Annotated in this window: 102 protein-coding genes, 2 tRNA genes and 3 pseudogenes (1 of these 107 cut by a window edge); 48 read left to right on the top strand and 59 right to left on the bottom strand. The window is 71.2% G+C overall.

From position 1 onward, the window contains the following. Positions 1-542, bottom strand: partial view of a discoidin domain-containing protein gene (locus ACIO1C_RS07250; protein ID WP_401859514.1) — the 5' end (the start) only. It extends 1,156 nt beyond the left edge of the window; 542 of the gene's 1,698 nt are visible here — the first part of the coding sequence; its start codon is at positions 540-542; its stop codon lies beyond the left edge, outside the window. A gap of 674 nt (positions 543-1,216) precedes the next feature. Here ACIO1C_RS07250 and ACIO1C_RS07245 point away from each other — a divergent pair. Next, a complete protein-coding gene (locus tag ACIO1C_RS07245; RefSeq protein ID WP_401859512.1) occupies positions 1,217-2,134 on the top strand; it encodes a phosphotransferase in 918 nt (305 codons plus the stop codon). Positions 2,135-2,181: 47 nt separating this feature from the next. Next, positions 2,182-3,018: an NUDIX hydrolase gene (locus ACIO1C_RS07240; RefSeq protein ID WP_401859510.1), complete on the top strand. Its 837-nt coding sequence runs from the start codon at positions 2,182-2,184 to the stop codon at positions 3,016-3,018. Here ACIO1C_RS07240 and ACIO1C_RS07235 read toward each other — a convergent pair. The 4 genes from ACIO1C_RS07235 to ACIO1C_RS07220 form a co-directional block, all read right to left on the bottom strand. After that, a complete protein-coding gene (locus ACIO1C_RS07235; RefSeq protein WP_401859963.1) occupies positions 2,991-3,746 on the bottom strand; it encodes an SAM-dependent methyltransferase in 756 nt (251 codons plus the stop codon). The genes ACIO1C_RS07240 and ACIO1C_RS07235 overlap by 28 nt on opposite strands. 169 nt (positions 3,747-3,915) lie before the next feature. Further along, on the bottom strand, positions 3,916-4,149 hold the full coding sequence (locus ACIO1C_RS07230) for a DUF397 domain-containing protein (RefSeq protein ID WP_401859961.1): 234 nt from the start codon (positions 4,147-4,149) through the stop codon (positions 3,916-3,918). 2 nt (positions 4,150-4,151) lie between these two features. Then, the gene (locus ACIO1C_RS07225; protein ID WP_401859508.1) at positions 4,152-5,012 is read right to left on the bottom strand and encodes a helix-turn-helix domain-containing protein; all 861 of its coding nucleotides are present in this window, start codon (positions 5,010-5,012) and stop codon (positions 4,152-4,154) included. A gap of 347 nt (positions 5,013-5,359) precedes the next feature. Beyond that, positions 5,360-5,818, bottom strand: a complete 459-nt coding sequence (locus ACIO1C_RS07220) for a DUF1772 domain-containing protein (RefSeq protein ID WP_401859506.1) — start codon at positions 5,816-5,818, stop codon at positions 5,360-5,362. Positions 5,819-6,177: 359 nt separating this feature from the next. Here ACIO1C_RS07220 and ACIO1C_RS07215 point away from each other — a divergent pair, with 359 nt between their 5' ends. Then, the gene (locus ACIO1C_RS07215) at positions 6,178-6,870 is read left to right on the top strand and encodes a DNA-binding response regulator (protein ID WP_401859504.1); all 693 of its coding nucleotides are present in this window, start codon (positions 6,178-6,180) and stop codon (positions 6,868-6,870) included. A gap of 41 nt (positions 6,871-6,911) precedes the next feature. On the opposite strand, the gene ACIO1C_RS07210 is transcribed toward ACIO1C_RS07215, so the two are convergent. Continuing rightward, positions 6,912-7,844, bottom strand: coding sequence for an ABC transporter permease subunit (locus ACIO1C_RS07210; protein ID WP_327236582.1), 933 nt, complete (start codon positions 7,842-7,844; stop codon positions 6,912-6,914). Beyond that, a complete protein-coding gene (locus tag ACIO1C_RS07205; RefSeq protein ID WP_401859502.1) occupies positions 7,841-10,480 on the bottom strand; it encodes an alpha/beta fold hydrolase in 2,640 nt (879 codons plus the stop codon). The genes ACIO1C_RS07210 and ACIO1C_RS07205 overlap by 4 nt, the downstream gene beginning before the upstream one ends. A gap of 407 nt (positions 10,481-10,887) precedes the next feature. Between ACIO1C_RS07205 and ACIO1C_RS07200 the strand changes: the two genes are divergently transcribed. Continuing rightward, on the top strand, positions 10,888-12,069 hold the full coding sequence (locus ACIO1C_RS07200) for a S8 family peptidase (RefSeq protein ID WP_401859500.1): 1,182 nt from the start codon (positions 10,888-10,890) through the stop codon (positions 12,067-12,069). 60 nt (positions 12,070-12,129) lie between these two features. Here ACIO1C_RS07200 and ACIO1C_RS07195 read toward each other — a convergent pair whose 3' ends face one another. The 8 genes and pseudogenes from ACIO1C_RS07195 to ACIO1C_RS07160 all read right to left on the bottom strand — a co-directional run bounded on the left by ACIO1C_RS07195 (position 12,130) and on the right by ACIO1C_RS07160 (position 17,247). After that, on the bottom strand, positions 12,130-12,732 hold the full coding sequence (locus ACIO1C_RS07195) for a hypothetical protein (protein ID WP_401859498.1): 603 nt from the start codon (positions 12,730-12,732) through the stop codon (positions 12,130-12,132). Between the two features lie 245 nt (positions 12,733-12,977). Continuing rightward, positions 12,978-14,069 carry a bile acid:sodium symporter family protein gene (locus ACIO1C_RS07190; protein WP_401859959.1) on the bottom strand — a complete coding sequence of 364 codons (1,092 nt, stop codon included), beginning with the start codon at positions 14,067-14,069 and terminating at the stop codon, positions 12,978-12,980. A 10-nt stretch (positions 14,070-14,079) separates the two neighbouring features. Next, positions 14,080-14,427 (bottom strand): hypothetical protein, encoded by a 348-nt coding sequence (locus ACIO1C_RS07185; RefSeq protein ID WP_401859496.1) that lies wholly within the window; start codon positions 14,425-14,427, stop codon positions 14,080-14,082. Positions 14,428-14,456: 29 nt separating this feature from the next. Beyond that, complete coding sequence (locus ACIO1C_RS07180; protein ID WP_401859494.1) at positions 14,457-15,323, bottom strand: oxaloacetate decarboxylase; 867 nt, start codon at positions 15,321-15,323, stop codon at positions 14,457-14,459. 282 nt (positions 15,324-15,605) lie between these two features. Continuing rightward, positions 15,606-16,016 (bottom strand): annotated as a pseudogene (locus ACIO1C_RS07175) (DUF4291 family protein); the annotation flags it as partial. Then, on the bottom strand, positions 16,013-16,204 hold the full coding sequence (locus tag ACIO1C_RS07170; RefSeq protein WP_401859492.1) for a DUF397 domain-containing protein: 192 nt from the start codon (positions 16,202-16,204) through the stop codon (positions 16,013-16,015). The gene ACIO1C_RS07170 and the pseudogene ACIO1C_RS07175, both read right to left, overlap by 4 nt. A 40-nt stretch (positions 16,205-16,244) precedes the next feature. Further along, positions 16,245-16,436 (bottom strand): DUF397 domain-containing protein, encoded by a 192-nt coding sequence (locus tag ACIO1C_RS07165; protein ID WP_401859490.1) that lies wholly within the window; start codon positions 16,434-16,436, stop codon positions 16,245-16,247. Beyond that, positions 16,423-17,247 carry a Scr1 family TA system antitoxin-like transcriptional regulator gene (locus ACIO1C_RS07160; protein ID WP_401859488.1) on the bottom strand — a complete coding sequence of 275 codons (825 nt, stop codon included), beginning with the start codon at positions 17,245-17,247 and terminating at the stop codon, positions 16,423-16,425. The genes ACIO1C_RS07165 and ACIO1C_RS07160 overlap by 14 nt, the downstream gene beginning before the upstream one ends. Positions 17,248-17,339: 92 nt before the next feature. On the opposite strand from ACIO1C_RS07160, the gene ACIO1C_RS07155 reads away from it, so the two are divergent. Together ACIO1C_RS07155 and ACIO1C_RS07150 are read left to right on the top strand one after the other, a co-directional pair. Then, on the top strand, positions 17,340-17,780 hold the full coding sequence (locus ACIO1C_RS07155) for an ATP-binding protein (protein ID WP_401859486.1): 441 nt from the start codon (positions 17,340-17,342) through the stop codon (positions 17,778-17,780). A 54-nt stretch (positions 17,781-17,834) separates the two neighbouring features. Further along, positions 17,835-19,211 (top strand): hypothetical protein, encoded by a 1,377-nt coding sequence (locus ACIO1C_RS07150; protein ID WP_401859484.1) that lies wholly within the window; start codon positions 17,835-17,837, stop codon positions 19,209-19,211. A gap of 42 nt (positions 19,212-19,253) precedes the next feature. Here ACIO1C_RS07150 and ACIO1C_RS07145 read toward each other — a convergent pair whose 3' ends face one another. From ACIO1C_RS07145 to iolC, 5 genes and pseudogenes are all read right to left on the bottom strand, one after another. Further along, on the bottom strand, positions 19,254-20,753 hold the full coding sequence (locus ACIO1C_RS07145; RefSeq protein ID WP_401859482.1) for a CoA-acylating methylmalonate-semialdehyde dehydrogenase: 1,500 nt from the start codon (positions 20,751-20,753) through the stop codon (positions 19,254-19,256). A gap of 64 nt (positions 20,754-20,817) precedes the next feature. Further along, on the bottom strand, positions 20,818-22,692 hold the full coding sequence (gene iolD, locus ACIO1C_RS07140; protein WP_401859480.1) for a 3D-(3,5/4)-trihydroxycyclohexane-1,2-dione acylhydrolase (decyclizing): 1,875 nt from the start codon (positions 22,690-22,692) through the stop codon (positions 20,818-20,820). Positions 22,693-22,868: 176 nt separating this feature from the next. Then, positions 22,869-23,675 (bottom strand): annotated as a pseudogene (iolB, locus tag ACIO1C_RS07135) (5-deoxy-glucuronate isomerase); the annotation flags it as partial. 17 nt (positions 23,676-23,692) lie between these two features. Continuing rightward, positions 23,693-24,574: a deoxyribose-phosphate aldolase gene (locus tag ACIO1C_RS07130; RefSeq protein WP_401859478.1), complete on the bottom strand. Its 882-nt coding sequence runs from the start codon at positions 24,572-24,574 to the stop codon at positions 23,693-23,695. Next, on the bottom strand, positions 24,571-25,608 hold the full coding sequence (gene iolC / locus ACIO1C_RS07125; RefSeq protein ID WP_401859476.1) for a 5-dehydro-2-deoxygluconokinase: 1,038 nt from the start codon (positions 25,606-25,608) through the stop codon (positions 24,571-24,573). The genes ACIO1C_RS07130 and iolC overlap by 4 nt, the downstream gene beginning before the upstream one ends. A 123-nt stretch (positions 25,609-25,731) precedes the next feature. Here iolC and ACIO1C_RS07120 point away from each other — a divergent pair, with 123 nt between their 5' ends. Then, positions 25,732-26,643 (top strand): sugar phosphate isomerase/epimerase family protein, encoded by a 912-nt coding sequence (locus ACIO1C_RS07120; protein WP_401859475.1) that lies wholly within the window; start codon positions 25,732-25,734, stop codon positions 26,641-26,643. Positions 26,644-26,901: 258 nt separating this feature from the next. Continuing rightward, positions 26,902-27,096: an AlpA family transcriptional regulator gene (locus ACIO1C_RS07115; protein WP_161307998.1), complete on the top strand. Its 195-nt coding sequence runs from the start codon at positions 26,902-26,904 to the stop codon at positions 27,094-27,096. 99 nt (positions 27,097-27,195) lie between these two features. Here the strand turns inward: ACIO1C_RS07115 and ACIO1C_RS07110 are convergent, their stop codons facing one another. Further along, positions 27,196-29,523: an MMPL family transporter gene (locus tag ACIO1C_RS07110; RefSeq protein ID WP_401859473.1), complete on the bottom strand. Its 2,328-nt coding sequence runs from the start codon at positions 29,521-29,523 to the stop codon at positions 27,196-27,198. A 144-nt stretch (positions 29,524-29,667) separates the two neighbouring features. Between ACIO1C_RS07110 and ACIO1C_RS07105 the strand changes: the two genes are divergently transcribed. Continuing rightward, on the top strand, positions 29,668-30,342 hold the full coding sequence (locus ACIO1C_RS07105) for a TetR/AcrR family transcriptional regulator (protein WP_401859471.1): 675 nt from the start codon (positions 29,668-29,670) through the stop codon (positions 30,340-30,342). 187 nt (positions 30,343-30,529) lie between these two features. Further along, a complete protein-coding gene (locus ACIO1C_RS07100; protein WP_401859469.1) occupies positions 30,530-30,784 on the top strand; it encodes a heavy-metal-associated domain-containing protein in 255 nt (84 codons plus the stop codon). Positions 30,785-31,272: 488 nt separating this feature from the next. Here the strand turns inward: ACIO1C_RS07100 and ACIO1C_RS07095 are convergent, their stop codons facing one another. The 5 genes from ACIO1C_RS07095 to ACIO1C_RS07075 form a co-directional block, all read right to left on the bottom strand. Then, a complete protein-coding gene (locus ACIO1C_RS07095) occupies positions 31,273-32,595 on the bottom strand; it encodes a citrate synthase (protein WP_401859468.1) in 1,323 nt (440 codons plus the stop codon). Between the two features lie 184 nt (positions 32,596-32,779). Beyond that, complete coding sequence (locus ACIO1C_RS07090) at positions 32,780-35,071, bottom strand: ATP-dependent RecD-like DNA helicase (RefSeq protein WP_401859466.1); 2,292 nt, start codon at positions 35,069-35,071, stop codon at positions 32,780-32,782. A 276-nt stretch (positions 35,072-35,347) separates the two neighbouring features. Continuing rightward, positions 35,348-36,199 carry a sugar phosphate isomerase/epimerase family protein gene (locus tag ACIO1C_RS07085; protein WP_401859464.1) on the bottom strand — a complete coding sequence of 284 codons (852 nt, stop codon included), beginning with the start codon at positions 36,197-36,199 and terminating at the stop codon, positions 35,348-35,350. Then, positions 36,196-37,365 carry a dihydrodipicolinate synthase family protein gene (locus ACIO1C_RS07080; RefSeq protein ID WP_401859462.1) on the bottom strand — a complete coding sequence of 390 codons (1,170 nt, stop codon included), beginning with the start codon at positions 37,363-37,365 and terminating at the stop codon, positions 36,196-36,198. Before ACIO1C_RS07080 ends, ACIO1C_RS07085 begins: the two co-directional genes overlap by 4 nt. Further along, a complete protein-coding gene (locus ACIO1C_RS07075) occupies positions 37,362-38,513 on the bottom strand; it encodes a Gfo/Idh/MocA family oxidoreductase (RefSeq protein ID WP_327236551.1) in 1,152 nt (383 codons plus the stop codon). Before ACIO1C_RS07075 ends, ACIO1C_RS07080 begins: the two co-directional genes overlap by 4 nt. A gap of 193 nt (positions 38,514-38,706) precedes the next feature. Between ACIO1C_RS07075 and ACIO1C_RS07070 the strand changes: the two genes are divergently transcribed. The 3 genes from ACIO1C_RS07070 to ACIO1C_RS07060 all read left to right on the top strand — a co-directional run bounded on the left by ACIO1C_RS07070 (position 38,707) and on the right by ACIO1C_RS07060 (position 43,049). Next, entirely contained in the window at positions 38,707-39,837 is a 1,131-nt protein-coding gene (locus ACIO1C_RS07070; protein WP_401859459.1) for a LacI family DNA-binding transcriptional regulator, read from the top strand. A gap of 196 nt (positions 39,838-40,033) precedes the next feature. Next, entirely contained in the window at positions 40,034-40,912 is an 879-nt protein-coding gene (locus ACIO1C_RS07065; protein ID WP_401859457.1) for a sugar phosphate isomerase/epimerase family protein, read from the top strand. 1,222 nt (positions 40,913-42,134) lie between these two features. Further along, positions 42,135-43,049: a LysR family transcriptional regulator gene (locus tag ACIO1C_RS07060; RefSeq protein ID WP_401859455.1), complete on the top strand. Its 915-nt coding sequence runs from the start codon at positions 42,135-42,137 to the stop codon at positions 43,047-43,049. A 62-nt stretch (positions 43,050-43,111) separates the two neighbouring features. Here ACIO1C_RS07060 and ACIO1C_RS07055 read toward each other — a convergent pair whose 3' ends face one another. Then, a complete protein-coding gene (locus ACIO1C_RS07055; RefSeq protein ID WP_401859454.1) occupies positions 43,112-44,581 on the bottom strand; it encodes a S28 family serine protease in 1,470 nt (489 codons plus the stop codon). 129 nt (positions 44,582-44,710) lie between these two features. Between ACIO1C_RS07055 and ACIO1C_RS07050 the strand changes: the two genes are divergently transcribed. Then, entirely contained in the window at positions 44,711-45,133 is a 423-nt protein-coding gene (locus ACIO1C_RS07050) for a hypothetical protein (protein ID WP_401859452.1), read from the top strand. Positions 45,134-45,166: 33 nt separating this feature from the next. Here the strand turns inward: ACIO1C_RS07050 and ACIO1C_RS07045 are convergent, their stop codons facing one another. From ACIO1C_RS07045 to ACIO1C_RS07025, 5 genes are all read right to left on the bottom strand, one after another. Continuing rightward, entirely contained in the window at positions 45,167-48,946 is a 3,780-nt protein-coding gene (locus ACIO1C_RS07045) for an ABC transporter ATP-binding protein (protein WP_401859450.1), read from the bottom strand. A gap of 183 nt (positions 48,947-49,129) precedes the next feature. Beyond that, entirely contained in the window at positions 49,130-50,125 is a 996-nt protein-coding gene (locus ACIO1C_RS07040; protein WP_401859448.1) for a serine hydrolase, read from the bottom strand. Positions 50,126-50,246: 121 nt separating this feature from the next. Next, a complete protein-coding gene (locus ACIO1C_RS07035; protein ID WP_401859446.1) occupies positions 50,247-51,947 on the bottom strand; it encodes a thiamine pyrophosphate-binding protein in 1,701 nt (566 codons plus the stop codon). 106 nt (positions 51,948-52,053) lie between these two features. Then, positions 52,054-53,040 carry an agmatinase gene (gene speB / locus ACIO1C_RS07030; RefSeq protein WP_401859444.1) on the bottom strand — a complete coding sequence of 329 codons (987 nt, stop codon included), beginning with the start codon at positions 53,038-53,040 and terminating at the stop codon, positions 52,054-52,056. A 120-nt stretch (positions 53,041-53,160) separates the two neighbouring features. Further along, positions 53,161-53,721, bottom strand: coding sequence for an NADPH-dependent FMN reductase (locus ACIO1C_RS07025; RefSeq protein WP_401859442.1), 561 nt, complete (start codon positions 53,719-53,721; stop codon positions 53,161-53,163). A gap of 230 nt (positions 53,722-53,951) precedes the next feature. On the opposite strand from ACIO1C_RS07025, the gene ACIO1C_RS07020 reads away from it, so the two are divergent. Together ACIO1C_RS07020 and ACIO1C_RS07015 are read left to right on the top strand one after the other, a co-directional pair. Further along, positions 53,952-55,109 carry an acyl-CoA dehydrogenase family protein gene (locus tag ACIO1C_RS07020; protein WP_401859440.1) on the top strand — a complete coding sequence of 386 codons (1,158 nt, stop codon included), beginning with the start codon at positions 53,952-53,954 and terminating at the stop codon, positions 55,107-55,109. Between the two features lie 31 nt (positions 55,110-55,140). Beyond that, positions 55,141-56,043: an acyl-CoA thioesterase gene (locus tag ACIO1C_RS07015; protein WP_401859438.1), complete on the top strand. Its 903-nt coding sequence runs from the start codon at positions 55,141-55,143 to the stop codon at positions 56,041-56,043. A gap of 45 nt (positions 56,044-56,088) precedes the next feature. On the opposite strand, the gene ACIO1C_RS07010 is transcribed toward ACIO1C_RS07015, so the two are convergent. Next, entirely contained in the window at positions 56,089-56,868 is a 780-nt protein-coding gene (locus ACIO1C_RS07010) for a phosphatase (RefSeq protein WP_161310819.1), read from the bottom strand. A 15-nt stretch (positions 56,869-56,883) separates the two neighbouring features. Continuing rightward, complete coding sequence (locus ACIO1C_RS07005) at positions 56,884-57,633, bottom strand: TetR/AcrR family transcriptional regulator (protein WP_401859436.1); 750 nt, start codon at positions 57,631-57,633, stop codon at positions 56,884-56,886. Between the two features lie 88 nt (positions 57,634-57,721). On the opposite strand from ACIO1C_RS07005, the gene ACIO1C_RS07000 reads away from it, so the two are divergent. The 7 genes from ACIO1C_RS07000 to ACIO1C_RS06970 all read left to right on the top strand — a co-directional run bounded on the left by ACIO1C_RS07000 (position 57,722) and on the right by ACIO1C_RS06970 (position 65,827). Beyond that, the gene (locus ACIO1C_RS07000) at positions 57,722-59,338 is read left to right on the top strand and encodes a carboxyl transferase domain-containing protein (protein WP_401859434.1); all 1,617 of its coding nucleotides are present in this window, start codon (positions 57,722-57,724) and stop codon (positions 59,336-59,338) included. Between the two features lie 8 nt (positions 59,339-59,346). After that, positions 59,347-61,377, top strand: coding sequence for an acetyl-CoA carboxylase biotin carboxylase subunit (locus ACIO1C_RS06995; protein ID WP_401859432.1), 2,031 nt, complete (start codon positions 59,347-59,349; stop codon positions 61,375-61,377). Next, positions 61,374-62,312, top strand: a complete 939-nt coding sequence (locus ACIO1C_RS06990) for a hydroxymethylglutaryl-CoA lyase (RefSeq protein WP_401859430.1) — start codon at positions 61,374-61,376, stop codon at positions 62,310-62,312. Before ACIO1C_RS06995 ends, ACIO1C_RS06990 begins: the two co-directional genes overlap by 4 nt. Positions 62,313-62,320: 8 nt before the next feature. After that, on the top strand, positions 62,321-63,481 hold the full coding sequence (locus tag ACIO1C_RS06985; RefSeq protein WP_401859428.1) for an acyl-CoA dehydrogenase family protein: 1,161 nt from the start codon (positions 62,321-62,323) through the stop codon (positions 63,479-63,481). 110 nt (positions 63,482-63,591) lie between these two features. Beyond that, the gene (locus tag ACIO1C_RS06980) at positions 63,592-64,047 is read left to right on the top strand and encodes a MarR family winged helix-turn-helix transcriptional regulator (protein ID WP_401859426.1); all 456 of its coding nucleotides are present in this window, start codon (positions 63,592-63,594) and stop codon (positions 64,045-64,047) included. Between the two features lie 22 nt (positions 64,048-64,069). After that, positions 64,070-64,717 carry a YdcF family protein gene (locus ACIO1C_RS06975; RefSeq protein ID WP_401859424.1) on the top strand — a complete coding sequence of 216 codons (648 nt, stop codon included), beginning with the start codon at positions 64,070-64,072 and terminating at the stop codon, positions 64,715-64,717. Positions 64,718-64,801: 84 nt separating this feature from the next. Beyond that, positions 64,802-65,827: an ABC transporter substrate-binding protein gene (locus tag ACIO1C_RS06970; protein WP_401859423.1), complete on the top strand. Its 1,026-nt coding sequence runs from the start codon at positions 64,802-64,804 to the stop codon at positions 65,825-65,827. Between the two features lie 2 nt (positions 65,828-65,829). On the opposite strand, the gene ACIO1C_RS06965 is transcribed toward ACIO1C_RS06970, so the two are convergent. Continuing rightward, positions 65,830-66,762 carry a LysR family transcriptional regulator gene (locus ACIO1C_RS06965; protein WP_401859421.1) on the bottom strand — a complete coding sequence of 311 codons (933 nt, stop codon included), beginning with the start codon at positions 66,760-66,762 and terminating at the stop codon, positions 65,830-65,832. Positions 66,763-66,870: 108 nt separating this feature from the next. Here ACIO1C_RS06965 and ACIO1C_RS06960 point away from each other — a divergent pair, with 108 nt between their 5' ends. Further along, positions 66,871-67,863 (top strand): DMT family transporter, encoded by a 993-nt coding sequence (locus ACIO1C_RS06960; RefSeq protein WP_401859419.1) that lies wholly within the window; start codon positions 66,871-66,873, stop codon positions 67,861-67,863. A gap of 50 nt (positions 67,864-67,913) precedes the next feature. Here ACIO1C_RS06960 and ACIO1C_RS06955 read toward each other — a convergent pair whose 3' ends face one another. Continuing rightward, a complete protein-coding gene (locus ACIO1C_RS06955) occupies positions 67,914-69,563 on the bottom strand; it encodes a beta-N-acetylhexosaminidase (RefSeq protein ID WP_401859417.1) in 1,650 nt (549 codons plus the stop codon). 206 nt (positions 69,564-69,769) lie between these two features. Between ACIO1C_RS06955 and ACIO1C_RS06950 the strand changes: the two genes are divergently transcribed. After that, positions 69,770-70,045, top strand: a complete 276-nt coding sequence (locus ACIO1C_RS06950) for a hypothetical protein (protein ID WP_401859415.1) — start codon at positions 69,770-69,772, stop codon at positions 70,043-70,045. Positions 70,046-70,158: 113 nt separating this feature from the next. Continuing rightward, entirely contained in the window at positions 70,159-71,988 is a 1,830-nt protein-coding gene (gene glmS / locus ACIO1C_RS06945; protein ID WP_401859413.1) for a glutamine--fructose-6-phosphate transaminase (isomerizing), read from the top strand. Between the two features lie 202 nt (positions 71,989-72,190). On the opposite strand, the gene ACIO1C_RS06940 is transcribed toward glmS, so the two are convergent. Together ACIO1C_RS06940 and ACIO1C_RS06935 are read right to left on the bottom strand one after the other, a co-directional pair. Beyond that, complete coding sequence (locus ACIO1C_RS06940; RefSeq protein ID WP_401859411.1) at positions 72,191-72,769, bottom strand: acetate uptake transporter; 579 nt, start codon at positions 72,767-72,769, stop codon at positions 72,191-72,193. Positions 72,770-72,945: 176 nt separating this feature from the next. After that, positions 72,946-73,467 (bottom strand): universal stress protein, encoded by a 522-nt coding sequence (locus ACIO1C_RS06935; RefSeq protein WP_401859409.1) that lies wholly within the window; start codon positions 73,465-73,467, stop codon positions 72,946-72,948. Positions 73,468-73,767: 300 nt separating this feature from the next. Here ACIO1C_RS06935 and ACIO1C_RS06930 point away from each other — a divergent pair, with 300 nt between their 5' ends. From ACIO1C_RS06930 to ACIO1C_RS06900, 7 genes are all read left to right on the top strand, one after another. Then, the gene (locus ACIO1C_RS06930; protein ID WP_401859407.1) at positions 73,768-74,289 is read left to right on the top strand and encodes a hypothetical protein; all 522 of its coding nucleotides are present in this window, start codon (positions 73,768-73,770) and stop codon (positions 74,287-74,289) included. A gap of 409 nt (positions 74,290-74,698) precedes the next feature. Continuing rightward, positions 74,699-75,919: a GlxA family transcriptional regulator gene (locus tag ACIO1C_RS06925; protein ID WP_401859405.1), complete on the top strand. Its 1,221-nt coding sequence runs from the start codon at positions 74,699-74,701 to the stop codon at positions 75,917-75,919. A gap of 24 nt (positions 75,920-75,943) precedes the next feature. Then, entirely contained in the window at positions 75,944-76,546 is a 603-nt protein-coding gene (gene orn, locus ACIO1C_RS06920; protein ID WP_401859403.1) for an oligoribonuclease, read from the top strand. A gap of 92 nt (positions 76,547-76,638) precedes the next feature. Then, positions 76,639-76,711 (top strand) — tRNA-His (locus ACIO1C_RS06915). Positions 76,712-76,815: 104 nt separating this feature from the next. Then, on the top strand, positions 76,816-78,027 hold the full coding sequence (locus ACIO1C_RS06910; protein WP_401859401.1) for a helix-turn-helix domain-containing protein: 1,212 nt from the start codon (positions 76,816-76,818) through the stop codon (positions 78,025-78,027). A gap of 157 nt (positions 78,028-78,184) precedes the next feature. Continuing rightward, the gene (locus ACIO1C_RS06905) at positions 78,185-78,322 is read left to right on the top strand and encodes a hypothetical protein (RefSeq protein WP_401859399.1); all 138 of its coding nucleotides are present in this window, start codon (positions 78,185-78,187) and stop codon (positions 78,320-78,322) included. Further along, on the top strand, positions 78,319-79,425 hold the full coding sequence (locus tag ACIO1C_RS06900; RefSeq protein ID WP_401859398.1) for a methyltransferase domain-containing protein: 1,107 nt from the start codon (positions 78,319-78,321) through the stop codon (positions 79,423-79,425). Before ACIO1C_RS06905 ends, ACIO1C_RS06900 begins: the two co-directional genes overlap by 4 nt. A gap of 72 nt (positions 79,426-79,497) precedes the next feature. Here the strand turns inward: ACIO1C_RS06900 and ACIO1C_RS06895 are convergent, their stop codons facing one another. Next, positions 79,498-80,256 (bottom strand): GntR family transcriptional regulator, encoded by a 759-nt coding sequence (locus ACIO1C_RS06895; protein ID WP_401859396.1) that lies wholly within the window; start codon positions 80,254-80,256, stop codon positions 79,498-79,500. 108 nt (positions 80,257-80,364) lie between these two features. Here ACIO1C_RS06895 and ACIO1C_RS06890 point away from each other — a divergent pair, with 108 nt between their 5' ends. The 5 genes from ACIO1C_RS06890 to ACIO1C_RS06870 all read left to right on the top strand — a co-directional run bounded on the left by ACIO1C_RS06890 (position 80,365) and on the right by ACIO1C_RS06870 (position 84,559). Beyond that, a complete protein-coding gene (locus tag ACIO1C_RS06890) occupies positions 80,365-80,733 on the top strand; it encodes a hypothetical protein (protein WP_401859394.1) in 369 nt (122 codons plus the stop codon). Between the two features lie 38 nt (positions 80,734-80,771). Further along, entirely contained in the window at positions 80,772-81,092 is a 321-nt protein-coding gene (locus tag ACIO1C_RS06885) for a hypothetical protein (RefSeq protein WP_401859392.1), read from the top strand. 160 nt (positions 81,093-81,252) lie between these two features. Then, on the top strand, positions 81,253-82,566 hold the full coding sequence (locus ACIO1C_RS06880; protein WP_401859390.1) for an ABC transporter substrate-binding protein: 1,314 nt from the start codon (positions 81,253-81,255) through the stop codon (positions 82,564-82,566). Between the two features lie 173 nt (positions 82,567-82,739). Continuing rightward, positions 82,740-83,717 (top strand): carbohydrate ABC transporter permease, encoded by a 978-nt coding sequence (locus ACIO1C_RS06875; RefSeq protein ID WP_401859957.1) that lies wholly within the window; start codon positions 82,740-82,742, stop codon positions 83,715-83,717. Then, positions 83,714-84,559 (top strand): carbohydrate ABC transporter permease, encoded by an 846-nt coding sequence (locus ACIO1C_RS06870; RefSeq protein ID WP_401859388.1) that lies wholly within the window; start codon positions 83,714-83,716, stop codon positions 84,557-84,559. The genes ACIO1C_RS06875 and ACIO1C_RS06870 overlap by 4 nt, the downstream gene beginning before the upstream one ends. 248 nt (positions 84,560-84,807) lie before the next feature. On the opposite strand, the gene ACIO1C_RS06865 is transcribed toward ACIO1C_RS06870, so the two are convergent. Together ACIO1C_RS06865 and ACIO1C_RS06860 are read right to left on the bottom strand one after the other, a co-directional pair. Next, positions 84,808-86,223, bottom strand: a complete 1,416-nt coding sequence (locus ACIO1C_RS06865) for an ATP-binding protein (protein WP_401859386.1) — start codon at positions 86,221-86,223, stop codon at positions 84,808-84,810. Then, the gene (locus ACIO1C_RS06860; RefSeq protein WP_401859384.1) at positions 86,220-86,924 is read right to left on the bottom strand and encodes a response regulator transcription factor; all 705 of its coding nucleotides are present in this window, start codon (positions 86,922-86,924) and stop codon (positions 86,220-86,222) included. Before ACIO1C_RS06860 ends, ACIO1C_RS06865 begins: the two co-directional genes overlap by 4 nt. A 78-nt stretch (positions 86,925-87,002) precedes the next feature. On the opposite strand from ACIO1C_RS06860, the gene ACIO1C_RS06855 reads away from it, so the two are divergent. Then, the gene (locus ACIO1C_RS06855) at positions 87,003-87,572 is read left to right on the top strand and encodes a hypothetical protein (RefSeq protein ID WP_401859382.1); all 570 of its coding nucleotides are present in this window, start codon (positions 87,003-87,005) and stop codon (positions 87,570-87,572) included. Between the two features lie 33 nt (positions 87,573-87,605). On the opposite strand, the gene ACIO1C_RS06850 is transcribed toward ACIO1C_RS06855, so the two are convergent. From ACIO1C_RS06850 to ACIO1C_RS06830, 5 genes are all read right to left on the bottom strand, one after another. Then, positions 87,606-88,226: a TetR/AcrR family transcriptional regulator gene (locus tag ACIO1C_RS06850; protein ID WP_401859381.1), complete on the bottom strand. Its 621-nt coding sequence runs from the start codon at positions 88,224-88,226 to the stop codon at positions 87,606-87,608. 268 nt (positions 88,227-88,494) lie between these two features. Beyond that, positions 88,495-88,692 carry a ferredoxin gene (locus ACIO1C_RS06845; RefSeq protein ID WP_401859379.1) on the bottom strand — a complete coding sequence of 66 codons (198 nt, stop codon included), beginning with the start codon at positions 88,690-88,692 and terminating at the stop codon, positions 88,495-88,497. A gap of 64 nt (positions 88,693-88,756) precedes the next feature. After that, positions 88,757-89,932 (bottom strand): cytochrome P450, encoded by a 1,176-nt coding sequence (locus tag ACIO1C_RS06840; RefSeq protein ID WP_401859377.1) that lies wholly within the window; start codon positions 89,930-89,932, stop codon positions 88,757-88,759. A 208-nt stretch (positions 89,933-90,140) separates the two neighbouring features. After that, positions 90,141-91,004, bottom strand: coding sequence for a spermidine synthase (locus tag ACIO1C_RS06835; protein WP_401859375.1), 864 nt, complete (start codon positions 91,002-91,004; stop codon positions 90,141-90,143). Between the two features lie 201 nt (positions 91,005-91,205). Continuing rightward, positions 91,206-91,547 (bottom strand): hypothetical protein, encoded by a 342-nt coding sequence (locus ACIO1C_RS06830; RefSeq protein ID WP_401859955.1) that lies wholly within the window; start codon positions 91,545-91,547, stop codon positions 91,206-91,208. 301 nt (positions 91,548-91,848) lie between these two features. Between ACIO1C_RS06830 and ACIO1C_RS06825 the strand changes: the two genes are divergently transcribed. Further along, positions 91,849-93,195 (top strand): tetratricopeptide repeat protein, encoded by a 1,347-nt coding sequence (locus ACIO1C_RS06825; protein WP_401859373.1) that lies wholly within the window; start codon positions 91,849-91,851, stop codon positions 93,193-93,195. A gap of 39 nt (positions 93,196-93,234) precedes the next feature. Here ACIO1C_RS06825 and ACIO1C_RS06820 read toward each other — a convergent pair whose 3' ends face one another. Then, a complete protein-coding gene (locus tag ACIO1C_RS06820; protein ID WP_401859371.1) occupies positions 93,235-93,831 on the bottom strand; it encodes a histidine phosphatase family protein in 597 nt (198 codons plus the stop codon). A gap of 217 nt (positions 93,832-94,048) precedes the next feature. Between ACIO1C_RS06820 and ACIO1C_RS06815 the strand changes: the two genes are divergently transcribed. The 7 genes and pseudogenes from ACIO1C_RS06815 to ACIO1C_RS06785 all read left to right on the top strand — a co-directional run bounded on the left by ACIO1C_RS06815 (position 94,049) and on the right by ACIO1C_RS06785 (position 100,809). Next, positions 94,049-95,035, top strand: coding sequence for a phosphatase PAP2 family protein (locus tag ACIO1C_RS06815; RefSeq protein ID WP_401859953.1), 987 nt, complete (start codon positions 94,049-94,051; stop codon positions 95,033-95,035). Next, complete coding sequence (locus ACIO1C_RS06810; RefSeq protein WP_401859369.1) at positions 94,935-96,236, top strand: hypothetical protein; 1,302 nt, start codon at positions 94,935-94,937, stop codon at positions 96,234-96,236. Before ACIO1C_RS06815 ends, ACIO1C_RS06810 begins: the two co-directional genes overlap by 101 nt. After that, positions 96,236-97,882 carry a hypothetical protein gene (locus ACIO1C_RS06805; protein WP_401859367.1) on the top strand — a complete coding sequence of 549 codons (1,647 nt, stop codon included), beginning with the start codon at positions 96,236-96,238 and terminating at the stop codon, positions 97,880-97,882. Before ACIO1C_RS06810 ends, ACIO1C_RS06805 begins: the two co-directional genes overlap by 1 nt. Continuing rightward, a complete protein-coding gene (locus ACIO1C_RS06800; protein WP_401859365.1) occupies positions 97,879-99,249 on the top strand; it encodes an AAA family ATPase in 1,371 nt (456 codons plus the stop codon). Before ACIO1C_RS06805 ends, ACIO1C_RS06800 begins: the two co-directional genes overlap by 4 nt. A 169-nt stretch (positions 99,250-99,418) precedes the next feature. Beyond that, complete coding sequence (locus ACIO1C_RS06795) at positions 99,419-99,766, top strand: hypothetical protein (RefSeq protein ID WP_401859364.1); 348 nt, start codon at positions 99,419-99,421, stop codon at positions 99,764-99,766. A 198-nt stretch (positions 99,767-99,964) separates the two neighbouring features. Beyond that, a pseudogene (locus ACIO1C_RS06790) lies at positions 99,965-100,745 on the top strand (hypothetical protein). After that, positions 100,736-100,809: transfer RNA gene (locus ACIO1C_RS06785), tRNA-Lys, on the top strand. The pseudogene ACIO1C_RS06790 and the gene ACIO1C_RS06785 overlap by 10 nt, the downstream one beginning before the upstream one ends. Positions 100,810-100,846: 37 nt before the next feature. On the opposite strand, the gene ACIO1C_RS06780 is transcribed toward ACIO1C_RS06785, so the two are convergent. Further along, the gene (locus tag ACIO1C_RS06780; RefSeq protein WP_401859362.1) at positions 100,847-102,121 is read right to left on the bottom strand and encodes a M6 family metalloprotease domain-containing protein; all 1,275 of its coding nucleotides are present in this window, start codon (positions 102,119-102,121) and stop codon (positions 100,847-100,849) included. A gap of 307 nt (positions 102,122-102,428) precedes the next feature. Here ACIO1C_RS06780 and ACIO1C_RS06775 point away from each other — a divergent pair, with 307 nt between their 5' ends. Then, positions 102,429-104,438: a putative bifunctional diguanylate cyclase/phosphodiesterase gene (locus ACIO1C_RS06775; RefSeq protein WP_401859360.1), complete on the top strand. Its 2,010-nt coding sequence runs from the start codon at positions 102,429-102,431 to the stop codon at positions 104,436-104,438. 60 nt (positions 104,439-104,498) lie between these two features. Here ACIO1C_RS06775 and ACIO1C_RS06770 read toward each other — a convergent pair whose 3' ends face one another. The 11 genes from ACIO1C_RS06770 to ACIO1C_RS06720 all read right to left on the bottom strand — a co-directional run bounded on the left by ACIO1C_RS06770 (position 104,499) and on the right by ACIO1C_RS06720 (position 113,111). Further along, positions 104,499-104,753 carry a hypothetical protein gene (locus ACIO1C_RS06770; protein ID WP_161309578.1) on the bottom strand — a complete coding sequence of 85 codons (255 nt, stop codon included), beginning with the start codon at positions 104,751-104,753 and terminating at the stop codon, positions 104,499-104,501. Next, positions 104,750-105,661, bottom strand: a complete 912-nt coding sequence (locus ACIO1C_RS06765; RefSeq protein ID WP_401859358.1) for a peptidoglycan-binding protein — start codon at positions 105,659-105,661, stop codon at positions 104,750-104,752. Before ACIO1C_RS06765 ends, ACIO1C_RS06770 begins: the two co-directional genes overlap by 4 nt. A gap of 53 nt (positions 105,662-105,714) precedes the next feature. Beyond that, on the bottom strand, positions 105,715-106,356 hold the full coding sequence (locus tag ACIO1C_RS06760; protein WP_401859356.1) for a hypothetical protein: 642 nt from the start codon (positions 106,354-106,356) through the stop codon (positions 105,715-105,717). Between the two features lie 72 nt (positions 106,357-106,428). Then, a complete protein-coding gene (locus tag ACIO1C_RS06755; protein WP_401859354.1) occupies positions 106,429-106,725 on the bottom strand; it encodes a hypothetical protein in 297 nt (98 codons plus the stop codon). Further along, positions 106,722-109,193 carry a hypothetical protein gene (locus ACIO1C_RS06750; protein WP_401859352.1) on the bottom strand — a complete coding sequence of 824 codons (2,472 nt, stop codon included), beginning with the start codon at positions 109,191-109,193 and terminating at the stop codon, positions 106,722-106,724. Before ACIO1C_RS06750 ends, ACIO1C_RS06755 begins: the two co-directional genes overlap by 4 nt. Beyond that, positions 109,180-110,025 carry a hypothetical protein gene (locus ACIO1C_RS06745; protein WP_401859351.1) on the bottom strand — a complete coding sequence of 282 codons (846 nt, stop codon included), beginning with the start codon at positions 110,023-110,025 and terminating at the stop codon, positions 109,180-109,182. Before ACIO1C_RS06745 ends, ACIO1C_RS06750 begins: the two co-directional genes overlap by 14 nt. 8 nt (positions 110,026-110,033) lie before the next feature. Continuing rightward, a complete protein-coding gene (locus ACIO1C_RS06740) occupies positions 110,034-111,104 on the bottom strand; it encodes a hypothetical protein (RefSeq protein ID WP_401859349.1) in 1,071 nt (356 codons plus the stop codon). Between the two features lie 13 nt (positions 111,105-111,117). Then, the gene (locus tag ACIO1C_RS06735) at positions 111,118-111,705 is read right to left on the bottom strand and encodes a hypothetical protein (protein ID WP_401859348.1); all 588 of its coding nucleotides are present in this window, start codon (positions 111,703-111,705) and stop codon (positions 111,118-111,120) included. Between the two features lie 71 nt (positions 111,706-111,776). Then, positions 111,777-112,334: a hypothetical protein gene (locus ACIO1C_RS06730; protein WP_401859346.1), complete on the bottom strand. Its 558-nt coding sequence runs from the start codon at positions 112,332-112,334 to the stop codon at positions 111,777-111,779. An 88-nt stretch (positions 112,335-112,422) separates the two neighbouring features. Continuing rightward, entirely contained in the window at positions 112,423-112,812 is a 390-nt protein-coding gene (locus tag ACIO1C_RS06725; RefSeq protein ID WP_401859344.1) for a hypothetical protein, read from the bottom strand. Positions 112,813-112,820: 8 nt separating this feature from the next. Beyond that, positions 112,821-113,111: a hypothetical protein gene (locus ACIO1C_RS06720; RefSeq protein WP_401859343.1), complete on the bottom strand. Its 291-nt coding sequence runs from the start codon at positions 113,109-113,111 to the stop codon at positions 112,821-112,823. Positions 113,112-113,259 lie beyond the last annotated feature (148 nt).

Here is a 113,259-nt window from a genome sequence, read left to right as displayed (position 1 = left end):
TTCGTCCAGTCGGTGACGTCGTACATGATGTAGAACTTCCGGCCGTACGCCTCCGCCGACTGCCGTACCTTCTGGGCCATTCCGTCCCGCGTCGGGCCCTCACCGCCGAACGGGTTGAAGCGCTGGAGCGCCGCCGTGTCGCAGCCGTTCTCCCGCATCCACCGGAAGTGGGTGTCGACGGTCTGCTGGTCCCAGGACGAGAACAGTGTGGCGCGCTGGCCGTTGCCGAGGTTCGGGTAGGCGGTCGCGTAACTACGGGTGTACTCCCGCATGTCGGGCCACGACACGAGGGTGGTGTTGCTGGGCGACGGCGGCTGGCCCGCGTTCCGGCTGTAGTGCCACCAGCTATTGATGGGCGCCCCGTCGCCGATGCAGGCGAACCAGCCCTGGTAACCCACCGTCACCTTGCCGACCACATCGCCCGGCGGGGAGGCCGCCGGGGCGGCGGCGGCCTGCGTGAGGGTGCCCGGCAGTCCGCCGAAGCCGGCGGTGGCGGTCCCGGCGAGTGCGGACACGATGACGGAGCGTCTGGAGATGGCCATGGGGGGATTCCTCGCTGTCGGCTCTGCGTACCGGTCGGGGGATACGAGCCGCGGCCCGCGTCCCGGCGGGCCGCCGCTCGCCGACAACATATGGACATGACAACGCATGGACAAGATGAGTGCACGCAATTTCTGTACCGACTCTCACAAACTCCTGATCATTCACCGGGAAAATTCAACGAAATGAGAGGGTACGGACCGGGGCACGCACGCCCCGCGGACAACCCGCTCACGCCCCACGCGCGCGATCCGGCCAATCTGTTCCACGGCCCCGGGGGCCGTGGCCGGGTCCGTACCGTCGGGCGGCCCCCGCCGCGCAATCCCCCGATAGAGTGCCCACCCACCTCGCGGGTGGTTCGAACGCATCATCACGGCCGTGCACGCCCACCCCGCACGGGTCTCCGACCGCGCTCGAACATTTGTTCTATGATTCCCCCGGCGTCCCCCGTTACAGCCCCTTGATCAGGGCCGTTGTCCGGGCGCCGGCACATCACCCCGCGCCCTTCCGGAGGAATCATGCGACCTGTCCCTGCCCCCGCCTGCCCTGTCGCCGGACATCCCGCGTTCGAGAACGGCGGTACGGCGCCCCTCGCCCGGCAACGCCGGGTTGACGTTTCCGCCCGCCGCGCGGCCCTGGCGTCCCTGGCATCACGACCGACACCGAGGAGGGGTGCGTGAGCCACACCAAGACACTTCCGCCGCCCCTGCGGGCGTGGGCGGAACGCTCCGTCGGTCCCCTCGGAGCCGTACACGACGCGTCGCACCCCCGCGCGGACTCACGGGTGTGGGACATCTCCGACGCCCAGGGCCGGCGCTTCTTCGTCAAGCAGTCGCCGACCCCGAAGTTCTACGAGCGCGAGACCTTCGGGTACCAGTCGGCCGTGCCGGCCCTCGGCTTCGGCGCGGCTCCCCGGCTCGTGGCCAGCGACGCCCGCAATCTGGCGCTGCTCCTGACCGCCGTACCGGGCACCCCGCTCTCCCTGCTCACCCTCAGCGTCACCGCGCACCGGTCGGCACACCGGCAGTTCGGGGCCCTGCTGCGGCGGCTGCACGGCAGCGACAGGATGCCGGGCGCGGGCCGGAGGGCGGCGGAGGAGGCGATCGAGCACGCCGCGACCACGGGGGTCGAGACGCATCTCGTACGGGCCGGGGCCCTGCTGACGGACCACCGGCGGGCGCTCGTACGGCGCGCGGCCGAGCATCTCCTCCAGCTGACGGACCGGCTCGTACCGGCCCACATCCACGGCGACGCGCAGGAACGGAACGTTCTGTGGACGGGGGCGGGGACAGGGGCTGGGGCGGGGTCCGGCCGGTTGGCCGTGATCGACTTCGAGCGGTCCCGGTACGCGCCCGCCGTGCAGGACTTCGTACGGCTTGCCTGCGGGCCCTGGCAGGACCGTCCCGACCTGCGTGACGCGTTTTTCCACGGGTACGGGCGCACCCTCACCGACGCCGAACGCCAGGCGCTGACCTGTCTGGCCGCGCTCGACGCGGTGAGCGCTCTGGCGTACGGGCCGGCGCACGGGGACGACGAGGTGACCGAGCGGGGCACGCGCACGCTGGAGCGACTGGAGCGGGGGCTCTTCGTATGAGTGAACAAGAAGCGAATGCGGCCGAGGCGCGAGTGCCTGGGACGCGTGTGGTCAAGACGCGAGTGGCCGAGACGCGTGTGGTCGAGACGGTCGGCGGCCCGCTCGACCCCGTCGATCCGGGGCGGCTGCTCCCCCGCCTGGCCGCCGAGATCCCGCCGGGCGGGCGGCTGGAACTGACCGTACGGACCGGGGATCTCACCCAGGAGCTGTGGGAGGACCTCCTGGTCGAGGCCGGCTTCATCGTCGACGAGATCGTCCCGGTCAGCGTCCTGGACCGGGGAACTCCGGTTCTCTGCCGGCTGATCCGCGCACGCCGGCGCCTCGCGCCCCCGCGCCCGCGCGTGATCAGCCGGCCGCGCGCCGCGGCGCCGCCCCGGCCGCAGGCCGTGATCGGTGTCGGCGTGATCGTGCGGGACCGGTCCGGCCGCATCCTCCTCGGCCTGCACCACGGGGGGACGTGGGAGCTGCCGGGCGGCAAGCTGGAGCCCGGCGAGTCCGTCACCGCCGCGGCCGTACGCGAACTGCGCGAGGAGACCGGACTGCGCGCCCAGGAGCAGGACGTGACCGTGTTCGCGATGCTCCACGACGAGACGGTGGGCCTCACGCGCGTCACCATGGCGGCCGTCGTCACCGCGTACGAGGGTGTCCCCCTCGCGGCGGAGCCGGAGTTGATCGCCGAGTGGCGGTGGGTGCGGACGGACGAGCTGCCCAGCCCGCTGTTCGTACCGTCCGCGCAGATCCTCACCACCTGGCGGCCGGAACTCGACGTGGACCACCCACCGGTCCACCGTCTGGCCCTGGCACTCGCCGCCGAGCGGGGCGGGCGGGCCGGGCGGCCCCGCGGGGCCGGGCAGGATCAGGGCTTGCGGGCCAACCCCGCGTAGAGGGAGACCGCACCGTCGGTGGTGCCCTCCGGAAGCTCGCCCTCCGGACGCCAGCGGTGCGGGACCTCCACCCCCGGTTCGACCAGGTCGAGCCCGTCGAAGAAGCGCAGGATCTCGTCGCGCGAGCGCACCTGGCCGGGGATTCCGCTGCCGTGGTAGACGCCGAGGATCTTCACCCACATCTCCGGATCGAAGTCCGGGGTGCAGTGGGAGAGGCCGAGGTAGCTGCCGGAGGGCAGCGCGTCGAGCAGGAACCGTACGGCGTCGTACGGCCGTTCGTCGTCGGTGACGAAGTGCAGCAGCGCGTTCAGCGACAGCGCGACAGGGCGGGACAGATCGAGCGTCCGGCGCAGCTGCGGCGACTCGATGATGCTCCGCGGATCCCGGAAGTCGGCGCGGACGAAGGCGGTACGGCCCTCGGGGGTGCTGTGCATCAGGGCCTCGGCGTGCCGCAGCACGACCGGGTCGTTGTCGACGTAGACGACGCGCGCGTCCGGGGCGGCCTCCTGGGCGACCTGATGGAGGTTGGGGCTGGTGGGGATGCCCGTACCGATGTCCAGGAACTGGCGGACGCCCGCCTCCCCGGCCAGCCAGCGGGTCGCGCGGCGCATGAACAGCCGGTTGGTCGCGGCGGCCGTCCTTGCGCCCGGGGCGATCGCCTCGACCCGCACCGCGGCCCTCCGGTCGACCTCGTAGTAGTCCTTGCCCCGGAGGAAGTAGTCGTACATGCGCGCGGCATGCGGGCGTGTCGTGTCGATGCCGTCGAAGTCGTCCAGGCCGTCGAAGTCATCCAGGCTGTCGAAGTCGTCGAGGCCATCGAAGTCGTCGGCCGGGGGCGGGTCGGGGTCCGTCATGCGATCCATCCGTTTCTCGGGCGGCCCGGGCCGGGAGGTCGGCTCAGAGCAGGAAGTCGGCGAGGCCGTTCTTCGCCCCTTCGACAAAACCCGCCATGGCGGCGACGGTGCAGATCAGTGCGGGACCCGTGGGATCCGACGACTGGCGGACCGCGACGCGCCCCTCGTCCACCCGCTTGGTCTCCACACAACTGCCCCCGTTGGGACCGCTCCAGGGCCGCTCCCAGCCGTCGGCCCCCAGTGCGTCGGCCGGCATGCCGTTGAATATGTCCCGCATCATCAGAACTCCTTGCGTATTCCTTGGAGAAAATCTCTTGTCCCGTCCCCGGCCGAGGCCCGGACCGCCATGTTGTCCAGCACCTCCAGATAGGCGGCGACGTCCGGGCGTTGGTCCATATAGACCGCGCCGGTGAGATTCTCGGTGTAGACGATGTCCGGCAGGTCGGCGAGATCGAACCGGAAGAGATGGAACGGCCCGAACGCGCCGAGATGCGGGCCGATCGAGAACGGCATGATCTGGAGCGTCACATTCGGCCGGGCCGCCAACTCGATCAGCCGGTCGATCTGCCCGCGCATGACGTCCACTCCCCCGACGGGCCTGCGCAACACCGCTTCCTCCATGAGGATCCAGAGAATCGGCGCGTCGGGTTTGGTGAGCAACTGCTGGCGTTTGGCCCGCAGTGCCACGCGCCGTTCCAGCTCGGCGGGATTGCGGTGCACACCGGCGCTCAGCACGGCGCGGGCGTAGTCCTCGGTCTGCAACAGCCCCGGTACGTAGTGCGGTTCGTACGTCCTGATCAGGCGGGCCTCGTCCTCCAGGCTGACGTAGGCGCTGAACCAGCTCGGCAGGGCGTCGCGGTAACGGTGCCACCAGCCGGGCTTGTTGGCCGCCTTGACCAGCTCGACAAATTCCTCGGCCTCCGCCGCCGCCACTCCGTACGCCCCCAGGAGCAGCCGGACATAGGGGAGTTTGAGGCCCACTTCGGAGTTTTCCATCCGCCGGACGGTGAGCGGGGTCACGTCCAGGATTTCGGCCGCCGCCTCGCGGGACACCCGCGCTTTGTCACGCAGAGCACCGAGTCGCTTACCGAGAACCATACGCAGGACCGTGGGAGCGGTTCCCGTACGGGAGTCACTCACGTGCCGCCTCCTGACGCCGACTCATAAGGCCGATTCTGGCAGCTCGTCCGGGCTCGAACCAGTGTGGTCGGGGGCATTCTGAAATTATCAGAGCGATCAGTTGCGAGTGGATAGTCTCAGCCCGCATAGTGAGCGCGTGACGCGGACCACGGATCGCCTTGTTCGTCCTCGATCCCGTTCGGCTGCCCGCCCGGTGACGGCGGGCCGTACCGCCCGGGTCACCCTCCCCATGGACCGCGCCTCGGCGTGACCATCGGAGTCCGCTGACCGACGCCACGGGGGGCCGGTCAGCGGACTCTGCTGTACGGGGGGGTGCGTCGCCAGGGCTCAGGGGGCGTCGCCCGGGCTCAGGAGAGCGTCGCGCTGACCACCAGGACAAAAGCGGCCACGGAGAACAGCGTGCGGACGCGGTGGAACGCGTTCCACCGCCCCTCGAAGGCGAGGCGCGCCGCACGGGCCGGCGCGGAAGACGACTCCAGCTGGTTGTTGAGCGGTACGTTGCCGCCGATGGTCACCAGGTGATTGATCACCGCGCACACCAGTCCGGCCACCAGCAGCCACTTCTGCGTGTCCGAGCGGCCGTCGACGGGGACGGCCAGCGCCGCCGCCGGGAAGCCCACGATGGCGAAGAAGGTCAGGAGGAAGACCGGGCGCGGCACGTACTGGTTGACCCGGCGCATGGCGGGGACGAACTGCTCGTCCGTCAGCGTGCCCAGGGCGGGCATGATGCCGGTCTGGAAGATCAGGAAGTAACCCGCGAACAGACCGGTGGATATCGCGGAGAGGGCGAGCAGCAAGGTGGCCATGACGGACATCATGTCGCAGGAAACGGTCACGTCGGCGCGGTTCTTGAGCACTTTTCGAAGACGCGGGCATGCCGCTGGCATGGAGTCGCCACTCTCTGAACTGGCACTTGTCACGGAGCGCAATCATGTGCGTACATGGAGTGGCGTACGGCTCCGAGGGGATGCGGGGGTGGTCAGCCGTGGCGGAGGTTTCGGGTGCGGTTCTCAGTCGGTCCGCGCTGTCGCTGGCGCTGTCGAAGGGGATAGTGACAAGGAGCATCACGCAGGCGGGCGCGACGGGCGTGATGGGCGTGGCAGGCATGTCCGCAGGGATGGACCCGCTCCGGACGCCGGGCCGGCCGATCCGGGGGATACGGGAAGTGACGGCCACGCTCACGGCGTTGGTGCGGTCGGCCCGTCGTGAGTTCCTGATCTTCGACGATCCGGGGAGCTGTCTGGGGCAGGGGATTCCCGAGCAGTTCCTCGCATTCGCGGACTCCTGCGTACGGGCGGCGGGCGAGCGGCTCCCGCAGGGCGGCGGGACCGGTGAAAGGGCGGGAGGCAGGCCCGGGGGCCGCGCGGCGGCGCGGGCCCCCGCGATCACCGTCCGGCGGATCGTGCCGAGGCAGGGCCTGGCGGGGCTGCCGTTGCCCGCGCCGTGGCCGCTGCCGGGCCGGGCCAGACAGACGGACTCCATCCCGTTCAAGATGATCCTGGTGGACCGCGCGGTGGCGGCGATCCCCCTCGATCTCCAACTGCACTACAACGGCGTGCTGCTGATCCGTGACCCCGTGATCGTCCAGGCCCTGGTCCGTACGCACCAGCTGTGGTGGGAGACCGGTGAGGAGCTGCCCACCGACGCGCTCTCCGCGTCGGCCCCGGGCATGCTGCCCGAGTCGTTACGGCCGGTCCTGGAGGCTCTCCTGGCGGGCCTCACGGACGAGGCGGCGGCGACCAGGCTGGGCATGTCGGGACGTACGTACAGCCGGCGGGTGTGCGACCTGCTCACGGCCCTCGGCACGACGAGCCGCTTCCGGGCGGGCGCGGAGGCGGCTCGTCGTGGGTGGATCTGATGGCGCGGCTGAATCCGGCGCGGCTGAATCCGGGGCGCGTCCTACGACACGACGTCCTTGCGGGAGAAGCCCCGGAAGGCCAGGGCGAACAGCACCACGGCGTACGTCACCGAGATCGCCGTCCCCTTGAGCATGCCGCCCCACTCCAGCTGCGGCTGGAGCGCGTCGGCCCAGGCGAACTGCCAGTGGGCGGGCAGGAAGTCCCGCCAGGACCCGAGCGCGGTCACGGCGTCCAGCACGTTGCCGATGATCGTGAGCCCCACCGCACCGCCGACCGCGCCCAGGGGGGCGTCGGTCTTCGTCGACAGCCAGAAGGCGAGCGCGGCCGTGACCAGTTGGGAGACGAAGATGAACGCGACCACCAGCGCCAGCCTCGGTACGGTGTCGCCCGCGGCCAGGGAGCCACCGGCCGGCAGCTCCAGCGGCCCCCACCCGTAGGCCACCGTGCCCGCCGCCAGGCCGACCAGCGGGAGCAGCGCCATCGCCGCCGCGCTCATCGTCAGCGCGACCACGAGCTTGCTCCAGAGCAGCCGGGCCCGGGGCACGGGCGCGGCGAGGAGATAGCGCAACGAGGACCAGCTGGCCTCGGAGGCGACGGTGTCGCCGTGGAAGAGCGCGACGGGCACCACGAGCAGGAAGCCCGCCGAGACGAAGAGACAGGTGGCGGCGAAGTTGGCGCCGGAGGCGGTCGCGGTGTCCATCAGGTTCAGCCGGCCGCCGCCGTCCCCGTCGCTGTCGCCGCCGGGGGTGCCCCCGATGGCGAAGGCGATGATCAGGACAAACGGAAGGAGGCCGAGGATGGCGCCCATCACCAGGGTGCGCCGTCGCTTGAGCTGGCGCAGCGCCTCGACCCGCAGCGGCAGCGTGTGGCGGGACCGGTAGCCGGGGGCGGATTCGGTGGCCGGCTCCCCCACAGGACTGACAGGGCCGCCAGGCCCGGCGGCTCCCGCGGCCGGTTCGGTCAGCGCGCTCATGCGGAGCCTCCTGAGATCAGGGTGAGGAACGCGTCTTCGAGGCGGCGGTGCGGTCCGACCCCTGTCAGCGACACGTCGAGCCGGACCAGTTCGGTGATGAGCGCGCCGGTCGACAGCGTCCCGCCGAGGGCGACCAGCAGTCCGTCGTCCGTCCGGACGGCGGAGCCGACCCCGGGCAGGGCGGCGATCTTCTCCAGGACGGGTTCGGACACGGGCTCGGCGGTGGTGACGAGCAGGGTGTCGCCCGAGCCGGTGATCTCCGCGACCGGACCGGCCTGGATCAGCCGGCCCTGGTGCATCACCACCAGATGCGTACAGGACTGTTCGACCTCGGAGAGGAGGTGGCTGGAGACGATGACCGTCCTGCCGCCCGCCGCGTACCTGATCATCACGTCCCTCATCTCGCGGATCTGGGGCGGGTCCAGACCGTTGGTCGGCTCGTCCAGGATCAGGAGGTCGGGCATACCGAGCATGGCCTGCGCGATGGCGAGCCGCTGCCGCATGCCCTGCGAGTAGGTGCGTACGGCACGGGCGAGCGCGTCCCCGAGTCCGGCGATCTTCAGGGCCTCCTCGATGTGGGAGTCCTCGCCGGGGCGGCCGGTCGCCTGCCAGTACAGCTCCAGGTTGGCCCGTCCCGACAGGTGCGGCAGGAAGCCCGCGCCCTCGACGAACGAGCCGACGCGCGAGAGCACCGGAGCGCCCGGCCGGATCGCGTGGCCGAACACCCGGATCTCACCGGCGTCCGGGGCGATGAGTCCCATCAGCATGCGCAGGGTGGTGGTCTTGCCGGCGCCGTTCGGGCCCAGCAGACCGAGCACCTGCCCCTTTTCGACCTGGAAGGAGAGATCACGGACGGCATAGCGGTCGGCGGACTTGGCGTAGCGCTTGGTCAGGCCGGTGATCTGGAGGGGCACCTGGGCGAGCGCCGGGTCGGGCGCGGGCGCGTTGGTGCGGCGCCTGGCGGTGAGCAGGAGGGCGGCGGCGATCAGTACGCCGATGACCGGGAGTCCCCAGACCCACCAGGGCAGCGTGGTGGCCGCAGTGGTGAGGCCGGGCACGGTCGGGACGGTCAGCGGGCTGTCCACGGACACCCGGTAGGTGGCGGGGACAACCGGGGAGGCGTAGCCGAGGTCGGTGGCGGCGAGGACAACCCGGAGCCGGTGACCGGCGTCGACCTCGTGGTCGACGGCGGGCATGGTCAGCTCGACGGCCTTGCCCTGCCGGGCGTCCTCGACCTTGACCGGTGCGACGAGTTGGGAGGGGAGGACCTGTTGTCTGCCGTCGGGGCCGACGTCGTACACCTTGCCGAAGAGCACGGCGTCACCGGTGTCGGAGGTGACGGTGACCCGGACGGTCGGTGAGCCGGTGATCCGCAACGCCTCACCGAGCGGCCGGGACTCGAAGCTCGCGTACTGGCCGGGGAAGTCGAGGGAGAGCCCGACCCCGAGCGACGACAGCTGGGACAGTCCGCCGCCCAGGCCGGGGACGGCGGAGATCGCGGGCGGGCTGGCGCCGGGCGGATTGGCGAAGGTCTTGGTGCCGCCGCTCAGCGGTACGTCGGTGCCGCCGCTCTCCAGGCCCGGGTAGCGTGCGCCGGTCGCGCCGCGCAACAGGGCCTGACCGTCGGTGGAGTCGACTCCACCGGTCCGGCTGACGCGGAAGGCGGGTCCGGTGTCGGCGCTCTTGTCGTCCTTGAGGTAGCGGTCGAACCACGAGGTGATCCGGCTCTCCACCCGTCCGGTCTCCGGGTCGCCGCCGTCGTGGCCGCCCTGTTTCCAGTCGACGTCGACCGGTGCGCCGTTGGCGCTGATCGCCTTCGCCATCGCGTCGGCCTGGCCGAGGGGGAAGAGCGAGTCGCTCTGCCCCTGGACGATCAGGGCGGGCACGTCGATGCGGTCGCCGACGGCGGAGGGGCTGCGCTGTTCCAGCATCGTGCGGGCGGCCGCGTCCGGGGTGCCGGAGACGGCGACCCGCTGGTACATGTCACACAGCTGCTTCTCGTAGGTGCCGCAGCCCCCGCCGCCGACGGAGAAGAAGATCCCGGCCCAGAGCTTCTTGAAGACACCGTCGGGGAAGAGGGCGTCGGCGAGGTTCCAGTAGGTGATCTGGGGAGCGATCGCGTCGACCCGCTTGTCGTAGCCGGCGGCGAGGAGCGAGACCGCGCCGCCGTACGACTGGCCGGTGATCCCGACCCGTGGGTCGCCCGCCTTGTCGAGCTCGACCTCCGGCCGCTTCGCCAGCCAGTCGATCATCCGGGACACGTCCTTGACCTCGCGGTCGGGGTCGTTGAGCCCGATCTTGCCGGTGGACTTCCCGAAGCCGCGCGCCGACCAGGTCAGCACCGCGTACCCGTCCCGGGCGAGTTTCTCCGCCTGGGTCCGCACGTCGTCCTTGCTCCCGCCGAAGCCGTGCCCGATCAGCACGGCCGGCCTGCGCCCGGTGCCGGAGGTGAAGTACGAGGTGTCGATCGTGGCGCCGGGCATGTCCATGGTCCGGTCCTGCCGACGCACGGCGGGCGCGCCGTCGGACGCGACGGCGGTCCAGGTGCCGGCGCCGACCAGCACCAGAGCGGCGGCCGCGCCCGCGAGCCATCGTGCACGCGGCCGGGGCCCGCGGCGTGGGGGTGGGGTCTCCATGTCTGAACCCTAAGCGGGCCCTGGGCCGTACAGCGCTGACACCGGGCTGAACCGGGCGGCATCCTCCGGTAGTACGCGGACGGGCCGCCGTACACCAGCCGTGGTAGTCGGCACACTTTCCCGGAGGCCGGCGCGCGGCCAAAACAATCCCGGCGCGTGGCCAAAACAAGCCCGTCCGGCGATTGAGGACATCAGTAACCCGCGCCGCCTCACGCACGGTGGCGCGCAAACGTCGGCCGATATTGGCGTCTTGTGCGCCCCGGGGCCACACGAGACGCTGACGCGCATCTCCACCTCGCACGCCACGCACCTTGCGCCACCCGCACCTCACGCACTACGTGCGTCTCCGCACCCCGCACCCCGTACTTGCCCGCAATCCGGACAACGAAAGGTCAGGGTCCACGACAATGGCATCCTCTGTCCGCCGCCGCCTCGGCGCGCTGATCCCCGTGATCGCCCTCGCCGCCGGCCTCCAGTTCGCCGCGGCCCCCACCGCACAGAGCGCGCCCACCGGCGAGGTCCGTCTCGCCGCCGCCGGCACCGCCGTCGAGAACAGCTGGATCGTCGTCCTCAAGGACGGTTCCACCAGCGCCGCCGATCTGGGCGCCACCCCGCAGCACGTCTACCGCACCGCCCTCCAGGGCTTCTCCACGACGATGTCCACGGCCGCCGCGCGGAAGCTGGCCGCCGACCCGCGGGTGTCGTACGTCGAGCAGAACGCGACCGTCCACCTCAACGCCACGCAGGCGAACCCGACCTGGGGCCTCGACCGCGTCGACCAGCGTGACCTGCCGCTGTCGGCGTCGTACACGTACAACACGACGGCGTCGAACGTGAACGCGTACATCATCGACACCGGGATCCGCACCTCGCACAGCGAGTTCGGCGGCCGGGCGTCGGTCGGTACGGACACCGTCGGCGGCGGCCAGAACGGCCAGGACTGCCAGGGCCACGGCACGCACGTCGCGGGAACGGTCGGCGGCGGTACGTACGGGGTCGCGAAGGGCGTCAAGCTCATCGCCGTACGGGTCCTGAACTGCCAGGGTTCCGGTACGACGGCCGGGGTCGCCGCCGGCATCGACTGGGTGACGGCCAACGCCGTGAAGCCCGCCATCGCCAACATGAGCCTGGGCGGCGGGGCGGACACCGTCCTCGACAACGCGGTGCGCAGGTCGATAGCCAGCGGCATCACGTACGCCATCGCGGCGGGCAACGGCAACGCGCTCGGCACCCCGCAGAACGCGTGCAACTACTCGCCGGCCCGGGTCGCGGAGGCGATCACCGTCGGCGCGACGGACAGCACCGACCGGCGGGCGTCGTTCTCCAACTTCGGTACGTGCCTGGACCTGTTCGCGCCGGGCGTGAGCATCACGTCGGCCTGGCGGACCAGCGACACCGCCACGAACACGATCTCCGGCACGTCGATGGCCACCCCGCACACCGCCGGGGTGGGCGCGCTGTACCTGGCGACGCACCCGACGGCGACCCCGCAGCAGGTCAGGGACGCGCTGGTGGCCGGCGCGACGAACAACAAGGTCATCAACCCGGGCACGGGCTCCCCGAACAAGCTGCTGTATTCGCTGTTCTGAGCCGACGCGGCCGTGCGCCCCGGAGGGCCCGCCGATCGGGCGGGCCCTCCGGGGTCGCGGTCAGGCTTCGTCGGCCGCCGGCTCGGCGGCCGCCGGGAGCCGGCTGCTGAGCCAGCGGAAGCGGCCGAGCTTCGGCCGGATTCTGGAATCGAGACTCCACGTGGCGCCGGCGAACGCGTAGAAGAGCGCCAACGACGCGAAGACGTAGCCGATCGAGGTGCCGGGATCGGTCGTCCCGGGACTCCAGGGGAGACCGAAGGCCTCGGCGGACGACCAGATCCCGAGGGAGAAGATCGCACTGCCCACGAAGACCAGGTTGCTGAACGCGCCGAAGATCAGACCGAGCGCGATCAAGCTCTCCACGATCGCGGTGCCGACGGCGAACAGCATGGGGTGGGCAGAACCCACGGTGTTCCAGAAATCGAGCCACTGATGGATGACGGGCGTGTGCACGGTCGAGGCCGCACCCAGATTGGCGCTGATGGTCTGCCCGTGAATGAAGCCGGGCAGCCACTTGAACGTGGCGTCGGCGGCCCAGAGAAGACCGAAACCGATCCGCACGACGGCGGCGCCATGGAGTCTGCGCAGCCCGGGTGACGAGGGATGCGGAGTACGGGCGGACACCACCGGTCCTGGCGCGGGGCGCCGGGTCAGAGTTGCCATAGGGCATATCCGTTCGAGAGCGGTATATGTGCGTAATTCAACCAATACACCGCATATCGCCGCACTGTGTGAACTTTCACGTAAAATAGTTCTTGACTTGGCGCGGGAGCGTCCAGGACGGCGTTTCCTCGCGCGGGGGCGGTCAGTTGGCCGCCCCCGCGCGAGGAAACAACGATCTCCCGGACGCGAGGAAGCAGCGATCTCCCGAACGTTTCGAGTCGCGGATTCCCTGGCCCGGGCACTCGTCAGGCTCCCGTGGGCGGGGCGCCTCGTTCCACCGATTCGGTCGGGCCCACCGGTCGTGCGGGGGCGGGGACACCGGTAACGGCGGCAGGGGCGGGCGCGGGCTCCGACGCGCGGGACCAGCGGTTCGCGATCACCGAGCAGACCGCGAGCTGGAGTTGGTGGTAGAGCATCAGCGGCAGGATCACGAGCCCCGCCGATCCCCCGAACAGCACCGCCGCCATCGGCAGTCCCGTCGCGAGGCTCTTGTTGGAGCCGCAGAACACGACGGTGACGCGGTCCTCCCGGCTGAATCCGAGACGCCGGGCGGCGTAGGACGTGGTGGTGAGGGCGACCGCCAGCAGGAGTCCGGTCAGACAGAACAGCGCGATCAGCCGGCCAGGGGTCACCTGGTGCCAGATCCCTTGCGCCATGCCCCTGCTGAAGGCCGTGTAGACCACGAGGAGGATCACTCCCCGGTCCAGGAGGCCGAGCGACTTCTTGTGGCGCCCGATGAACGCGCCGATCCAGCGGCGTACCAACTGCCCCGCCAGGAAGGGCAATAGGAGCTGACTGCCGATGGACAGCAGGCCGTGGTGCGAGAACCCGACGTCGGAGCCGACCAGCCAGGCGGCCAGCAGCGGGGTGGCGATCATCCCGAACAGACTGGAGTACGTGCCGGCGCAGACGGCGGCCGGGACGTTGCCGCGCGCCGTGGAGGTCAGCGTGATCGACGACTGGATGGTCGAGGGGACGACGCAGAGGAAGAGCAGACCGATGTAGAGCCGCTCGGTGAGCACGTGGGGGACGAGGAGGCCGACGGCCAGCCCCAGGAGAGGGAAGAGCACGAAGGTGCTCGCGCCGACCGTGAGGTGGAGCTTCCACTGCCGCAGACCGTCCAGCACCTCGCGGGTGGAGAGCCGGGCGCCGTAGAGGAAGAACAGCAGGGCGATGGCGACGTCCGCCGTGCCTTCCGCGAGCGTGGCGCCCCGGCCGGTCGCGGGCAGGAGCACCGCCAGCCCGACCGTACCGAGGAGTGCCGCGACGTACGGGTCGACCGCCCTGGGCAGGCGTCGCTTCCAGGAGGGGCGCGGGGCTGGGGCCACGGGCGTCATCTCACTCACTTCACTCACTGCCCTCGCCCTGCCAGGGCGGATGCCCGACCGCGACGGCGTCGGGGCCCGACACCTCACGGGCGTCCACGTCGATGGCGCCGCCGCCCCCGTCGTGGTCGCTGCCCGCCGTGCCCTTGCTGTGGAGCAGGGTGTTGAAGGTCCGGTCGATCTCCAGGATCGAGTCCCGGGACGAGTTGTCGACCACCAGCAGGCCGATGGTCTGGCCGGGGCGCGCCCGGTCCTCCGACTCGTCATCGTCGTCATCGCCATCGTCGAGGGCGTGCGCGACGGGAGGGGGCATCGTGACGTCCGAGGCGTGCGCGGCGACCGCGCCGTACAGCAGGCTCGCGGTCGCCACGACGAGGAGCCCCGTGGAACGTAATTGATTCACTGGGCCGGGACCGGTGCGCGGCGTTCGTGGTGCCTGCTGATGTTCTTCTCCAGCAGTTCCGTGGCCGCCTTGACCCCGACGGCGCCGGTGTGTGCCATGGCCGGGAGCCGGCCGTCGGCCGCTTTCAGTTCGAGCAGCGCGCTGTCGATCGCGCTGTGCGCGGCGAAAAGGCACGGGGTGCTGTAAATGGCGACGTCGACCGCGAGTTCCGTGAGTTCGGTCAGCGAAAGGCGGGGCGACTTCCCACCCGCGATTTGGTTGAAAAGCAAAGGTTTGGTGCCGACGACCTCGCGAATACGGCTGATCCATTCGACGCTGCGCACGCCGTCGACGAGGACGACGTCCGCGTCCGTCTCGGCCAGTGCAGCGGCACGCCGGATGATCTCGGACTCCTCCGTGGCGTCCGTACGCGCGACGACGACCAGGTTCTCCCTGCTCTCCAGCACCAGGTTGAGCTTCTCCAGGTACTCCTCCAGCGGCAGGATCTGCTTGCCGTCCGCGTGCCCGCACCTTCGGGGTCTCTTCTGATCCTCCAGGATCACACCCGACGCCCCGGCCCGCTCCAGGCGTTGCACCACGTGGCAGGCCACTTCGGGGTCCACGTAACCGTCGTCGATGTCAACGAGCAGGTGATGCGTGGGGAAGGCCAGGCGCAGCCGCTCGGTGAACTCCACCATGTCGGGCCAGGCGATGAATCCGATGTCGGGCAGCCCGTAGTGCGAGGCGGCGAAGCCGAATCCGGAGACGAAGAATCCGTCGTAGTGCTGGGCCGCGATGGAGGCGGAATACATGTCGTAGATGCCGATGAGGGGCGTGGTGCCGGGCGCTTCGACAGCCGCGCGTAAATCGCTTCCGTACTGCATGCGATCTCCTTGGTCAAGAACTCGACCGCGATTCGGCCGACGCTCTGATCTCAAATGTTCCAGAGACTCAAGGAATAGTAAAACCAATCGCGAATGCAGTACCCGTTTGACGAAACGAAGCAGGTCAAAGCCATATCTACGAATTTCCGACGACACTACGAACCATGACGGAAGTTTCGTTTCTCTCCCACGCGGAATGGGGCGTGAAGATTATTATCCGTGATGCGCCGTCATGCCAAAAAAAGCTCCGGAGGAATGGATGCCTTATACAGGTACGGAGTGCGCGGCGGCGAAGAGCCCGCGCTGGAACAAGCGGTAAGGCAATGCGGACTGCCGCAGATCCCGCTGCACGCCGGCGGGAGCGCGCTTCAACTCCCGCTTCCAGACGGCCCGATCGGCGTGCACGTCCCGGTCGCAGCTCGACAGACACGCGTGCCGCAACGCCCAGTCGAACCCGTCCCGCGAGATCTCCACAGCGAGAACGGTCTCCTGCCCCTCCTTGAGCCCCCACCCGCACCGGTACATCATCCAGAGGAACGAGGGCTTGATCCACGTCATCCGGTCCCGCTTCCACACGTCGGGAAACCGCCCGTCCCGCGCGGCGGGCAGCCCGATGGCCGGCCGGTACGCCTGGTAGACGGTGATCGTCTCAACGGTGTGCAGCGCGCGGATCTGGCGCGTCGGTATCGCTATGACAGTTCCCTGCCCTTGAGAGCGGCCACGAAAAAGGCCCACGCCGGGGCAGGGAAAGCGAGCATGGGGCCGTGGGGGGTCTTGGAATCGCGCACAGGAACGTGTACGTACCCGTCCGCGACCTCCAAGCAGTCGCCGTTACCGCCGCCGCTGTAGCTGGACTTCCGCCAGCACTCACTGCCGGTCACGTTCGTGCTCCTCTGCTACGGCCCTGGTCAAAGCCAGCTACTACGACAGGTCCCCACCCTTGAGCGCTGCCACGAAGGAGGCCCAGGCCGGGGCCGGGAAGGTGAGTGCGGGGCCGTGGGGGTTCTTGGAGTCACGGACGGGGACGTGCGCGTATCCGTCGGCGACCTCCAGGCACTCGCCCCCGCCGCCACCGCTGTAGCTCGACTTCCGCCAGCGCTCACTGCCGATCATGCTCGTATTCCTTTGCTACGGCCCTGGTCAGGGCAAGCGACTCCACCTGCGACAACGCCTCTCCCAGAGCCATATCGTAGGCGGCCTGACACTTGCTCACCAGGGCCGGATCATCCATCAAGTTCCCTGTGTACAGCCCCTCGACGTAGGCGACAGGCGCTGTGTCCTTGAAGCTGAGCAAGGTGAGCAGACTCTCCATCAGCGCATGCGCTCCGCCTCGGAACGGCAGGACGTGATACCGCAGCCGCCCCGCTTCAGCCAAGTCCGCAATCTTGTGCAGCTGTTGAGCCATGGCCTGCGCGCCACCGACTTCCCGCCGGAGCACCGCCTCGTCCAGGAGGGTCCACACTACGGGCCCCGAGGGGGCAGTAAGGATCTGTGCTCGTTCCATGCGGTTGACAACATGCTGGTCAATGTCGGTGTCCCAGTGATTCGGCAGGTAGGCGCGGAACACCTCGCGCGCATACGCCTCCGTCTGGAGAAGGCCCGGGATGAGCGTGAGGCCGTACTGCCGGATCTCCGTGGCATATCGCTCCAACTCCGCTGCCTCAGCGAAGTAGTTGACGAACTTGAGGTCCAGGTCCCCCAGCCACCGCAGGAAATACCCGTCCGTACCCAGCGCCTGGTCCAGGCGCCGCGCGTCCTCCGGGTTGGGTAAGCGGCGGCCCGCCTCGAAGTGGCTGATCAGCGTAGGCGAACACACCACCACCTCGCTCAACGCCTCCTGCGTCAGGCCCGCGGCCAGGCGGCGGAGTCTCAGCTCTTCGCCGTACTTCTCCCTGAGCGTCCGCGACTTCCGTGCCTCCGGCATGGGATCAACTCCTCACTTGAAACGCGTGCTGTCAGGCCAATCCACCTAGAAGCGTAGCGAGTCAAGCTCCAGGCTGTGAGGGAATCATCACAGTGAGCAACGAACTTGGAGGTGGCGGCCAGATGGCTCTCGACCCGAACGGCACCGTCGTCATGCGGTGGAGTCGTCATCCGCGGTGTGTGGGGCTGGCGCGGCTGGAACTGCGGAAGGCGCTCCTGGGGTGGGGGCTGTCGTCCGTGGAGGACTCCGCCGTGCTCATTCTCTCGGAGCTGCTGACCAACGCGGCGCGGCACGCGCGGGTTTCGCCGGGGCGGGAGATCGAGACCCGGTTCTTCGGGACGCCCGGAGGTCTCCGTATCGAGGTCCACGACGCTTCCTCCGACAAGCCCGAGCAGCGTACGCCGGACCTCGACGCCACCGACGGGCGCGGGCTCGTGCTCGTCGCGGCGCTGGCGGACGCATGGGGGGTCAGTGACCGGCTCGGGCCGGGGAAGCTCGTTTGGGCCGAGCTGGCGCCCCCGCCGGAAAGCTGAGCGGACTGCGGCGGAACGGCCGGGCTGTCCTAGGGACGCCCGTACGCTCAACGCGTGAACATTGATGATCTTGAGTGGCAGTCTCGGCGGCTCGGTGGGATTCCGCCCGTCCTGGTCAACCTGCTGGTGGAGCGGGGACACGTCGAACTGTTGATACGGGCGGCAACGGAGCGGGGGGAGTGGTTCTGTGCCCGGGCGGCGGTGCGCGAGCTGTGCGCGGCGGCCGAGTTCGAGCGGGCTCTGGGCGTGATGGAGCCGTTTGCCGAGGTCGGCTGGGAGCCGGCGCGCTGGGCCGTTGCCGACATCCTGCTGCAGGCGGGACGGGTGCGGCAGGCGCTGGACCGGGTCCGCCCGGACGATGCGGGGCGGGCATCGGAGTACGTGTGCCAGGACTTCGCGGGACTGCTGGTCAAGGCCGGGCAGGTGGACGAGGCGATCAGCATCCTCACACCGCACCTGGACCGGTCGTGGCTCCTGTCCACCCTGGTCGAGCTGACCGACGGGCAGGACCGGGACGAGCGGGTCCTGGAACTGATCGCACCGAAAGCCGAGCGGGCCCGCAACGCCCGCGGCGCGGAACGGTGGAAACTCGATGCCAGCAATGCACAGGACCTTCAGGCCCAGGTCCTCGAACGCGCGGGCCGCGTGGATGAGGCCGTCCAGGTACTCGGAGCAGACATAGCCGCCGGCCGCTTCCTGGTCCAGAACACGCTCACCGCCTATGCCGAACTCCTCCGGCGCAACGGGTGCATGGAGGAACTGCGTGCTTTGGGCACCGGAGAGCACGCGTACATTGGCTTGCCGTACTACGCCAGGGCCCTCGAAGACCGGGGACAGGCCGACGAGGCCGAGGCCGTCCTGCGGCGCTTCATCACCGCCGACGAGTCGACGGACCGCTTCCTCTGGCCCCTGATCGAACTGCTGGGCCGCCAGGGCCGGACCGAGGAAGCCGTCGAGGTAGGACGACCCACGTTCGACTACCACGACGCATGCCTTCTCGAAGGCGTCATCCACCTCTTGGCCGAGGCCGGGCGTCCTGACGACGCGCTGGCCATCCTCGGCGAACGCGATGCCAAGTTCATCGACGAGCACGCGTCCTGGTTCCACTCGAACCGGATATGGCTGCTCGGCGAGGCCGGCCGGTACGAAGAAGCCCTCACCTACGCCGCGACCATGCCGACGAACCTGTACGGACTGACAGCCAGCACCGCGCGGATCCTGGAGCGGTCAGGACGCGTCGAAGAAGCCCTCGCCCTGCTCCGGGCCGATACCGACGTGCCGGCCTGGGAAGTCGCTGCACTCCTCGTCCGGCAGGGCCGTGCGGCCGAAGCGATCGAAGGCATGCCTCCCCTCTCCGAACTCCGTGCGGCTGGCCGGCGGCGTGAAGCGGCCCTCCAAGCCACCCGCGGCCCGGACGCCCCTCCCTTCTAGACGAGATGTCCGGTAGTCACAGCCGCGGCCCTACGTCAGGCGTCAGTGGTTGCGGGGGAAGCCCAGGTCCACGCCCGCCGGGGCCTCGGACGGGTCCGGCCAGCGGGTGGTGACGACCTTGCCGCGCGTGTAGAAGTGCACGCCGTCGTTGCCGTAGATGTGGTGGTCGCCGAAGAGGGAGTCCTTCCAGCCGCCGAAGGAGTGGTAGCCCACCGGCACCGGGATCGGCACGTTCACGCCGACCATGCCGGCCTCGACCTCCAGCTGGAAGCGGCGGGCGGCGCCGCCGTCGCGGGTGAAGATCGCCGTGCCGTTGCCGAACGGCGACGCGTTGATCAGGGCGATGCCCTCCTCGTACGTCTCCGTGCGGAGGACGACCAGGACCGGGCCGAAGATCTCGTCGCGGTACGCGTCGGAGTCGGTGGAGACCTTGTCGAGGAGGGACAGGCCGATCCAGTGGCCGTCCTCGAAGCCCTCGACCGTGTGGCCCGTACCGTCCAGGACGACCTCCGCGCCCTGGGCCGCCGCGCCCGTGACGTACGAGGCCACCTTGTCGCGGTGGACCTTGGTGATCAGCGGGCCCATCTCGGAGGCGGGGTCGTTGCCGGGGCCGATGACGATCTTCTCGGCGCGCTCGCGGATCTTGTCGACCAGCTCGTCGCCGATCGCGCCGACCGCCACGACCGCCGAGATGGCCATGCAGCGCTCACCGGCGGAGCCGTACGCCGCCGAGACCGCCGCGTCCGCCGCCGCGTCCAGGTCGGCGTCCGGCAGGACCAGCATGTGGTTCTTGGCGCCGCCGAGGGCCTGGACCCGCTTGTGGTTCGCCGAGGCCGTCGTGTGGATGTGCCGGGCGATCGGCGTGGACCCCACGAAGGAGACGGCCGCGATGTCCGGGTGGGCCAACAGCGCCTCCACCGCGACCCGGTCGCCGTGCACCACGTTCAGCACGCCGTCGGGCAGCCCTGCCTCCGAGGCCAGCTCGGCGAGGAGGTTGGCGGCCGACGGGTCCTTCTCGCTGGGCTTGAGGACAAACGTGTTGCCGCAGGCGACGGCCAGCGGGAACATCCACATCGGCACCATCGCCGGGAAGTTGAAGGGCGTGATGCCCGCGACCACGCCCAGCGACTGGCGGATCGAGGAGACGTCGACCCGGCTGGAGACCTGGGTGGACAGCTCGCCCTTGAGCTGTGTGGTGATCCCGCAGGCCAGCTCCACGATCTCCAGGCCGCGCGCGACCTCGCCGAGCGCGTCCGAGTGCACCTTGCCGTGCTCGGCGGTGATCAGCGCGGCGAGGTCGTCGCGGTGGGCGTCGAGGAGGGCGCGGTAGCGGAAGAGGATGCCCGTCCGCTGGGAGAGGGACGACGTGCCCCAGGTCGCGTACGCGGCTTTCGCGACGGCGACCGCCGCGTCCACCTCCTCGGTGGACGCGAGCGCGACCTGGGTGGTGACGGCTCCGGTCGCCGGGTCCGTCACGGGACCCCAGTTGCCCGAGGCGCCCTCGACGGTCTTGCCACCGATCCAGTGGTGGACGGTCTTCATTGCGTTACTCCCTCAGAAATCGCGCTCACAGGACGCGCCCACGGATCGCGGCCACGGGTCGTGCTCACAGGTGACGGCGCCGGGCCCGGGTGTGCCGGTCGTACTCCTCACGGGCCTTGACCGCCGCCGCGCGGGTCGCGGTCTCCGCCACGGGAACATCCCACCATGCCTGGGCCGGTGGGACGCCCGACACTGTGTCTGCGGTTTCGGTCTCCACGTAGACACATGTGGGGCCCTCGGCCGCGCGTGCCTCCGCGAGTGCTTCGCGCAGGTCGCGGACGGTCTTGGCGCGGATCACCCGCATCCCGAGCGAGGCCGCGTTGGCGGCGAGGTCGACGGGGAGCGGGGCGCCGGTGAACGTGTCGTCCGCGGCCCGGAAGCGGTACGCCGTACCGAACCGCTCCGCGCCGACCGACTCGGAGAGGCCGCCGATCGAGGCGTACCCGTGGTTCTGGACCAGGACGACCTTGAGGGGCAGCCGCTCCTGGACCGCCGTGACGATCTCAGTCGGGTTCATCAGGTACGTACCGTCCCCGACCAGCGCCCAGACCGGCCGGCCTGGCGCGGCGAGTTGGACGCCGATGGCGGCGGGGATCTCGTATCCCATGCAGGAGTAGCCGTACTCCACGTGGTACTGGTCGCGGGAACGGGCCCGCCACAGCTTGTGCAGGTCGCCGGGGAGCGAACCGGCCGCGTTGATGACGATGTCCTCGTCCGTCACCAGCGCGTCCAGCGCCCCGAGGACCTGGGCCTGGGTGGGTCGGGTCAGCTCCTCGTCGGTGGACAGGGCGGCATCCACGCGGTGTTCCCAACGCTCCTTGTCCTCCCCGTACTCCACCGCGTAGGCGGGGTCGACCCGGTGGCCGGCGAGACCTTCGGTCAGCCCTTCCAGCGCCGTACGGGCATCGGCCACCAGAGGTTCTGCGGCCAGCTTGTGGGCGTCGAAGCCGGTGACGTTGATGTTGAGGAAGCGGACGTCGGGGTGGGCGAACAGGGTGGCGGACGCGGTCGAGAAGTCCGACCAGCGCGTGCCGACCCCGATCACCAGGTCGGCGGTCCTGGCCAATTCGTCGGCGGTGGCGGTGCCGGTGTGACCGATGCCGCCGACGTCGCTGGGGTGGTCGAAGCGCAGGGAGCCCTTGCCCGCCTGGGTGGAGGCGACGGGCACCCCGGTCGCGTCGGCGAACGCGGCCAGGGCGTCCTCCGCACGGCTGTGGTGGACCCCGCCGCCCGCGACGAGCAGCGGGCGGCGCGCTTCCCGTACGAGCCTGACCGCCTCGGCCAGTTCGTACGGATCGGGCGCCTGGCGGCGCACGCGCCAGACGCGCTCGGCGAAGAACTCCTCCGGCCAGTCGAACGCCTCCGCCTGTACGTCCTGCGGCAGCGCGAGCGTGACCGCGCCGGTCTCGGCCGGGTCGCTGAGGACGCGCATCGCGGCGAGCGCGGCCGGGATCAGCGCCTCGGGGCGGCTGACACGGTCGAAGTAACGGGAGACGGGCCGCAGGGCGTCGTTGACGGTGACGTCACCCGCGAAGGGGGCTTCGAGCTGCTGGAGGACGGGGTCGGCGGGACGGGTGGCGAAGGTGTCGCCGGGGAGCAGCAACACGGGCAGGCGGTTGATGGTGGCGAGGGCGGCGCCGGTGACGAGGTTGGTGGCGCCGGGGCCGATGGAGGTGGTCACGGCGTGCGCGGAGAGGCGGTTGCTCTGGCGGGCGTACCCCACCGCGGCGTGCACCATGGCTTGTTCGTTTCGTCCCTGCAAGTACCTCATGTCCCCGCCGGACTCGACAAGGGCTTGGCCGATACCCGCCACGTTGCCGTGCCCGAAGATGCCCCAGGTGGCAGGGATCAGCCGCTGCCGGTGGCCGTCCCGCTCGCTGTACTGCCGGGCGAGGAACGTGATCAGCGCCTGGGCGACGGTGAGACGGCGCGTGCTCATCGGGGGTCCTCCTCGGCTCGGTTTCCGGCGGTGGTGGCGCGGGGGTCGGTGCTCTGCGCGGCGGGGGCTTCGTACAGCGGCAGGCGGGGGTCCACGGGCTGTTCGGGCCAGGTGTCCCGGATCCAGCCGTGGTCGGGGTGGTCCCGGATCAGCCACTCCCGGGACTCCCCCGGTCCCGCCATCACGTTGAGGTAGTACATGTCCCGGCCGGGCGCGGCGATGGACGGGCCGTGCCAGCCGTCGGGGATGAGGACGGTGTCGCCCGTACGGACCTCGGCGAGAACGTCCGTACCGCCGGGGCGCGAGGGCGAGACCCGGTGGTAGCCGAGGCCGTCGGTCTTGCCCTCACCCCCCGAGCCCCCCGATCCCCCCGATCCCCCCGAGTCGATCTCGAAGTAGTAGATCTCCTCCAGCTCGGACTCGACGCCGGGGGTGTGCTCGTCGTGCTTGTGCGGCGGGTAGGACGACCAGTTGCCGCCCGGGGTGAGCACCTCGACCGCGATGAGCCGGTCGCACTCGAAGACGCCGGCGGCGGCGAAGTTGTTGACCTGGCGCGAGCAGTTGCCCGCGCCGCGCAGCTCGACCGGAACCTCCGGCGCGGGGCCGTAGCGAGCGGGGAGTCGTCGCTCGCACTTCGCTCCTGCCAGGGCGAAGCGGCCTCCCGCACCGGAGGCGATCTGCGCATGGGCATCGCGCGGTACGTACGCGAAGTCGGTGACCCCGCCGAACACGCTTTCCCTGCCCAGCAGTTCAAAAAACTCGCCCTCCGTGTGCACCGTACAACCGCCGGTGAGCGGAAGCACGATCCATTCACTGTCCCCCGTGGACAGGGTGTGTGAACCGCCCGGGGGCAACTCCAGGACACGCAGGGCGCTGTGGGCCCAGCCGGCCCGCTCGGGGTCGATGTCGAGGGCGTAGGGGCCGCGTGCCGAACCGCCCGCCCGCACATGGCGGCCGGACGACGGGTCGTGATGGTTCGTCATGGGGTGTCCGTACCCTCCTAGAGCAGTCCCACGGCGGTGTCGACCGCCGCGGCTACGTCACCGTCGACCGGATAGAGCAGCGAGCGGCCCACCACCAGGCCCTGCACGGTGGGCAGTTGCAGCGCCTTGCGCCACTTCTCGTACGCGCCCTCCTGGTCGTCGCCGATCTCACCGCCCAGCAGGACCGCCGGAAGCGTCGAGGTCTCCATCACCCGGGCCATATCGTCCGGGTCCTGGGTAACGGGAAGCTTCAGCCAGGTGTACGCAGAGGTACCACCGAGTCCCGAGGCGATGGCTATCGAGCGCGTCACCGCCTCGGCGGACAGGTCCGTACGGAGCCGGCCGTTCTCGCGGCGGCAGATGAACGGCTCGACGAAGACGGGGAGCCGGCGCTCGGCCATCGCGTCGACGGCGCGGGCGGCGGAGTGGAGGGTGTCGACCGACGCGCTGTCCTGGTAGTCGATACGGAGCAGCAGCTTGCCGGCGTCGAAGCCGGAGCGGGCCAGATCCTCGGGGCGGTGCCCGGTGAAGCGGTCGTCCAGTTCGAAGGCGGCGCCGGCCAGGCCGCCGCGGTTCATCGAGCCGATGACGACCCGGTCCTCCAGGGCGCCGAGGAGCAGCAGGTCGTCCAGGATGTCGGCGGTGGCCAGGACGCCGTCCACGCCGGGGCGGGAGAGGGCCAGGCAGAGCCGCTCCAGCAGGTCGGCGCGGTTGGCCATGGCCAGGCGGCGGTCACCGACGGCGAGGGCGCCCCGGGCGGGGTGGTCGGCGGCGATGATCATCAGCCGGCCCGTGGAGCGGATCAGGGGGCGCCTGACCCGCCGGGCGGCGGCCTCGGCGACGGCCTCGGGGTGGTGGGTGCGCAGCCGGACCAGCCGCGACACGTTGACGCGGCTCATGAGGCGTCCCTTTCGGGCTCGGCCGGCGTCGGTCCGCCGGCGAGGACCTGGGCGACCTCGCTGTCGTACGGCATGGCCGACGAACAGGCGAGGCGGCCGGCGACGATCGCGCCCGCGGCGTTCGCGTATCTCATGGTGTGCTCCAGATCCCAGCCCGCCAGCAGGCCGTGGCAGAGGGCGCCGCCGAACGCGTCGCCGGCACCGAGGCCGTTGACCACGTCGACAGGGACGGGTGGTACTTCGGCGGTGGTGCCGTCGCGGTGGACGGCGAGGACGCCCTTGGGGCCCTGTTTGACGACGGCCAGCTCGACGCCGGCGGCGAGCAGCGCGCGGGCGGCGGCGTACGGTTCGCGCTCCCCGACGGCCACCTCGCACTCGTCCAGGTTGCCGACGGCCACGGTGGCGTGGCGCAGCGCCCGCGCGTAGACCTCGCGGGCGGCGGCGCTCGGGTCCGGCTCGGCGTCCTCGTTCCGGCCCGGGTCGGGCTCTCCGCCGTCCGGCCAGAACATCGGCCGCCAGTCGAGGTCGAAGACGGTGATCCCGGCCCGGGCGCGTGCCTCCAGCGCCGTGAGGGTCGCCGAACGGCTGGGCTCCGCGCACAGGCCGGTGCCGGTCATCCAGAAGATCCGGGCGGACCTGATGCCGTCCAGGTCCAGTTCGTGCGGATGGATCTCCAGGTCAGGGGCCTTGGGGCGGCGGTAGAAGTAGAGCGGGAAGTTGTCCGGGGGGAAGATCTCGCAGAAGGTGACCGGGGTCGGGTACCGCTCGACCGGCGTCACCCAGCGGTCGTCCACCTCGAACTCGCCGAGGGCCTGGTGGAGATAGTCCCCGAAGGCGTCCCGGCCGGTGCGGGTGATGACGGCGGTACGGCGGCCCAGGCGCGCGGAGGCGACGGCCACGTTGGTCGCGGAGCCGCCCAGGAACTTCCCGAAGGTGTCCACCTGGGCCAGCGGGACCCCGGTCCGCAGGGGATAGAGGTCGACCCCGATCCGCCCCATGGTGATGACGTCGTACGGCTCGTACGGCTCGGGCATATGTGTTCCTCCGGTCTCGACCACCCCAGGTGTAGTGCTCCGCCCCGCGCCCTGTCAATGTTTTGTCCTGACATTCGGACGAAGGCTTGACACTCTTTCCGAATGGCCGGAAAGCTGACCGTTATGACTTCATCCGTACCCCCACTGAACCGCATCCGCGTCGGGTCGGCCCCCGATTCGTGGGGGGTGTGGTTTCCCGACGATCCGCGACAGGTGCCCTGGCGGCGTTTCCTCGACGAGGTGTCCGATGCCGGCTACGAGTGGATCGAGCTCGGCCCGTACGGCTATCTGCCGACCGATCCCGACCGGTTGGGCGAGGAGACCGCGAAGCGCGGGCTGAAGGTCTCGGCCGGGACGGTCTTCACCGGGCTGCACCACGGCCCCTCGGTCTGGGAGAAGACCTGGGAGCACGTTTCGGACATCGCGGCGCTCACCCGGGCGATGGGCGCCGACCACCTGGTGGTCATCCCGGCCTTCTGGCGCGACGACAAGACCGGGGAGGTGCTGGAGGACCGGACCCTCACCCCGGCGCAGTGGCGCGACCTGACGACCCAGACCGAACGCCTGGGCCGGGAGGTGCAGGACCGTTACGGCCTGCGGATCGTCGTCCACCCGCACGCCGACACCCACGTCGACACCGAGGAGAACGTCAACCGCTTCCTGGACTCCACCGACCCGGATCTGGTCTCGCTCTGCCTGGACACCGGGCACTACGCCTACTGCGGCGGCGACAGCGTCAAGCTGATCGAGACGTACGGCGAACGCATCGGCTACCTCCACCTCAAGCAGGTCGACCCGGAGATCCTCGCCGAGGTCGTGGCCCAGGAGGTGCCGTTCGGTCCGGCGGTCGGGCGGGGCGTCATGTGCGAGCCGCCGGCCGGTGTCCCCGCGCTGGAGCCGGTGCTGGCGGCGGCGCAGCGGCTGGACGTCGACCTCTTCGCGATCGTCGAGCAGGACATGTACCCGTGCCCGCCCGACAAGCCCTTCCCGATCGCCACCCGCACCCGCCGCTTCCTGCGGAGCTGCGGGGTCTGAGACCGGCACCACCGCGGCACCTCCGGGCGTCCATGACCTGTCGGGCGATCATGTGCCGTATGTGTCACAAGAATCCCCTTTCTGTCACACATATCTCCATTACGCGGGTCTTCCGTCACAGGGGGGCGACAGACCCAGTCTCCTCATCACTCTCCGTCGTTCATCGGGCACAGGCTGAGTGATCGCCAGCGTCTTTGCCGCAGCTCCCCCGACGGCCCCACAGGCCGCCCCTGCGGCGGACGCAAGGAGGTGCCACAGATGACGGACAAAGGACTCTGGTCGTACAAGGAGATCGCGGCGCACATCCGGGTGCAGCCCGACACCGTCCGCTCGTACCGGAAACACGGGCTGCTCCCACCGCCCGACCATGTGGAGAACGGCAAGCCCTACTGGTACGCGGACACCGTCCGCACCTGGGTGGCCAACCGGCCCGGCAACAGAGGGTCCAGATGACCCTGACGCGCCGGACCTGACGGGCCGACAACACAGACGAAGGGGGCGATGAACCGGCCGGGCCCCGTACCGCTCATCGGTACGGGGCCCGGCCGGGTCTCATACGCCCGCCGTGTCCCGTTCCCGTACGGGCGGCTGTCCGCCGTCCGGTATGTCCGTCACCGGCTCCCCCGCACCCTCGCCCTCGCTCAGCCCGAACCGGTCGTGGAAGCGGCGCAGCGGCCCCGGTGCCCACCAGGTCGCCTTCCCCGTCAGCTTCATCACCGCGGGGACCAGGAGGCTGCGCACCACCATCGCGTCCATGATCACGGCGAGGGCTATCCCGAGGCCCAGCATCTTCGTGTTGGTGACCCGCGAGGTGCCGATGGCCACCATCACCACCGCGAGGATCACGGCCGCCGCGGTGATCAGCCCGCCGGTGCGCCGCAGACCGAAGGCCACGGCCCGGTCGTGGTCGCCGCTCCGGTCGTACTCCTCCTTGATCCGGGAGAGCAGGAACACCCCGTAGTCCATGGAGAGTCCGAAGGCGATGCAGAACATCAGGACCGGCAGGGTCGTGTCGATGTCCCCGGTCGGGGTGAAGCCGAGCAGTCCCGAGAGGTGGCCGTCCTGGAAGACCCAGACCACCGCGCCGAACATCGCCGTCAGGCTCAGCGCGTTGAGCACCACCGCCTGGAGCGGGATCAGCACACTGCCCGTGAGGAGGAAGACCAGCACCAAGGTCACCACCACGATGATGGCCAGCGCCCAGGGAAGCTGGTCGGCTATCGCGTCCTTGGAGTCGACCAGCGTGGCGGCCGTACCGGTCACGGAGGTGTCGAACGGCGCCGGCACCGCGCGGAGACCGGTGACGAGGTGCTGGGCGGCCTCCCCCGTCGCCTCGCCCCGGGAGCTGACGCTGAAGTACGCGTGCGCCCCCGAGGTCACCGGACCGTCGACCCGCAGCACCCCCGGCAGGGCCGCGGCCCGGTCGCGGTAGTCGGCGTACGCGGCCGGCGTGGCGGCCCCCTCCGCCACCACGTACAGAGCGCCGCTGGGGCCGGCCGGGAAGCCGCGTCCCATCTCCTCCTGGACCACCCGGGTCTCGGCGGTCGTGGGCAGCTGGCGGTAGTCGGACGAGCCGAACGTGACGCCCAGGAAGGGCAGTCCGAGCAGGATCAGACCGGCGGTGGTGGCCACGGCGAAGAGCGGGGCCCGCCGCATCACCAGGGCCGCCGTACGCCCCCATCCCGACGCCTCCTCGGGCGCTGCGGGCTTCGCGGCGGCCGCGGGCTCCCCGGCCGCCGGGGCCGTGCCCGCCTGCGCCGTACCCGCCGGGGCCGCTGCGGGCTTGTGTCCGCGCCGGCGCAGCAGCTTCCGCAGATCCAGCGCGTTCACCCGGTGTCCCAGCAGCAACAGCGCGGCCGGCAGCAGGACAAGCGCCGCGACGGCCGCCAGCAGCACCACCGCGATTCCCGCGTAGGCGAAGGAGCGCAGGAAGAACTGCGGGAAGACGAGCAGCGCGGCCAGCGAGGCCGCCACGGTGAGCGCGGAGAACAGCACCGTCCGCCCCGCCGTACGCATCGTGGTGCCCACGGCCTCCCGCACCTCCGCCCCCGCCGCCAGCTCCTCGCGGAACCGGCGCACGACAAACAGCGCGTAGTCGACGGCCAGTCCGAGGCCCAGCGCCGTGGTCAGGTTCTGCGCGAAGACCGAGACGTCCGTCAGCTCCGTGATCCCCCGCAGCACCGCGTTTGTCCCCAGGATGGCGACGATGCCGAGGCCGAGCGGCAGCAGTGCGGCGACCGCGCTGCCGAACACCATCACCAGCAGCACCAGCGTGATCGGCAGGGCGATCAACTCGGCCCGCAGCAAGTCCTCCTGGATCAGGGTCTGCATCTCGTGCTGCACCGCCACGGGCCCGCCGAGCGAGACCGTGAGGAGCCCCCGCGACCCTTCGTACGAGGGAGCTATCCGGTCCAGGACCTCGGCGGCGGTCTTCTCGTCGCCCTCGATCCTGGCCGCGACCAGCGCCTGCCGGCCGTCCTTGGCGCGCAGCGCGGACGCGCCCGCCTGCCCGCCCGCCCGCGCGAGCGCCTGCCAGTACGACCCGACTCCCGTGATGCCCCGTTCGGCCGTCAGCCGGTCCGTGAGCTTCCGGGCCTCGGCGGCGACCGCGGGATCGTCGACGCTCCGGGTCCCGCTGTCGACGAGCAGCAGCAGATTCGGCTGGGAGGAGGGGAACTCCCGCTCCAGCGCCTTCGTCGCGTAGCTCGATTCCGCGTTCGGGTCCTGCCAGCCGCCGCTCGCCAGCCGGTCGCCGACCCCGCTTCCCGCGACCACGGCCAGCGCCGTGACGACCAGGGCCAGCAGCAGGGTCAGGCGTGGACGCGCCGTGACGAACCTGGTCCAGCCACCGCGGCGCGGCTCGCTGTTGACATCGGACATGGTGCGGTGTCCCCTTCACCGTGACCCAAAGTAAGGGTCGGACAGCGCCATAGAATGGCAAATACGAGTCGTCGCTCGCATTGATCCAAGAATGCGAGCGCCCACTCGTGTTTGTCAACCCGATCAGGAGAGCTGGGGATAACCGTGCAGGAGGCGAAGAGGAGCGGCGGCGCGCCGGCGGCCGGAGGCGGCACCGACGCGGGAACGGAGAAGCCGCGCCGCCGACAGGCCCGTGGCGAGCGGCGCATCGCCCAGCTGCTCGACGCGGCGGCCAACGTCTTCTGCACCACCGGCTACACCGCGGCGAGCACCAACTCCATCGCCCGGGAGGCCGGCGTCTCGCCCGGCACGCTCTACCAGTTCTTCCCGAACAAGGAAGCCATCGCCATCGAGCTGGGCGACCAGTTGCTGCGGCGCTGGCGCGAGACGTACGGCCAGGCGTTCCTCCCCGTGCACACGAGCCTGCCACTGGCCGAGCTGCTGGACGCCGTTCTCGACCCGCTCATCGAGTTCAACCAGGCGAATCCCGCCTTCGCCGTACTGATGCAGGGCTCCGACATCCCCGGCCACGCCAGATTGCAGCACGAGAAGCTCAACACAGGCCTGGTGGAGCGCACGGAGGAGATCCTGGCCGGATACCTGCCGGACGCACCGCCGGCCGAGGTCGCCAGGACCGCGAACACGATCTTCGCCATCTTCAAGGCCGGACTCGGGCTGATCCTCACCCACGAGGGCGCCGAGCGCGACGCGTACACGAAGGAGCTGAAGACCGTCCTCCACCGCTACCTGAGCCCACTCGTCGGCGAGGCGGGCTGCTAGGCGGGCCGCCGGACGGATCGGGCAGGGCGGCGGATACGGGTGCCGCGCGAGGGTGACCCCAGCTTCGCTTTCATACCCCCTAGGGGTAAAGTCGGAAGAGCTGGGGCGTCACGGGATTCCCGCGACCCTCCAGCACACCCCGAACCGGGTACCGATGCTCTCGAATGCTCTCGAAGAGGAGAACGCCATGACCACCGAGACGACGACCGAGTCGACCGAGACCTCCGGCGGAGTCACCACCGTCTACCAGGTCAAGGGCATGAGCTGCGGCCACTGCGAAGGTGCCGTCTCCGGCGAGATCTCCACGATCGAGGGTGTCAGGTCCGTCCGGGCCACGGCCGCCACCGGCCAGGTGACAGTCGTGTCCGAATCGGTACTGGACGAGGGCGCCGTACGGGCCGCCGTGGACGAGGCGGGATACGAGCTGGTCGAGCACGCCTGACCGGCGGAAGTCACATAATCATAGGTCCGGGTGCAGTTTGAACCCTTGTTTCCATGGTTCCTGACCTCGATGGCCTGTGGCTCTACATGTGAGCCACAAGACCTTCACAAAGAGATCTAGATCACATAGATTGAGGGGTAACCATTCGGGCAGCTCGCGTGTCTTAGAAGGCGATGCCGGAGAACGTCTTGGGGGACGTTCGAAGGCATGTCATGGGACGTCTTGGGGGACGTTCCGGACAGGCGCGATCGACCGGGGCACGTGCACCGCGGGGAGCTTTGAGCGGCCCTCCCGTACGTACGTACCCCGGTCAGAGCGCAGCGAGAAGCCCGCTGTTGGTTTCAGCAGACGCCCGGGCCGGATCCCGTGGGGGGAATCCGCATCCGGGGATATGGAGAGCGCCCCGCTCGTCGACCCGTGGGGGGATCGGCGGCGGGGCGCTTTTCGCTGTCTGCGGGCCTGCCGGGAAGCCGGCGGGCCCGCGGGAGTCAGCGGCCCTCGACCGGGACGAAGTCGCGCAGGACCTCGCCGGTGTAGATCTGGCGCGGGCGGCCGATGCGGGATCCCGGCTCCTTGATCATCTCGTGCCACTGGGCGATCCAGCCGGGCAGCCGGCCGATCGCGAAGAGCACGGTGAACATCTCGGTCGGGAAACCCATGGCCCGGTAGATCAGGCCGGTGTAGAAGTCCACGTTCGGGTAGAGCTTGCGCTCGACGAAGTACTCGTCGGCCAGCGCGTGCTCCTCCAGCTTGAGCGCGATGTCGAGCAGCTCGTCGGACTTGCCGAGCGCCGACAGGACGTCGTGCGCCGCCGCCTTGATGATCTTCGCCCGGGGGTCGAAGTTCTTGTAGACGCGGTGCCCGAAGCCCATGAGCTTCACGCCGTCTTCCTTGTTCTTCACCTTGCGGATGAAGGAGTCGACGTCGCCGCCGGCCGCCTGGATACCTTCGAGCATCTCCAGGACGGAGGCGTTGGCGCCGCCGTGCAGCGGGCCCCACAGGGCGCTGATGCCCGCGGAGATCGAGGCGAACATGTTCGCCTGCGAGGAGCCGACCAGACGCACGGTGGAGGTCGAACAGTTCTGCTCGTGGTCCGCGTGCAGGATGAAGAGCTTGTCCAGCGCGGCGACCACGACCGGGTCCGGCACGTACTCCTGCGCGGGGACGGAGAACGTCATGCGCAGGAAGTTCTCGACGTACCCGAGGTCGTTGCGCGGGTAGACGAAGGGGTGGCCGATCGACTTCTTGTACGCGTACGCCGCGATCGTCGGAAGCTTGGCGAGCAGCCGGATCGTCGAGAGGTGGCGCTGCTTCTCGTCGAACGGGTTGTGACTGTCCTGGTAGAACGTCGACAGCGCGCTGACCACGGAGGACAGCATCGCCATCGGGTGCGCGTCGCGCGGGAAGCCGTCGTAGAAACGCTTGACGTCCTCGTGCAGCAGCGTGTGCTGGGTGATCTCGTTCTTGAACGAGGCCAGCTCGTCGACGGTCGGAAGCTCACCGTTGATCAGCAGGTACGCCACCTCGACGAAGCTGGACCGCTCGGCCAGCTGTTCGATGGGGTAACCGCGATAACGGAGGATGCCTTCCTCGCCGTCGAGGTAGGTGATCCCGGACTTGTAGGCGGCGGTGTTGCCGTACCCGCTGTCCAGTGTCACCAGGCCGGTCTGAGCACGGAGCTTTCCGATGTCGAAGCCCGAATCGCCGACGGTGCTGTTGATCACCGGATAGGTGTACTCGCCGTCGCCGTACCGCAGTACTACCGCGTCGTTCGCGTCGTTGTCGCGTTTCTCGCTCACGTCATCCCTCACCGACGTAGTGCCTCTTCTTCGAGGTGCCCTGACTGTCTCTACCATCCCCCATTTGGCTCAGGAGAGTGCACTCGGGGTCGGCCATTAGGCCTATCCGCGGCACTCAGTGCCGCGAACCCGCTCATCCTGCCTTCTTCGCACCCGTTCTGAAAGTCCACGCGCTCAGGTACCTGCGACGGGCCGGTTACCGGTCGGGGAGCCGGTCGCCCGACAGCCGGTGGTCGAGGGCCGTGAAACGTCTGCCCGCCGAGACCGTTCTCACCGCCTGCCCTATGGCCTTGCGCGAGCCGACCAGCACCACCAGCTTCTTGGCGCGGGTGACCGCGGTGTAGAGGAGGTTGCGCTGGAGCATCATCCAGGCCCCCGTCGTGACCGGGATGACCACGGCCGGGTACTCACTGCCCTGCGAACGGTGGATCGTCATCGCGTACGCGTGCGCCAGCTCGTCCAGCTCGTCGAAGTCGTACGGCACCTCTTCCTCCTCGTCCGTCAGCACCGTCAGCCGCTGGTCCTCCAGATTCAGCGAGGTGACCACCCCGACCGTGCCGTTGAAGACCCCGTTCTCGCCCTTCTCGTAGTTGTTGCGGATCTGGGTGACCTTGTCCCCCACCCGGAACACCCGGCCGCCGAGCCGCTTCTCCGGCAGGTCGGGCCGACCGGGCGTGATGGCCTGCTGGAGCAGACCGTTCAGCGCCCCCGCGCCGGCCGGACCGCGGTGCATCGGCGCCAGCACCTGGACGTCACGCCGCGGGTCAAGACCGAACTTCGCGGGGATCCGGCGGGCCGCGACCTCCACCGTGACGCGGCCGGCGTCCTCCGTCTCGTCCTCCACGAAGAGGAAGAAGTCGGAGAGGCCCTGGGTGATCGGATGCACCCCCGAGTTGATGCGGTGGGCGTTGGTGACGACGCCCGACTGCTGCGCCTGGCGGAAGATCCGGGTGAGCCGCACCTGCGGCACGGGCCCGCCCTCCGCCAGCAGGTCCCGCAGCACCTCCCCCGCCCCGACCGACGGCAGCTGGTCGACATCCCCCACCAGCAGGAGGTGCGCACCCGGCGCCACCGCCTTCACCAGCTTGTTGGCCAGCAGCAGGTCCAGCATCGAGGCCTCGTCCACCACCACCAGGTCCGCGTCCAGCGGCCGGTCCCTGTCGTACGCCGCGTCCCCGCCCGGTTTCAGCTCCAGCAGCCGGTGCACCGTGGACGCCTCGGCGCCCGTCAGCTCGGCCAGCCGCTTGGCCGCGCGCCCGGTGGGGGCGGCCAGCACCACCTTGGCCTTCTTCGCGCGCGCCAGCTCCACGATCGAGCGGACCGTGAAGGACTTCCCACAGCCGGGGCCACCCGTCAGGACGGCGACCTTCTCGGTCAGCGCCAGCCGGACCGCCTGCCGCTGCTCGGGCGCCAGCTCCGCCCCCGTACGGTCCGCGAGCCACGCCAGCGCCTTGTCCCACGCGACGTCCCGGAAGGCCGGCATCCGGTCCTCGCCGGTCCGCAGCAGCCGGAGCACCTGGACGGAAAGGGACAGCTCCGCGCGGTGGAACGGGACCAGGTAGATCCCGTTGACCGGCTCCCCGCCGTCCGGCCCCGGCACGCGCTCGCGCACCGCCCCCTCGTCCTCCGTGGTCAGCTCGGCCAGGCATTCGATGACCAGGCCCGTGTCGACCTGGAGCAGCTTCACGGCGTCCGCGATGAGCCGCTCCTCGGGCAGGAAGCAGTGGCCCTGGTCGGTGGACTGCGACAGCGCGTACTGGAGGCCGGCCTTGACCCGCTCCGGGCTGTCGTGCGGGATGCCGACGGCCTGCGCGATCCGGTCCGCGGTGAGGAAGCCGATGCCCCAGACGTCGGCCGCCAGCCGGTACGGCTCGTTCTTGACCACCGAGATCGAGGCGTCCCCGTACTTCTTGTAGATCCGCACCGCGATGGAGGTGGAGACGCCGACACCCTGGAGGAAGATCATGACCTCCTTGATGGCCTTCTGCTCCTCCCAGGCGGCGGCGATCATCTTCGTCCGCTTGGGGCCCAGCCCGGGGACCTCCACGAGCCTCTTCGGCGCCTCTTCGATGATGTCCAGGGTGTCCAGCCCGAAGTGCTCCACGATCCGGTCCGCGATGCGCGGGCCGATGCCCTTGATCAGGCCGGAACCGAGGTAACGGCGGATGCCCTGGATGGTGGCGGGCAGGACCGTCGTGTAGTTCTCCACCGTGAACTGCTTGCCGTACTGGGGGTGCGAGGCCCAGCGCCCCTCCATCCGCAGCGACTCGCCGGGCTGCGCGCCGAGCAGCGCGCCGACGACGGTGAGGAGGTCACCGCCCCGGCCGGTGTCCACCCGGGCGACCGTGTAGCCGTTCTCCTCGTTCGCGTACGTGATGCGCTCAAGGACGGCTTCGAGCACGGCGAAGGCGGGGGCGGGGGCAGGGGCGGGGGTGGTCGTAGACGTCGCGGCTGGCCTGGGGGTCGGACGAGTGGACTGGTTGGGCATGATCTGACGCTACCGCCGGACTCCGACATCGTGCCGAGCCTGTGGATAACTTGCCTGCGGAGAACCTCTCCGGACGCCCCGACACGCTACTAGGGGCCCGGTCGACAGACCGGGCCCCACGCGCTCCCCCCACCGGCAAAGCTTCCTGATCCCCCCGGATCCGTCCCCCGAAAACCTTGCCGACCTATACGACTCATCTCACGCAGAGATGGTTGCACGATTTCGCAGAGTTATTTTTTGAGGCCGCGTCATCGTCGGGAGAGGCAGGGTCATTTCCTAGAGGGCGTGTGCCACGTACCGCTCCACGACCTCCGTCAGCAGCTCCACGCCGTCCCTCTTCCACAGCTCGTCGTTGAACAGCTCCACCTCGATCGGCCCGTCGTAGCCCGCCGCCTCCACCCGCGCGCGCCACGCTCGCAGGTCGACCGAGCCGTCGCCGAGCTGGCCGCGGCCGTTCAGGACTCCGGCGGGAAGCGGGGTGGTCCAGTCGGCCAGTTGGAAGGAGAAGACCCGGTCGGCGGCGCGGGCGACGGCCGCGGGTGCCCGGTCGTCCCACCAGACGTGGTACGTGTCCACGACCACGCCGACCTGATCCGCCGGGAAGCGTTCGGCCAGTTCGAGGGCCTGGTCGAGCGTGGAGACCACACACCGGTCCGACGCGAACATCGGGTGCAGCGGCTCGATCGCGAGCCGGACACCCCGTTCCCCGGCGTACGGTGCCAACTCGGCGAGCGCGTCGGCGATCCGCTCCCGGGCCCCGGCCAAGTCCCGGCTGCCGGGCGGCAGTCCGCCGGAGACGAGGACCAGCGTGTCCGTGCCGAGCGTCACCGCCTCGTCGATGGCCGCCCGGTTGTCGGCCAGCGCCTCGGCGCGTCCGGCCGGGTCGGCCGCGGTGAGGAAACCGCCCCGGCAGAGTGTGGTGACGGCGAGCCCGGCATCCCGTACGAGCTTGGCGGCGGCCTCGACCCCGTACTCCTGAACAGGCGCACGCCACAGGCCGATACCGGGGATTCCCAGGCGTACGCAGGCCTCGGTCAGTTGAAGGAGGGGGAGTTGCTTCACCGTCATCTGGTTGATGCTGAAGCGGCTCAGGTCGGGGGCGGTGGCGCTGCTCGGATCCGCCGTCATCGGCTCACTCCGTACACGTCCAGCAGCGACATCATCCGCGCCTCCGCAGCCGCTGGGTCGGGGAACAGGCCCAGCACGTCCGCCAGTTCGTACGCCCGTGCCAGATGCGGCAGCGAACGCGCCGACTGGAGTCCACCGACCATCGTGAAGTGGTCCTGGTGGCCCGCCAGCCACGCCAGGAGGACCACGCCCGTCTTGTAGAAGCGGGTGGGCGGTTGGAAGAGGTGACGGGACAACTCCACGGTGGGATCGAGTAGTTCGCGGAACCCCTTCGCGTCATCGGTGTCCAGGACCCGTACCGCCTCCGCCGCCACCGGTCCCAGCGGGTCGAAGATCCCCAACAGGGCGTGACTGAAGCCCTGTTCGTCGCCCGCGATCAGCTCGGGGTAGTTGAAGTCGTCACCCGTGTAGCAGCGCACGCCCCGGGGCAGCCTGCGACGCAGCTCGACCTCCCGCCGGGCGTCCAGCAGCGAGACCTTGATGCCGTCGACCTTGTCGGGATGGGCGGTGATGACCTGGAGGAAGGTCTCGGTGGCGGTGTCGAGGTCCTCGCTGCCCCAGTATCCGTCGAGCGCGGGGTCGAACATCGGTCCGAGCCAGTGCAGTACGACGGGCTCCGCGGCCTGACGCAGGAGGTGCGCGTAGAGGTCGAGGTAGTCGTCGGGGGTCGTCGCCGCCGCCGCGAGCGCACGCGACGCCATGAGGATGGCCTGCGAGCCGGTCTCCTCGACAAGCGCGAGCTGCTCCTCGTACGCGGCCCTCACCTCGCCCAAGGTATGTACGCCTGGCGGCAGTTGGTCGGTGCCGACCCCACAGGCGATACGGCCGCCGACCGCCTTCGCCTCGGCGGCGGAGCGCCGGATCAGCTCGGCCGCGCCCGCCCAGTCCAGTCCCATGCCGCGCTGCGCGGTGTCCATGGCCTCCGCGACCCCGAGCCCGTGCGACCAGAGATGGCGGCGGAAGGCGAGCGTGGCGTCCCAGTCGACGGCGGCGGGTGTGTCGGGGCTGGTGTCGGCGTACGGGTCGGCGACGACGTGCGCGGCCGAGAAGACCGTACGAGAGGTGAGGGGGCCCGGTCGGGGTGAGGCCACGACGAAGTGCGCCGGTTCGGTGCGGGGTGTGTACGTACGCAACACCCCGCCGGCGGACGGCAGTCGGAGGGTCACAGGGTCAGCTCCGGTACGTCGAAGCGGCGCCCCTCCGCCGAGGACCGCAGCCCCAGCTCGGCGAGTTGGACCCCGCGCGCGCCCGCGAGCAGGTCCCACCGGTACGGCTCGTCGAGCGCGAGGTGGCGCAGGAACAGTTCCCACTGCGCCTTGAAGCCGTTGCCGAACTCCCCGTTGTCCGGCACCTCTTGCCACTGGTCGCGGAAGGACTCGGTGACGGGCAGGTCCGGGTTCCACACCGGCTTGGGGGTGGCGCTGCGGTGCTGCACGCGGCAGCGGCGCAGACCGGCGACCGCCGAGCCGTGCGTACCGTCGACCTGGAACTCCACGAGTTCGTCGCGGTTGACCCGTACCGACCAGGCGGAATTGATCTGCGCGACCACGCCGCCCTCCAGCTGGAAGATGCCGTACGCGGCGTCGTCGGCGGTGGCCGCGTACGGCTTGCCCCGCTCGTCCCAGCGCTCGGGGATGTGGGTGGTGATGTGCGCCTGGACGGTGGTGACGCGGCCGAAGAGTTCGTGGAGGACATACTCCCAGTGCGGGAACATGTCGACGGTGATGCCACCGCCGTCCTCGGCGCGGTAGTTCCAGGAGGGGCGTTGGGGGTCCTGCCAGTCGCCCTCGAAGACCCAGTAGCCGAACTCCCCTCGTACGGAGAGGATTTGGCCGAAGAAGCCGCCGTCGATGAGGCGCTTGAGCTTGAGCAGGCCCGGCAGGAAGATCTTGTCCTGGACGACGCCGTGCTTGATTCCGGCGCTCCGGGCGAGCCTGGCCAGGTCGAGGGCGCCGGCGAGGTCGGCGGCGGTCGGCTTCTCCGTGTAGATGTGTTTGCCGGCGGCGATGGCTTTTTTGATCGACTCGACGCGGGCCGAGGTGACCTGGGCGTCGAAGTAGAGGGAGATCGTGTCGTCCGCCAGGACGGCGTCGAGGTCCGTCGACCATTCGGTGAGGCCGTGGCGTTCCGCGATTTCCTTGAGGGCGTGCTCGCGGCGCCCGACGAGGACCGGCTCCGGCCAGAGCACCTCGCCGCCGCCGAGGTCCAGTCCGCCCTCTTCGCGGATCGCGAGGACGGAGCGCAGCAGATGCTGCCGGTACCCCATCCGCCCCGTGACGCCGTTCATGGCGATCCGCACTGTCCTGCGTGTCACGAAGTTCCCTCCATACGGCCGTAGCAAGCGCTTTCTATAGGGTATGAAGCTAGCCTGCGATTCCGGGACGGACAAGAGCCGGGCCGGGATCTCGCCCGCCGTGGCCCACCTCGTGGTCCGGTCCGCCTGGCACTCACCCTCGTACCCCTCGGAGGAAAGCGATGACCGTAAGCCCGCTCTGTGGAGGCGAACGATGACGGTCACCCTGGCGGATGTGGCGGCCCGCGCGCGGGTGTCGCCCGCCACCGTGTCCCGTGTGCTGAACGGCAACTATCCGGTCGCCGCGACCACCCGGGAGCGGGTGCTGCGGGCGGTGGACGAGCTGGACTACGTACTGAACGGCCCCGCCAGCTCCCTCGCCGCCGCCACGTCCGACCTGGTCGGCATCCTCGTCAACGACATCGCCGACCCCTTCTTCGGGATCATGGCCGGGGCGGCGCAGACGGAGATCGGCGGCCAGGAGGGTACGGGGCGGGCGGGGGGCGAGAAGCTCGCCGTCGTCTGCAACACGGGGGGCTCGCCGGAGCGCGAACTGACGTATCTGACTCTCCTCCAGCGCCAGCGGGCCGCGGCCGTGGTCCTGACGGGCGGAGCCCTCGAAGATCCGGACCATATCGCCGCGATGGCCTCGAAACTGGCCAAACTCGCCGACGCGGGGACGCGGGTGGTGCTGTGCGGACGGCCGCCACTGCCGGACGGCGAGGCGATAGTGGCGGCGCTGGCGTTCGACAACCGCGGGGGCGGGCGGCGGCTGACGGAACACCTGCTGGCGCTGGGGCACCGGAAGATCGGCTATGTGGCGGGGCCGGCGGAGCGGACGACTACGCGGCATCGGCTGGAGGGGCATCGGGCGGCGTTGGGGGCGGGTGGGATTGGTGGGATTGGTAGGGCTAGTGGGATTGGTGGGATTGGTGGGGCTGGTGGGATTGATGGGGCTGGGCTCGGTGATCAGGAGCTGCTGACCGTGCACGGGCCGTACACCCGGCGGTCGGGGTACGAGGCGACGCTGGAGCTGCTGCGCCGGGCGCCGGATCTGACGGCCGTGATCGGCGCGAACGACACGGTGGCGCTGGGGGCGTGCGCGGCCATCCGGGACCAGGGGTTGCGCATTCCGCAGGACGTCTCGGTGGCGGGCTTCGACGACCTGCCGTTCTCGGTGGACGCGATGCCCGCGCTGACGACGGTACGGCTGCCGCTATACGAGGCGGGGGCGCGGGCGGGGCGGCTGGCGATGGGGACGGAGGCGCCGCCGCCGGGCGGGATCGCGACGATCGGGGCGGAGCTGATGGTGCGGGGGTCCACGGGGGCGGCTCGGGTGGGGTGAGGGGGGAGGTCGGGGGGGCGGGGGCGCGGGGGCGCGGGTGGGGTGAGGGGGTGTGACCGGGGGCGGTTCAGGTGAGGTGAGGGGGTGTGACCGGGGGTGACGGGGTACTGGGGTGTGATGGCTTGATGCCCTGGAATGCGTCGTTCGGAGGCTCGTTAAGAGCCTTGTTCGGAGCCTTGTTCGGAAAGGAACAATCGTGAAGTTCGCCTTCTCCACCCTCGGAGTACCGGGCCTGCCCATCCCTGAGGTCGTCGGACTCGCCACCGCCACCGGCTACCAGGGCGTGGAACTCCGCGCCCACCCGGAGGAACCGGTCCACCCCGGCATCGGAGCGGCCGAGCGGGCCGCGGTGGTGGACGACTTCAAGCGGGCCGGCGTCGAGATCCTGACGGTCGCCGGGTACGTACGGGTCGCCGACACGACCGCCGACGAGGACGCCGTACGGCAGGAACTCGACGACCTCCTCTGGCTGGCCCGGGACCTGGGCGCCGCGAACGTCCGCGTGTTTCCTGGTGGCGGGGACCAGGACCCGGCGGAGGCCGACGCGGCGGCGGCGCGGCGGCTGGGCGCGGCGGGGGAGGTGGCCGCCGACTTCGGCGTACGGATCCTGCTGGAGACCCACGACTCGCACCGTACGGGGGTGGACGCGGCGCGGGTGCTGGGGACGGTGGGGCACCCGCAGGTGGGGGTGTTGTGGGACGTGATGCACACGTGGCTGGGCGGGGAGGACCCGATCACCACGCACGCGGTACTGGCGCCGCACCTGGGCTACGTACAAGTCAAGGACATCGCCTCGGCCGAGGACACGACTCCGCTGGCGCTGGGGGCGGGGGTGCTGCCGCTGGCGGAGTGTGTGGCGCTGCTGGCGCACGGCGGTGAGGGCGGCGCCGGTGGCGGTGGCGGTGACGACAGCTGGGTGTGCTGGGAGTACGAGAAGCGCTGGTATCCGAAGGCAGCGGAGCTGCCGGGGCTGTTGGAGGCGGGGCGGAGGTATCTGGAGGGGCTGGCGGGTGGGGGGCTGAGGTTCGGTGGGGTGAGGTGGGATGGTCTGGCGCGGGTTCGGGCCGAGGGGTAGTCGGGTGTGGCCGGGTTGTTTTGAGCGACGTGGGGCCGCCCCTTGCTGTTGAGTGTCGCGGGGCCGGTCCGGGCGTCAAGGGCGCTCCTGCGTCGCGTCGGCTTCGCCGATTGCGCTGCGCTTCACCCTTGACCCCCGGCCCGGCCCCGCAAGGGAAGGCTGGGGGGGGCGGCCCGGGGGAAGGGTCCCCCGACAATCCCCGGGGGAGGTTGGGGTTTCGTGCCGGGCCTCGGCTTTCGGCGGGGTGTTGCGCACCACTTGAATGGGGCGGTCGGTCTCAGTTCGGCGGCTGGCGGGCCGTCCGTTTGCCGGTGCGCAAGCACCGTGTCTGGGCTGGGTGGGTGGTGGGGCAGATGTGGCGGGGGGAGGCGGCCCGTCGGGCCTGTTTCGGCGGGTTGTGTGCTCTGGGAGCCCGTTAACGAAACACAGGACACAGGACCGGGGAGGAGAGGCCCGCAGGAGCCCTCAAAGCCTGGGCAAATGGGGCATATAGCCTTCTGGGGGTGGAATGTCGGGCAATCCCGGCGGCCGGCCGTCACCCACCGGCCCGCACGCAAGCACCACACCCGGGCCGGGCGAGTGGCAGGGCGGATGCCGCCCGCTGGGGCGGTCATCGGGCCCGTTTCGGTGGGTTGTGTGCTTTGAAAGCCCCTTAATGAAACACAGGACACAACACCCAGCAGGAGAGGCCCTCAACGAGCCTCAAGACCTAGGCAAATGGGGCATATTGGCCGCCGGAATGGGTGCGGCCCCGCCTGGCCCCGCAGCTGACCACGGATCTCAGACACGGTGCCTGCACGCCGGCAAACAGACAGCCCGCCAGCCGCCGAACCAAGACCAACCGCCCCATTCAAGTGGGGCGCAAAACCCCGCCGAAAGCCGGGGCCCGCGACGAAACCCCAACAACAAACAAGCCCCCCGGGGGACCTTCCCCCGGGCCGCCCCCCTCAGCCTTCACTTGCGGTTTCGGGGCGGGAGTCAAGGGTGAAACGAAGTGGAATCGGCGAAGCCGACGCTCCGCAGGAGCGCCCTTGACGCCCGACCCGAAACCGCGACACTCAACAACCAGGGCGGCCCCACGCCGCCCAACACAAGACCGGCCACCCCCGACTACCCCTCCGCCCGAACCCCCGCCTTCGCTGCCGCAGTCAGCCCCCAGCAACCCCTGAATTAAGCTTTGCTTACGTATGGGTCGGTCAGAGTCATCCGAGGAGGGGGCGCCATGCTCGATCTGGGTCGGCTACGCGCCCTCCATGCCGTCTCCGTCCATGGCTCCGTCGGTGCTGCCGCCTCCGCCCTCGGGTATACCCCCTCCGCCGTCTCCCAGCAGATCACCAAGTTGGAGCGGGAGACTCGTACAACGCTCCTGGAGCGGCGGGGGCGTGGGGTTGTGCTCACCGACGAGGCGCGGCATCTCGCTGCCACCGCCGAAGAGTTGTTCGCCATCGTTGAGCGTGCCGAGACCACCTTGGAGGAGCGTCGGGGGCAGCCGACCGGGCAGTTGGTCGTTGCCGCGTTCGCTTCCTCCGCGCGTGGGTTGCTTCCCCCGGTGCTTGCCGAACTGGCCCTGCTTCATCCCACCTTGGACATCCGGCTGCGTGAGATCGACCCCCACCTGTCCTCCGACCTCGTGGCCCGGGGTCTGATCGACCTCGCCGTCACCCACGACTGGGACATCGCCCGGCTGCCCACCCCCGACGGGGTGGAGCAGGCCGTCATCGGTGACGACCTCTGCGATCTGCTCGTGCCGGACGGGCACGCCCTCGCCGCGCGGGCCGTCGTGCGGCGGGCGGATCTGCGGGGGTTGCGCTGGATCTGTCAGCCGCCCGGCACCGTCTGCCACGACTGGCTCGTGCGTACGCTCCGCGCCGCCGGTTGTGAGCCCGACCTCGCCCATCAGGCCGAGGAGAACCACACCCAGATCGCCCTGGTCGCGGCCGGGTTGGGCGTCGCGATGGTTCCCCGGCTGGGGCGGGGGCCGCTGCCCCCGGGCGTACGGGCCCTGACGCTCGATCCTGTGCCCTCGCGACGGTTGTACGCGCTGTGGCGCACGGGTGCCGCGCGGCGGCCGGCCGTCACCGCCACCGTGGCGGCGCTGCGGCGGCATTGGCCCGACGTTGCCGCCGTAACCGGTTGAGGAGGCCTTTTGGATGGCGGTCCGCCGAGCGGGCCCTGTTCGGCCCGCCCGGCGGAGGTGCCTTACGGCCTCAGCGTCTGCTGGCGCTCCACCTTCTGGCGGTCCAGCTTCGCGTCGTACGGCGCGAGCGGCTTCGCCTTCGCCGCGTCCTGCTGTACGGCCGCCGGCGCGACGCCCGCCCAGTTGAGGATCCGGGCCGTGGCCTTCGCCGACTGGTCGGGGTTCAGGGCCGCCACGTTGGCACCATGGTTGGCGCCCGGGGCGACGTACACGTAACTGTCACGCGCACCGCGCCCGACGCGGAACTGCTCCGCGCCCCACGGGTCGTTCTGCCCGTACACGAACAGCATCTGGTCCGCGTGGTGCTGCACCCAGCTGTCGACGTCCGGCATCACCCGGGGGTCGAACGTCATGGGGATGTCGCGCGGCACGAAGTTGCGCGGCGGCTGGTAGCCGTAGCGGCTCAGCTTGCCCAGGTGCGGCTGCTTGATGTCCGGCGAGCCCAGCTGCGTACCGGCCTGGTAGTAGTACGGCGTGTACGTCGCGAGGCCCTGGTCCGTGTAGGCGGAGAAGCCGGAGATCGCGTCGATGATGTCGTAGATCTCCTGGTCGGAGGCGGTGGCCGGCGGGATGCTCTCGCAGTCCGCGAGCAGGCTGTACTGCCAGAAGGCCCAGACGAAGTCCAGGACGACGGCTTCGTACGCCTTGTCGAGCGAGCCGACGGTGGTGAAGGTCGCGCCGTTGGCCTCGGCCCACTCCGCGTACGTCTTCTCCAGCGGCTCCCGCCGGATGAGCGCCTGGCGCTGCACGGCGTTGAGCTTGTCGCGGCACTCCTTGGTGCCGACCTTCTCGAAGAACCGGTCGTACGCCGAATCCTCCTTGTTCACCACGTCGTTGGGCGCGACGTACGCGACCACGCCGTCCATGTCACGCGGGTAGAACCGCTCGAAGTAGGTGGCGGTCATGCCGCCCTTCGAAGCGCCCGTGGACAGCCACTTCTTGGGGTAGATCTTCTTCAGCGCGGTGAAGATGCGGTGCTGGTCGCTGGCGGCCTGCCAGATGTCCAGCTTCGACCAGTCGGCCGGCTCCGGGCGCGACGGAGTGAAGAAGCGGTACTCCATCGAGACCTGGTTGCCGTCGATGATGCGCGTCGGCTCACTGCGGCTCGGGTTGGTGGAGACGTTGTAGCCGCCGGTGGAGAAGACCGTGGGACGGCTGGTGTCCTTGTGCAGCAGCGTGATGCGCTGCTGGAAGGTGCCCTTGGACGGGTGCCGGTGGTCCACCGGCTGGGTGTAGTTGAGGACGAAGTAGCGGTAACCCTCGTACGGCTTCTCCTGGATCAGGCTCATCCCGGGTATCGCCAGGACGCGGTCCTTGATGTCCGTGGTGTCAGCGGTGTTCGTAACACCCGTGGTGTCCGTGACGGCCGTACCACTCGCGGACTTCTGGTCCGCGGCGGTGGCCGCACCCGCCGTTGCCACGGTGCCTATGATCAGCGACAGCGACAACAGCCATCTCAGCGTCTTGCGCATGCACTCTCCCTGTGTTCATGACAGACCTGGTGAACCTAGCGGGGCTCATGCCGCACCGCCAGCCCCGCCGGCCTCCGTGGGAGCAACCTTCCCGGGCTCCCGCGCGTCGTACGCATGTACACCCGACTGATGACAGGGGCATGCGTGTTCGCTGGGACTGGGTTTGGGAAGGGCGCGCTGCCGCGCCGGCTCGCGGCGGGGACCGTGGTGGTCGCGCTGGCGGCGCTCGTTCTGGCCGATCCCGCCGCTGCGGGTGCCGCCCCGCTCTCCGTGTGTTCGGGGCAGCCGCAGAAGACGGTGCCCTTCGCTCACGGCGAGTTGCGGATCTACAAGGCGCGGGGATACGCGTGCGCGCTCACCGTCGCCGACCACCCCGGCGCCAGGCGGGCGATGCGGGTCAGCCTCCAGGCGCGTGGCGGCAGCCCGTTGGTGGACAGCGGTGACTTCACGCAGCACGCGGGGCCGGTGACCGTCCACGCCCTCAACCGGTGTGTACGGGCCTCCGGCGCCATCTCCGGCACGTCGGCGTCCACCGGGTGGATCCTCTGCTGATCGCGGGCTGATCCCGTTTCAAGAGCGAACCCCTCACACCGCCGCCGCCGTCTCCTCCTCCTCGCCGATGAAGCTGCGCCACAGCTTGGTGTAGCGGCCGTTCAGCGCCAGCAGTTCATCGTGTGTGCCGTCCTCCACCACCCGGCCGTGGTCCATCACGACCACCCGGTCCGCGCGGGCCGCCGTGGTCAGGCGGTGGGCGACCACCAGGGTCGTACGGCGGCCGGTGAGGCGGTCGGTGGCCTGGTTGACCAGGGCCTCGCTCGCCAGGTCCAGCGCGGCGGTCGCCTCGTCCAGCAACAGGACGTCGGGGTCGACCAGTTCGGCGCGGGCGAGGGCGATCAGCTGGCGCTGGCCCGCGGAGAGGTTACGGCCCCGCTCGGCGACCTCGTGCACGTAACCGCCGTCCAGCGTGGCGATCATCTCGTGGGCACCCACCGCGCGTGCCGCGGCCTCCACCTGCGCGTCGGTCGCCTCGGGGCGGCCGTACGCGATCGCGTCCCGGATCGTCCCCGCGAAGAGGTACGCCTCCTGCGGGACCACGCCGAGCCGGTGGCGGTACGCCGTCAGGTCCAGGTCGCGCAGGTCCGTACCGTCCGCCGTGACCCGGCCGCCGGTCGGGTCGTAGAAGCGCGCGACCAGCTTCACCAGGGTGGACTTGCCCGCGCCGGTCTCGCCGACGAACGCGACGGTCTGGCCGGCCGGGATCCGCAGGTCGACCCCCATCAGGGCGGCCTCGTCCGCGAGTTCACCGTTCTCGCCGGTGTAGGCGAAGCTCACGTCCTCGAAGGAGATCTCCCCGCGCAGCGACAGCACGTCGAGCGGTGCCTTCGACGCCGCCGTCGTGGTGGGCTCCCGCAGCAGCTCCTGGATGCGGCCCAGCGAGACGCTCGCCTGCTGGTAGCCGTCGAAGACCTGCGAGAGCTGCTGGACGGGTGCGAAGAACAGGTCGATGTAGAGGAGGTACGCGACCAGCGCGCCGGTCGTCAGCGTGCCCGCCTCCACCCGCCCCGCGCCGACGATGAGCACGGCCGCCGCCGCGACGGAGGCGAGCAGCTGGACGAACGGGAAGTACACCGAGATCAGCCACTGCCCGCGCACCCGGGCCTCGCGGTAGTGGTCGCTGCGGGCGGCGAAGCGCTCAGCGCCGTCCTGCTCGCGCCGGAACGCCTGGACGATCCGCAGCCCGGAGACGGACTCCTGGAGGTCGGCGTTGACGGCGCTGATGCGCTCACGGGCCAGTTCGTACGCCTTCACGCTCTTGCGGCGGAAGAAGACCGTGGCGACGAACAGGACCGGCAGGGTCGCGAAGACCACCAACGCCAGTTCCACATCGATCGCGAGGAGCACCACGAGGATGCCGAAGAAGGTGACGACGGAGACGAACGCCGTGACGAGCCCGGTCTGGAGGAAGGTGGACAGCGCGTCCACGTCCGTCGTCATCCGGGTCATGATCCGGCCGGTCAACTCGCGCTCGTAGTAGTCGAGTCCGAGCCGCTGGAGCTGCGCGAAGATCTTCAACCGCAGGGAGTAGAGCACCCGTTCACCGGTGCGCCCGGTCTTGCGCGTCTCGCCGATCTGGGCGAGCCACTGGACGAGCACCACCAGCAGGCCGAGACCGGCCGCCACCCACACCGCGCCGAGGGCCATGCGCTCGACGCCCTGGTCGATGCCGTGCCGGATGAGGACGGGCAGGGCCAGGCTCATCGCGGCGTCGACCGCGACCAGCGACAGGCTCACCAGCAGCGGCGGCCCGAAGCCGCGCAGCAGCCTGCGCAGTCCGTACGACTCCTCGGCGGCGACGGCGCGCGCCTCGTCGATCTCCGGGAGGTCGGTGGCCGGCGGCAACGCCTCGACCTGCGCGAGCAGTTCGGGGGTGGCGCCGGGCGCGGCGGACTCCTCGGCGGCGATCTCGTCCCGCTCCCACAGGGCGGGCGTGATGCCGCGCTCCGCGTCGAACTCGGCGTCGATCTCCTCCTGTACGGAACGGTCCTCCGGTACGGTCGCCTGGACGGCCGCCGGTGCGCCCGCCGGCCCGTCCGCCACGAGGCCGGGCACATGCCCCGGAGAGACCTCGCCCAGCTCGTCCGGGTCCGTCAGGAGCTTCCGGTAGAGGGCGGAGCGCCGCTGGAGCTCCTCGTGGGTGCCGATGTCGGCGAGCCGGCCGCCGTCCAGCACCGCGATCCGGTCGGCGAGGTTCAGGGTGGAGCGGCGGTGGGCGATGAGCAGGGTCGTACGCCCGGCCATCACCCCGCGCAGCGCCTCGTGGATCTCGTGCTCGACCCGGGCGTCCACGGCGGAGGTGGCGTCGTCCAGGAGCAGCAGGCGGGGGTCGGTGAGGATCGCGCGGGCGAGCGCCACGCGCTGGCGCTGGCCGCCGGAGAGGGTGAGGCCCTGCTCCCCCACCTTGGTGTCGTAGCCGTTCGGCAGGTCGCTGATGAAGCCGTGGGCCTGGGCGGCACGGGTGGCCCGGAGGATCTCCTCCTCGGTGGCGTCCGGCTTCCCGTACGCGACGTTGGCGCGGACGGTGTCGGAGAAGAGGAAGCTGTCCTCGGGGACGAGCCCGATGGCGGCGCGCAGGGAGTCGAAGGTCAGCTCGCGGACGTCGTGGCCGCCGACGAGGACCGCGCCGCGGTTCACGTCGTAGAAACGGGGGACGAGCAGCGAGAGGGTGGACTTGCCGCTGCCGGAGGAGCCGACGACGGCGACGGTCTCGCCGGGGCTCATCTCCAGCGAGAAGCCGTCGAGGACGGTCCTGCCGTCGTCGTACGAGAAGGACACGTCGTCGAACTCGACGGAGGCCTCGGCGTCCGCCGGCAGCTCCTTCGTGCCGTCCTCCATCGTGGGCTCGGTGTCGATGAGCTCCAGGACGCGTTCCACCCCGGCGCGGGCCTGCTGGCCGATGGTCAGGACGACGGCGAGCATCTTGACCGGGCCGACGAGCTGGGCGAGGTACGTGGAGAAGGCGACGAACGTGCCGAGGGTGATCTCGCCGCGCGTGGCGAGCCAGCCGCCGAAGGCGAGCATCGCGACCTGGCCGACGGCGGGGACGGCCTGGAGCGCGGGGGTGTAGCGGGCGTTGAGGCGGATGGTGCGCAGGCGTCCGGCGAAGAGCTTGCGGCCGACCTCGCGGAGCTTGCCGGTCTCCTGGTCCTCCTGCCCGAAGCCCTTGACGACCCGGACGCCGGAGACGGCGCCGTCCACGACCCCGGCGACGGCGGCGGCCTGCGCCTGGGCGTACCAGGTGGCGGGGTGGAGGCGGGTGCGGCTGCGGCGGGCGATGAACCAGATGGCCGGGGCGACGGCGAGGGCGATGAAGGTGAGGGGCAGGGAGAGCCAGGCCATGATCCCGAGGGAGATCAGGAACAGCAGGACGTTGCCGATGGTCATCGGCAGCATGAAGAGCAGGCCCTGGATGAGCTGGAGGTCACTGGTGGCGCGGCCGATGACCTGGCCGGTGGAGAGCTTGTCCTGGCGGCGTCCGTCGAGCCGGGAGATCGTGGCGAACATCTCCGTACGGAGGTCGTGCTGGACGTCGAGCGCGAGGCGTCCTCCGTAGAAGCGCCGTACATAGGCGGAGACGTACACGAGGAGCGCGGCCAGGAGCAGGAGGCCGGTCCAGACGCCCAGGGAGCGGTGGCCGCCGCCTATGACGTCGTCGATGACGACCTTGGTGATCAGCGGGACGAAGGCCATCACGGCCATCCCGAGGAGCGAGGACCCCAGGGCGAGCACCACGTTACGGCGGTAACGCCACGCGTACCCGGTGAGCCGCCGTGCCCAGCTCCGCTCCGCCGCCACTGCCGCCACCACTGCTGCCTCCCGTTCGGCCGACCGACCTGATCTGCCGGAATGCCCAACGCGCGCGGTTGCGGATTTCATCCCTCCGCAACAATCCGCCGCCCTCCGAACAGAAAGATGGGCCGCTGGTCCTAGGACGCGACGTAGGTCTCGATGTAGGTCTCGTCCTAGGACACGCGGCCCTTCGCGGGAGGGTCAGCGGGTGGCGGGGACGGCTTCCCTGGCGGCCTTCTCCGGGGTGGCAGGGACCGCTTCGTACGGTGTCGAGGGCACCGTGTGGAGTGCGGCCTTCGCCTTGGTGGTGGGGTTGAGGTCCTTGTGGACCGCCTTGGCCACCGCCTGGATGGTGTTCACGCCGTCGTTCATCGTCTTGTTGTCGTGCGTGAGCACGGTGATCAGGTAGTTGTGGCCCTTGCCGGTGAAGGCGCCGATGCTGTGCACGCGCCACCCGTGGGTGGACCGGGACAGCCAGCCGTTCTTCAGCTGGACGGTGGCGGAGGCCGGGGCGCCGGCCGGGACGCCCCAGCGCTGGGACGCGATGACCTTGTTCATCTTGCCGAGGATGTAGCTGCGGGAGTTGTCGCTCAGGACCGTGTTCTTCGAGGTGATGAGCGTGAGCAACCGCTGCTCGTCGTGCGCGGTGATCTGGGTGAGCCCCCAGTACTGCCCCGCGCCCGGCGTGGTCTGGGTCAGGCCCGCGGCCTTGAGGAAGCCTTTGATCTTCGTCGGGCCGAGCTGCTTCCAGAGCGTGCTGGTCGCCGCGTTGTCCGACTTGGTGATCATCGCGGTGGTGAGGTCGACCTCCTTCTTCGTGAGCAGGCGGTTCGTCTTCTTCGCGTCCCAGAGCAGGGTCGCGAGGACGGTCACCTTGACCACGCTGGCGGAGTCGAACTTCTGCGTCGCGCGCAGGCTGCAATTTGTCTTGGTCGTACGGTCGTACACCGCGACGGCCGTGGTCGCCTTCCGGCCCTTGAGGGCCGCGGTGATGTCCTTGGTCAGCTTGGCGGCAAGGCCTGCCTTGCCGGAGGTGCAGGTGACCGTGGGTGTCGCGGCCGTGGCGGGCGCCGCGGCGGCGGCCACCGGCACGAGCACACCCGCGGCCACCGGCACGAGCACACCCGCGGCCAGCGCCACGGAGAGCGCGCCACGGGTGCGCCGGGACACGCGTCCGGATATTCGATGGTTGGTCATGAGAGTGTTCCGCCCCCGTCAATACGTCTGTACGTCTGTACGTCGTACGAGCGCGCTGTGCGGCGCACTCGCAGACATGACAGCCGGACGGGGACGAATGGTTGTACGAAGCCGGGGCCCTTTACTGAACCGTGTCGAGGTGCGTCGGCGCGAACATCCTCAGGCGGGCCGGGAGCACCACCACCGAGGGACCCGGCGACGCGAGCGCCTTCGCCAGGTCCTCGCGCAGCGACTCCGGCGTCGTACGGACCGCGGGCACGCCGAAGGATTCCGCGAGCGCCACGAAGTCCGGTCCCGCCAGGTCCGTCCCGGTGGTCTCGCCGTACGCGTCGGTCAGGTACTCCCGCAGGAGGCCGTAGCCCCCGTCGTCCACGATCAGCCAGGTGACCGGCAGGCCGTACTGGCGGGCGGTGGCCAGTTCGGCGAGCGAGTACATCGCGCCCCCGTCGCCCGAGACCGCGAGGACCGGTTGGGTGGGGTCGGCCGCCGCCGCGCCGAGGGCGGCGGGGAAGGCGTAACCGAGGCCGCCCGCGCCCTGCGCCGAGTGCATCGGTCCCGGCCAGGCGGCCCACGCCCAGTAGGTGAGGATCGTCATGTCCCAGAAGCTGGCGGCGCGCGCGGGCAGCGCGTCCCGTACCGCCGTGAGGATCCGGCGCTCCGGTTCGAGGTGCTGGGCCGCGATCCGCGCCTCGACGGCGGCGAGGACCGTGCGGACCGACCCGGCCGCCCCGGTGGGGTCGCGCCGGTCCCCGGACTCCAGCGGTTCCGACTCCAGCAGCGCCGACAGCGCGGCCCTGGCGTCGGCGTGGATGCCCAGCGCGGGGTGGTTGGCCTCCAGCTTGCCGAGGTCCGCCTCGATCTGGATCACCCGGCCGCGCGGGGCGAACGTGTGGTAGTTCGAGGACAGTTCGCCCAGGCCCGAGCCGACGACGAGCAGGACGTCCGCGTCCTCAAGGAAGTCCGTGGTGTGCCGGTCCTCGATCCAGGACCGCAGGGACAGCGGGTGCTCCCAGGGGAACGCGCCCTTGCCGCCGTACGTCGTCACGACCGGCGCGGCCAGCTTCTCGGCCAGCGCGCGCAGCTTGCCGGACGCGTCGGCCCTGACGACCCCGCCGCCCGCGACGATCACCGGGCGGGCCGCGCCGGCCAGCAGGTGGGCGGCCACGGCGATCAGTTCGGTGCGCGGCGACAGCTCGCGCGGGGTGGCGTCCACGGCGGTGACGGGCGGGAGGGTCGTGGGCGCGCTCAGCACGTCCGCCGGGATCTCCACCCAGACCGGACCGTGCGGGGCGGTGAGCGCCGACTCCCAGGCGGCGGCGATCGCGGACGGGATCTGTGAGGCCGTACGGACGAGGTGCACGGACTTCACGACGTCGCGGAACGACGCCTGCTGGTCGCGCAGTTCGTGGAGATAGCCGTGGCGTCCGCCGCCGAGGCCGGCGCGCGGGACCTGGCTGGAGAGGGCCAGGACGGACGCGGACGCGGCGGCGGCCTCCTGGAGCGCGGCGAGGGAGGTGAGGGCGCCGGGCCCGGTGGAGAGCAGCAGCGGGGCGACCTCGCCGGTGGTACGGCCGTAGGCGTCCGCCGCGAAGCCCGCGTTGTTCTCGACCCGCAGGCCGACGTAGGTCAGCGAGGAGCGGCGCAGCGCGTCGAACACGGCCAGGGCGTGCTGTCCCGGCAGCCCGAAGACGGTCGTCGCGCCGAGCCCGTACAGCGTCTCGGTCACCAGGTCGCCGCCGGTGCGGCCGGGGGGCGGGGAGAGGGCGGCGGCGAGCTGGGCGGGGGTGAGGCGGGGGGTGTCGTGGTCGTGGTCGTGCATCACAGGGCCCAGGGGCGGAGGCCGGGGACCTCAGCGTGGAAGTCGGGGGCGGACATCACAGCGCGGAGAGGCGGGGCGGGCGTCACGGCGCCCCGGTCGAGGACGGCCGTCACAGCGCCCCCGCGCCCAGGTCGCGGGCGTCGGCGATCTGGCGGGACATGATCGTCGTCAGTTCGTACGCCGTGTGCGAGGCGGCGACGGACGTGATCTCGGCGTGGTCGTACGCGGGCGCGACCTCCACGACGTCCGCCGAGACCAGGAGGCAGGAGGCGAGCCCGCGCACGATCTCCAGCAGTTCGCGGGAGGTGAGCCCGCCGGCCTCCGGGGTGCCGGTGCCGGGCGCGTGCGCCGGGTCCAGTACGTCGATGTCGACGGAGATGTAGAGCGGGCGGCCCCCGATGCGCTGCCGCAGCTGGTCGGTCACCTCGTCCACCCCGCGCCGCATGACGTCGGCCGAGGTGACGATCCCGAAGCCCATCTTCGCGTCGTCGTCCAGGTCCTTCTTGCCGTACAGCGGACCGCGTGTGCCGACGTGGGAGAGCGCCTCCGTGTCGAGGATGCCCTCCTCGACCGCCCGGCGGAACGGGGTGCCGTGGGTGTAGGCGGCGCCGAAGTACGTGTCCCAGGTGTCGAGGTGGGCGTCGAAGTGCAGCAGCGCGACGGGCCCGTGCTTCTTCGCGACGGCGCGCAGCAGCGGCAGCGCGATGGTGTGGTCGCCGCCGAGCGTCATCAGCCGGGCGCCGGTCCCGAGCAGGTCGTCGGCCGCCGCCTCGATGGTGTCCACGGCCTCGTTGATGTGGAAGGGGTTCGCGGCGATGTCACCGGCGTCGGCGACCTGCGCGAGCGCGAACGGCGAGGCGTCCTGCGCCGGGTTGTAGGGGCGCAGGAGCCGTGAGGCCTCGCGGATCGCGTTGCCGCCGAAGCGGGCGCCGGGGCGGTACGAGACCCCGGAGTCGAAGGGCACGCCGACGACGGCGACGTCGGCCCGGCCGCCCACCTCGTCGAGCCGCGGCAGCCGGGCGAACGTGGCGGGCCCGGCGTACCGCGGGACGCGGGACGAGTCGACGGGGCCGCGCGGCTGCTCGGTGCTGCTCATCCGAAATGCCTTTCTTCGTACGATCGGGGTGCCGGCCGACCGTACCAAGCGACCGGCACCGCCTCCTAAGGACGCCGCAGGGGAAGCCCCGTCTTAAGGAAGCCGCTCGGGCGCCTCCTCCTAAGAAACCCGCACCGTCTTCAGCGCGCCGCCCCAGGCGATCACCTGGTCGAGCACCGTGGTGAGGGTCTCCTCCAGCCGGGGTGTCGGCTTGAGGACGGAGTAGTTCTCGAAGTCCGCGTGCAGGTCGAGCGCGACCTGCGCGCGGACGGTCGCGACCTGGAGCTCGGCCAGGGACAGCCGCAGGTGCTCGACGGCGCGGACCCCGCCGGCGGCGCCGTAGCCCACGAACCCCGCCGCCTTGTTGTTCCACTCGGCGTACAGGAAGTCGAGGGCGTTCTTCAGCCCGGCGGGGACCGAGTGGTTGTACTCGGGCGTCACGAAGACGAAGGCGTCGAAGCCCGCGATCGTCGCCGCCCAGTCCTTGGTGTGCTGCTGGCCGTACTGGGCGGCGGCCGGGGGCATGCCCTCGTCCAGCATGGGCAGACCGACGTCGGCGAGGTCGATCAGGGTGAACTCGGCGTCGTCGCGCTTGGTCGCGACCTCCATCACCCATTTCCCGACGACCTCGCCGACGCGGTTGGGACGGGTACTGCCGATAATGACGGCGATCTTCAGCATTGCTGTCTCTTTCGGTCGTTCTGCTGTTGAATGTCTCCTATCACCCGCTTGATCAGGCCGGGTGGTGACACGACTCACGCGGCCCCGGAACCTGTTCCGCCCGCCCACCCTGGACACCCTCACGAACCCCCCGGTAACTTAAATTGAGCAAGCGCTTAGGACAGCGGGCGCTGAGGAATCGAGTCGCGGCCGCGCCGTGGGGCGCCGGCCGCAGAGGGAGGGCCCGAGCCGTGCGCCGTACCGTGTACAACGAGGACCACGAGGCGTTCCGGGAGACCATCCGCGCCTTTGTCGAGGCCGAGGTCGTCCCCGTCCACGACGAGTGGCTGGCGGCGGGCCAGGCTCCCCGCGACTTCTACTACAAGCTCGGTGAGTTGGGCATCTTCGGGATCGAGGTTCCGGAGGAGTACGGCGGCGCGGGCGAGGAATCGTTCAAGTTCCAGGCCGTCATCTCCGAGGAGTGCGCCCGCGCGGGTGTCTCCTTCGGCGGCTCGGGCGTCCATGTCGCGCTCTGCCTGCCGTACTTGAAGGCGTACGCGACCGACGAGCAGAAGAAGCGCTGGCTGCCCGACTTCGTCAGCGGCCGGGCGATGTACGCGATCGCCATGACCGAGCCGGGCACGGGCTCCGACCTGGCCGGCATGAAGACGACCGCCAAGCTGTCCGAGGACGGCACGCACTACGTCCTCAACGGCGCGAAGACGTTCATCACCGGCGGCGTCCACGCGGACCGGGTCATCGTCTGCGCCCGCACCGCCCCCTCGACCCCCGAGGACCGCCGCTTCGGCATCTCGCTGCTGGTCGTGGACACGAAGTCGCCGGGGTACGCGGTCGGCCGCAAGCTCGACAAGCTGGGCCTCAGGACCTCCGACACCGCCGAGCTGTCCTTCACGGACGTCAGGGTGCCGGTGGACGACCTGCTCGGCGAGGAGAACAAGGGCTTCTCCTATCTCGGGCAGAACCTGCCCCAGGAGCGTCTGGCCATCGCCGTCGGCTCGTACGCGCAGGCCGCCGCCGCGGTGCGGTTCGCCCAGCAGTACGTGCAGGACAGGACCGTGTTCGGCAAGACCGTCGCGTCCTTCCAGAACACCAAGTTCGAACTGGCCGCCTGCAAGGCCGAGGTGGACGCGGCGGAGGCCGTGGTCGACCGCGCGCTGGAGGCCCACGACCTCGGCGAGCTGACGCCGGCCGAGGCCGCGTCGGCGAAGCTCTTCACCACCGAGGTCGCCCACCGCGTGATCGACAAGTGCCTCCAGCTGCACGGCGGCTACGGGTACATGAACGAGTACCCGATCGCCCGGCTCTACGCCGACAACCGGGTGAACCGCATCTACGGCGGCACCAGCGAGGTCATGAAGACGATCATCGCCAAGTCGATGGGTCTGTAGACGCGACCCATGAGCCCTGTAGGCACGACCCATGAGTGAAGACATCAGCGCCTCCGGCGAGCTGGACGCCCTGGACGACCTGCTCGATCTGCTCGACCTGGAGCGGATCGAGCGGGACATCTTCCGCGGCGTGAGCCGCTTCGCGGTCGTCCCCCGCGTCTTCGGCGGCCAGGTGGCCGCCCAGGCGCTGGTGGCGGCGGGCCGTACGGTCCCCGAGGACCGCCTGCCTCACTCCCTGCACGCGTACTTCCTGCGCCCCGGCGACCCCGGCGCGCCGATCGTCTACACCGTCGACCGCATCAGGGACGGGCGCTCCTTCACCGCGCGCCGGGTGGTCGCGGTCCAGCACGGGCAGCCGGTATTCCACCTCTCGGCCTCCTTCCAGCCGGCCGAGGAGGGCCTGGAGCACCAGGCTCGGATGCCCGACGCGCCGGACCCCGAGACGCTCCCGACGGCCGCCGAGATGCTGCCGCTCTACGCGGACCGGTTTGTCGACCCGGGTGTCGCGGACCGGCTGCTGGTGGCACGGGGAGCGGTCGACCTGCGGTACGTGGACCCGCCGCCGTACGGCTCGGTGGGCGCGCCGCGGGAGCCGCGCTCGCAGGTGTGGTTCCGTACGGCCGGAAAGCTGGCCGACGACCCGCTGCTGCACGTCTGCCTGGCCACGTACATCTCGGACATGACCCTGCTCGACCCGATCCTGCTGGCCCACGGACGCGGCGGCTGGGCGGTCGGGGACGTGGTGGGCGCGAGCCTGGACCACGCGATGTGGTTCCACCGCCCGTTCCGCGCGGACGAGTGGCTGCTGTACGACCAGGAGTCGCCGTCGTCGTCCGGTGGCCGGGGGCTGGGACAGGCCCGGATCTACACGCGGGACGGCAGACTGGCGATCTCGGTGATCCAGGAGGGCGTGATCCGCACGCCGCGTGACTGATCGGGCGTCGTCCTACGGAGGACGGCGGCTGCCCGGCGCACCGGATCAGACCAGCCCGGCCTCGTTGAGCAGGTACGCCGTCATCGGGTCGTAGAAGCGCGGGTCCGTCACGTGGTCGTCCAGCGGGACGGTCACCTGGAGCGTGCCCTCCGCCTCGCCGATGAACAGCGCCGGGTCGTTGCAGTCCGCGTACCCGATCGCGTCGAGGCCCCGCTGGCCCGCGCAGCCCGCCCAGCCGTGGTCCGCGAGGACCAGGTCGGGCAGGGAGCGCCCCTCGCGCTCCAGCCCGTCCAGGATCGCCCGCATCGGCTCCGGCGAGTGCGTGTGCCAGAGGGTCGCGCCGCGCTCCAGCACGGCCACGTCGGCGAACTGGAAGACCATGCCCTCGTCGGCGGTCAGGCCGCCGGGGATCCGTACGATCTCGCACCCCGCGCTCCGCAGCGCGTCCGCCGTCTGGCGGTGGACGTCCAGCAGGCCGCCCGGGTGGCCGGTGGCGAAGAGCACGCTCTCCCGGCCCGAGGCCGCCTTGCGCAGCCGCGCGGCCATCCGCTCCAGGGCGTCGACGGTCAGCTCGGGGTCGATCGTGTCCTGGCCGGCGCGGTGCTCCGGGTCGTCGCTGACCCCGCAGCGCTCGGCCATCACGGCGAGCACGTCCTGCTCGTCGGTCCAGCGGTCGCCCAGCTCCAGGCCGAGCCAGTAGTGGCGGTCACCGTTGGCGAGCTTGCGGTAGTGCGAGAGGTTGTTGTCGCGGGGCGTGGCGACGTCTCCCGCGATACGGGTGCGGACGAGGTGGTCGACAAGGGCGGCGCGGCTCGGTATCGGCATAAGCCCATTGTGCCGTCAGCTGTACGGGCTGTGCCCCTCGTCCCGGTTTCCGGACAGGTCACCGGCCGGTTCGGCGGACAGGTCACCGGCCGGCTCGCGGGACAGGTCACCGGCCGGCTCGCCCGCCGCTTCGCCGAGCGCGGCGAAGGCACCGTGGGCCAGGCGGCGCAGCAGCGATTCCATGGCCGTGCGGCCCGGCAGGCCCGTGCCGTACGAGCCGAGGTGCGGGGTGGAGTTCAGCAGGCCGAAGACCGCGTGGACGGCGCCGCGCGCCTGGGCCTCGGGAACGTGGGGGTGGACCCGCACCACGACGCCGACCCACAGCTCGACGTACTGGCGCTGGAGCTGGCGCACCAGCTTGCGGTCGCTGTCCCGGAGGCGGTCCAGCTCGCGGTCGTGGAGGGTGATCAGCGGGCGGTCGTCGAGGGCGAAGTCGATGTGCCCGTCGATCAGCGAGGCCAGGACGGCGGCGGGGTCGGCAGGAACGGGTGTCACGCCGGGGACCCCCATCGGCCCCGTGGCGGGCCCCGCGCCCCGTACGCGCTGCCTGCCGCCCTCCAGCAGCCGGCCGCTGATCCCGACCAGCAGCTCGGCGAGCATGGCGTCCTTGCCCGCGAAATGGCGGTAGAGACCCGGGCCGCTGATGCCGACGGCGGCCCCTATCTCGTCCACACCGACGCCGTGGAACCCACGCTCGGCGAAGAGGCGCGCCGCCTCTTTGAGGATCTGCTCGCGGCGGGTCGGGGCCGCGGTCCTGGTGCTCATGGGAAATCATTCTAGACAGAGCTGTTAGCGGTCGTTAACCTGGACGCGTAGGTTAACGCTCACTAACCCAGCGAGGGAGCTACGAGCGATGCGGCAGGCACCTGTGCTGGCGAGCGCGGCGGACCCGTCCGCCGAGGCCTGGCGGGCCAACGAGACCGCCCACGAAGAGCTGGCCGACGGCCTGCGCGCCCGGCTGGCGGCGGCCCGGCTCGGCGGCGGCGAGAAGGCCCGCGCGCGGCACACGGCGCGCGGCAAGCTGCTGCCGCGCGACCGCGTGGACACACTGCTGGACCCGGGCTCGCCCTTCCTGGAGCTGGCGCCGCTCGCCGCGGAGGGGATGTACGGCGGGTCGGCGCCGGCCGCCGGGGTGATCGCCGGAATCGGCCGGGTCAGCGGCCGTGAGGCGGTGATCGTCGCCAACGACGCCACGGTCAAGGGCGGCACGTACTACCCGATGACGGTGAAGAAGCACCTCCGCGCCCAGGAGATCGCGCTGGAGAACCGGCTGCCGTGCCTCTACCTGGTGGACTCGGGCGGTGCCTTCCTGCCGATGCAGGACGAGGTCTTCCCCGACCGGGACCACTTCGGGCGGATCTTCTACAACCAGGCGCGGATGTCCGCCGCCGGGATCCCGCAGATCGCCGCCGTGCTGGGCTCGTGCACGGCCGGCGGGGCGTACGTCCCGGCGATGAGCGACGAGGCGGTGATCGTCCGGGGCCAGGGCACGATCTTCCTGGGCGGCCCGCCTCTGGTGAAGGCGGCGACGGGCGAGGTCGTGACGGCGGAGGAGCTGGGCGGCGGCGAGGTCCATTCCCGTACGTCGGGGGTCACGGACCACCTCGCGGAGGACGACGCGCACGCGCTGCGGATCGTCAGGACCATCGTCTCCACGCTCCCCGCGCGCGGCGCGTTCCCCTGGGACGTCGAGCCGGTCGAGGAGCCCAAGGTGGACCCGGCGGGGCTGTACGGAGCGGTGCCGGTGGACTCCCGTACACCGTACGACGTCCGCGAGGTCATCGCGCGGATCACGGACGGTTCGCGGTTCGCGGAGTTCAAGGCCGAGTTCGGTACGACCCTGGTGACGGGCTTCGCCCGGATCCACGGCCACGCGGTCGGGATCGTCGCCAACAACGGCATCCTGTTCTCCGAATCCGCCCAGAAGGGAGCGCACTTCATCGAGCTGTGCGACCAGCGCGGCATCCCCCTGCTCTTCCTCCAGAACATCTCGGGGTTCATGGTCGGCCGGGCGTACGAGGCCGGTGGCATCGCCAAGCACGGCGCGAAGATGGTCACGGCCGTGGCGAGCACCCGCGTGCCGAAGCTGACGGTCGTGGTCGGCGGTTCGTACGGGGCGGGCAACTACTCGATGTGCGGCCGGGCCTACTCCCCCCGCTTCCTGTGGATGTGGCCCAACGCCAAGATCTCCGTGATGGGCGGCGAGCAGGCGGCGTCCGTGCTGGCGACGGTGAAGCGGGATCAGCTGGAGGGCCGGGGCGAGGAGTGGCCGGCGGCGGAGGAGGAGGCCTTCAAGGACCCGATCCGCGCGCAGTACGAGACCCAGGGCAACGCCTACTACGCGACGGCCCGCCTGTGGGACGACGGCGTGATCGACCCGATGGAGACCCGCCAGGTGGTGGGTCTTGCCCTGACCGCGTGTGCCAACGCGCCGCTGGGTGAGCCCGGCTTCGGCGTCTTCCGGATGTGAGGGTGGGAATGTTCGACACGGTTCTGATCGCCAACCGCGGCGAGATCGCGGTGCGTGTCATCCGTACGCTGCGACAGCTCGGGATCCGGTCGGTCGCGGTGTTCAGCGACGCGGACGCGGACGCGCGGCATGTGCGGGAGGCCGACACGGCCGTACGGATCGGGCCCGCCGCCGCCTCGGAGAGCTACCTGTCCGTGGAGCGGCTGCTGGAGGCGGCGGCGCGCACGGGCGCGCAGGCGGTCCACCCGGGATACGGCTTCCTGGCGGAGAACGCGGAGTTCGCGCGGGCGTGCGCGGCGGCGGGCCTCGTCTTCATCGGCCCGCCGGCCGACGCCATCGCGCTGATGGGCGACAAGATCCGCGCGAAGGAGACGGTACGGGCGGCGGGTGTCCCGGTCGTGCCCGGATCGTCGGGCAGCGGGCTGACGGACGCCGAACTGGCCGCCGCCGCCCGGGAGATCGGCATGCCGGTGCTGCTCAAGCCCTCGGCGGGCGGCGGCGGCAAGGGCATGCGGCTGGTGCGGTCGGAGTCCGCGCTGGCGGAGGAGATCGCGGCGGCGCGGCGCGAGGCGCGCTCCTCCTTTGGAGACGACACGCTGCTGGTGGAGCGGTGGGTGGACCGCCCGCGCCACATCGAGATCCAGATCCTGGCGGACGGGCACGGGAACGTCGTCCACCTCGGCGAGCGCGAGTGCTCGCTCCAGCGCCGCCACCAGAAGGTCATCGAGGAGGCCCCGTCCGTCCTGCTGGACGCGGCGACGCGCGCGGCGATGGGCGAGGCGGCGGTCCAGGCGGCCCGGTCGTGCGGGTACGCGGGCGCGGGCACGGTCGAGTTCATCGTGCCGGGCGGCGACCCGGGGTCGTACTTCTTCATGGAGATGAACACCCGCCTCCAGGTCGAGCACCCGGTGACGGAGCTGGTCACGGGCCTGGACCTGGTGGAATGGCAGCTGCGGGTCGCGGCCGGCGAGGAACTGCCCCTCGCCCAGGACGACATCACGCTCACGGGGCACGCGGTGGAGGCCCGTATCTGCGCGGAGGACCCGTCACGCGGCTTCCTCCCCACCGGCGGTACGGTCCTGTCGCTGCGCGAGCCCTCGGGCGACGGCGTGCGGACGGACTCGGGGCTGAGCGAGGGCACGGACGTCGGCAGCGCGTACGACCCGATGCTCTCCAAGGTCATCGCGTACGGCCCCGACCGCGCCACGGCCCTGCGGCGGCTGCGGGCGGCCCTGGCCGACACGGTCACGCTGGGCGTGCCGACCAACGCCGGTTTCCTCCGCCGTCTCCTGGCCCATCCGTCCGTGGTGGCGGGCGACCTGGACACGGGCCTGGTGGAGCGGGAGGTGGCGGACCTGCTGCCGGCCGGGGTGCCGCCGGAGGTCTACGCGGCGGCGGCCGCCGTGCGCCAGGCCGCGCTGGAACCGGCCGCGTCCGGGGGGTGGGTGGACCCCTTCTCCGTACCGAGCGGCTGGCGTATCGGCGGCACACCGGCGCCGGTCGTCCATCCGTTGCGGGTGACGGGACTCGAACCCGCGATACACGAGATGAGCCCCACGGACCGCTTCCGGGTGGAGCCGGACCGGGTCACGGTCACCGTGGACGGGGTGACGCACACGTTCCACCGGGCCGGGACGTGGCTCGGCCGGGACGGCGACAGCTGGAACGTGACGGACCACGACGCGGTGACGGCCGCCCTCCTCGGCGCGGCCGGGGCGGGCGGGACCCACTCGCTCACGGCGCCGATGCCCGGGACCGTCACGGTCGTGAAGGTGGCGGTCGGGGACGAGGTCACCACCGGGCAGAGCCTGCTGGTGGTCGAGGCGATGAAGATGGAGCACGTCATCTCCGCCCCGCACGACGGCACGGTCACGGAGCTGGACGTGACACCGGGGGCGACGGTCGCCATGGACCAGGTGCTCGCTGTGGTCACCCCGCCGCCGCTGGATACCACCCCGCCGGACGCCCCGCAGGCCGACGCCGCGCCCACGCCCGCCCTCGCCCCGCAGTCCGCCGTCGCCCCGCAGGAGGAGTCATGACCGAAGGACTGCCCATGGCCGTCCCCGCGCAGGGGCTGCCGGCCCGGGTCCGGATCCACGAGGTCGGGGCGCGCGACGGCCTCCAGAACGAGAAGACGGTCGTCCCGACCGCGCTCAAGGCGGAGTTCGTCCACCGCCTCGCCGACGCCGGGCTGACCACCATCGAGGCCACCAGCTTCGTGCACCCGAAGTGGGTGCCCCAACTGGCCGACGCCGAGGAGCTGTTCCCCGCCCTCGCCGACCTCGAAGGCGTCGCCCTCCCCGTCCTGGTGCCGAACGCGCGCGGCCTCGACCGCGCGCTCGCCCTCGGCGCCCGCCGGATCGCCGTGTTCGGCAGCGCCACCGAGTCCTTCGCGAAGGCCAACCTCAACCGGACGGTGGACGAGTCCCTCGCCATGTTCGCTCCGGTGGCGGCCCGCGCCCGGGAGGAGAAGGTGCACGTCCGCGGCTACCTGTCCATGTGCTTCGGCGACCCCTGGGAGGGCCCGGTCCCCGTGCACCAAGTGGTGCGCGTGGCGAAGGCGTTGATGGACCTCGGCTGTGACGAGCTGAGCCTCGGCGACACCATCGGCGTCGCCACGCCGGGGCATGTCCAGACCCTCCTCGCCGAGCTGAACGAGGAAGGGGTGCCGACGGATGTCATCGGGGTGCACTTCCACGACACCTACGGCCAGGCGCTCTCGAACACCCTCGCCGCGCTCCAGCACGGAGTCACCACCGTGGACGCCTCGGCGGGCGGCCTGGGCGGCTGCCCGTACGCGAAGAGCGCCACCGGAAACCTCGCCACCGAAGACCTCGTGTGGATGCTCGACGGCCTCGGTGTGGAAACCGGCGTCGATCTCGGCCGGCTCACCGCCACCAGTGTGTGGCTGGCCGAACGGCTGGGCCGCCCCAGCCCCTCCCGTACCGTCCGCGCCCTCTCCCACAAGGAGTGACTGACCCGATGTCCCTGGACCACCGGCTCTCCCCCGAGCACGAAGAACTGCGCCGCACCGTCGAGGAGTTCGCGCACGACGTCGTCGCGCCCAAGATCGGCGACCTGTACGAGCGGCACGAGTTCCCGTACGAGATCGTCCGCGAGATGGGGCGCATGGGCCTGTTCGGGCTGCCCTTCCCCGAGGAGTACGGCGGCATGGGCGGCGACTACCTCGCCCTCGGCATCGCCCTGGAGGAACTGGCCCGGGTGGACTCCTCCGTGGCGATCACCCTGGAGGCGGGCGTCTCCCTCGGAGCCATGCCGGTCTTCCGGTTCGGCACGGAGGAGCAGAAGCGGGAGTGGCTGCCGCGCCTGTGCTCGGGCGAACTGCTCGGCGCGTTCGGCCTGACCGAGCCCGACTGCGGGTCGGACGCGGGCGGCACCCGCACGACGGCCGTCCGGGACGGTGACGAGTGGGTGATCAACGGTACGAAGTGCTTCATCACCAACTCGGGCACGGACATCACGGGGCTGGTCACGGTCACGGCGGTCACCGGCCGCAAGGAGGACGGCCGCCCGCTGATCTCCTCGATCATCGTCCCGTCCGGCACTCCCGGCTTCACGGTCGCCGCCCCGTACTCCAAGGTCGGCTGGAACGCGTCGGACACCCGCGAACTGTCCTTCTCGGACGTCCGGGTGCCGGTGGCGAACCTGCTCGGCGAGGAGGGGCGGGGGTACGCGCAGTTCCTCCGCATCCTCGACGAGGGCCGGATCGCGATCTCCGCTCTCGCGACGGGCCTGGCGCAAGGCTGCGTGGACGAGTCGGTGTCGTACGCGAAGGAGCGCCACGCGTTCGGCCGCCCGATCGGGGCCAACCAGGCCATCCAGTTCAAGATCGCCGACATGGAGACGCGCGCGCACATGGCCCGGATCGGCTGGCGCGACGCGGCGTCGCGCCTGGTCCAGGGTGAGCCGTTCAAGAAGGAGGCGGCGGTGGCGAAGCTCTACTCCTCGACGGTCGCCGTCGACAACGCGCGGGACGCCACGCAGATCCACGGCGGCTACGGCTTCATGAACGAGTACCCGGTGGCCCGCATGTGGCGCGACTCCAAGATCCTGGAGATCGGCGAGGGCACGAGCGAGGTGCAGCGAATGCTGATCGCGAGGGAACTGGGCCTGCCGTCCTGAACCCCGCCTCCCTTCTCTCCCTTGACCTGAAGCGGGGTTGAGGTCCTACGTTCGTCCTCACCGGCCGGGAAGCCACCGGCACCCGGATCTTCCGACGGTGAGGACGGACGATGGACTACTCACACACCGACGAGGAACTGCTCACGCAGCCGATCGGCTACTGGAGCTCGACCGCGGGAAAGGCCGTCGTGACGGCCATCCGCGAGGGCCTGGCGCGGTTCGGCGTCACCCAGCCCCAGTGGTGGATCATGGCCCAACTGGCCACGGCCGAGAACGGCCGCTCCCGCGAAGAGGTACTGGCGGTCCTGTGGGGTTACCTGGACGTGGGCGAAGCCCTCGTACCGGAGATCGACGCCCTCCTCGACCGGCGCCTGATCACCCCGGACGCCGAGGGTCGCCTGCACCTGACGGCGGAGGGGGACGCCCTGTTCCAGCAGTGCGCGGCGTTCCAGAAGACCGTGCGGGACCGGGTGCACACCGGCATCACGGACGAGGAGTACCTGACCACCCTCAAGGTGCTCCAGCGAATGATCCACAACGTGGGCGCGAAGGCGTGGCATCACTAGAGGCAACCATGCGGGAGGAAGCGTGATCTCGGTCCAGGACTGGGCGGACGCGCGGTGCGTGTGGGCGTATCACCTCATGGGGCATGCACCGCGGGCCTGTTCGGTGGTGGTGGGGCTGGGGAGTCATGACCTGGGGGTGGCCGACGTTGCCGTTGGGCTGTATCGGCGGGGTATGGCGCCGCTCATCCTGTTCACCGGTGCGACGAGTCCGACTACGCGGGAGCGCATGCCTCGCGGGGAAGCCGTTCACTACCGGGAGCGGGCGCTGGAGCTCGGTGTGCCCGGTTCGGTCGTGTTGGTGGAGCCTCGCGCCCGGAACACGGGGGACAACATCCGCTTCTCGCGGGCGGTGCTGGAGGAGGCCGGTGTTGACGTTTCGTCCGTGCTGTTGGTCAGTAAGCCGTACGAGGAGCGGCGTGCGTATGCCACGGCGGGCAAGTTGTGGCCGGGCGTTGGAATCGTGAGTGCGTCGGCTCCGATGACCTTCGAGGCGTACGTGGCCTCGGTCGGGGATGGCCGGCTGGTCATCGACATGCTCGTCGGGGCGCTGCAACGGCTGTTGATCTATCCCGATCTGGGGTTCATGACGAGACAGGTTGTCCCCGACGAGGTGACCGCTGCGTTTGAGCGCCTGTGTCGTGCCGGCTTCACCAGTCGGCTTGTGGTGTAGCCGGTGGGGCGGGAGCTTCGCGAGGGGTAGGTAAGGTTAGGCTTGCCTACCTCGGCTTGTTCTCTGTACGGAAGCGGTCCCGCCATGTCCCATGTCCCTGCCATTCCCCTCAGCCGTCGTGGTCTGCTCGCCGCGGGAGGTGCCGTCGGTGCCGCCGCCCTGCTCGCCGCCTGCGGTGAGACGGATGCCAAAAGCGCCGGTGCGGGGAGTGGCGCGAAAGGTGGGCGCTGGGCGTTCAAGGACGATCGGGGGCGGACCGCCACCGCGGGCTCCGTGCCCAAGAACGTCGTCGCCTTCACCGGTACCGCCGCCGCGCTGCACGACTACGGCGTCGCGGTGAAGGGGGTCTTCGGGCCCACCACGACCAAGGACGGCTCGCCCGACGTCCAGGCCGGGGACCTCGACGTCCACGCGGTGGAGATCCTCGGGAACGTGTACGGCGAGTTCAACGTGGAGAAGTACGCCGCCCTCGCCCCCGACCTCCTGGTCACCGCGCAGTGGGTGAAGGACGAACTCTGGTACGTGCCCGAGCAGTCGGAGAAGAAGATCCTCGAACTGGCCCCGGCCGTCGCCCTGAACGCGGCGCGGACCACCATCCCCGAGGCCATCCGGCGCCACGGCGAGCTGGCCGCGTCCCTCGGCGCCGACCTCAAGGCGCCCGCCACCGTGGCCGCCAAGGCGCGCTTCGAGAGAGCCGCGGAGCGGCTGCGCCAGGCCGCGAAGGCGAAGCCGGACATCAAGGTGCTGGTGGCCTCGGCCAGTCAGGACCTCTTCTACATCTCCCTCGCGAAAATGTCCGCCGACACGCTCTACTTCCAGGAGTTGGGCGTCCGCTTCATCGAGCCCAAGGTCAACAAGCAGGGTTTCTTCGAGGAGTTGAGCTGGGAGAACGCCGGCACCTACGCCGCCGACCTGATCATGATGGACAACCGCTCCTCGGCCCTCCAGCCGGCCGCGCTCACGTCCAAGCCGACGTGGACGGGCCTGCCCGCCGTCAAGGCCGGCCAGGTCATCCCCCGTACCACCGAGCCGATCTTCTCGTACGACAAGTGCGCCCCGATCCTGGACGACTTGGCCGCCGCCCTCGAAAAGGCGAAGAAGGTCGCGTGACGTCACATCGGACGCGCGTCCGCCGCTCCGGCGGCCTCCCGTAGCACCTCGACCAGCGCCCGCAGCGCCGGCTCGGTCAGCGACACCTCCCGTACCGCCGCGCAAATCGCCCTGACCGGTTGCGGGTTGCGCACTTCGCGCACGACCACACCGGGATGGCGGGTGCCGGGGCCCAACCCCATCAGCGGCATCAGGCCGATGCCCAGCCCGGCGGCGACAAATCCCTGCGCCGTGGCGTAGTCCCCGCTCTCCACCACGAAGTCCGGGGTGAAACCCGCCGCCGCGCACGCGGCGAGAACCGGCTCCAGGCAGGGGCCCGGCGGCTCGCTGCCGACCCACGGCTCGTCGGCGAGATCGGCCAGGTCGAGTACGTCCCGGTCCGCGAGGCGATGTCCGGCGGGCAGCACGGCGGCGTACGCGTCGTCGCGCAGGTGGAGCAGGTGGAGCAGGTGGAGCAGGCGCGTGCCGTCGCCGGGCGGGGTCTGGGGCCTGATCACCAGGGCCAGATCGGCCCGGCCCTCCGCCACCTCGGCCAACGGATCCCCGGGGTCCGTCAGCCGGAGGTCGATCCGTACGCCCGGATGTTCCGCGCGGAAGCGGGCCACGGCGGGCGCGACCAGGGAGGCGCCCGCCGTGGCGAAGTAGCGGATCGCCAGCCGCCCCGTGCGCCCGGCGCGCAGCTCGGCGAGCGCGGTCTCCGCCTCGGCGACGTTCCTGCTGATGGTGGCGGCGTGCTCGGTGAGCAGCCGTCCGGCGGCGGTCGGCCGCACGCCCCGGCCGACCCGTTCGAGCAGGGCGATCCCGGCCTGTTTCTCCAGCGCGGCCACCTGCTGGCTGACGGCGGACGGGGTGTACCCGAGGTGCGCGGCGGCGGCGGTGACCGAACCGCTGCTGACCACGGCGCGCAGGATCTGCATACGTCTCACATCAAGCATGTAGCTGAGCTTAAGCGTTGTGAAGTTTCTTTCGCTTGTCCTACCGGGTGGGGCTCGGGCACCGTTCCCCTTGGACGACCGGCAAGGACAATTGGGGGAGACATGGGGATGCGTACCGGATCCGGCGCCGCCTGGGTCAGGCCGGCCGTGCTGGCGCTGCTCTGGGGGTCGACCTTCCTGTGGATCCGGCTGGCCCTCGACGGCCTGACCCCCGTCCAGGTCACCGTCGTCCGCTGCGCCCTCGGCGCGCTCGTGCTGGCCGTCCTGTGCTTTGTACGGGGGCAACGCCTGCCGGGCGGCCGGCGGACGTGGCGGCACATCTTCGTGGCCGCCTTCTTCTGCAACGCCCTGCCGTTCGGGCTCTTCAGCGTCGGTCAGCAGACGGTGAGTTCGGGGCTGGCGGGCGTCCTGAACGCCACCACTCCCCTGTGGTCCCTGCTCATCGGCCTCGCCCTCGGCACCGAGCGCGGCCTGCGCCCCGTCCGGGCCGCCGGCCTCGTGACCGGGTTCGCGGGTACGGTGCTCATCTTCGCGCCCTGGCAGCAGAGCGGCGCCGCGGGCTGGGGCGCGCTCGCCATCCTGGGCGCGGCGGCCAGCTACGCCGTGGCCTTCGCGTACATGCAGCGCCATCTCGTGGGGAAGGGCGTTCCGACCCTGTCCCTCGCCACGGCCCAGCTCCTCGCCGCGACGGGACTGACCGCGCTCGCTCTGCCTGCCGGTGGCCTGGACTCCCCGTGGGGCAGCCCCGCCGCCCTCGTCGCGGTGACGGTCCTCGGGGTCTTCGCGACGGGCGTCACCTTCCTCCTCACGTACCGGATCATCGCGGACGAGGGCGCCACCGACGCGGCGACGGTCGGCTACCTGCTGCCGGTGGTCTCCGTCCTGCTGGGCGCGCTGGTGCTCGGCGAGGATCTCGGGCTCCGGGGGGTCGCCGGAATGGCCGTCGTGCTGGCGGGGGTGGCGATGACGCGGCGGCGGGTGGCGACGACCCGGCTTCGGGGGGAGCCGGACGGGCGCCGGGGTTTCTCGGACCGAACCCCCGGCGCCCTGCCCTCCTCAGCCGAGAGCCGTCAGACTCGTCAGACCCGTCAGAGTCCTTAGACCCGTCAGAGTCCTCAGAGCCCTCAGAGCTCTCAGACCCGTCAAACCCCTCACTCCGCCGGCCACGGCACCAGCGGCGAGCGGTAGTAGTCGATCCCCAGGGCCGTCATCCGGGGACCCTGCGCCGCCAGCCGCACCTTGAAGGCGGACCAGTCGTGCGTCGCCGCCGGGGACCAGCCCAGCTCGGCCACCCCCTGGAGCCTCGGGAACGTCATCGCCTCCAAGTGGTCACTCGTCGAGAGCGTCTCCGTCCACAGAGGCGCCTCCACGCCGAGGATCGCGCTCGCCGGTACTCCAGACGCGGCAAGATACGTCGCCGGATCCCAGTCGTACGCCCGGTCCACCTCGATGTACCCGGCCCAGGTCTGGCCCAGCACGGTCGACGGGTCGTACTTCATGTCCAGGTAGACCCGGTCCGCCGGGGAGAGGACCAGCCGGGTGCCGCTCTTCGCCGCCGCCGCGACCTGCTCGCGCACGGCGGCGCTCGTACGGTCGCGGCCCCACCACTGCGCGACCGCTCCCTCGACGGGGTGCGCGCCGGTCAGCTCGTGCCAGCCCACCACCGTCTTGCCGTACTTCCCCACGACGGCCTGCGCCTTCTCCATGAAGGTCACGTAGTCCTCGTGGCTGGTGGCGTGCGTCTCGTCGCCGCCGATGTGGAGGTAGCGGCCGGGGGTGAGCGCGGCCAGTTCGCGGACCACGTCGTCCACGAAGTCGTACGTCACCGCGTCCGGCACGCACAGCGAGCTGAAGCCGACCTGCGTGCCGGTGTAGAGCGGCGGCGCGACGCCGTCGCAGTTCAGTTCCGCGTACGAGGCGAGCGCGGCGTTCGTGTGGCCCGGCATGTCGATCTCCGGGACGACCTCCAGGTGGCGTGAGGCCGCGTACGCGACCAGCTCGCGGTACTGCGCCTTGGTGTAGTACCCGCCCACGCCACCGCCGACCTGGGTGGACCCGCCGTACGTCGCCAGCCGCGGCCAGGAGTCGATCGCGATCCGCCACCCCTGGTCGTCGGAGAGGTGCAGATGCAGGGTGTTGATCTTGTAGAGCGCCAACTGGTCGATGTAGCGCTTGACCTGACCCACCGTGAAGAAGTGCCGCGAGACGTCGAGCATCGCGCTGCGGTACGCGTACCGCGGCGTGTCCGTGATCGTGCCGCCCGCGACCGTCCACGGGCCGCTCTGCCGGCTGCTCTTCTCGACCGTGGCGGGGAGCAGCTGGCGCAGGGTCTGCACGCCGTGGAAGAGCCCGGCGGGGCGGTACGCGCTGATCGTGACGCCGGTGCGCCCGGATTCCAGCCGGTAGCCCTCGTCACCGAGGCTCCGGCCGCCGGAGCCGGTGGCCAGCCGCAGCCGGATACCGCCTCCGGGGCCGAGCCCGAGGTCGGGGACGACCGGCAGGGCGTATCCGGTGGAGGGGCGCAGCACACCGGCCAGGTACGAGCCGACCGTGCGCGCGGCCTTGGCCTGCCCGGGGCCCGAGACGACCCCGATCCAGGTGAAGGGGGTGATCGTGTACGGCGAGCCGCCCGGCCGGACGGACGCCGGTACGGGGACGACGTCACCGAGGGAGCGGGTGGCGGGGGTAGGGGAGGCGGGCCGGTCGGAGGACGCGGGCGCGGCGGCGACGGAGGAGATCCCGGCGGCCACGACCAGCAGGAGCGATCCGAACAGGCTGAAGAACGTTCTGTGCTGTCTCACAAAGGTGTCCCTTCGACAGGGCGACGAGGTACTCACCTGTGGGGGTGCGGACGGCCGAACCTCTCCATGGGACCCGCCCGCGGCGGCGGCGGTCAAGACACCCTCCTGCGCCAGCCGATCCCCACTCCCGGGCGACTCCGACCACTTCCTGCCCGAATTCGGGCAGAAATGTTGCGTACGGCGGCGCGCACCAGCAGTATCAACGGGTGCTCGAACGACGCCCGTCGCACGACGACCTCATCGACCACCTGATCCGCAGCACCGCGCTCCAGCGCGGAGAGGCGGCCCGGGTGATCCTCGACGTGCTGGCCTACTTCGACGAGACGACCGAGGACTACGTGCGCCGCCGCCACCGGGAGATGCAGGCCGGGGGCGCCGTGAACGCGGAGATCTTCGAGCGGATCGCGGCCGAGCTGCCGTACCGCGCGGTGGCACCGCCGGAGCTCTCGCTCCGGCAGCTGCGCCGCATCGTCTACGGCTGAAACGGCTGAAACGACTGAAACGGCTGAAACGACTGAGACGACTCGAACGACTCGAACGGCTGGCACGGCCACCGGCCGGGCGGACCACGCAATCAGGAGGGGCAGAGACTGTCATGTGCGGAATCGTCGGTTACATCGGAAAGCGTGATGTCGCACCGCTGCTGCTGGAGGGCTTGCAGCGGCTGGAGTACCGGGGGTACGACTCCGCCGGCATCGCCATCACCGGCAAGCCGGCCGCGGGCAAGGCGGCCACGCTGCGGATGGTCAAGGCCAAGGGCCGCGTCCGTGAGCTGGAGGCCCGGGTGCCCAAGCGGTTCGCCGGTACGACCGGCATCGCGCACACCCGCTGGGCCACCCACGGCGCCCCCAGCGACGACAACGCGCACCCCCACCTGGACGGCGAGGGCAAGGTCGCGCTCGTCCACAACGGCATCATCGACAACGCCTCCGAGCTGCGCGTGAAGCTGGAGGCCGACGGGGTGGTGTTCGCCTCCGAGACCGACACCGAGGTCCTGACGCATCTGATCGCCCGCTCGCAGGCCGAGACCCTGGAGGAGAAGGTCCGCCAGGCCCTCCGGCTGATCGAGGGCACGTACGGCATCGCCGTGCTGCACGCCGACTTCCCGGACCGCATCGTGGTCGCCCGCAACGGCTCCCCCGTCGTCCTCGGCATCGGCGAGAAGGAGATGTTCGTCGCCTCCGACGTCGCCGCGCTGGTCTCCCACACCCGCCAGGTCGTCACGCTCGACGACGGCGAGATGGCCACCCTCAAAGCCGACGACTTCCGTACGTACACGACCGAGGGCTCCCGTACGTCCGCGACGCCGACCACCGTGGAGTGGGAGGCCGAGTCGTACGACATGGGCGGCCACGACACGTACATGCACAAGGAGATCTCGGAGCAGCCCGAGGCGGTGGACCGGGTGCTGCGCGGCCGGATCGACGACCGCTTCTCCACCGTCCACCTGGGCGGGCTCAACCTCGACGCCCGCGAGGCGCGCGGGGTGCGGCGGATCAAGATCCTGGGCTGCGGCACGTCGTACCACGCGGGCATGATCGGGGCGCAGCTGATCGAGGAGCTGGCCCGGATCCCGGCGGACGCCGAGCCGGCGTCCGAGTTCCGCTACCGCAACCCGGTCGTCGACCCCGACACCCTGTACGTGGCGGTGTCCCAGTCCGGCGAGACGTACGACGTGCTGGCCGCCGTCCAGGAGCTCAAGCGCAAGGGCGCGCGGGTGCTGGGGATCGTCAACGTCGTCGGTTCGGCGATCGCGCGGGAGACGGACGGCGGGGTGTACGTCCACGCGGGCCCCGAGGTCTGCGTCGTCTCGACCAAGTGCTTCACCAACACCGTGGTCTCCTTCGCCCTGCTGGCGCTGCACCTGGGCCGGATCCGCGACCTGTCGGTGGCCGACGGCAAGCGGATCATCGCGGGGCTGCGGAAGCTGCCCGCCCAGATCGCCGAGATCCTCGCGACGGAGGGCGACATCGAGAAGCTGGCGGGTGAGTACGCGCACTCCCGGTCGATGATGTTCATCGGGCGGGTACGGGGCTATCCCGTGGCGCGCGAGGCGTCGCTGAAGCTCAAGGAGGTCTCGTACATCCACGCGGAGGCGTACCCGGCCTCCGAGCTGAAGCACGGTCCGCTCGCGCTGATCGAGCCCGCGATGCCGACGGTGGCGGTCGTGCCGGACGACGACCTGCTGGAGAAGAACCGCGCGGCGCTGGAGGAGATCAAGGCGCGTGACGGGCGGATCCTGGCGGTGGCGCACCAGCCGCAGGAGAAGGCCGACCACACGATCATCGTGCCGAAGAACGAGACGGAGCTGGACCCGATCCTGCTGGGCATCCCGCTCCAACTGCTGGCGTACCACACGGCGCTGGCGCTGGGCCGTGACATCGACAAGCCGCGGAACCTGGCGAAGTCGGTGACGGTGGAGTAGGCGCGCGGTAGGCCTGGAGTGGGCGTGGTGTAGGCCCGACCGCCGGTGTGTCCGGCGCTCGGGGGCGTACGGATCGCGCTACCTGGCGCGTCCTCAGGTACCGGAAGGTACCGGACGCGCCAGGAGCGGAGGGCCGGCGACGCCCGGCGCCGGCCCTCGTCGCTGCCCAAGGACCGTCAGGTCCTCAAGAACCGTCAGGTCCTCAGCCGGCGGCCGTCACACCCCGGCCGGCAGCGCGTCGACGCGGCAGAGCGGTGGGCCACTTGGCGAGCGCGGCCGTCGCGCCGTACCAGGAAGCCAGGCCCGCGAGGGCGGCGAGCCAGCCGCCGACCTTGGCCAGGCCCCCGCTGTCCGCGAACTGGGCGACCCCGAGCAGCAGCAGCGCGACGGTCAGCAGGCCGTACGTGCCCTGGACGAGCGGGCCCGAGCCCGCGGCGCCTATGGTGAGGCTGAGGGCGAGGAGCGCCCACAGGATCAGGAAGAGTCCGGCCGCGTCCGCGGAGACCTGCTGGCCCGCGCCGGTGCCCCAGGTGAACCAGAAGGCGCCGAGGCCCGCGAAGGCCGTACCGGTGAACGAGTCGCCCGCCCGGAAGGCAAGCAGACCCGCGACGAAGAGCGCGACCCCGCCGACGTACAGGGCGAGGGTGACGGCGTCGGCCGCCGTCACCCCGTCCACCACGTCGGTGAGGCCTATTCCGAAGGCCAGCAGGGTGAGTCCCAGCGCGAGATGGCCGAGAACCGAAGTTGAGGTTGCGCTTCCCGCAGAGACGTCATTGTCCACGGCGGGCTCCCTTCACGAAGTGCGGGTGCTGTTGTCCCAGCGACCGTTATGTACCCTTCACAAGGGCGCAATCCACCTCTCGGAGTGAGTAAATTCACTGCGGGGGCAAGGAAGTTGACGGACGATCAGCGTTTCCGGGCGTAGAACGCGGGAAGAACGGCCCGGGCTCAGCCGACTTACGGGATGACCACCACGGGCCGCTGCGCGCGCCGCGCGAGCCGGCCGGCCACCGAGCCGAAGATCCGCCCGACGATGCCGTGCGTCGAGCCGACCACGATCGCGTCGGCCGAGTACTCCTGCCCGACCTCTTCCAACTCGTGGCAGATGTCACCGCCGCGCTCGACCAGGATCCAGGGCACCTCGGCGAGATAGTCCGCGCAGGCCAGTTCGAGGCCGAGCACCTCGGTGCGGTGGTCGGGGACGTCCACGAACACCGGCGGCTCACAGCCCGCCCAGACCGTGGTCGGGAGCCTGTTGGCGACATGAACGATGATCAGGCCGGAGCCGAGCCGTCGGGCCATGCCGATGGCGTACGCGAGCGCCCGCTCACTGGAGGTGGAGCCGTCGAAGCCGACGACCACTCCGTGCCGGAAGGCGGGATCGCAGGAGGCGCGCGTCTGTTCCACCGCCAGCGGGTCCGACACGTGGTCGGCTACCTGCTTGCGGTCCGCGGGTTCAGGGATTTCGTGACCGGCCATGGGCGTCTCGGCGAAAGAGGTCCTCTTGGGAAAGGATCAACAAGTGGCGTGGCGTGCGGAGCTGTGACGGACCTGTGTCCTGTGTCCGGGAATCATCTTCCCAACTCCATACCCCCAAGGGTACGGCGACACTCCTCTCGTGCACAGAGTTCGCAGCCCCTTACGCGGCGTTTCAGGGAGCATGCACGAGGGCGCCCAGGATCGCAATGCCGGATGGCATCTACAGCTGTCCCGCGGAGCGACCGGAGGGACGCGCTCCTCGTTGGCCATCGGCCACGCCGCCGCCGTCAAGGAGCTCCCGTGCCCGCACCGTCGACCGTCACGTCATCCGTCCGGGTGTCCGCCGAGGCGCCCGCCGGGAGCCCGGGGCCGGCCCTCGGCCGTGCCTCCGGCGGCGCGTCCGACGGGGCCCGTGAGGACACCCTCGACCCGCCGCGCTCCGGGGCTTCCGCCCGGCCCCCCGCCGAGCCGGCGGACGCTCTCCTCCGCTGGGCGGTGTTCAGCTGCCTGCTGGTCCCCGTCGTGCTCACCGTCTACGGGACGTCCTTCGGAGGGACCGCTTCGGCGGCGTCCGGCCTCGCCGCCGTGACCGCCGTCTGCCGGCTCCTGCTGCGGCGGTCGGAGCGGACGGCGGACGGGCTGCGCGCCGAGGGCACGAGGGCGGACTCGGGGGCAGACACGGGGGCGGACGCCGTCCGCGACGGGGAGGCCCGTACCGCCCGGGAAGCCGATGCGGCACATGCGTCCGGAATGTACGGAACGGCCGGAAGCCGACGGTCCCGTGGCCGACAGGGGGCGCACCGGGGGCTCACGCGCATGTGAGGGGAGTGCGCCGGGGGACTGGTGGTCTTCGCACAGACACACCCATCGCTTTTCGGCCAACTTTGCACATGAACCGAAGCCTTGGCGAAAAGGCCTGTCAACCCCCTTGCCACCTGGGAAGAAAGGACTGAACCGGTCCTCCGCACCCTACGGGGACGGGCCATGCGCGCGAGGCCCACTTCCCTGCGCGGCCCACGAGTGGAACGCTTCGTGATCGAATGCTTCGCGCCAAGTTGCCTTGTCGACATAACGCCGGTGGGAGAACTTGTCACGCCGGCACCACGGGACACAGTAGATTCGATCATGAGGATCCAAGGCTGGGGACCCGTGCAGAACCGAGGGGAATCGTGCAGGAGCGAGAGGCCCGACAAGAACGGGGAGACGCGAACACCGAGGGGGGCTTAGCGACATGAGCCAGGACTCCACTGCCGCACCGGAGTCGGCACGGAAGCTTTCCGGGCGCAGGCGCCGGGAAGTTGTCGCCGTGCTGCTTTTCAGCGGTGGGCCCATCTTCGAGAGTTCCATCCCCCTCTCCGTGTTCGGAATCGACCGCCAGGACGCCGGGGTTCCGCGCTACCGCCTGTTGGTCTGCGCCGGAGAGGAAGGACCGCTGCGAACCACCGGCGGACTCGAACTGAGCGCGCCGTACGGCCTGGAGGCCATCAGCAGAGCCGGCACGGTGGTCGTACCGGCCTGGCGGTCCATCACCTCACCGCCGCCGCCGGAAGCGCTCGACGCGCTGCGCCGGGCGCACGAGGAGGGCGCGCGGATCGTGGGTCTGTGCACCGGCGCGTTCGTGCTGGCAGCGGCCGGTCTGCTGGACGGCCGGCCGGCCACCACGCACTGGATGTACGCGCCGACGCTGGCCAAGCGGTATCCGTCCGTCCATGTGGACCCGCGCGAGCTGTTCGTCGACGACGGGGACGTGCTCACGTCCGCCGGCACGGCGGCCGGAATCGATCTGTGTCTGCACATAGTCCGGACGGACCACGGCGCGGAGGCCGCGGGCGCGCTGGCCCGCCGGCTGGTGGTGCCGCCGCGGCGCAGCGGCGGTCAGGAGCGCTATCTCGACCGGTCGCTGCCGGAGGAGATCGGTTCCGACCCGCTGGCCGAGGTGGTGGCCTGGGCGCTGGAGCATCTGCACGAGCAGTTCGACGTGGAGACGCTCGCGGCCCGCGCGTACATGAGCCGGCGGACCTTCGACCGGCGGTTCCGCTCGCTCACCGGCAGCGCGCCGCTCCAGTGGCTGATCACGCAGCGGGTGCTCCAGGCCCAGCGGCTGCTGGAGACCTCGGACTACTCGGTCGACGAGGTGGCGGGCCGCTGCGGCTTCCGCTCCCCCGTGGCACTGCGCGGCCACTTCCGGCGGCAGCTGGGGTCCTCCCCCGCGGCCTACCGCTCCGCCTACCGGGCGCGCCGCCCGCAGGGCGAGCCGGTGTCGCACGGGGTCACGGAGCCGGTCGTACCGGCGCAGGCGTCAGCGCAGTCCCGGCGGACCGCGGCGGCGGCCGGCGCACCGGGTCACGCGTCGGCGTCGTCACCGGTGCCGGACTCGGGAAAGCCCGGTTCCGACCTGTACGCGGCGGGTCCGGGACGTCCGAGTCTGCCCGGCCAGCGGAGCGCTCCGTAGGATGCGCCCCGTAGGGTGAGGCCCATGAACGACCGCATGGTGTGGATCGACTGCGAGATGACCGGGCTCTCGTTGACGGAAGACGCACTGATCGAGGTGGCCGCACTGGTCACCGACTCGGATCTGAACGTGCTCGGCGACGGGGTGGACATCGTGATCCGCCCGCCGGACCGGGCGCTGGAGACCATGCCCGAGGTGGTACGGCAGATGCACACCACCTCGGGCCTGCTCGACGAGCTGGCGGCCGGCACGACGCTGGCCGCCGCCGAGGAGCAGGTGCTGGCGTACGTACGCGAGCAGGTCAAGGAGCCGGGCAAGGCGCCGCTGTGCGGAAACACGGTCGGCACCGACCGCGGCTTCCTGCTGCGGGACATGCCGACGCTGGAGGGCTACCTCCACTACCGGATCGTGGACGTCTCCTCGGTGAAGGAGCTGGCGCGCCGCTGGTACCCCCGGGCGTACTTCAACAGCCCGGAGAAGGGCGGCAACCACCGCGCCCTGGCGGACATCCGCGAGTCCATCGCGGAGCTGCGCTACTACCGCGAGGCGGTCTTCGTCCCCCAGCCGGGCCCGGACTCGGAAACGGCCAAGCAGATCGCCGCGAAGCACGTACTCAAGGCGGACTGACCCCGCCGCGACCTCGCGGAAAAGCGGGCGCGAGCACCCTCGCGGACCCTGTACACTTTTTCTCGGCCGGTCAGGGAAAAAGACCGGGCTTGGTGGGTATAGCTCAGCTGGTAGAGCACCTGGTTGTGGTCCAGGATGTCGCGGGTTCGAGTCCCGTTACTCACCCTTGTGGGCAAAGGCCCGATCTGTGAAAACAGGTCGGGCCTTCGTCGTATCCGGTTTTCCCGCCGGCAGTACCGTGGAGGCCTGACTCTCCGGCGGGGGTACACATGAACGCCACAACCATCGGCGACCGCATTCGCAGCTTGCGAGAATTCCGTGACCACACCCAGGAGGAGCTCGCCGAGCAGGCCGGCGTCTCCGTCGACACGATTCGCAAGCTGGAGCAGAACCGAAGGCTGACGGCACGCATCAACACCTTGCGCGTGATCGCCCGTGCCCTCGATGTCCAGCTGGAACGCCTGCTGGGACAGCCCACCGTGATGACGCGAGTCGTCTCCGACGACGGTGGGCTGATCGCCCTCCGGGACGCGATCCAGGACATTGGATCGCTGCCCGGACTCAGGACCGCCGACGATCTCGAAGACCCACCCGACGAGACGACGTGGGTCACCTCGGTGGACGAGGCGGTCAAGGCCTACTGGACCGGCAACTACTCGGATCTCTCCCACACACTTCCCCTGCTGCTCCGCGACGGCAGGGCCGTGGCCCGCGAGACACCCACCGAAGGCGTCTGGCGACAACTCGCGCTCGCCTACCAACTGGCCGCGTCCTTCGCGACGCAGGCAGGACACCCTGACTGGGCGTTCGCCGCCGTGGAGAAGCAGCTGGCTGCCGCCCGGAAGGCAAGCGACCCGCTCATGGAAGGCATGGGCGTGTCCACCCTGTCGTGGGTGCTGCTGCGCCAGGGACGCTGGGAGCAGGCGCAGGCCGTGGCGGAACAGAAGGCCGACTCGCTGGAGCCGTCAATCCGGCGAGCGACACCCGAGCAGTACGCCGTGTACGGCAACCTGCTCATCGCGGCGGCCACCCCCGCCGCGCGCAGCGGGAACCGGGAGGGCGCGCTGGAGCTGCTGAACCTCGCCGAGAGCGCCGCCACGAGGAGCGGCCCCGTCAGCATGTACGGGTCGGCCTTCTCCGTCACCGACGTCCGTACGCAGAAGGTCAACATCGCGCTCGCGGGCCAGGACAACAAGCCGGCCGAGGCGCTGCGGCTGTCCGCCGGTGTCGATGTGGAGGCCATCACCCGACCGATCCACTCCGCAGCCCACCGCGTCGATGTGTCGCAGGCGCGGTACCAGACCGGCGACAGCGACGGCGCGCTGAGAACCCTCCTTGAAGTCGAGGCCGAGCAGCCCGAGTGGATCCGTCTCCAGACTCTCGCTGCGGCCACGGTCCGGGAAATGCTCGAAGCGGAGCGCCGGAAGAACTCACCGCTCCGGTCGCTCGCCGCACGGCTCGGAGTCGACCCCACCCTCTGAACCGGGTAGGACAACACGTCCTGTACGAGCCGCCGTTGACGAGCCGACTGGTGCACCCTGTCACTGGAACGTGATCACACGAGCACTTAGCGTGGCCAGCGTGATGTGGCGCCGGCCTCGGGTGCCCCCTCGTCAACCCACGAAGAAGGAGCATCAGATGGCCGAAGACGGCAAGCACCGTGGCGAGCCCTCCGACAAGCCGTGGACGCCGCCCGCGCCCACCCCGAGCCCGGACGGGTCCGGACCGGCGAAGTCCGCCACGGGCACGGCCGTCGATCAGGGAGGCGGTGCGTGAATGACACCGCGTGGGTGAAGACGGCCGGCCACGCCGGACTGGTGGACGTACTCGCGCGGCGAGGCCTCCTTTCCTCCCGCTGGCGCGAGGTGTGGGAGAGGCTCCCCCGCGACCACTTCATCCCCCCTCACGCCTGGCGCCAGGGCCAGGAGCGATGTGTCCCCGTCGCCCCGGGGTCGGACTGGTGGGACCTCGTCCACTCCGACCAGCCTGTCGTGACGCAGGTGGACGACGGGCAGTCGGGCGGCCCGGGCATCGCCACCTCGTCCAACTCCCAGCCGTCCATGGTCGCCAAGATGCTCCAGCTCCTGGACGTCCAGGACTACGACATGGTGCTGGAGATCGGCACGGCCACCGGGTATGTCGCCGCGCTGCTCTCCGAGCGGCTCGGCAGTGACCGGGTGGTCAGTGTCGAGATCGACGAAGCGCTGTCCAAGCAGGCGGCCGCCACCCTCGCGGACCACGGTCTCTCGCCCCGGCTGGTCGTCGGCGACGGTGAGAAAGGGTGGGAGGACGGCGCTCCCTACGACCGTCTGATCTCCACCTGCGCGCTGCGGCACGTCCCACACGCGCTGATCAGGCAGGTCGCCCCCGGCGGCATCATCGTGGCACCGCTGGCCCGGACCTTCTGGAGCGGCGCCCTGGTGCGGTTGTCCGTACAGGACGGCGGCATCGCACAGGGGCCGTTCCGCGGCGGCGCGTCGTACATGCCCATGCGGTCCCACCGGCTGCCCGACGCAGGGCCTGTGGACAGCAACACGTCGCGGTCTTCGGAGGCCGGGGCGGATCCCCGTCAGCTGCTCAGCCTCGGCTTCGCCCTGTACGCCGGCGCGCGCCTGCCAGGAGTCACCATGTCCCACGCCGAGGCCGGCACCACGGTGACGGTCTGGCTCCAGGACGAGGCCGGCTCGGCGGCCGTCGCCGCCACCGGCGAGTCGGTGTGGGAGTACGGCGAGCGGAACCTGTGGGCCGAGGTCGAGGCCGTGTATGCCGAGTACGTGTCCCTCGGGCAGCCGGAGGGAGACATCTTTGGCCTGACTGTCACGCCGGCCGGCCAAGAAGTCTGGCTGCGCTCGCCTCGGACGGTGATCGCGGCCGCGTGACAGAAGCCTGGCCCCGGCCGAAGTCGTCCCCCGTGACGCCGGTCGGGGCGTAGGTGTGTACAGGGGCGTTGTTCAGGCGGGGTCGATGGCGATTTCGTAGGCGATTTCGTAGCGGACGTCCGCGATGGTGATGTCCGCGGTTTCCACCGGGCGGCCGTCCGTGTCGTAGTACGTGCGCTCGATCTCCGTGATGAGGTCGCCCACGGAGATGCCGAGGAGGTTGGCCTGCTCCTGGGTGGCGCGGGCCGGGCGGGGGAGTTCTACGGCGGTGTCGATGTCGACGCCGATGGAGCGCATTCGCTCGACCACCCCGGCGCCGGCGTGCGGGCCCATCTCGGGGAGCACGATCGGTGTGCCGTCCGTGATGGCCATCGGCTCCCAGGACTCCGACAGCTGGACCGGCAGTCCGTCGCCGAGGAATTCGTACGCCGTGTGGACGCAGAGGTCCCCCGGCTCGATGGCCAGGCGTTCGGCGATGCGCTCGGGGGCCGGTACGCGGGCGTTGCTGCGGGACTCCCACGTACCGGAACGGCGCTGCTCCTCCATGTCCGCGCGGAAGGGGCTGCCGTTACGGCGTTCGCGGCGGCGGGAGCGGATCATGCGCAGGCGCTCGCGCGGGCGCCGGACGTACGTTCCCGACCCGGCACGGCCCTCCAGGAGCCCTTCGATGATGAGGCGCTCCATCGCGCGCTGCGCCACGGACTGGCCGACTCCGTACTCCTCGGCGAAGCGGGCCCGGCTGGGCAGCTTCTCGCCCAGCGTCCACTCGCCCGCCTGGATGCGGGTGCGCAGAGCGTCAGCGACCTGCAAGTACGGCGTCTCTCGTGGCATTTGGGCGGCTCCGGGTGGTGTGCGTCGACATTGACAAAGCTAACCCATCAGGTGAAGCTGAATACTCAGCATTACGAGGCGTGATCGAGCGCTCACCAGGGGAGGGCTGTGCCCACTGTGGACATCCAGGCGGCCGCGCTGGTCGGCATGCTCGCCGCCGCGACGGGAGGCGAGCCGCGGACCACAGGCACCGAGGCCGGTGCCGTCCGTATCGAGGCCGACCTCCCCGAGCAGTTGAGCCCGGCCACGCGGAACGCGATCCTCGCCGCCCTCGCGACGGCCGACCGGTACGGACACACCCACACCGACGACGGCGACACCGTCTGGGCCGAGCTGGACAGAGATGTGGCGGTGGGTGACAGAGACGTGGCGGTGGGTCGGGAGGTCGAGGTGGGCGGGGAGGCCGGGCTGGAGACGGACGCCGGGCTCGACCGCGAGGCCCGCGAGGCCGGTCTGGATCGTGAGGCAGACCTGTGACCGCACTTCCCCATCCACGAGAACGGGAGGCACCACCCATGACTGTCACCGTCGCGTTACCGGCATCCCTGTCCGAGACGGATGTCCGTACCTGCGAGGCCTGCTGGCGCGCCCCGGTCGGTGCCGTCCGTACGGATGCCGAGGGCCGGGCCCTGCTCTGCGTGCCGTGCGCGCAGGGCGGTTACCCGCGGCGCGTCGACCTGTTCCCGCCGCTCGGGATCTACAAGCTGACGAGCCGGCAGGTGCGGATGAGCGACGGCAAGCACGGTGGCGGTACGCCGCAGACCCCGCCCAACCCCGGGCCCGCCCTGCCCAGCCCGCCCCCGGCACCGTCCCCGCCCGGCACCCCGCCCGTGTAGGTCGCGCCCGCGGCGGGAGGGCGTGGTTGGTCCTGGGGCGTGCGGATGATCTTTATGGTCGCCCCCGCCCGGTTCCTTGACTGACCGTGGGGCACCGGCGACGCTGCGCGCAGGGTGCGGGCTCCCCGTACCCGTACCTCCGTAGCCGCGGGAGGATCGTGTGCGCCGGCTCGGCAAGGGCATCGGGATCAGCCGTACGTCCCGTCGGGCGGCGGCCCTCGGGATCGTCTGCGTCCTCGGGGCCGGGGCGGCGGCCGGGTGCGGAGGCGGGGCGTCCGACGGGCGTACCACCCTCACCGTCGGGGTCTTCGGGGCCTTCGGATTCGAGGAAGCCGGGCTCTACGAGCGGTACATGACGCTCCGTCCGGACATCGCGGTCAAGCAGACCTCCATCCAGCGCAATGAGAACTACTACCCCCAGCTCCTCACCCACCTGGGCAGCGGCAGCGGACTCGCCGACATCCAGGCCGTCGAGGTCAGCAACATCGCCGAGGTCACCGCCACCCAGTCCGGCAAGCTGATCGACCTCGGCGCGGCGGCGGGCGTGGACCGGGGCGCCTTCCTGCCGTGGAAGTGGGCGCAGGCCACGGACCGTCACGGCAGGACCCTCGGCCTCGGCACCGACATCGGGCCGCAGGCCATCTGCTACCGCAAGGACCTCTTCGCCAAGGCCGGCCTGCCCACCGACCGCGCGGCCGTGGGGCGGCTCTGGGCGGGCGACTGGGGGAAGTACCTGGCCGCCGGCAAGCGGTACCGGGCGAAGGCGCCCCGGGGCACGGCCTTCGTGGACTCGGCGAGCGGCGTGATGGCCGCCGTGACCGGCAGCGCCCCGCACCGCTTCTACGACCGGCGCGGGAAGGTCGTCTACCGGACCAGTACGACGGTACGGAAGGCCTGGCGCACCGCCGCCCGGTTCGCGGCCTCCGGCCTGACCGCCAAGCTCCAGCAGTTCACGCCCGCCTGGGACCAGGGGTTCGCCAACGCGTCCTTCGCCACCGTCTCCTGCCCCGCCTGGATGCTCGGCTACATCCAGGACAAGTCCGGGGCGGCGGGCCGTAACCGGTGGGACGTGGCCGCCGCGCCCCGTCCCGGCAACTGGGGCGGCTCGTTCCTCGTCGTGCCCAGGACCGGCCGCCACACGAAGGAGGCCGCCGCGCTGGCCGCCTGGCTGACCGCCCCCGCCCAGCAGGCGACGCTCTTCGCCGAGCGGGGCAGCTTCCCGAGCGCGCGGGCCGCGTACGCGCTGCCCGTGGTGTCCGGCGCCCGGCACCCGTACTTCGGGAACGCGCCCATCGGGCGGATCTTCTCCGAGGCCGCGCGGGGCGTCCCCGTACAGATCGTCGGACCGAAGGATCTGCTCATCGCCCAGAACCTGTCCGACGTCGGGATGCTCCAGGTCGACCAGAAGGGCACGTCCTCGGAGGACGGCTGGGACGCCGCCGTGAAGGCCATCGACAACGCGCTCGACCTGTGACGAGCGAGGCCCCGGCCGCCGGTGGTGCGCCGGTCGCCGGTGGCGCGCCGGTCGCCGGTGAGGCGCCGGCCGGTGGAGCGCCGGCCGCCGGTGAGGCGCCGGCCGGTGGCGCGCCCGTCGCCGGTGAGGCGCCGGCCGGTGGAGTGCCAGCCGGTGGAGTGCCAGCCGGTGAGGTGTCCGTCGCCGCTCCCCCCGAAGCGGGGTACGCCGGCCTCCGCGATGAGCGGCGGCGCGCCCGCCGCAGTCGACGGCACCGCCGTGACCTGCGCTGGAGCCCGTACGTCTTCGTCGCCCCGTTCTTCACCTTCTTCGCCGTCTTCGGGCTCTTCCCCCTGCTCTACACCGGCTGGGCCGCGCTCCACCGCGTCGAACTGACCTCGCCCGACCACATGGAGTGGGTGGGCCCGCGCAACTTCTCGCGGCTGCTGGACGACGACTTCTTCTGGAACGCGCTGGCCAACACCGTCACCATCGGTCTGCTCTCCACCGTCCCGCAGCTGATGATCGCCCTCGGCCTCGCGCACCTGCTCAACCACCGCCTGCGCGGCTCGGCGTTCTTCCGGGTCGCCGTGCTCACGCCGTACGCCACCTCGGTCGCCGCCGCGACCCTCGTCTTCGTGCTGCTCTTCGGCCGCGACCACGGGCTGATCAACTGGGCGCTGGGAGCGGCCGGTCTCGACGCGGTCGACTGGCAGAACGGCGACTGGACCTCCCGGATCGCGGTCTCCACGATCGTCGTCTGGCGGTGGACCGGCTACAACGCGCTGATCTATCTGGCGGCCATGCAGTCCGTCCCCGGCGACCTGTACGAGTCGGCGGCCCTGGACGGGGCCTCCCGGTGGCAGCAGTTCGTCCATGTGACCGTGCCGTCGCTGCGGCCGACCATCCTCTTCACCTGTGTGGTCTCCACGATCGGCGCGACACAGTTGTTCGGGGAGCCGCTGCTCTTCAACGGCGGCGCGGGCGCGACGGGCGGGGTGAACCACCAGTACCAGACCCTCGGGCTCTACCTGTACGAGCAGGGCTGGGTGAACCTCCATCTCGGCCGGGCCTCGGCGATCGCCTGGGCGATGTTCCTGATCCTGCTGGTGGTCGGCGCGGTGAACTGGCTGGTCGCCCGGCGGATCGTAGGAGCGGGAGGAGAGCGATGAACCGTACGTCCGAAGGGTGGCGGCAGTTGTCCGGCGGCCGGGTCGCGCACGCCGTGCTGATCCTCTTCGCCGCCGGGTCGCTCTTCCCCCTCGTCTGGACGGCGGTCGCGGCCTCCCGTACCAGCGGCCGGCTCGCGCAGACCCCGCCGCCGTTCTGGTTCGGCGGCCATCTCCTCAAGAACCTGGAGATCGCCTGGACCGACGCCAACCTCGGTACGGCCCTGATCAACACGACCGTCGTCGCGGGCAGCGTCGCGGCGGGGACGGTGTTCTTCTCGACGCTCGCCGGGTTCGCCTTCGCCAAGCTGCGCTTCCGCTTCCGGAACGCGCTGCTGGCGCTGGTGATCGGCACGATGATGGTGCCGCCGCAGCTCAGCGTCGTCCCCCTGTACCTGCTGATCGCCGAGCTGTCCTGGACGGACCGGCTCCAGTCCGTCGTCCTGCCCGGCCTGGTCAGCGCCTTCGGGGTGTTCTTCATGCGGCAGTACCTGACGGGGGCGCTGCCCACCGAGCTGATCGAGGCGGCCCGGGTGGACGGCGCGAGCAGCTGGCGGGTGATGTGGCACGTCGTCTTCCCGGCCGCGCGGCCGGCGATGGCGGTGCTGGGGATGCTGACCTTCGTGATGGCCTGGAACGACTTCTTCTGGCCGATCATCGCGCTGACGCAGAGCGGCAACCCGACCGTGCAGGTGGCGCTGACCGGGCTCGGCCGCGGTTACATCCCCGACCAGTCGGTGATCATGGCGGGCGCGCTGCTCGGCACCCTGCCGCTGCTGCTGGCGTTTGTGGTGTTCGGCAGGCACATCGTGGGCGGGATCATGCAGGGCGCGGTCAAGGGCTGACCGTCGGTATGAGAGCGGTACGCGCCCCGGCCGGGTGGGGGGTTCGGGGATCCGGCCGGGACGCGCGGGGCGGCTGGTGGGGGCAGCCGCCCGGAGGGGGAAGGGTCGAGGGGGACGGGGGCGGTCGAGGGGGGACGGCGCTTACGCACGCTAGCCGCTCCGATACCGACAAAAGGCCTGTTCGGGGCGGTGGTTGAGGTTCTTAGGGCGCCCTTAAGGAAGGCATGGGGGCTGTTTAAGAACGTGGTTCAGACGTCGGCGCCCCGGCGGCCCGGCGTGCCGCGTTTCCTCCCGCGCAGCCGGTGACCGCGCGGCTCGCGGGCCGGGCGCCATCCCTCGCGCCCGATCCAGATCCGTACCTCCGTGCCGCCGAGCACGGAGCGTCCGATCCGTACGTCCCCGCCGGTCGACTCCGCGACCCGGCGCACGATGTCCAGGCCGAGGCCCGTGGAGCCCTCCCGGCCGCCGCTGTTGCCCCGTACGAGCGCGGCCTTCGGGTCGGCGATGCCGGGGCCCGCGTCCGAGACGAGGACGATCACCGCGTCCTCGCCGTTGTGCACGTCCACGGAGAACGCGGTGCCCTCCGGCGTGTGCCGGAAGACGTTCCCGAGCAACGCGTCCAGCGCGGCGGTGAGTTCGGGGCGGGCGACCGGGATGCGGATCGGCGCGCCGACCCCCGCGAGCCGTACCTTCCGGCCCTCGTCCTCCGCCAGCGCCGACCAGAAGTCCATGCGCTCGCGGACGACTTCGGAGACGTCACAGCCCACGGCGGGCGTGTGGGCGACCGTGTGGGACGTGGATTCGCGGGCGGTACGGATGATGGTGTCGACCTCGCGCTCCAGCTGCGCGACCGCCGCTCTGGTCTGGTCGGCGGCGGGCCCCTCCCCCAGCGAGGCGGCGTTGAGCCGCAGCACGGTCAGCGGGGTGCGCAGCCGGTGGGAGAGGTCGGCCGCCAGTTCCCGCTCGTTGGCGAGGAGTTGGACGACCTGGTCGGCCATGGAGTTGAACGCGACGGCGGCGGAGCGCAGTTCGGGCGGCCCCTCCTCGGGGACGCGGACCCCGAGCTTGCCCTCCCCCAGGGCGTGGGCGGCGCCCGCGAGCCGCTGCGCGGGCTCGACCATGCGCAGGCCGAGGCGGTCGGCGACGGTCACCGAGCCGACGATCAGCGCGATGCCCACGCCCGCGAGGACCAGCCAGGCGGTGGTGACCCCGTTGGAGACCTCCGGCTCGGGGACGTACACCTCCACGATCGCGATCCAGTTGGAGCCGAGGCTGGATCCGAGGGCGGTGGGCTGGAGCAGCGCGAAGCCGCCGGGGACGTCGGTGATGGAGGCGCGGCCGAGCCGCCGTACGGTCGCGAGGTCCTTCTCGGCGGCCCGGCGTGTGCCCAGCTCCAGCGGGAGGCTGCCCGGTTCGCCCGAGGCCGGGACGTGGACGGCCATCTTGCCGTCGGCGCCGGCCTGGGTGGAGGCGATCGCGCGGTCGAGCTGGTCGCGGTCGGAGGTGATGGAGAGGGTGGGGCCGATGGCGGCGGCCTGCCGTTCGGCGTTGGTGAAGGCCCGGTCCCTGGCCATCTCCTTGATGACCATGCCCAGCGGCACGGCGAAGGCGATCACGACCATCACCGTGACGGCCAGGGAGACCTTGATCAGTGCCCACCTCATACGGGCCGCTCCGTGGCCGGGGGTTCGAGCTTCACGCCGACCCCCCGCAGGGTGTGCAGGTAGCGGGGTCTGGCGGCCGTCTCGCCCAATTTGCGGCGCAGCCAGGACAGGTGGACGTCGATGGTCTGGTCGTCGCCGTACGACTGCTGCCAGACCTCGGCGAGCAGTTCCTTGCGGGGGACGACCACGCCGGGGCGCCCGGCGAGGAAGGTCAGCAGGTCGAACTCGCGCCGGGTGAGGTCGAGGCGGGTGCCGTCCAGCTCGGCCTGGCGGCGCAGCGGGTCGATGGCGAGGCCGCCGACGCGGATGACGCGGGGGGACGCGGCCTCGCCCGAGGACGCGCGGGAGCGGCGCAGGACGGCCGCCATGCGGGCCGACAGGTGCTCGACGGAGAAGGGTTTGGTGAGGTAGTCGTCGGCCCCGTCGTTGAGGAGCCGGACGATCTCGGTCTCGTCGTCGCGGGCGGTGGCGATGATCACCGGTACGTCGGTGATGCCGCGCAGCATCTTGAGCGCCTCCGACCCGTCGAGATCGGGCAGGCCGAGGTCGAGAATGACCACGTCGAAGTGGAAATGGGCCACTTCGCGCAACGCCTCCAGGGCCGTCCCGACACTGCGTACGGTGTGGGAGGCCTCGGTCAAGTGCCTGATGAGGGCGGAGCGTACGAACTGGTCGTCCTCGACCACGAGCACACTGGGCATGGGCGGCACCGTACGCCATTCGGGGGATACCGGCAGGCGGTTCCCCGTCGCACCCCCGGTGGTGCACCATGGGCCCCGATGCGTATCGGACTCGTACACGCCATTGCGTGGTCGCTCGCGACCGGCGCCGCCGTCACGCTGTCGTGGTGGGGTGTGCACACGGTGATGGCCGGGACGGCGTACGACCCGCCGCGCGCGGTGCCGATCGGCAAGGACAGCGCGACGACGCAGGGCGCCCGGCCGGTCGTGTCGTCCACGCACCGTCCGCCGAGCCCGTCGCCGTCCCCGCCGTCCCCCTCGGCGCCGAAGCCGGAGAAGTCGGTGAGGCCCTCCCCGACGCTCTCCTTCACTCCCGTTCCCGTTCCGTCCCAGAGCTACGGCGGCCCGGCCTCGAAACCCGCGGCCAAGCCGTCCTCGGCCCCGTCGGGCGACGTGAAGAGCTACACGGTCGACGGCGGCCGGGTGGTCCTGGACATCGGTGAGGCCGCGGCGGAGCTGGTCTCGGCGACGCCGGACGCGGGCTGGCAGATGCAGGTGTGGACCCAGCCGACCTGGATCCGGGTGACGTTCACCCGCGACGGCCGGGAGGTGTCGGTCTTCTGCACCTGGCACGACCACCCGCCGCTGGTGGAGTTCGACGACCGCTGAGGGCCGTTCGCGTCCCGCGAGGGCTCCCCGGCGTCAGGCCAGGACCAGGGAGACGAGTTCGTCGATGAACGACCGGCGCTCCTCGGTGGTCAGTCCCCGCTGGATGCTGTGCAGCAGCGCGACCCGCCCGTACACGGCGACGAAGACCATGACCGCCGCCCGGTCGCTGGGCAGGCGCAGGGTGTGCCCGGCCTCCTCGCACCTGGCGAAGGCGGCGGTGAGCGCCTCCACGACGTCGATGAGCACGGGCGGCGCGGCGGACCGGGGCTCGCCGGAACCGTTGCCCAGCACGAGCCGGTGGTGGCCGGGGTTGTCCGTGGCGAAATCGCAGTACGCGTACAGCTGGGCGTGTACGCGGCCCGCCACGTCCTCCGGAGGCACCGCTTCGTCCGCCGCCCGCATCAGTGCCCTGAGCCGGGCGTGCTCGTGGTCCATCAGCCCCTGGACCAGTGCCGTCCGGTCGGTGAAGTGGTGGTAGATGCTGGCGGGGGCGATGCCGACCGCGCGGGCGACCCCGCGGATGGTGAGGCCGTCCTCGCCCCCGAGCCCGGAGAGCAGGCGGCCGGCCGCGTCCAGGATCTCGACGCGCAGACGTTCGCCCTCGCCCCAGCGGTTACGCGTCCGTTCTGGCTTGATGTCCACGTCGTCTGGCACGAGGCCATTCTTACCGCATGCGGTGGACGCGGGGGGGGAGGGCCGCCGGGGCATGTGCGGCCGCCCCGCCGCGACGCGGTGCGAGCGCGTCGTCAGGGGTGCGCAGGAGGTGGACGCCGGCGAGTTCGTGCCGCTGCGGGAGGGAGCGGCGTCGAGGCCGGTCGCGGCCCGGCCCAGGGCGCGCCGAGACCGGCGAGGTGGTCCGCACGCCGGAGGGCCGTGCGGTCCGGGGTCGAGGCGCCCGCAACAACGATCTGCGACAGACCGCTCACGACTCGGCCAGCTCGATGGCGAGCGCGGGACAGACGCGGGCCGCCTCGCGGGTGTCCGCGTGCTGGTCGGCGGGCGGATTCGGGTCCAGCAGCACGGCGATGCCGTCCTCGTCACGCTGGTCGAACACCTCCGGCGCGGCCAGGACACACTGCCCGGAGCCGACACACTTGTCCTGATCGAGGACGACCTTCATCGCGCTGATCCTTTCCGTTTCCTCTTCCCGTTCGCGACGTCACCCGGTGAGCGGGTCACCCGGGTCACCAGGTCACCGGGAGCTCGTGCACCCCGTAGACCAACATGTCGTGCTTGAACCTCAGCTCCCCGGACGGCTTCGCGAGGGCCAGGGTGGGGATGCGGCGGTACAACGTGCTGTAGACGACCTGGAGTTCGACCCGGGCCAGGGGCTGGCCGAGGCACTGATGGACGCCGAATCCGAACGCGACGTGGTGCCGCGCGTCGCGGCCGATGTCGACGGCGTCCGGATCCGGGAAGACCGCCCCGTCGCGGTTGGCGACGTCGGTGGCGGCGATGATGCCCTCGCCCGCGCGGATCAACTGCCCGCCGATCCGCAGGTCTTCGAGCGCGACCCGGCGCCGCCCGGAATGGACGATGCTGAGGTGGCGCAGGAGTTCCTCGACGGCGTTCGCGACGGCCCTGGGGTTGTCGGCCGCGCGGAGCCGGTCCAGCTGCTCCGGGTTCTCCAGCAGCACGACCGTACCCAGGCCGATCATGTTGGCGGTGGTCTCGTGCCCGGCCACCAGCAGCAACAGGCCCATGGCCGCGATCTGTTCACGGCTCATCCGGCCGGTGCCCAGCTGCTCGACGGCCAGCCGGCTGAGGACGTCCGGTGCGGGGTCGGCCTTCTTCCGGTCCACGAGGTCGGCGAGATAGCCGGTCATCTCCGCCACCGCCGCGACGGCCTGCGCCGGGGTGGCCTCGCGCGACACCATCGTCCTGCTGAGCCGGTGGAAGAGGTCACGGTCGGCGTACGGGACGCCGAGCAGCTCGCAGATGACCAGCGAGGGCACCGGCAGGGCGAACTCGTGCACGAGGTCGGCGGGTTTCGGCCCGGCGAGCAGATCGTCGATCAGGCCGTCGACGATCTGCTGGATCCGCGGCCGCAGCGCCTCCATCTTCTTGATCATGAAGTCCGACGTGAGGAGACGGCGCTGGGCGGCGTGTTCGGGATCGTCCAGCGTGATGAAGGACTTGGCCTGCCCCAGCCGGGCGGCCGAGCCTTCGGTGGCGTGCGGGTAGCCCGGCAGTCCGGAGTCGGCGCTCACCCGGGGATCGGCGAGCACGGCCCGTACGTCCTCGTAGCGGGTGATCAGCCACGGTGTGCTGCCGTCCCAGAGCGTGACCCGGGAGACCGGCGCCTCGTGCTGGATCCTGCGCAGCTCGGGCGGCGGGTCGAAGGGGCAGCCGCGGGCCATCGGGAAATCGGGAGCGGGTGTACGTACATGTGCAGGTGTGGGGGAAACGCTTTCCGTCACCATGGACTCCTGCGGAGAGTTACCAAACCATTGTTCGGGAAGTTGCTGAACAAACGTTAGGCAACGTCATTCGCGCTGTCCAGGACCGGTGGCTTCCTTTGATCAAAACCGGCCACGGCATACGTCGGAGCCGCGTAGGAGCCGGGAGCTACGAGAAGGCACCCGCGGGCGGCGGCGGGGACGGCTTGGCGCTCGCGTCGGTGACGACCGCCGCTCCGCCGGTGAAGTCCCTGAGGGCGCGGCCGTGTTCGACCCGGCCGGGGTGCGGGTCGCCCGCGATGCGGCGGGTCAGTTCCGTGACCGGCAACTCCCGGTCGGACGCGAGGAGTACGGCGTTGCCGAAGCGGCGGCCCCGCAGGACCGTCGGGTCCGCGGCCAGCGCGAGATGGCCGAACAGCGAGGCGGCGGTGGCGATCTGGCCGCGCAGGTGGGCGAGGGGAGGCCCGTCGGCGAGGTTGGCGGCGTAGCAGCCGTCCGGTGCGAGGACCCGCCGTACCCCGGTCAGGAATTCGGCGCTGGTGAGGTGCGCGGGGGTACGGGCTCCGCCGAACACGTCGGCGATCACCAGGTCCGCCCAGCCGTCCGGCACCTTCCCGAGAGCGGCCCTGGCGTCCGCGGACCTGACCTTGATCCGGGCCTGGGGGTCCAGCGGGAGCCGGTCACGGACGAGCTGGACGAGGGCAGCGTCGACCTCCACGACCTGCTGGGTGGAGCGGGGCCGGGTGGCGGCGACGTACCGGGCGAGGGTGAACGCCCCGCCGCCGAGGTGCAGGACACGCAGGGGCTGGTGGGCGGGGGCCACGAGGTCGGCGACATGGCCGAGTCTGCGCTGGTACTCGAAGGACAGGTGGGCGGGGTCGTCCAGATCCACGTGGGACTGCGGGGCGCCGTCGATCAGCAGCGTCCAGGCGCGGGGGCGCTCCCGGTCCGGTACGAGCTCGGCGAGGCCGCCGTCGACCGGTGCGGTCACCGTCTCGGCCGTACCTCGTCCGCCCCGCCTGTTCCTGGCCATCCCCCCAGTATCGGCCCGGCGGCGGGCTCGGCCCACCGGCGGGTGCGGGGGTTCGGCGGGGGTCGCGGCGGACATGCGGGTGTCCGGCGGGGGTGCGGGCCCCTGCGCCGGGTGTGTGACGGGTGTCGCCGGGCGTGGGACAGGTGTCGCCGGGCGTGGGACAGGTGTCGCCGGGCGTGGGACGGGTGTCCCGGTGCCGGCCTACCGGCAGCGGTCCGCCGCCTCGATGAGTCGCGCCGCCTCGCCGAGCGCCGCGCGCAGGACCGCCGGGTCCGTGACGGGGTCGGAGGACTCCGGCGGCAGCAGCCAGCCCGTGCCGGTGACCGGCGGTGCCTCGGCGGGGGTACGCGGACCGCCTCCGCCCGTCCGCGTACAGGCACTGCCGGGGACGTCCCAGCCCTCCGCCGTGCCGGGCGGCACGAGGAAGCCGAGGGTGTGACAGGAGCCGTCGTGCAGGACGGGCCCCACCGAAGGCGTGGCCCCGCGCCGGAGGATGTCCACCGCCTCAAGACCCTGCCGGGCCGGGACCGTCACCAGGTCCAGCGCCTCGCCACCGTCGTGCTCGGGCGCGTATCGGTCTCCATACCGACCTCCACCTCCACCTCCACCTAACAAGGGAACCCTCCTCGTCGAGTGGAGACGCGTTGAGCGTCTCCATAGTCTCCATAGGGTTCAACGTCCGCCGGCGTCAACAGCTACGGAGGCACACCGCCGCAAAGGATGGCAGTTCATGGCAGATCGTGGGTGAGATATCCGGTTTGTAGGCAAACACCGTATGTGCCCCCCGTCCCAGGAGGTACGTTCTTGCCCGCCGGACCACCGGAGCACAGGAGAGGGCTCGGCCATGGCGTCGTCTCGGGCAGTTCCCAACCTCCCCTTCCGCCGGCAGCGCGGACAGCGCTCGCCGGGGGAGTTCGCCGCGGCCGTGCGCAGGGCAGCCCGGGAGATCGGTGAACACGTCGCGTGCGACGCACGTTATATCGGTCGGGTGGAAGCGGGTGAGATCCGCTGCCCCAACTACGCGTACGAACGGGTCTTCCTGCACATGTTCCCCGGGCTGACCCTGACCGACCTGGGCTTCACGGCACGCGAGCACGTTCGCGGCCGCGCGGCGCGGGTACCCGTGGAGCAGCCCGCCCACGACCCGGGACACAGCGAGATCAGCGAGATCAGCAAGGAGAGCGACGTGCTGCGTCGCGCATTCATGACCAGCGGTTCCGTCACCATGGCCGCCGCGACCCTGGGCCTCGGCGGTACGGCCGCCGTGGCCGCGCCCTCGATCCCCGCCCCGCGCCGGATCGGTGACACCGAAGTGGCCACCGTCGAGGCGGCGGTACGGCGGATCCGCCTGCTGGACGACCGGCACGGCGCCGACGGGCTCTACCGCCAGGCGGCGGTGCCGCTGCGCACGGCGTACGCGCTGCTCGACGCGGGGACGGCGACCCGGCAGTCCACCACCGACCGGCTGCACTCCGGCGCGGGCGAGTTGTCGATCTCGGTGGGCTGGCTCGCGCACGACTCGGGACGCTTCGACGACGCCCGGTCGCACTACGCGGAGGCGCTCGCGACCGCGCGGGTCGCGGGCGACCCGGCGCTGGAGGCGCACGCGTTCTGCAACACGTCGTTCCTGGCGCGGGATTCGGGCCGGTACCGGGAGGCGTTACGGGCCGCGCAGGCGGGCCGGAGCGCGGCCAGGCACCTGTCGTCCGCCCGCCTGCTGTCGCTGCTGGCCCTGCGGGAGGCGGGCGGCTGGGCGGGGCTCGGCGACCGTACGAACTGTGAACAGGCCCTGTCCCAGGCCCACACACTTTTCGGCCGCGGCCCCTCGGACGCGGACCCCGAGTGGATGTCCTTCTTCGGCGAACCGGAACTGGAGGCCCTGGAGGCGCAGTGCCACGCGGCGCTGGGCGACTGGTCGCGGGCGGCCCGGCACGCGTACCGCGCCTCCGTACTCCAGGATCCGCACTTCACCCGCAACCTCGCGCTCTACCGGGCCGAGTTGGCCACGGACCTGGCGCGCGCGGGCCGGCCGGACGAGGCCGCGGCGGCGGGGCGGCAGGTGCTCGACCTGCTGGACGAGGTCCAGTCGTCCCGGATCCAGGGGATGCTGGCGGTGACGGCCCGGCTGCTGCTGCCACGACGGCGGTCGCCGGAGGTGGCGGCGTTCCTGGAGCGGCACGCGGCCGTGTAGCGCCACGGGGCCGCGCACCACGCACACGCGGGGGGCGGGTCAGCCCACCAGGTGCGCCGTGTCGTTCCAGACCTCGATCGCCGGGCTGCCGTACGCCCAGTTGAGGACGGACACGGACGTCGGGTCCAGTCGTATGCGGGCCGCGAACGACACGTCCTCGCCCAGCCAGCGCGCGCCGATCGCCCGCAGGATGTGGCCGTGGGCGAAGACCAGGACGTCACGGTCGGCCGAGCGCGCCCAGGCCACCACCTCGTCCGCGCGGGCGGCGACCTGCGCCAGGCTCTCGCCGTCCGGGACCCCGTCGCGCCAGATGAACCAGTCGGGCCGCGCGGCCTTGATCTCGGCCGGGGTCAGCCCCTCGTACGCGCCGTAGTCGAACTCCATCAGCGCGTCCCACTCCGTGGCGCGCTCCCCGAACCCCGCGAGTTCACACGTCTCGCTCGCGCGGACCAGCGGGCTGGTGCGGACCTCGGTGCCGGCGAGCCCGGACCACGGCGCGCGGTGCAGGCGCTCGCCCAGCAGCGCGGCGCCGCGCCTGCCCTCGTCGAGGAGCGGAATGTCCGTCCTGCCGGTGTGGCGGCCGGAAAGTGACCAGGCCGTCTGGCCGTGCCGGGCCAGCAGGACGCGCGGTGCCATCGGGGCTCTCCCTGGAGTTCACAACGGGTGCCGCCCCATCATCGCGTACCTGAACATTGGGCAACCCCCAGGGGGATATCGGCGTCCTCTTTCGGGGAGAAGGTGATGTTGTCGAACGTTGATCCGGGAGGACACCCGGCCGTAACGTCCGACAGGCCGCACCGTACGGTTGAACGTCGGCCGAAAACCGTATGACAACATGATGGAGATCGTCCGGATGCCGTACAGCGCCAGCGCGGAGACCAGGCCGCACCCCCGGCCTCGGCTCCGGCTCCGGCCGCGCTGGTGGGCCGAGCTGGTGCTGATCGTCGCCGTCTACGCCGCGTACTCGGCGGGACGGCTGATGGCGCGCGGCGACGTGTCCACGGCGGTCGACCACGGCCTGGCGATCCTGCGGATCGAGAAGGCGTTGCGCATCAACGCCGAACACCCGCTGAACCGGCTCTTCACCAGCACCCCCGCCCTGGGCATACCCGCCGACTTCGCCTATGCCTCGCTGCACTACCTGGTCACTCCGGTGGTGCTCGTGTGGATCTTCCGCAGCCGCCCCGCCCGCTACCGGGCCGCCCGTACGTGGCTGATGCTCTCCACCCTCCTGGGACTCATCGGCTTCACCCTGCTGCCGACCTGCCCGCCCCGGCTCCTGGAGGCCGGGCACGGCTTCGTGGACACGATGGCGCAGTACAGCTCGTACGGCTGGTGGGGGGCGCAGGCGAGCGCGCCGCGCGGGCTCGGCGGGATGACCAACCAGTACGCGGCGATGCCGAGTCTGCACGTCGGGTGGGCCGTGTGGTGCGGGGTGCTGTTGTGGCGGCACGCGCGTACGCCGTTCATGCGGTGGGTGGGGGTCGCCTATCCCGTGGTCATCACGATCGTCGTGATGGGCACGGCGAACCACTACTTCCTGGACGCGGTGGCGGGTGTCGTGGTGATGGCGGCGGGGGCGCTGCTGACCCGGCCCGCCCTGCGTCTGGCGGACCGCCTGTGGGCCGCGCTGCCGTTCGCGCCCGCCGAAGCGCCCGCCGGGCCGCCCGCCCCGTCCCGCCGGTCCCTCCCGTCCGCCAAACCCCCGATTGTCAGCGGCGGATGCGACACTTCCGCGGGTGACCGATTCCCTGGGCAGCGGACCCGCACCAGCGCTCCCTCCAGCCCCTCCGTCCCCGCCGCCTCCTCCGCGGACGACGCTGCGGCAACGGCTCGCTGAGCTGCGCGGCCCGGCTGTCGCGCCGCATCCCCTGGACGCCCGCGCCCTGGCCGCCCTCGCGGCCAATCCCGGCTGCCGCCGCCGCGCCCTGCTGGACGGCGCCGGGGTCGACAAGGCGGCGCTCGCGACGGCGCTGGGCTCCCCCGCCCCCTTCGGCCAGTCCCAGTTCGCGTTCATGCGCGGGAACGCGTTCGAGGCCAAGGTCAAGGCGGACGGCGGTACGGAACTGATGCGCCTGGTCGCCGAGCGGCTGGGCGCCACCCCGCCCGCGCCCGATGAGGTCCTCGTACCCGATCTGTCGGCGGCGGGCCCCGAGGGGCGTACGGCCAGGACGGCGCTCGCGCTGCGCGAGGCGGCGGAGGCGGGAGCCTGGACGCTGCTGGACCATCCGCTGCTGGTCCTGGAGGTGGCGGGCTCACCGGCGTATCTGGAGCCGGACGCGGTGGTGGTACGGCCCGACGGGCGGTGGACGGTCGTCGAGATCAAGTCCTTCCCGATGATCGACGGCTCGGCGGACGCGGCGAAGGTGGGCGCGGCGGCGCGCCAGGCGGCGGTGTACGTGCTGGCGCTGGAACGGGTCGCCGTCCGTACGGAAGGCGCGGAGGTGGACCACCGGGTGCTGCTGGTCTGCCCGAAGGACTTCTCGAACCTGCCGACGGCGTCGGTGGTCGACGTACGGAAACAGCTGTCGGTGACCCGGCGGCAGCTGACCCGGCTGACCCGGATCGAGGACATCGCGGACGCGCTCCCGGAGGGCACGACGTTCGACGTGGCGCAGTGCTCGGGCGCGGAGCTGACGGCGGCCGTGGAGTCGGTCACGGCGGCGTACGCGCCCGAGTGCCTGGCGGCCTGCGAGCTGGCGTTCCACTGCCGGGGCAGGGCGCGCACGGACGGCGCGGTGGAGGCGCTGGGCCGGAGCGTACGGGGGGAGCTGGGCGGCCTGACGACGGTCGGCGCGGTTCTCGCGGCGGCCCGGGGCGAGTCGGGCGACCCGGACGATCCGACGGTCGTGGCGCTGCGCAGGGCGGCGGGTCTGCGGGCGGAGGCGCTGGCGGAGGCGCTGGCGGAGGCGGCGGCCCGCGCGGTCGCGTCGGAGGAGGCGGCCGGCGAACTGGTCGCGGCTGTGCCTTCCGGGTCCTCCGGGTCCTCCGGGCAGGCGGCTTCCGGTGGGGCTCAAGGCCGTCCGCGAGGGGAGGACTGATGTCGCTGATCGGTACGCTCGCCCGGCTGGAGGCCATGGAGAGCGGGCGCGCGCGGCCCCTGGCCACCGTGCGGCACCGGCGGATCTCCGGCCGGCCGCTCGTGCTGGTGCCGCTGACCACGTCCGGCGAGGCCGGCGCCCCGCTCGGCGCGCTCGTCGGGACGGACCGGGACGCCCCCCGGCTGCTGACCGTCGCGCAGCCGCGCGACCGTGACCTGCGGTTCGCCTTCCTCGCCGAGCTGGCCGAATCCGTACTGCCGTACGTGGACGCGTACGCGGACGTCGTGGAGGCCGCCGAGCGCAACGAGACCGACCCGGAGAGCGGGAAGCGCGTCAAGGTCGAGGTCGAGCTGTGCGCGGACGCGCCGCAGTTGATCGTGCCGAGCAGGCCGGGGATCGATTTCGTACGGCTGCTGGGGCGCTCGATGCGGTTCCGGCGTACGGCGGAGGACGACCCGGAGACGCCGTACCCCGCGCCCCCGCGTGTGCCGCTCCTGGGCCGCTGGCTGACGCACTACGGCGAGCGCGCGCGGGTCCCCGGGTCCTCGCTGCTGCTCGCGACGACCGACCTGCTGAACCGGCACTGGGCGACGGGGCAGTCCAACCTGGAGGACCAGCACCTGGGGGCGCTCCTCGCGTGGATCGACCCGCCGGCCGGCTCCTCCGGCGAGGAGGCCGCGCTCCGCGCCGAGCTGGAGCGCGACCGGGACGGTCAGCTGGTGTGCCCGCCGGCCGGCCCCGCCACGGACCCGGCGTTCGACAACCGGCTGCTCGCCCCGGCGATCGAGCGCTACGACAGCGCCCGCCAGGCGCTGGCCGCCGCCGAGGACGGGCCGGGCGCGGACGAACAGCTCGCCCGCCTCACCACGGCCGAGCGGGAGATCCGCCGGCTGCTCGCCGGGGTCATGCGCCCCACCTGGGACGCGGTGTGGCACGGCCTCGACCTGCTGGCGGAGCTGCCCGAGGGGGCCAGGGTCACGGACCGCTGGACGCGCGACCGCTGGTCGTTCACCGGCCATCGCGACCGGGTGCGGGCCGGCGAGCCGCCGCAGCCGCGCCGCGACGACGCGGTGACGGCCGCCCAGAAGCTCGCCTCGCGGGAGACCGCGCAGGGGCAGCTGGAGGCGCAGGAGGCCCTGGACGACCCGCTGGTGCTCGCGGGGCGCCGACTGGCCGGGGAGGCGTTCCTGGGCGAGGTGACGGAGGTGGAGATGGCGTACAGCGACAGCAAGCGGCCCTCACCGCGCCCGCTGGTCACCGTCCTGACCGACGACCTGCCGCATCTGGGCCACCGGACGAAGGTGTTCCGTTCGCTGGACGGCAAACCGCAGTCGGCGGAGTTCGTCCGGGCGTACGAGAAGCGGGCGGACGGCGGCGCGGAGGGGGACGACGGCCCCGGGGCGCTGGTGCTGCGGCTCCTGGACCGGATGGGGCGGAGCAAGGACCCCGCGCCCGGCTCCGTACCGGAGAAGGGCGACCTGATCGTCTGGACCCTCTTCGAGCACGACCAGCGCGGCGGCCCCAAGCTGCCGGACCCGGAGGAGACACCGTGGACGCACGGCGGCCCGCCGGGCGGCGAGGCCACCCCCGAGACGCCGGCTCCCGCGCCCGCCCCCGACCCGGTCACGGAGGACGACTTCCTATGAGCAGCAGTACGGACGAGGCCGCACACCCCCGTACGGCAGACGTCTTCGACCCCGGCGCCGCCGCCACGCGCGCCACCGACGCGATCCTGCGTGACACCCTGCACGGCGCCCACCGCGGCGTGGTGGTGGACTCCCCGCCGGGCGCCGGGAAGTCCACGCTGGTCGTGCGCGCCGCCCTCGAACTGGCCGCCGCCGGGCGGCCGCTGATGGTGGTCGCGCAGACCAACGCCCAGGTGGACGACCTGGTCACCCGGCTCGCCGAGAAGGCACCCGACCTGCCGGTCGGCCGGCTGCACAGCAACGACCCGGATCCGTACGACAAGGTCCTCGACGAGCTGCCCAGCGTGCGCAAGTCCGCGAAGGCCGCCGACCTCGCGGGGCTCGACATCGTCATCTCGACGGCCGCGAAGTGGGCCCATGTGCAGGGTGTCGAGCCCTGGCGGCACGCCATCGTGGACGAGGCCTACCAGATGCGGTCCGACGCGCTGCTCGCCGTCGCCGGGCTCTTCGAGCGGGCGCTGTTCGTCGGCGACCCCGGCCAGCTGGACCCGTTCAGCGTGGTGGGCGCGGACCAGTGGGCGGGGCTGTCGTACGACCCGTCCGCCAGCGCCGTGTCCACGCTCCTCGCGCACAATCCGGAGCTGCCCCAGCACCGGCTGCCCGTCTCGTGGCGGCTGCCCGCGTCGGCGGCGCCGCTGGTGTCGGACGCGTTCTACCCGTACACCCCGTTCCGCAGCGGGACGGGCCCCGGTGACCGGAAACTGGCCTTCGGCGTCCCGTCGGACGGCTCGGGGCCCGACCGGGTGCTGGACGAGGCGGCCGGGGCGGGCTGGGGGCTGCTGGAGCTGCCCGCGCGGCGCACGCCCCGTACGGACCCGGAGGCGGTGCGCGCCGTAGCCTTGGTGGTACGGCGGCTGCTGGACCGGGGTGGTGTGGCGACCAGCGAGCGCTCCCCGGAGCCGGTGCCCGTCACGGCCGACCGGATCGCGGTCGGTACGGCCCATCGCGACCAGGCGGCGGCGGTCCGCGCGGCCCTCGCCGAGCTGGGGGTGGAGGGCGTCGCGGTCGACACGGCCAACCGCCTCCAGGGCCGGGAGTTCGACGTCACGGTGGTGCTCCACCCGCTCTCGGGACGGCCGGACGCGACGGCGTTCCATCTGGAGACCGGCAGGCTGTGCGTGCTGGCGTCCCGGCACCGGCACGCGTGTGTGGTGGTCTGCCGGGCCGGGGTGGCGGAGCTGCTGGACGAGCATCCGTCCACGGAACCGGTGCAGCTGGGGGTCACGGTGAAGTTCCCCGACGGCTGGGAGGCGAACCACGCGGTGCTGGCGCGGCTGTCGGAGCACCGGGTGAGCTGGCGGCCGTGAGGGCGAGGGGCCGCTCCCGCCGTGGGGCGGAGCCTTCCCGGCGGCGGGTTGCGGAGGCTTTCGCGGGAAGTCAGAGGCCGTTTCCCGGCGCGTTGAAGGCCCTCTTGCGGGGGGTTGGACAATGGACGGTGGCCCAGAGGCCGGCACAGGCACGAGCAGGAGGAATCACATGGCGGATCCCGAGCGGAGCGAGCGGCGGCTGCGGCCGGTACCGCTGCTCTTCGAGCCCTCGGAGGCGGTCGCCGACCCCGAGCACTTCTTCGATCTCGAATCCATGGACGACCCGGCGGACCTGCTGAGCCGCGCCACCGAGCTGAGTCTGGCCTTCCGCGCGGCGGCCGACCGGGCGGTCGAGTTCCAGGCGGTGGCGGCGGCGCAGCTCGCGGACCCGCGCCGGTTCGACCGGCTGACGGCGGCGGACATCGCGCTGCGGGCGCAGTGGACCGAGGACTACGCCAAGAAGATGGTCGAGTTCGGCCGGGATCTGCTGCGCGGTGAGGGCCTGGCGGAGAAATAGCGGCCGGTGGCGCGGGAGCCGCCTTCCGGGCGGCATCCGGGGCCGGGAGGCGGGGCTCGCGGTCGCCCTGTCAACCGCCCGATTCGGCCAGGCTGCTGGCATATGCCGGGGCGAAGGTTACGCCCTCCCGCCCCGCCCTGTCCCGGTTTCCGCGAACTCTCAGGAATGGCGCCGTCACTCCCGGTAGATCTGGGTGACATGAGCGGATGGCTGCGAGATGAATCACCCCTGAGTCCGGGCGCGAGCGACGACGAGCGCCGCACCGACATCTTCGGTCTCCTCGGCGAGGAGGGCGGGCACCACACGGCCCGGGTCACGCCGGCCGGCGCGGACTGGCTCGCCTCCGCGGGGCCGTCCCCCCGCTCGACGCTCTCGCTGTGGGCCGCCCGCCCGAGCACTCCGGGCGTCCTCCCGTGCGGCGGGGCGTTCGACGTGGTCAGCGCCCCGGCGATCTTCGGCCGCCGCATGCTGAACCGGCTCTGGTCCGACGGCCCGGGATCGGGTCCGGTCGCCGCGCACCGGGGCCGGACGCTGCTCTTCGCCGCGCCGGGGACCGCGCAGCGGCTGCCGTCCCTGCTGGCGTGGGAGGAGTGGGGCGGCTCGGCGGCGGAGGGGTCCCCGCCCGGGGGGAGCGGCGGTGACGGCGACCGGGCGGACGACGCCCTCTCCGTACCGCCCCTGCTGTGCCACGGGGCCGGTGACGCCGTGACCGTACCGCCGCTGGCGCCCGGGAACACGTCGGGGCCGCGCTGGGTGGTGGCCCCCGACACCCGCCATCCGTGGCTGCCGGGACCGGACGTGCTGCTCTGGGCCTGCGTGCGGGCGGCCCGTACGGCGGGCCGTGCCGCCCGCACCCGTTCCCGCGTCCCCGCCCACTCCTCTGACCAGGCGATACGGCCCCGGAGCCGGTCTCCCCATATCGATTTTTCCTCGCGCCGATCCGGGTGCTAAGGTCTACGACGTCACCAGGCGCCGTTAGCTCAGTTGGTTAGAGCAGCTGACTCTTAATCAGCGGGTCCGGGGTTCGAGTCCCTGACGGCGCACCGACACGATTGGGGCCCTTCGCGAGAGCGGGGGGCCTCATTCCTTTCCCGTGGTGATCTTGACCGTCCAGGCGCCCGTCGCCGTCCGGTCCGCGACCTCCACCGCGATCCGTTCGTCCGGGACGGTGAACGTCTCCCCCACCCCCAGCGGCGCGTCCGCCAGCGGGGGGTACACCGAGGTGTCCCAGCAGGCGTCGCTGCGCGGGTGGGTGTCCACCACCTCGACCGGGCCGCCGCCGGACTCCGCCCCGCTCCGCACGCGGTAGATCAGCACGCCCTCCGTGCAGGTGCCCGCGTCGTTCCCGGTCGCGCCGCGCGCCTCGATGGCGACCACGGAGTCCTTCCCGGTCCTGACGACCGCGAGCCGCGTCCCCGCGTCCCCGCCGAGCTGGGGCGCCTCCGCGATCGGCTCCAGGGTGAGCCGTTCCGTACCGGGCAGGACGCAGCGCACCTGGCGCCGGTCCAGCCAGCCCAGCTTCCACTTGTGCCAGCCGAAGAGGTCGGGCGAGAGGCCGAACTGGCTGCCCATCACGTCCCAGTCCCCGACGTAGGTGTCCCAGTCGCCCTTGCCGTCCGAGGGCCGGTGGTAGAGATCCGGCAGGTCGAAGACGTGCCCGGTCTCGTGGGCCAGCACGTTGCGGTCGGGCGGGTGCTTCTCGAAGACGGTGACGATGCGCCGGATGTCCTTGCCGTCCGCCTCCATCGGCCGGTCGAAGTTGACGACCTTCGTGGCGTCGGAGTCGACGCCGGGCGCGGTCGGATCGGCGACCAGGTAGACGATGTCGTAGCGCGAGAAGTCCACGACCGGATCGGCGACGCGCAGGGCGTCCCGCAGGTAGGCGGTACGGCGCGACGGGTCCCAGTCGCGCTTTATCCCGTACGAGGTGGAGGCGTGCGGCATCCGGATCCACCGGGCCTCGGGGTGGGCGCGCAGGGCGAACTTCCCGTACGACGCCCGCGCGTAGAAGCGGCTGGTGGCCGGGAAGTGGTCGGCCACCAGTTCCTCGGGACGGGTCATCGGTTCCGCGTCCGGGAAGGACAGGAAGACCATCACCGCGTCGAGGGTGCGGTCGGGGCGGGCGTAGGAGCCGTTCCAGCTGTCCAGGCCGAGCGAGTGGTGGGCGCTGGTGCGGGGCAGGGCGCAGGGCCCGGCGGCCGGCGCGGCCACGGCGGGACCCGCCACCAGGGACGTGGCGGCGAGCGCCATGAGGGAGGTGAAAGCAGCCGCGGTACTGCGCAGGCGCGGCCGTTCCACTCCCCCGGGTGGCTCCAGACGCTCCACGTCGACCTCCGGCTGGGGATGAGGGGACACCACCACCCACCTTGTGCCGGTTCCTTGCCATACGCCCTGTTCCGCTGCCCCACTCGGGTGAGGGACGGCGCGCGGAGCGCGACACCCCGGCCTCTCACGGAAAGTCACAACCGCTCACGACGGGATCGTCCGAGGCCACGGGCGTGCAGAAACGATCGTTCAACGACAACCCGCCGACCGGTGAAGCCCCGGATCCTTGCCACAGAGCTGGAACGGCCACCCGGACAGCCTCTATGATCGGCACACTTTCCCAGGCCGACCGTCCCGACCAACCCTGTACGACACCACTGCACCGCGGGAGCGAGCCGTGAGCGGAACCTCCGAAGGGCCGCACCCTGCGGCAGTCGTGGCGCCCGGCACCGTACGGCCGTCAGTCACGGAGCGTCATGCGCACCGGACAGATTCGGTGGACCGGGCGGATGCGGCGGACCGGGCGGATCCGGTGAACCAGGCGGATCCGGTGAACCAGGCACGCCCGTCGGACCGGACGGACGCGGGCGACCACCGCGCCGCCTTCCGGTCCGCCCCTCTCGCCATGGCCGTCGTGGACCACGAGGGCACGATCGTCACCGCCAACGACGCGCTCGCCGCGCTGCTCGGCGTGCCGGCCGCCGTGCTCCTCGAACGGTCCGCCGCCGACCTCGTCGACCTCTCCTCCGACACCCGCACCTGGCACGCCTACCGCGAGGTGCTGCGCGGCCTGCGCGCCCGGTTCCGCTGCACCCGCCGCCTCAAGCACTCCGACGGCCGCACCCTGTGGGCCGAGATCACGGTCGCGCCCGTGCCGGACAGCCGCGGTGTGCTGCTGTCGGTCTCCGACATCACCGACCGGCGTGAACTCCAGGCGCGACTGCGCCATCTCCAGATGCACGACCCGGTGACCCGGCTGCCCAACCGCACCCTGTTCTTCGAGCGGCTGGCCTCGGCGCTGGAGACACCGCCGCCGCACTCCGCGTACGCGGCCGACGACGCCGGCCGCGGCGCCGACGGCAGAGGCGCGGACAGAGGAGCAGGCACAGAAGCAGACAGAGGGGCAGATCATGGCAGAACAGGGCGGATCGGCCTCTGTTACCTCGATCTCGACGGCTTCAAGGCGGTCAACGACACCCTCGGCCACCGCGTCGGCGACCGGCTGCTCGCCGCCGTCGCGAGCCGGCTGACCGAATGCGCCGACCACGACGGCTACACCCGCAGCGGCAGCCATCTGGTCGCCCGCCTCGGCGGTGACGAGTTCGCGATCCTGGTCGAGGACTCCACCGGTACGGAACAACTCGCCGATCTCGCCCGGTCGGTGCTCTCCGCGCTCCAGCGCCCGTTCGACCTGGCCGGCCAGCGGCTCGCCGTCTCGGCCTCGATCGGGGTCGTGGAACGTACGGCCGAGGGCACCACCCCCACCGGCCTGATGCAGGCCGCCGACACCACGCTCTACTGGGCGAAGGCCGACGGCAAGGCCCGCTGGACCCTCTTCGACCCGGAGCGCAACGCCCACCGGATGACCCGTCAGGCGCTCTCCTCGACCCTGCGGCCGGCGGTCGAGCGGGGTGAATTCCTGCTGGAGTACCAGCCGTTGGTGGGAATGGCCGACGGGGCCGTACGGGGGGTGGAGGCGCTGGTGCGCTGGGAACACCCGCAGTTCGGCACCCTCGCGCCCAACCGCTTCATCGGGATCGCCGAGGAGGACGGCTCGATCGTGCAGCTGGGCCGCTGGGTGCTGCGTACGGCCTGCCGCCAGGCCCGGCAGTGGGAGAAGGACCACCCGGGCGCCCGCCCGCTGTTCGTCAGCGTCAACGTCGCCGTGCGGCAAGTCTGGGACTCCGACCTGGTGGCGGACGTGGCCGGGATCCTCGCCGAGACCGGACTGGCCCCGTACCTCCTCCAGTTGGAGCTGACCGAGTCCGCGGTGATGGGCTCGGCGGGCCGGCCGCTCCAGGCGCTCCAGGCGCTGAGTGACATGGGGGTACGGATCGCCATCGACGACTTCGGCACGGGCTACTCGAACCTCGCGTATCTCAGCCGACTGCCGGTCTCCGTACTGAAGTTGGACGGTTCGTTCGTCCGGGGGTTCCGCTACGACGAAGGGGTCCACCCGAGCCCGGCGGACGAGGTGATCGTGGAGACGCTGGTGCACCTCGCGCACCGGCTGGGGCTGACGGTCACGGCGGAGTGCGTGGAGACGGAGGGGCAGGCGGAGCGGCTGGGCCGGATCGGCTGCGACACCGGGCAGGGCTGGCTGTACTCCCGCGCGGTCACCCCGGAGCGGATCGCGGAGATGATCGCCCCCGGCCTGATCCGCGGCGCGAGCCCCCAACAGGCCTGAGAACACGGCGAAACGCCCCCGGCCGCGAGACACACGGCCGGGGGCGTTTCCCGCGTCACCTCACTTTCCCGAGGTCTGCCAGATGGTCAGCGCCAGCGCCGCGCACGACGTCACCGCCGCGAGCGACGACAAGGGCCAGCGCGAACGCTCCAGCGCCTCGATACGGTCCTCGTGGTCGCCGATGGCCTTGTCGGTCTGGTCGACGCGCTGGAGCAGCAGCGCCAAGTCGCCCCGGGTGGTGGCGAATCCGACATCCACGGAACGGTGCAGGCGCTCCAGTTCGACGGCGATGTTCTCGGCTTCCGACTGGGTCACGCGGGCCCTCCCCCCGTGGAGACGGCTCCCCCGGAGCGGGGGACGCGCAGCCGGTCCCAGCTGGTCCGCCCGGGAATGCCGTCGGCATCGCCGCCGGTGTAGCCGAGCTTGCGCTGCCACGCGGCGTACGAACGGCTGTCGGCCGCGCCCCACACGGGCCCCGGGCCGACGTCGTACCGTCCGCAGCCCTCGGCGACCAGCCGGCGGCCGACAGCCGTGATCAGCGGGCTGTTCCGGCCGGGCACGAAGAAGGCGGCGCCGGGGAAGGTCTCGTACGCCGGTTTCTGCGGTGTGCCGGGACCGGTGGGCGGGGCCGGAGGGGCCGGCTTCGCGCCCAGGCGGGCGGTGACCCGGTCCCGCGTCGCCGGCATCGGGAACGAGGGATCGATCTTCCTTCGCGTCCACTCCTTGTGCGCGATCACACTCCGCGCCGACCAGCCGTGCGCCCGGCACAGCGCCGCCGACAGCCGCTCGGCCGCGTCGAGTTGGACGGCGGGATAGGGGTCGCGGCCGTTGCCGAGGTTCTCGATCTCGAAGCCGTAGAAGCGGGCGTTGCCGTCCACGGCGTCGGGTCCCCGGGCGGGCAGGGGCTTTTCGGCGCGTACGGCTTCGAGGACGGCGGCCGAGCCGTTGCCTGCGTGGTTCGTCCGTCCGTAGCCGACGAGATGGACCGTGCCGTCCTTGGTGAGCAGGCCGATGCAGAGGGGGCCGGGCAGGTCCGGAGTGCCGCCGCGGCAGAGCGCGAGGCTGTCGACGCCCGCGGTGTGGTGCAGCATCACGCCGTGGACGGGCCCCCAGGGGCCTTTGTGGTTGCGGTTGTGGGTCTTCCAGTCGCCGTGCTCGGCGACGCGGACGCCCTCGCCGCGCAGGGCGCGGACGAGGGCGTCGGCGGACAGCGGTGCGGCCATGGGCCGGCTCCTCACGTCGTGGACGTCGTCGTGAACGGATGCCGCCGAGGGCGTCACATCAGGGGCGTCACGGTCACGAATCGGTTGGTGAAGGTGGCGGTGTTGGTCGTGGCGGCCGACTTGTAGGCGGCCGTCGCGGTGCAGACGGCTCCGGACGTGAGCCCGTTGACCTGGAACTGCGTGGAGGCCGAGCACTGGTTCGTACCGCTGACGATCGCGGCGCGCGCGTCGGCGGCCGCCAGCGTGACGGTCGTACCGGTACGGATGTTCGCCGACATGAAGGACGCGGAGGCGGCGCTGCCGCTGATGCGCGCCCCCACCGAGACCAGGACCGAGCCGGAGAGGGGCACGGTGAACGTGACCGCCGTCGGATCGCCGGTGGAGCCGGTGAGCGTCTCGGTGTACGCGGTGACCGCGAGGGTGCCGGCCGTCGTGTTGGCCTTGTGTACGGCGCCCGGCACGACGGGCTGCCACTGGCTGCCGGAGTAGTGGAAGAAACGGCCGGGAGTGTTGAGCCAGACGAGCATGCCGGCGACCGGCGCGGTGACCCTGGCGTCGCGGGTGGCGGCGTCGGTGAAGCGCAGGACCGTACGGCCGTCGATGGCCTCGGCGAGCGACTGGATGTGGAGGGGGACGTTGGCGGCGTCGGTGGACTGCGGGTACGGCAGATTGCCGAGCGGGGTGAGCACGGCCATGGCAGGACCTCCTGGGTGTACGGAAGGGGAAGGCGCGGACGTCAGAGGGGGCGGCGGAGGGCGGCGGCGGGGTCAGCCCTCGCGCGACGGCGGCAGGACGTCGGGGCTCGTGCCCCGGTCGCCCGCGCCCGCGCCGGGGCTGTCGATCGGCACCGGTGGCTGCGGGGGTTCCGGGGGAAGCGGGTCGTCGACCGGCTGTACGGCGTCCGGCGCGGCCTCGGGACCGGGCACGGCCTCGGGATCCGGCACGGCGTCGGGACCGGGCACGGCGTCGGGACCGGGCTGTCCCCCGGACACGGTCACCGGCGCAAGGGCCGGCGCCTTCCGCGCACCGGCCATCGGGCCGTTCCGCTTCTTCTGCGCGCTCACCGGCTCTCTCCTCCCGCCACCGCGACGGCGGTTGTCGTGGTGGCACTGGTCCTGGCCGCCGCCCCGAGGGTCACCGGTACCGCCACCAGCAGCGCGCGGTAGTCCGGCTCCCCCGCCCTCAGGTCGGCGAGCGTCGCGTACTGGGCGGTGACCTGGGCGTACGTACGCCGCGTGCCGTACGTCGGGTCGACCGGTCCGTCCGGGGTCAGCCCCGCGTCCCGCGGCACGCCGTTGTACGACGTCCCCCGCAGCGTCAGCGTCTGCTGCGGCGCGGCGCCCGCGGCGTAGGTCGTGCGCGTCCCGACCACCCAGGCGAGGGTGTCGAGTTGCGCCCCCGCCGTGTCCACCACCCGTACGGCGTCGCCGAGTTGGATCCGCGGATCGTGCAGCACCTCGACCTCCCCCAGCACCGGCACCGGATAGCGGCCGGCGTTGAGCATGGTCTGCGCGAGGCCGCTGGCCGAACTGCCGTTCTGCACCCACTCGGAGGCGGGGGCCGCGTACTGCTGCCGGCCGTAGTGCTGCTGGCTCTCCGGGCTCCACCAGGCCGCCTGGCGCAGCTGGGGATCGCCGGTCGCCTTCTGGGGGACGATCCTGGCCGAGGGCTTGCCGTCCTTGGTGACGGTCCACAGCGGTACGGTCCCGGTGTTGGTGAAGCGGGCGATGTACGTGGGGCCCTCGCGGCGGCAGCTGACGGAGACCACGCCCTTGACCGCCGTACCGCCGGTCGCGGTGGTACCGAAGCGCACCCGGTGACCGTCGTTCACCACCGAGTCGTCGGTGACGACCAGCGGTCCGATGTCGAACTCGTCCTCGGCGACCGCGTAGGAGATCTCCACCGACGTACCGGGATCGATCTTCCGGATCGCCGTGTCGTCCACGACGTCGCCGTTCACGCGGGCGACGCCGGACCAGTCCTGGTAGGGCTGCTCGCAGTGGTTGCGGCAGGCGTCGATCTCCTCGCTGACGGTGAGAGCGGCGATGTTCCTGCGGGTGGTCACGGTGAGGTCGGGCTCGGCCGGTACCCTGCCGAAGCGGGACGGGCCCTTCCAGTGGAAGACGCCCTGTTCGTCGAACTCCGCGGTGGACATGCTCGCGCGGGCGATCTCGGTGATCACGTCCCACTGCGAGCCCGTCACCCTGGGCATGGCGTAGATCGGCAGCGCCTCGTCGTCCAGCACCGCGCCCTTGGTCCACTTCCCCTTCTGCTCCCACTCGTCGCGGGGGTAGGACGGGACGTCGGGCCAGATCCGGTCGGTCAGCTGGAGGCACTCCACCGCCATGTCGGTGGTGAGGTCGACGTGGTGGACCTCCGCGCGCGGCTGGCTCATCACCGCCTGGGTGAAGGTTCCCGTGCCGCCGACGTGGTACGAGCCGTCGGGGCCGGTCAGCCGGGGCGCGACAGTCGGCAGCACACTGCTCCCCGACGACCGGGTGTCGAAGAGGAATCCGACGTGCCAGTTGCCCTTGAGGGCCGCCAGGGCGCCGAACGTCCAGACAAAACCGCCCACCGGGGTGCCCTGCGTCCCGGAGTACATGGCGACGGTGCCCGCCGCGATGTCGATGCTCCCCGTCAGGTGGCCGTAGGCGCCGCCGCTCCGGTCGAGCACGACACTGAGTTCGATCTTGTTCCCTCTGCTCTTCGCCGTGTTGACCCAGCATTCGAGCAGGAAGACCTTGCCGGGCACGACAAACCGCGAGCGCGGCATCCAGGAGGCGGTCAGTCCGGCGGCCCTCGGCATCAGGGCCATCTCGAAGGGGGCGCCTTCGCGGATCCAGTCGTACTGGCTGTTCGCGGGGACCGACTCGGGCTGGCCGTACGTCGCGTTGACACCGCCGTGCAGCGAGGCGTACAGCGCGGTGAAGGCGTTGGTGTCGTCCGCGTCGGCCTGCGGCGCGCGGGGCGGCGGGCAGGTGTGGATGCCGCCCTGCCGCAGCAGCTCGTCCACGCACCAGGGGGCGGACGCGATCCGCAGGCCGGTCATGATGCCGTGGTAAGGACGGGGCAGCGAGGCGGGGCCCCGCAGCCGCTCGGCGCCGTCGAGGGCCTGGACGGTGACGCTGTCGCTGCCGGACGTGGCCGTACGGGAGCGGATGGTGCCCCGGAAGGCCGGCAGCGTACGGCCGCTGACGCCCGTCTCGTGGACGACGGACTGCCCCGGGCGTACGGCGTCGCCGGTGGCGCGGTCCGCCCAGGCGGAGTACAGGCGCGGAGCGGGCTCGGCGACCGGGCCCCTCCCGTCGGTCTCCTGGTCCTCCACCCGGCCGCCCAGCTGCGCCTCGAACTGCGCCGAGGCGCTGCCGCTGAACGCCCGCATGGCTTCGGGGAGGTCGGTGTTGTAGGCCCGCTCGACCTTCCAGGACTGGATCTGCTCGCCGAGTTCCTCGCCGCCGAGGCGGGTGGAGTGGACGGGGGTACGCTCCGGCGCGGCGAGAGCCGCGTCGAACCGCTCGTCAGAGGGCTGCACCTGCCACCTCCACCAGATCGATGCTGACACCGCGGTACGGGAGACGGGTCGCGGGTGTCTCGGTGTAGCCGGTGACGGCCATGGCCGGGCAGCCGTCGCCGAGCGACAGGGCCACGGGCTCCTCGCCGATGGTGAGGCTCGCGCCGGCGAGACTTGTCATCCCGGTCGCGCCGGGGGCACCGACGGGGGTGACGAAGGCGGCGTTCGCGGGCGCCGTGCCGGTGACCAGCGGGCCGGCGGCCGACGTGGTGGACAGGTAGCCGCCGTCCACGTCCTTCCAGTCCAGCTGGGCGGTGGCCAGGGCGGGATTCCAGTCGGGCGGTAGCAGCCAGGAGATCCGCATGCCCGGCATCACGGGCCAGCCGGTCCAGATCCCGTGCCGCCAGCCGATCTTGGTGGCCGGGTCGTCACAGCTGCCGAGGACGACGTCGTCGACGGCCGGACTGATGGTGATCGCTCCCTGCACGGTGAACCAGTGGTCGTGACCGGCGGGGTGCAGCGTATGCCCCGCGGCCTGGTAGGGGTCGAGCAGATTGCCGGCCACGGGATCGATGACGGCGACGGACCGGCCGGCGTACACGTTGCGTCCCAGCATGCCGGGGCCGTTCACGCGACGGGCGAGCCGGATCAGGTGGTCGGCGTCGGCGGGCTCCAGCCAGTCCCAGGCGAACTTGAGCCGGCGGGCGGTACGGGCGGGCGAGACCGTGGTGATCTGCCCCTCCAGCGACTTGAACTCGCTGACGTTGAGCTCGGCGCTGCGGTCCCAGCTCTTGGCGGCCTGCGTGATCTCCCGCAGGAGTCCCGGCTTGCCGATCCACAGATTCCTTGCCATGTCCTGTCTCACCTCCTGGCGAGCTTGCGCTGTCCGACGAGGACGGCGCGAGCGATGGTCTGCGAGTCGACCTCGACGTGTACGGGGCGTTCGGCGAGGCGCTCGACGGCCTGGGCGAGCCGGTTCATCCCGGCGGCGCCGCCGGGGTGCTGGCCGAACATGCGCTCCAGCCGGGAGAGCGGGATGACAGCCTCGGCCTCGCCGCCCTCGCCGATGAGCGCGAGCCGGCCGCCGGTCCTGGCCTCGACGATGCCGCCCTGCGCGAGCTGGGGCACCGGGATGCGGGGGAGGTTGAACGCGAAGCCCTTGCCCCCGATGACGGGCACCCAGTCGGGAACGCTGAACTTGACCTGGTTGAGGCCGCCGATCAGGGAGTTGAGCCCCCTGACGAGCATGCGGGTGGGCAGCAGGAAGGCGTTGACGACGCCCTTGAAGAGCGGGCCGAGGAACCGCGCGGCGGCGGAGGACGCGGACCGCATGGCGCTCCAGGCCGCGGACATGCCCCGCTTGGCGACGGCCATGACCTTGTCCATGCTCACGAACCGCGCGATGAGGGGCGCGAGCAGCGTCATGATGAGCCCGAACGGGCTGCCGGCCATGGCGAGGTTGAGCCCCTTCTGCGCGAGAGAAGCGCCCTTGAGCCCCTTCCCCAGCCCGTCCATGGACTTCCCGCCCTTGTCGGCGTTCTTCCCGGCCTTCCCGACGGACTTCTCCACCCCGTCGGCCTGCCGCTTGACGTCCTGAAGCGCGTTCTTGGCCTTGTCGGCGGAACTCTTGAGCCGGTCGAGCGAGGTCTTGAACTTGTCGGACCCGGCCCGGGCCTTCCCCATCCCGCCGTCGGCGGCGCGCAGACCGGTGCTCAGCTTGCCGACGGAACCGTCGGCCGTTCGCAATCCTGTGCTCAGTTTCCCGACGGAACCGTCGGCCGTGCGCAGTCCCGTACTCAGCTTCCCGATCGCGCCGGCACCGCTGTTCACGGAGTTCTTGAGACTTCCGACCGCAGAGCCTGTCTGGCCGGCCGCGGTACGAAGGCGGCCCATGGCCGCGTTGGCCCGGCTGAGAGATTGAACAAGCGACATGAGTGGTCTCCTATCAGCCCGTGGCCGTTGTCAGCGCATCGATCGTGGTACGCAGCGCGGCCAGATCCCGGCGGATCTGGCTGGTCTCGGCTGCCGTGTTCTGGTTGGCTCTCGCCTGTCCGGAACGTCCGCTCCGCGCGAGCCGGATCGCCTCGTCCGCCGTACGCCGCACGCCACGAATGTCGGTCCTCACCAAGCCGACCTGCTCACCCAGGGCGCGGCGAAGGTTACGGACCTGGGTATACGCCTCCTGCGCCTTCCGGTCCGCGCTGCCGGCGGCCTCCTGCGCACGGCCGGCGGCCGCCCGGGCACCATCTGCGGCGAGCTTGAGCTGTGTCGGATGAACACCCGCGTCACGAGCGTTTTTCTCTGCCTTTTTCTCGAGGTAACGGCCGACAGGATCGAAGAAGGTGTATTCCAACTTCACTCCCGTCAGCTCTCCGCCCAAGAAATTCGCGGCAAGGTTCGCGCCGTTCATCTCGCTCTTCAGAGCGGTGAGTTCAGTCTTTTTCACGAGCTCACGCTCGGAGTATTCCTTGAACTTCTTTATGAGGTAGCTTTCTTCGTTGCTCTCGCTGCTTCCAGAGCCGGGTGACGCCATGGCAGATCCTCCAAAATAGAGCGGCCCCACAGTCCCATGGGACCGAGGGGCCGTTCGCGGAGCCTGATTGGTCAAGTTACTTGGACCGACCAGCGGTCGGCATCGAACATCAAATACCCAGGGCCTTTGATTCTCACGGTCTCCTCGGTCCGGTCCGGGCGGTTCACTTGGGTGCCGGCGCCGGAAGAAACTCCGTACATCGTGAGCACCCCAGGACGCTCGCCGTCATTCCATGTCACGCGAATCGCACGTCTCGCCCCGTCCCCGACGAACACGATCCAAGGGCCACGCCCGGAGGTCGATCCGTCGAGCGGGTCTATCTCGTCGTGCGTGATCCTGCGGACCCTCCAGCCGCCCAGACCGGTTGAGTTTTCGTTACCGACGGCCGCCCGAAAGATGTTCAGATGGTTGTACTCCGGGGCCACAATGACACGCCGACGAGAGAATCCCCAGACAGTGAAACCCTGGCCGGGCGCATACGTCCCGCCCATACGCCGCAGCGGCGTCATCTCGAATTTGGTACCGAGACCACCGGATACCTCCAGCAGCGCGGGGGCGGAGTCCATTCCCTTGCGGATCTCGATTTCCCGGCTTCGCCACCCCGACCACTTGGCTTCATTGTTTCCCAAGACATTCCCCTCCCGATCCTGGACGGCAAGGATGTGCCGACCCGTCAGATCCAAGGGAAGTATGCAGGTGCCGGGAAAAATTCGTCCATCATTTCGAGAAGAACTGTGCGATCTCCGACGGGTTCGGCACGACGGTCGGGGAGTGCGCGGGCGTGGCCACCGCAGGGGTTTCTCCTGGGCGGGCAACCGGTTCCGGATACTCCGGCGGATCGGCGTCCTCGTCGCGGTTGACCGTGGCGAACATCCAGTTCGCTTCGGCCAGTTGGTCGGCCACGTGGGCCAGGAGGTACTCCGTCACCGACCAGTCGGCCGACTCGCCGTGGAGTTCGCGCGCGACCGCGCTGTCCCGTGGGAGGTGCTGGATCAGTACCGCGAGGCGGCGGGAGGAGAGGCGGCCGCGGTGCCAGTCCAGCAGGTCCGTGCCGTAGTAACGCAGCAGGTCGGCCTCCAGGGCCTCGGCGTGCTCATCGATGAGCACGCCGAGGCTCAGTCTTCCCCCAGGCCGAGACCCGTCTCCTTGCCGTACGCCTCCAGGATCGCCGCGATGTCCTGCATCGTGACGTCGTGCCGCTCGAAGCACGTGAACTGCTGCTCGCCGAGCAGCAGGCGCAGCAGACCGTCGACGTCGTTGTCGTCGAGGTCCCGCAGCTTGCGCGCCGTCGTGCGGGTCAGCTCCGTCGGCAGCTCGAACGAGTCCTCGTCCAGATCGAAACTCCAGGCCCGGCCGAGCGCTTCGAGGCGCTGTGCGCGTGCCGCGTTGACGTTGAATCCCGCCATGTCCGTCTCCTGTTCGGTGGGGTGGGGGGGGGAGTTGGTGGGTGGGGAGTTGTGGGTACGGGGGGGGGCGGCCCCCCCCCGGGGGGGGGCCCCCCCCCCCCCCCCCCCCCCCCCCCCCAGCAACCCCCGGGCGAGAAAAACCACCCCA

This window comes from Streptomyces sp. NPDC087420 (genome assembly GCF_044744165.1).
GTDB lineage: Bacteria > Actinomycetota > Actinomycetes > Streptomycetales > Streptomycetaceae > Streptomyces.
This window is presented reverse-complemented; position numbering and strand designations above follow the sequence as displayed.

Coding starts and splice junctions, on each gene's coding strand:
- ACIO1C_RS07120 (WP_401859475.1), top strand. CDS start 25,732: ATGACTTCATCCGTACCCCCACTGAACCGCATCCGCGTCGGGTCGGCC.
- glmS (WP_401859413.1), top strand. CDS start 70,159: ATGTGCGGAATCGTCGGTTACATCGGAAAGCGTGATGTCGCACCGCTG.
- ACIO1C_RS06765 (WP_401859358.1), bottom strand. CDS start 105,661: ATGGCCGCACCGCTGTCCGCCGACGCCCTCGTCCGCGCCCTGCGCGGC.
- ACIO1C_RS06840 (WP_401859377.1), bottom strand. CDS start 89,932: ATGGCCCGCGGCTGCCCCTTCGACCCGCCGCCCGAGCTGCGCAGGATC.
- ACIO1C_RS07130 (WP_401859478.1), bottom strand. CDS start 24,574: ATGAGCCGCGTCAACGTGTCGCGGCTGGTCCGGCTGCGCACCCACCAC.
- iolD (WP_401859480.1), bottom strand. CDS start 22,692: ATGAGCACGCGCCGTCTCACCGTCGCCCAGGCGCTGATCACGTTCCTC.
- ACIO1C_RS07190 (WP_401859959.1), bottom strand. CDS start 14,069: ATGACGCCCGTGGCCCCAGCCCCGCGCCCCTCCTGGAAGCGACGCCTG.
- ACIO1C_RS07070 (WP_401859459.1), top strand. CDS start 38,707: ATGACGGTCACCCTGGCGGATGTGGCGGCCCGCGCGCGGGTGTCGCCC.
- ACIO1C_RS06735 (WP_401859348.1), bottom strand. CDS start 111,705: ATGGCGTCACCCGGCTCTGGAAGCAGCGAGAGCAACGAAGAAAGCTAC.
- ACIO1C_RS06820 (WP_401859371.1), bottom strand. CDS start 93,831: ATGGCACCGCGCGTCCTGCTGGCCCGGCACGGCCAGACGGCCTGGTCA.
- ACIO1C_RS06745 (WP_401859351.1), bottom strand. CDS start 110,025: ATGGCAAGGAATCTGTGGATCGGCAAGCCGGGACTCCTGCGGGAGATC.
- ACIO1C_RS07180 (WP_401859494.1), bottom strand. CDS start 15,323: ATGCAGTACGGAAGCGATTTACGCGCGGCTGTCGAAGCGCCCGGCACC.
- ACIO1C_RS06855 (WP_401859382.1), top strand. CDS start 87,003: ATGCGTATCGGACTCGTACACGCCATTGCGTGGTCGCTCGCGACCGGC.
- ACIO1C_RS07005 (WP_401859436.1), bottom strand. CDS start 57,633: ATGAGCACCAGGACCGCGGCCCCGACCCGCCGCGAGCAGATCCTCAAA.
- ACIO1C_RS06885 (WP_401859392.1), top strand. CDS start 80,772: ATGACTGTCACCGTCGCGTTACCGGCATCCCTGTCCGAGACGGATGTC.
- ACIO1C_RS07025 (WP_401859442.1), bottom strand. CDS start 53,721: ATGCTGAAGATCGCCGTCATTATCGGCAGTACCCGTCCCAACCGCGTC.
- ACIO1C_RS06960 (WP_401859419.1), top strand. CDS start 66,871: ATGCGTACCGGATCCGGCGCCGCCTGGGTCAGGCCGGCCGTGCTGGCG.
- ACIO1C_RS06965 (WP_401859421.1), bottom strand. CDS start 66,762: ATGCTTGATGTGAGACGTATGCAGATCCTGCGCGCCGTGGTCAGCAGC.
- ACIO1C_RS07100 (WP_401859469.1), top strand. CDS start 30,530: ATGACCACCGAGACGACGACCGAGTCGACCGAGACCTCCGGCGGAGTC.
- ACIO1C_RS06935 (WP_401859409.1), bottom strand. CDS start 73,467: ATGGCCGGTCACGAAATCCCTGAACCCGCGGACCGCAAGCAGGTAGCC.
- ACIO1C_RS07210 (WP_327236582.1), bottom strand. CDS start 7,844: ATGAGCGCGCTGACCGAACCGGCCGCGGGAGCCGCCGGGCCTGGCGGC.
- ACIO1C_RS06980 (WP_401859426.1), top strand. CDS start 63,592: ATGGACTACTCACACACCGACGAGGAACTGCTCACGCAGCCGATCGGC.
- ACIO1C_RS06805 (WP_401859367.1), top strand. CDS start 96,236: ATGTCGCTGATCGGTACGCTCGCCCGGCTGGAGGCCATGGAGAGCGGG.
- ACIO1C_RS07220 (WP_401859506.1), bottom strand. CDS start 5,818: ATGGCCACCTTGCTGCTCGCCCTCTCCGCGATATCCACCGGTCTGTTC.
- ACIO1C_RS06720 (WP_401859343.1), bottom strand. CDS start 113,111: ATGGCGGGATTCAACGTCAACGCGGCACGCGCACAGCGCCTCGAAGCG.
- ACIO1C_RS06905 (WP_401859399.1), top strand. CDS start 78,185: ATGGCCGAAGACGGCAAGCACCGTGGCGAGCCCTCCGACAAGCCGTGG.
- ACIO1C_RS07050 (WP_401859452.1), top strand. CDS start 44,711: ATGACAGGGGCATGCGTGTTCGCTGGGACTGGGTTTGGGAAGGGCGCG.
- ACIO1C_RS07160 (WP_401859488.1), bottom strand. CDS start 17,247: ATGCCGGAGGCACGGAAGTCGCGGACGCTCAGGGAGAAGTACGGCGAA.
- ACIO1C_RS06990 (WP_401859430.1), top strand. CDS start 61,374: ATGACCGAAGGACTGCCCATGGCCGTCCCCGCGCAGGGGCTGCCGGCC.
- ACIO1C_RS07010 (WP_161310819.1), bottom strand. CDS start 56,868: ATGCCGATACCGAGCCGCGCCGCCCTTGTCGACCACCTCGTCCGCACC.
- ACIO1C_RS06910 (WP_401859401.1), top strand. CDS start 76,816: ATGAACGCCACAACCATCGGCGACCGCATTCGCAGCTTGCGAGAATTC.
- ACIO1C_RS07115 (WP_161307998.1), top strand. CDS start 26,902: ATGACGGACAAAGGACTCTGGTCGTACAAGGAGATCGCGGCGCACATC.
- ACIO1C_RS06895 (WP_401859396.1), bottom strand. CDS start 80,256: ATGCCACGAGAGACGCCGTACTTGCAGGTCGCTGACGCTCTGCGCACC.
- ACIO1C_RS06870 (WP_401859388.1), top strand. CDS start 83,714: ATGAACCGTACGTCCGAAGGGTGGCGGCAGTTGTCCGGCGGCCGGGTC.
- ACIO1C_RS07060 (WP_401859455.1), top strand. CDS start 42,135: ATGCTCGATCTGGGTCGGCTACGCGCCCTCCATGCCGTCTCCGTCCAT.
- ACIO1C_RS06835 (WP_401859375.1), bottom strand. CDS start 91,004: ATGGCCAGGAACAGGCGGGGCGGACGAGGTACGGCCGAGACGGTGACC.
- ACIO1C_RS07145 (WP_401859482.1), bottom strand. CDS start 20,753: ATGAAGACCGTCCACCACTGGATCGGTGGCAAGACCGTCGAGGGCGCC.
- ACIO1C_RS07195 (WP_401859498.1), bottom strand. CDS start 12,732: ATGGCAACTCTGACCCGGCGCCCCGCGCCAGGACCGGTGGTGTCCGCC.
- ACIO1C_RS07165 (WP_401859490.1), bottom strand. CDS start 16,436: ATGATCGGCAGTGAGCGCTGGCGGAAGTCGAGCTACAGCGGTGGCGGC.
- ACIO1C_RS07040 (WP_401859448.1), bottom strand. CDS start 50,125: ATGACCAACCATCGAATATCCGGACGCGTGTCCCGGCGCACCCGTGGC.
- ACIO1C_RS06795 (WP_401859364.1), top strand. CDS start 99,419: ATGGCGGATCCCGAGCGGAGCGAGCGGCGGCTGCGGCCGGTACCGCTG.
- ACIO1C_RS06860 (WP_401859384.1), bottom strand. CDS start 86,924: ATGCCCAGTGTGCTCGTGGTCGAGGACGACCAGTTCGTACGCTCCGCC.
- ACIO1C_RS06865 (WP_401859386.1), bottom strand. CDS start 86,223: ATGAGGTGGGCACTGATCAAGGTCTCCCTGGCCGTCACGGTGATGGTC.
- ACIO1C_RS06995 (WP_401859432.1), top strand. CDS start 59,347: ATGTTCGACACGGTTCTGATCGCCAACCGCGGCGAGATCGCGGTGCGT.
- ACIO1C_RS06925 (WP_401859405.1), top strand. CDS start 74,699: ATGAGCCAGGACTCCACTGCCGCACCGGAGTCGGCACGGAAGCTTTCC.
- ACIO1C_RS07000 (WP_401859434.1), top strand. CDS start 57,722: ATGCGGCAGGCACCTGTGCTGGCGAGCGCGGCGGACCCGTCCGCCGAG.
- ACIO1C_RS06825 (WP_401859373.1), top strand. CDS start 91,849: ATGGCGTCGTCTCGGGCAGTTCCCAACCTCCCCTTCCGCCGGCAGCGC.
- ACIO1C_RS06970 (WP_401859423.1), top strand. CDS start 64,802: ATGTCCCATGTCCCTGCCATTCCCCTCAGCCGTCGTGGTCTGCTCGCC.
- ACIO1C_RS07090 (WP_401859466.1), bottom strand. CDS start 35,071: ATGCCCAACCAGTCCACTCGTCCGACCCCCAGGCCAGCCGCGACGTCT.
- ACIO1C_RS07230 (WP_401859961.1), bottom strand. CDS start 4,149: ATGCGGGACATATTCAACGGCATGCCGGCCGACGCACTGGGGGCCGAC.
- ACIO1C_RS06760 (WP_401859356.1), bottom strand. CDS start 106,356: ATGGCCGTGCTCACCCCGCTCGGCAATCTGCCGTACCCGCAGTCCACC.
- ACIO1C_RS06845 (WP_401859379.1), bottom strand. CDS start 88,692: ATGAAGGTCGTCCTCGATCAGGACAAGTGTGTCGGCTCCGGGCAGTGT.
- ACIO1C_RS07110 (WP_401859473.1), bottom strand. CDS start 29,523: ATGTCCGATGTCAACAGCGAGCCGCGCCGCGGTGGCTGGACCAGGTTC.
- ACIO1C_RS06740 (WP_401859349.1), bottom strand. CDS start 111,104: ATGTCGCTTGTTCAATCTCTCAGCCGGGCCAACGCGGCCATGGGCCGC.
- ACIO1C_RS07085 (WP_401859464.1), bottom strand. CDS start 36,199: ATGACGGCGGATCCGAGCAGCGCCACCGCCCCCGACCTGAGCCGCTTC.
- orn (WP_401859403.1), top strand. CDS start 75,944: ATGAACGACCGCATGGTGTGGATCGACTGCGAGATGACCGGGCTCTCG.
- ACIO1C_RS07055 (WP_401859454.1), bottom strand. CDS start 44,581: ATGCGCAAGACGCTGAGATGGCTGTTGTCGCTGTCGCTGATCATAGGC.
- iolC (WP_401859476.1), bottom strand. CDS start 25,608: ATGCCCGAGCCGTACGAGCCGTACGACGTCATCACCATGGGGCGGATC.
- ACIO1C_RS07235 (WP_401859963.1), bottom strand. CDS start 3,746: ATGTACGACTACTTCCTCCGGGGCAAGGACTACTACGAGGTCGACCGG.
- ACIO1C_RS07200 (WP_401859500.1), top strand. CDS start 10,888: ATGGCATCCTCTGTCCGCCGCCGCCTCGGCGCGCTGATCCCCGTGATC.
- ACIO1C_RS07205 (WP_401859502.1), bottom strand. CDS start 10,480: ATGGAGACCCCACCCCCACGCCGCGGGCCCCGGCCGCGTGCACGATGG.
- ACIO1C_RS06985 (WP_401859428.1), top strand. CDS start 62,321: ATGTCCCTGGACCACCGGCTCTCCCCCGAGCACGAAGAACTGCGCCGC.
- ACIO1C_RS06815 (WP_401859953.1), top strand. CDS start 94,049: ATGCCGTACAGCGCCAGCGCGGAGACCAGGCCGCACCCCCGGCCTCGG.
- speB (WP_401859444.1), bottom strand. CDS start 53,040: ATGAGCAGCACCGAGCAGCCGCGCGGCCCCGTCGACTCGTCCCGCGTC.
- ACIO1C_RS06800 (WP_401859365.1), top strand. CDS start 97,879: ATGAGCAGCAGTACGGACGAGGCCGCACACCCCCGTACGGCAGACGTC.
- ACIO1C_RS07015 (WP_401859438.1), top strand. CDS start 55,141: ATGAGTGAAGACATCAGCGCCTCCGGCGAGCTGGACGCCCTGGACGAC.